We start from the raw sequence: 104793 nt of genomic DNA, 5'->3' as shown, positions 1-104793 counted from the left end.
TCGGGGGTGAGCTCGACGGTGAGGGTGGACATGAGGTCGTAGCGTTGCGGGCTCAGAACCGCGCTGCGCTGGTTCTGCCGATCGGCGTCCTCGGTGAGCTTGCCGTCCGGGTCCAGGTAGCCCAGGATCATCTCCCCGATACGCGGCAGATGCGTCGGATCCAAGGCACGGGCCTGCCGGGCGAGTTGTTGTTCGGCGTAAGCACGGGCCTCGGGCGCGACCTTGCCCGGCAACCGGTTCATCACCTGCCGAATGACCCGCACATGATCGAGGGAGATCGCCCCCTCATCGAGGGCTTGGGCGGCGTTCGGCAGCACCGGGGCCGGGTCGGGCTCGTCACCGACCCGATGCCACACCGCCAGATCCTCCGCGGCACGCCACCGGTTGATCGCATCCCCGTGCGAAATGTGCAGCACCGATTGCAAATACAGGGCCGGGCTACCGGAACCGTTGAGGGCGGGCAGCGACCGAGCGCAGGCTTGCACGATCAGATCCCGCTGCACCGACGCCAACCGGCGGGTGCTGGTCTCGATCTGCTGCATCAACGCCACAATGTCGGTGTCCGGCACCGGAATCAACGGCAGAGTGGTGAGGGAATCGACCGCAGCGACCAGTGCGGCTGCACCGGTCGCGATTGCGGTTTCTCCCCCTGATTCCATGCCTCTATTCTACCTCCAGAAAACAGACCTCGAAAGGCGAATTCCGTTGTGATATAAGGATATTCAGACCATCCGACTTTTACCTTTGCCGCTTCCCGTTATGTCGTTTCTCGTTTTCGTTTTTCTCGTCCGGGCATCTTTTGTCTTTGTCATTTCTCGCTCTGTTCCCCGGGCACCGGCGCATTGGGACTCGGGGGCCGGAGTGCCAGCGTGACAATGAGGCTCGCGCCGCCGAGAGGGCTGTCGGTGATTGTGGCTGTGCCGCCGTGGAGGCGGGCCTGTTGAGCGACGAGGGCTAGGCCCAAGCCGCTGCCGGGGGTGGGGCTGGCGCGGTGGAAGCGGTCGAAGACTCGGGTGCGGTCGGGTTCGGGGATGCCGGAGCCGTTGTCGTCGATGGTGAGGTAGATGGTGTCATCGCTTGGGCGGGCGGCGATTTCGATTCGGGTGGCGTTGCCGTGGCGAATGGCGTTGGTGACGGCGTTGTCGATCACCGAGCGCAGGCCGGCGGCCAGTCCGCGCAGGCGGATGGGCTCTACGCCGTCGGCGGTGATGGTCACCCCGGGGTTCGAGCGGCGGGCGTCCTCCACGACCTGGTCGACGAGCTGACCCAGATCGACATCCTCCCAATCGGATTCAGTGGTCAGATCGCCTACAGCCAGGCGTTCCAGGGCGTACAGCGCTGACTCGACCGCTTGCTGCCCGGCCAGCACCTCGTCCAGGATCTCCGTGCGCTCGGCTTCCGACAGCGGCATGGAGCGCAGCACCTGCAGATCGGTGCGCATGGCTGTCAGCGGTGTGCGCAATTCGTGTGCGGCGGTGGCGGCGAAATCCCTTGCGGTGACCAGGGCTTCGCTGGTGTGGCGGCGTTCGGCGGAAATCCGGCCGAGCATGACATTCATGGCTTCGGCCAATTCCGTTGTCTCGCTTGCGACCGGATGCTGCGGCGGATCCAGCGTGAGCCGGTCGCCGAGCCCGGCCGTCTCGGCGGTCAGGCGGCGCAGCGGGGCTACGGCGCGGGAGGCGAAGAACCAGCCGAGCAGGGCAGCCAGTGCGGTCCCGGCCAGACCGATGCCGATGATCCGGGTGCGCTGTTTGGCCGCGGAATCCGTTGCCACCGTGCGGGGTACAGCCAGCACCACGGTTTGCCCGTCCACAGGCAGCGTGCGCGCGTACTCCGAACCCGGTGCGAGTACCACCGGTCCCGGCGCGGGCACCGCTGGGCTCGGCGCGGTCATTACAGGGCTCGGCGCGGTCACCGCAGGGCTCGGCGCGGACGGCAACGGACGCTGTTGGCTCTCCTGCCACTGTCCAGGCGAGGTCGGCAAGGCTGGAGCTGCCGTTCCGGCACCCGAACCATTCGGCCCTTCGGTGGTGACAATGGTCCGCGCCGGGTTGATGGCAATGGCATCCACCACCGAGCCGACCTGTGACCGCGCATCACTGCTCGCGACCGCGAACAGCACAACGCTCATCACCGCCACCACAACCGCCGCAGTAGCCGCGCTCGCCAGCGCGACGCGCGTGCGCAGCGACAGCTGCCGCCTCATACCGGTGCTCCCGATATGGACGCCTCGTAGTGAGCAGGCCGCGCGCACCTGGGATTCATGCGTCCATCCGCAGGACGAAACCGACGCCGCGCACGGTGTGGACCAATCGGGGGCAGCCGGTGGCCTCGATCTTGCGGCGCAGGTAGGAGACGAACACGTCGACCACTTTCGTCTGGGTTTCGAAGTCGTAGCCCCACACCCGATCCAGGAGCTGGGGGCGGGTGAAGACCTGGCCGGGCGCGGCGGAAAGTGCTGCCAGCAGGTCGAATTCGCGTTTGGTGAGATCGAGCAGGACGTCGTTGGCGTAGGCGCGGCGGGCACCGGAGTGAATGGTGAGCGGGCCCACCACAATTCGATCGGACGTGTGGGCGGGCGCGGGCGCCCGGCGCAGCATGGCCCGCAGACGCGCCACCAACTCACCCAGATCGAAAGGCTTGGTCAGATAGTCGTCGGCTCCGGCCTCGAGCGCGCCGATCCGATCGGTCACCTCCGCGCGGGCGCTCAGCACACAGATCGGAATGTCATTGCCGAACGAGCGCAGGGCCGTCACCACCTGCACCCCGTCCAATTGCGGCATATTCAGATCCAGCACCATGGCCTGCGGCGCGCTCGCGGTAATGCGCTGCAGCGCGGTGGCTCCGTCCGTCGCGGTCTCGACCTCGAACCCGGACAGTCGCAGCCCCCGCGCCACCGACGCCAGCACACGCGCATCATCATCCACAACCAGGATCAGCGGACTGTTCACGGCACCGACGATACGGACGCGACCCGTGAGCCAACCGTCAGCGAACCGATCGCACCGTGCGACCGGTGATTCCGTCCACACGACCGATCGACCGGCCGGCGTCCCTGATGACCCGGCCCGCCCGACGGATCGATCCACCCGCATCGCTGACAACCCGGCCCGCATGACCGGTCAACTCGCGCGCCCGGGTGAGACATCCGGCGCCGCCGGTGACTCAGGTCGCGATCCTGCGGGACGCAGCCTGCCGCGCGAGAGCTCGAGCCGACCTGTGGGCTGATTCAGCCCGCGCTGCCCGAGGACGGTGCGGTCAGCGCCGGGGCGGTCGGCAGCGCCGGAATGCCGTCTCGTGGAACCAGGGTCACGTGGGGCTGGTCACCGGGCATGGGAGTGGCGAGGACCGCGCCGGGCGGGAGCCGGCCCGGCTGGCCCGGCAGCACCGTGACCTGACCGTCGCGGTCCCTGGTGACGGTGATGGTCTGCGACGGATCGGCAGGCAGGTACTGCTCCTGCCCCGGTGCCAGCTGAATGGGCGCACCCGGCTGAGTCACCTGCGCGACACCTGAATTCGCTTCCGGCTCGGCCGCATTCGCCGCCGCCGGGACGATCAACGCGGCAACCAACGCGACTCCCGCGAACCCACCGGCAATCGCTCCGCGCCGCACTGTGGACTTCTGCATAGTTTCTCCTTCGTTGTCGGGACGAATCCGAAGGTATGCAGCGACTTCTCAGCTCTCGCCAGCGAATGGTTAGAGAACCGATAGAAAAGCTGTCCCGGAGATCAGCGGGGTTCGGTGATGGGGCCGGTGGCGGCGCGGGCGGCGCTGGCTGCGGAGCCGCCGGTGGAGCCGAGGAAGACGGCGAACAGGGCTGGGCGGCGGCGTTGGAGTTCCATGCGGCCGCCGTCGGCTTCGATGAGGGCGCGGGCCAGGGCCAGGCCTACACCGGTGGATCCGGCGGCGGAGAAACCGCGGTCGAAGATGTGGGGGGCGAGTTCGTCACGGACGCCGTCACCTTCGTCGGCGACCTCCACGCAGACGAGCGGTTCGCGATCGGCGATGCCGCCGGTGACAGTGCGCACCGATACCGTGCAGGTGCCGCCGCCGTGCATGAGGGCATTGTCGACCAGCACCGCGAGCGCCTCGCGCAATCGGGAACCGGTCACGGGAGCGCGCAGGGTCGGATCGCCCAGGAGCACCAGTTTGCGGCCCGCCTCGGCGAAGGGGTGGCGCCATTCCGCCACCACGCCACGCAGTTCCGCCACCACCGGCACCGGATCACGATCGGCCGCACCCTCGTCGCGAGAAGCCCGCACGAGTTCGTCGATGGCTCCGGTGAGCCGATCCACCTGTGCCATGGCCTCTTCCGCCTCGTGCACCACCGCCGGATCACTGTGCGTGGACAGTTCGTCCAGGCGCAGGCGCACCGCGGTCAGCCGGCTGCGCAGCTGATGCGAGACATCCGCGACCAGTGCGTGCTCACGCTGCAGCCGGCCCGCGATTTCGACTGTCGCCGAATCCAGTACATCCGATACGCGATCCAATTCGGTGATCCCGTGCCTGCGCGAATCGGCGCGGAAGTCACCCATGGCCAGCCGCGCCGCCCGCGCCGCCACATCACGCAGCGGATCGGCCACCCGGCGCGCGGTCACCACCGCGACCGCGATACCCGCGCCCAGCGAGATGAGCACCAGCGCCGCCACCGCGCCCAGCGCCTGCCGCTGCATCGAATGCATCGGCGCGGCAGGCGTTTCCAGCCGCAGCGAACCGGAGGTGCCCATGGCGAGGGATTCGGCCAGCGGATCCGATACCTCGGTGGCGCCGACATCGATGCGGGAGGCATTGTCCTGCAGCGTCGGATAGACGATGGTCAGCTGCCCGTCCTCCGGAATCAGCGGACGCACCGAGCGCAGGTCGAGTTCGCCGTGCACCAGACCGTCGTCCTTCTCCTGCGCCACCACCTCCACCGCGATCCGATCGAGCCGATTGCGCAGTTCGTTGCGGGTGATGTCCTCGACCCACTGCCACGCCGTGAACGACAGCGGCACACCGAGGATCAGCGTGGTGAGGGTGAGCGCGGCCACCATCGACAGCAGGATCCGGCGTCTCATCGTAGATATGCCTCGCTTCGCTCGGCTTGCGATACGGGCGCGCCACGGCGCGGGGTCGTTCTCAGAGAGCACAGGCCGCTAGTCGGTGTTGAAGCGGAAGCCTACGCCGCGCACCGTCACGATCCGGCGCTCCGCCACCGGCCCCTCGTCACCGATCTTGCGGCGCAACCAGGACATATGCATATCCAGGGTCTTCGAACCGCGCAGATCGGCGTCACCCCATACCTCGCGCAGGATGGTCTCGCGCGAAACCACCTGACCCGCACGGTCGATGAGCACCTTGAGCAGCTCGTACTCCTTGTTGGCCAGATTCACCTCGAGGCCGTTCACCAGCACCCGGCGCGCGGCGGGCTCCAGCCGGATACCGCCGACCTCCACCGTCTCGTCACCGATTCCGCTGCGCCGCAACAGCGCTCGCACCCGGGCCAGCAGCTCGGCGAGGCGGAACGGCTTGCCGACATAGTCGTCGGCGCCGGCGTCCAGGCCCACCACGAAATCCACCTCGTCGGTGCGCGCGGTGAGCATCAGCACGGCCAGATCGGCCCCGCGCGCCCGCACCTGACGACATACCTCGAGACCGTCCATACCGGGTAGGCCGAGATCGAGAATCAGCAGGTCATGGCCGCCCTCTAGGGCTCGCTCCAGTACGGCGGGACCGTAACTCTCGACGGTCACCGAATAGCCTTCACGCCCCAGCGCACGCGAGAGCGGCGCGGCGATGGCCTCGTCGTCTTCGGCCAGGAGAACAGCGGTCACGGGGCAAGCCTACGGGTAGGCGGGCGGCGAACCGTGATAGCCACCACCGCGCTGCTCGTTTTGCACCACATCGAAGACCTGGTGATAGAGCAGCGCGTGCACCTGCTGCACATGCGGAATGTCGTCGTACTCCAACGGATCCTCGGACGCCGACCCGATGATCAGCGTGCCCGTCCCCAGCATTCGATCGAACAACCGATGCCGGAACTGCACATTCGAGATGCGATTCATCGGAATGTCGATACCGGTGTGCGTGAGTACGCCCTGCCGAATCAGAACCCGCCGGTCGGTAATGATGAAATGCGTCGACTTCCATCGCAGCAGCGGGGTGACGCTGCGCCACAACACGATCGCCAGCCACACCACGAGAATGGCGATCAGCAAGCCGGACTGCAGTGTGCCCTCGGTATTGCGCGAGGCGACGCCCGCACCGAACCCGGCCAATGCGGTGATAAGGATGAAAGTTACAGCGGGCCAGAACAACATCTTCCAATGCGGATGGCGATGCAGCACCAGCTGCTCCTCCGGCGCAAGAGCCTCCTCCGGGTAACCCATATGAGCACCGTACCGCGCGGAGATGTCAGAATGCCTCACGCCGAGCAGCTCTCTGGCGCACAATCGTGCGCGGCATCCGCGTAGCATCGGCGACCACAGATCTGCCTTTCGTCGAGCTGTCCCGCGCAACACCATTCCGGCCCCGCCGTATCTTCTCGATCCCCGGCGCATGACACAGGAGGCGTGTGTGACCCGAGAGTTGACCCAATATCAGATCTTGCGAGAACTCGAACCCGTGGCCGAACAGAATCTGAACCGCCACCTGGCCATTGCGAAGGACTGGAACCCGCACGACTACGTGCCGTGGGACCAGGGCCGCAATTTCGCCGCCATGGGCGGTGAGGACTGGGATCCGTCCCAGTCCACGCTGACCGAGGTCGCCAAGATCGCCATGGTGACCAATCTGCTCACCGAGGACAATCTGCCGTCCTACCACCGGGAGATCGCCGAGAACTTCTCCCAGGACGGCGCCTGGGGCACCTGGGTCGGCCGCTGGACCGCCGAGGAGAACCGGCACGGCATCGTAATTCGGGATTACCTCGTGGTGACCCGCGGCGTCGATCCGGTCGCGCTCGAAGAGGCGCGCATGATCCACATGACCAATGGCGCGCAGTCCCCCGACGATTGGGGCGGCTTCCTGGAGAACGTGGCGTACGTGACCTTCCAGGAGCTCGCCACCCGCGTCTCGCACCGCAATACCGGCCGGGTCTGCGACGACCCGCTGGCCGACCGCATGCTGCAGCGCATCGCCACCGACGAGAACCTGCACATGATCTTCTACCGCACCCTCTGCGGCGCGGGGCTGGACCTGGTCCCCGATCAGGCCATGGCGGCGATCACCAAGGTGCTCACCAACTTCGTCATGCCCGGCTACGGCATGCCGAACTTCCGGCGCAACGGCGCCATGATGGCCAAGCACGGCATCTACGATCTGCGCCAGCACCTCGAAGAGGTGATCAAGCCGGTGCTCAAGAACTGGAACATCTTCGAGCGCAACGACTTCACCGCACAGGGCGAAGCGAATCGCGACATCCTCGCCGCCTATGTCGAGAAGCTCGAAGGCGATGTGCTGAAGTTCGAGGAGCAGCGCGACCGGCTGCTCGCCCGCGAGGCCGCACGCGCGGAGTTGCTGAGCGTCTAAGGCCGATTCGAAGAGTCCCGCACATCATTCCGGCGCGCCGCCCGTCATCCCGGCGCGCCTTCGGCCGGGATCCACACGGAGCCCATTGGTTCGCAGTGGATCCCGGCCAAAGGCATGCCGGGATGACAGGGAGGCCGGGTTGTCAGTATTCGGCGCGCAGATGGGTGACATCGCCGGCTGCGACGGCGCGGTCGCCGATCAGCAGGCGGCCGTGTTCGTCTACGCCCGTGGCGATTCCGGTGAGCACCTCACCGCCGGGGAGTTCGGCGCGGACCTTTGCGCCGATGGTGGAGCAGCGGTCGCGGTAGTCCGCTGACAGATCGGCGATATCCCAGCCGGTGGCTTCCCAGGCGGTGAAGCGGCGGGCGAACTCACGCAGGATGGCGGCCGCCAGCGCGGTGCGATCCGGGTCCGGATTTCCCGACAGCACCAGTGAAGTGGCATGCGGGACAGGCAGTTCCGCCTCGGTCAGACTCACGTTCAGGCCGATGCCGACCACCACCGCGGGATCGCTGCCCGCGGCCGCGATCTCGGCGAGAATGCCCGCCAGCTTGCGCCCGTCGACCAGAATGTCATTGGGCCACTTCAGGATTGCCTTCACCCCGGTCGCCGCGCGCACCGCGTCGACCACCGCCACCCCGGTCAGCAGCGGCAGCCACCCCAGCACCGCCGGATCGATACCGCGCGCCCGCACCAGCAGCGACATGGCGATCTGCGCGCGCGGCGGGCTCACCCAGGTCCGCTCGTGCCGCCCGCGCCCCCGCTCCTGCGCCTCGGCGAGCAACACCAGGTGATCGGTATGCGAATCGGCCGCACGGGCAACCAGATCCGCATTCGTCGAACCGGTCGACTCCACCAGATCGATCTCGGTGAAGAACGCCCGCTCGGGCGACTCGGCGAGCGTGCTGCGCAACCGGGCGATATCCAAGGCTGGCCTGTTCATGCCCGCAGGCTACTCCACGCGCAGCACCGGACATATCGCCACCGAAGTCCGCCCCGGCGCGCCCGCCGTCACCAGCGAACGCGCCGTCCCCGCGAATCAGAGACTCGCGCGGGGCTGCAATCCGAGGAATCCGGAAGTGAACCGGTGGACCGCTTCCAAGCCGTCGTCGAGTGCCGTCTGATAGCCGTCGCGGACCCAGCCGGTCACCTCGGCGGTGCCGTCGGTGCCGGGTGTCACGCCGATCTCGGCGACCATTTCGGCGGTTGTGGGGACGCAGACCGCCCACGAGAAGTGGGTTTCGTCGGCCCATTCCGCGGTCCGGCGCGCCACGTAGTCGGGATCGGTGATGCCGCCGTCGGCCAGGGCGGGCCGATCGTCGATCCGCTCGTCCGCGCGCATGGCGCGCAGGTACCAATTGCCCGCGTTGATCTCCATGGGTTCCATCAGCGACCGCGCCGCCGATCCCGGTGGTCCCGCCGCAATTCCCGCTGCCGGTTCTTTCGCTCCCGATTGCCCTCACCGAACAGCAGCGCACCGGCCACCGGAATCAGCAGGAACACCCACCACTGGCTGGTGATGAAGAAAAGAATCACCGCGATAATCGGAACGATCGGCATGATCCGCTCCGGCCAGTTCGACCCGAAGCGAGGCTCACGCTTCGCGGGCGCGGCACTATCGCTCTCCACCGCGGGGAGATCCGTGAACACCGTCTCGAGATCGCCGCGCGTCATCGCCGCCGCCACAACCCCACTGCGCTCATCGAATTCGGCCACGCTGAGCCGGCCCGCCGCGAAATTGTCCGATAGCCGCTTCATGGCCTCTTCCCGCTCCGCGGTGCCGATGCGAATGTCCGGTGGTTCAGCCATATACCGACCTTATCGCGCCCGGTCGAGCCCCGCGCCCACCGCGAGGGTTGTCGCCCCGCGCAACGGATCGGGCAGTGCCCTCGAATGCGTCTGGGCCGCTCACAGTGTGAGCGGCCCAGACGGGAAAGCTGTTGCCGGACGGTCAGATCCGGCGGGAGATCACTTGATCTCGGCCAGGACGGTGCCCTGGGTGATGGCGGCGCCCGCCTCCACCGACAGACCGGTGATGACACCGGCCTTGTGCGCGGTGACGGGGTTTTCCATCTTCATGGCCTCGAGTACGACGACCAGGTCGCCGATCTCGACACTCTGACCCTCTTCGACGGCGACCTTGACGACGGTGCCCTGCATGGGCGCGGTCACCGAGTCACCGGACGCACCGGCGCCGGCCGCGCCACCACGCTTGCGCGGCTTCGGCTTCTTGCGGATGACGCCCGCACCGTTGCCGGCGGGAGCGGCGGCAGCGCCGACCGAGAACTGGCCGGGCAGGGAGACCTCGAGGCGACGGCCGCCGACCTCGACGACCACCTTCTGACGCGGGCCCTCTTCGTCCTCATCGATCGGCACACCACCGGCGTACGGCTCGATGGGGTTCTCCCAGTCGTTCTCGATCCACTTGGTGTAGACGTCGAACTTGGTGCCGTCACCGATGAACGCGGGGTTCTCGACAATGTGGCGGTGGAACGGGAGAACCGTTGCCAGGCCCTCGATCTGGTACTCGGCCAGCGCGCGGGCGGCACGCTGCAGCGCCTGCTCCCGGTTCTCGCCGGTGACGATCAGCTTGGCCAGCATGGAATCGAACTGGCCGCCGATGACACTGCCCTCGACCACACCGGAATCGACGCGCACACCGGGGCCCGCGGGCTCCTTGTAGACGACGACCGGGCCGGGGGCGGGCATGAAACCGCGGCCCGCGTCCTCACCGTTGATGCGGAACTCGAACGAGTGGCCGCGCGGCGTCGGGTCTTCCTTGATCGAAAGCTCATGGCCCTCGGCGATGCGGAACTGCTGGCGCACAAGATCAATGCCAGCCGTTTCCTCTGTCACCGGGTGCTCGACCTGCAGGCGGGTGTTCACCTCGAGGAAGGACACCGTCTCGCCCTGCACCAGGTACTCCACCGTGCCGGCGCCGTAGTACTCGGCCTCCTTGCAGATGGCCTTGGCCGAAGCATGGATCTTGCCGCGCACCTCGTCGGAGAGGAACGGCGCGGGCGCCTCCTCGACCAGCTTCTGAAAACGACGCTGCAGCGAGCAGTCGCGGGTTCCGACGACGATCACGTTGCCGTGCTTGTCGGCGAGCACCTGCGCCTCGACGTGGCGGGCCTTGTCCAGGTACTGCTCCACGAAGCATTCACCGCGACCGAAGGCGGCAATGGCCTCACGGGTGGCGGACTCGAACAGCTCCGGGATCTCCTCGATGGTCTGCGCGACCTTCATGCCGCGACCACCACCACCGAAGGCGGCCTTGATGGCCACCGGAACGCCGTACTCCTTGGCGAACGCGACGACCTCGTCGGCGTTCTTCACCGGATCCTTGGTGCCCGCGGCCATCGGAGCATTGGCACGCTGCGCGATGTGGCGCGCGGTGACCTTGTCACCCAGATCGCGAATGGACTGCGGCGAGGGGCCGATCCAGATCAGACCGGCATCGATCACGGCCTGCGCGAATTCGGCGTTCTCCGAAAGGAATCCGTAACCGGGGTGGATGGCATCGGCGCCGGCCTTGGCGGCAGCGTCGAGAATCTTGGCGAACACCAGGTACGACTCGGCGGAAGTCTGGCCACCGAGCGCGAAAGCCTCGTCGGCGAGTTTCACGAACGGCGCATCGGCGTCCGGTTCCGCATACACCGCGACGCTGGTGATACCGGCGTCCTTGGCAGCCCGGATCACGCGCACGGCGATCTCGCCTCGGTTGGCTACGAGGACCTTCGTGATCTGCGCGTTGGCATGGTTGGGCACTGAGCCTCCTGTGCTGGAGATAACTTCGTCTTGGGCAGTGTAGGCAGTGTGCCAACAACTCCCGAACCGGGATAGGGCTACCGATCGGTAGGCCCGAAATTACTCGCCGGGGTCGGCTCCGACCACTATGGGTGCGCCAACGGCATTTGCCCATTCGGTCCAGGAGCCGTCGTAGTTGCGGACGCCCTGCACACCGACGAGGTAGGTCAGGACGAACCAGGTGAGTGCGGCCCAGCGACCGATACGGGAGTACACCAGCGGCGGCACCCCGTCGGACACCCCACCGTAGATGACATCCAGCTCCGCGCGGGGGCGAAATCGAGAATCCGCGCCGACCGAGGCGCTCCACGGAATGCTGACGGCCGTCGGAATGTGGCCGGCGCGCAGGGCCTGCTCCTCCGGACGGTCCAGCACCACCAGTTCGCCGGTGTACTCGCCGAATTCGCGGGCGTCGATCAGCGGGCCGCCCAGCTGCGCCACCACATCCACGCGGAACGCACGCGCGGTCTTGTCGTCGCGCTCGACGACCGGGTATTCGCCCGGAACCGGATACGGCACCTCGAAGGTGGTGTCGCGGGCCTCGGAGATCCAGGCATCCCGGCCACCGTCCAGCAGGCGCACGTCTTCGTGCCCGAAGAGGTCGAACACCCACAGGGCGGCGGCCGCGGTGCCATTGGCCCGATCGCCGTAGATCACCACGGTGTCGTCGCGTCCGATACCTTTGGCACGCATCAGCGCGGCGAAGGTTTCACCGTCGACGACATCGCGTTTGCTCGGATCCATCAACTCGGTTCGCCAATCGATCTTGACGGCGCCCGGGACATGCCCGATGTCGTATAGCAATATGTCTTCGTTGGACTCGATGATCTTGAGTCCCGGCGCGCCGATGTTTGCCGACAGCCATTCTGTGGTTACTAGTCGGTGAGGATGTGCGAAGGAACCGAACGAGGGATGCGGATCCGGGGCAACGGGCACAGTGTGGTCCTTCACGCGTGGTGGGTTGGGTGTCGGCGATTCGAATCTCAGCACCGATCGTAGGCAAGTAGCGGCAACGAAACTCGTTTCAGATCACGAATCGGGTGATTGAGCGAATTAAGCGCAGCTTCATCCGATAAAGTCTCCCGAGAGGAGGGGTGAGCTATGTCCGATTCTTGGCCGCGACGACGACTGCTCGCGATCCTACGTGGCGCAAGCGAGCCTCTCGATGCGCAGGAACTGGCCCGCGTCACCGGTCAGCATGTGACTACGGTGCGTTTCCATTTGGATGTGCTCACCCGCGAATCGCTGGTCCGGCAATTTCAGCAGCCCCCGCGGGGTCGCGGCCGGCCGCGTATCGGCTATACCGCCGTGCAGCGATCCGTCGGTTATCAGGAATTGGCACAGGTACTGGCTGACCAGCTCGGCAGCGATCCGCGCCGCCGGTCCGACGCCGCCATTTCGGCCGGACGCGTCTGGGGTTCGAAACTGGAAGCGGTGGACCAGCCGGTCGAAACGCTCGACGATGCCCGCGATCTCACCATTACGGTCGCGTCCGAACTCGGATTCGCGCCCGAACGCGATCACGCCGGCGAAAACGATGAACAGTCGCTGATCCGGCTCACCGCATGCCCGCTGCGCGAACTCGCGCGCACCCATTCCGAAGTGGTGTGCGGCGTCCATCTGGGACTCATGCGAGAAGTGCTGGACCACAACGGCGCCCGGGATACCGTTTCCGTCCGCCTGCATCCGTTCGTGGAGCCCGAATTGTGCGTGGCGCGACTGGAACTGCTGACGGCCCGGACGGCCGAGGGCGTGCCCGGCGTGAACGGCGATGCCGAGGAACCCCGGCTCGCGACCTCAACGAGCCGCGTCGCTCCACAATTGCGTAGCCCCGACGCCCACCTCGGCAAGCAGGCGACGAACCAGCGGTAGACCGATACCGATCACGCTGGAGGGATCACCCTCGATGCGATCGACGAACCAGGCGCCGCGGCCGTCCAGCGTGAAGGCCCCGGCCACCTGCAGCGGTTCACCCGTGGCGATGTAGGCATCCAGCTCATCGGCATCGGGTTTGGCGAAATGCACTGTGGTGGAACTGCAATCGGCGGCCTCGGCGACGATCTCACCGTCGCGCAGCCGCAGTACGCAGTGCCCGGTGAGCAGATCGGCGCTGCGCCCGGCCATTTCGGACCAGCGCGCCCGCGCGACCTCGGCGGTGAGTGGTTTGCCCTGCAGCACACCATCGACGAGCAGCATCGAGTCACAGCCCACCACAACGGAATCGGGGAATTCACCGGCCAGCGTGGGAGCGACATCGCGCGCCTTGGCGCGAGCCAGCTCGATCACCACTCGATCGGGGGCGGTGCCCGCGGGCAGGGCCGCGGCAACGGCGTCCTCGTCCACATTCGACACCCGGACCACCGGTTCGACACCCGCATTGCGGAGTACCCCGAGCCGGGCCGGAGATTGGGACGCCAATACGAAAGTCGTCACAGGCGCTGTCTCATTTCGACGTATCGGAGGCACGGGCACTGCGCGAAGGTACTACAGGAACGCACGTCAGCGGCGGGGAGGCGGCGCGGGCGCCCCCTTGGCCCTGACCGTCCCGCGAAGTCAGTCGCGGTGCGACAGCGCGGGAAATGCGTACGGCGAGAACGGCGACGAGCCGCGGTGCAGCAGTGTGGGGTTACCCCACATATCGGCGGGACCGTTGTCGGCGGATCCACCGGAGACGCTCGAGGCGGCGGCGAAGACAGCCACCAGGGCGGCCAGTTCGACATCGCTCGGATTGCCCTTCAGAACCTGGATGACCGGGCCGATGTTCGACGGTTCAGTCTCGGCTACAGCCGTTTCGACCGCTTCCGTCAATCCATCGACGGCCAGATCCAGTTCGGCGGCGCTCAGTACTTCTTCGTCAGCCATGGTCGTCACAGCGCCAGTCCTCCTGTCCAATTGCCGCCCGGGTAGGGCGGCTGTTCACGGAAAGTGGTTCAAGTCCGCAAACGGTAATAGTTTCGACCCTCTACGTCGAGGGCCGGTCTCTACCATCTTTACTCGGATGAGGCGTTCCTGCGCGGTACGGGAAACCGGCACGAAGCATGCCGGACCCTAGCCTCAGTGTGCGCCTCACACCGCGCTTATCGTCGAATCAGAGCGGAATGTTGCCGTGCTTCTTCGGCGGCATGGTCACCATCTTGCGTTCCAGCAGACGCAGGGCCGAAACGATCTGGCCGCGGGTGTGCGAGGGCGGGATGACCGCGTCGACATAACCGCGCTCAGCGGCCACGTACGGGTTGACCAGCGTGTCCTCGTACTCGTTCTGCAGCTCGAGGCGCAGCGCGTCGACATCGGCGCCTTCGGCTGCCGCGTCCTTGAGCTGCTTGCGGTAGACGAATCCGACCGCGCCCGAGGCGCCCATGACGGCGATCTGAGCGGTCGGCCACGCCAGGTTCACATCGGCGCCCATGTGCTTGGAACCCATGACGTCGTAGGCGCCGCCGTATGCCTTGCGGGTGATGATTGTGATCTTACCCACAGTGGCCTCACCGTAGGCATAGAGCAGCTTGGCGCCACGGCGGATGATGCCGTTGAACTCCTGGCCGGTGCCGGGCAGGAAGCCCGGGACGTCGACCAGGGTGATGATCGGGATATTGAACGCGTCGCAGGTGCGCACGAAGCGTGCGGCCTTCTCCGAGGCGTCGATGTCCAGGCAGCCCGCGAACTGCGAGGGCTGGTTGGCCACGAAGCCGACGCTGCGGCCGTCGATGCGGGCGAAGCCGATGATGATGTTCATCGCGCGCTCGGCCTGCACCTCCAGGAACTCGTCGTCATCCACCAGGCGCTTGATGACCTCGTGCATGTCGTACGGCTGGTTCGGCGAATCCGGGACGATGCTGTCGAGCTCGAGGTCCTCGGCGGTGAGCGAGTCCTCGATGGCGCCGACGATCGGATCGGTGGCCGGGAAGCGCGGGGCCTCGGCGCGGTTGTTGCTCGGCAGGTAGTTGAGCAGATCCTTGACGTAATCCAGGGCGTCCTGCTCGCCGGAGGCGACGTAGTGCGCGACACCGGACTTCACCATGTGGGTGTGGGCGCCGCCCAGCTCCTCCATGGTGACTTCCTCACCGGTGACGGTCTTGATCACGTCGGGACCGGTGACGAACATCTGGCTGGTCTGGTCGACCATGACGACGAAGTCGGTCAGCGCCGGGGAGTACACGTGCCCACCCGCGGCCGGGCCCATGATGAGCGAGATCTGCGGGATCACGCCGGAGGCCTGGATATTGCGGTGGAAGATCTCGCCGTAAAGACCCAGGGAGACAACGCCTTCCTGGATGCGCGCGCCGGCGCCCTCGTTGATGCCGACCAGCGGGCGGCCGGTCTTGAGCGCCAGGTCCATGACCTTGACGATCTTCTCGCCGTAGACCTCGCCGAGCGAGCCGCCGAAGACGGTGACGTCCTGTGAGAAGATGCAGATGTCGCGGCCGTCGATGGTGCCGTAACCGGTCACCACGCCGTCGCCGAGCGGACGCTGGTTCTCCAGGCCGAAATTCACGCTGCGGTGCCGGGCGAGCGCATCGAGTTCCACGAACGAGCCCTCGTCCAGCAGGGCGAGGATGCGCTCGCGCGCGGTCATCTTGCCCTTGGCGTGGACCTTGTCGACCGCGGCCTCACCCATCGGGTGCTTGGCCTCTTCCAGCCTGTTACGCAGGTCAGCGAGCTTCCCGGCGGTGGTGTGGATATCGGGGGCGCCCGCCGACCCCGGCGAAGGCTGCTGCTGGACACTCGTCATGCCCGGAGTGTAACCAGTGCCAGTGCCCTCTGGTAATCCCGGCAGGGCTACTCGCGAGTACGGTTATTGACTACCCGCCAGTTAATATCCGCAGGTAGATACCCGATTACGGGGGCCGCAGCGGTATGGCGGCCGCGAAAAATTTCGCCGTTCACACCGGTGCCGGACGGACACAAACCGCCCGGAATGTTCCGGGCGGTTCGAGTAGGTTGCCGTGTGGCTCGCGGCAATACCGTGCGGCTCAAGGCAATACGCGGTCCAGTGCGTCGACGGCCTCGTCCAGCTCCGGAACCGTGACGGTGAGCGGTGGCCGGAAACGAATACCGCGCTCCCCCGTGCCGAGGATCAGTACGTGCTCTTCCTCGCGCAGTGCGGTCACCACCGAGTCGCGCAATTGCGCCGTTTCGAGTGTGATGGCGCACATGAGACCGCGTCCGCGTGGCTCGGTGACTTCGATGCGGGCATCCGCCAATTCGGTGAGCCGCCCCAGCAGGTGCGTCCCGAGCTGCGCGGCGCGCGCCACGAGGCCCTCGTGCTCGATCACCTCGAGAATGCGGCGGGAGCGCACCATATCGGTGAGATTGCCGCCCCAGGTGGAGTTGAGCCGCGAGCTGACGTGGAAGACATTGCCGGGCACCTCGTCGACGCGCCCGCCGGCCATGATCCCGCACACCTGGGTCTTCTTGCCGAAGGCCACGATGTCGGGCTCCAGGCCCAGCTGCTGATAGGCCCACACGCTGCCGGTCATGCCGACGCCGGTCTGCACCTCGTCGAGAATGAACAGGGCGTCGTTGTCGTGGCAGAGCTGCTGCATCGCCCGCAGGAACTGCGGGCGCAGATGCCGGTCGCCGCCCTCGCCCTGAATGGGCTCGGCAATGAAACACGCTATGTCGTAGGGGTTTTCAGCGAAGGCGAGAGTGGCCTGATCGAGCGCGTGCCGCTCGGCGGCCTCGATATCCGGATGATCGTCACCCACGTACGGGGTGTCGATGCGCGGCCAGCCGAACTTCGGGAACCTGTCGGTCTTGACCGGATCGGTATTGGTCAGCGACAGCGTGTACCCGGTACGGCCGTGGAACGCTCCGGTCAGATGCAGCACCTTGGTGCCGAGTTCCGGTGCGCGCCCGTGCATTTCATTGTGCCGGGATTTCCAGTCGAAGGCGGCCTTGAGGGCGTTCTCGACCGCCAGGGCGCCGCCGTCGATGAAGAACAGGTGCGGTAGCCGCGGATCGCCGAGGACGCGCGCGAAAGCGTCCACGAAGCGCGCCATTTCGACGGTGTAGACGTCGGAGTTGCTGGGCTTGTTGAGGGCCGCGGCGGTGAGGTTCGCGAGGAAGTGGCGGTCATTGGCCAGCACCGGATGGTTCATGCCCAGCGCCGAGGAGGCGAAGAAGCCGAACATATCCAGATATGCCGTGCCGTCGCGGGCGTCGACAAGTCTTCGGCCGCAGGATTTTTGCAGGTCGAGGACTAGATCGAAGCCGTCGGCGAGGATGCTCGCGGACAGGATCTCATGCACCCGGGCGGGGGTGACCAACTCACGTCGAGTTTTCAGCGTTTCGGCAACCGCCCCGAGCCGATCGAATTCGAGGGTCACTCCCCCAGGGTAAGGGAATCTTTACGGTTTTGTCCGTAAATTTCGATGTAATTACGAGAGACGTCTACTTGTCATAGAATGTCTGCAGAATGATGGTGCTTCGAGTCCGAACGTTGGCCGTCGCGCGAATCTCCTGCAGCAGCTGCTCCAGATGCCGGGGGGAGGCGACACGCACCAGCAGCATGTAGCTCTCGTCACCGGCCACCGAGTGGCAGGCTTCGATGCCTGGGATGTGCTGCAGCAGCGCGGGCGCGTCATCGGGCTGCGACGGGTCGAGAGGAGTGATGGCTACGAATGCCGAGAGCATCTGCCCCAGGGCTTCCGGATCGACATTGGCTGTGTAGCCACGGATCACGCCTCGCGCCTCCAGCCGCCGGACCCGCGACTGCACCGCGGACACCGACAGATTGGCCTTCTCGGCCAGATTCGACAATGTGGCGCGGCCATCGGCAATCAGCTCGCGAATCAGCAGACGATCTATGTCGTCGAGTTGTGGTTTCGCCGGTGTATCCGCCATCAGCGAAGGCTAACGCAGCGAACCGAACTCGTGGCCGGAACCCATCACCCGGCGCATGCCGCTATCGACCAGGGAGCAGTCGATGACCCCCGCACTGACCGCAGACAGCACACGTGAACTGCGCACCCGCACGGAGGCGCTACTACGCGGCCTCGGCGTGGAATCACCCGAACCGGGCGCACTCTCGGCTCGTACGCCGATCACCGGCGGCGAGCTGACCAGCCTGCGGCCGAGTACTCCCGACGAGGTGGACGGCGCCATCGCCCGCGCTGCCGCCGCTTTCGAGGGTTGGCGCACCGTACCCGCGCCGCAGCGCGCGGCCGTGGTCCGGCGGCTGGCGCAATTGCTTACCGAACACCAGGCTGAGCTGGGCGAACTGGTCACACTCGAAGCCGGGAAGATCGGCGCGGAGGCCCGCGGCGAAGTCCAGGAAATGATCGATATCTGCGAGTTCGCCATCGGCTTGTCGCGGCAGCTCTACGGCAGCACCATGCCCTCGGAGCGTCCCGGGCACCGGCTCATGGAGACCTGGCATCCGCTGGGTGTGGTGGGCGTGATCTCGGCCTTCAATTTCCCGGTCGCGGTGTGGGCGTGGAATACCGCGCTGGCGCTGGTGTGCGGGGACACCGTGGTGTGGAAACCGTCGGAGACCACACCGCTGACGGCGCTGGCCTGCGATACGCTGCTGCGGCGGGCGGCGGCGGACGTGGGCGCGAATCCCGAAGTGCACCAGCTTGTTCAGGGTGCGGCCGAGGTCGGCGAGCAGCTTGTCGACGATCCGCGCGTGGCTCTGGTCAGTGCGACCGGATCGGTGCGGATGGGCCGGACCGTGGCACCGCGCGTGGCCGCCCGCTTCGGCCGCTGTCTGCTGGAGCTGGGCGGCAATAACGGTGCGGTGGTGACGCCTTCGGCGGATCTGGATCTGGCTGCGCGGGGCATCGTGTTCTCGGCGGCGGGCACCGCGGGGCAGCGGTGCACCACACTGCGGCGGCTGATCGTGCACGTGGATGTGGTCGGGCCGCTGCTGGATCGCATCGCTTCCGCGTATCGCCAACTGCACGTGGGCAATCCGCTCGACGACGGCGTGCTGGTCGGGCCGCTGATCGATAGCCGGGCGTATGCGGGCATGCAGCAGGCACTGCTGCGCGCGCAGGAGGACGGCGGTGAATTGATCTGCGGCGGTGAACGAGTCGAGGGTTTCGGGGACGACGCGTACTACGTCCGCCCGGCCCTCGTTCGCATGCCGGCGCAGACCGCAGTGGTTCGCGAGGAGACCTTCGCGCCGATCCTCTACGTCCTCACCTACCGCGATCTGGATGCCGCCATCGACCTGCACAATGGTGTCCCGCAGGGGCTTTCGTCGGCGATCTTCACGCAGAACCAGCGGGAAGCCGAGCGTTTCCTGGCGCCCGACGGGTCCGACTGCGGCATCGCCAATGTCAATATCGGCACCTCGGGCGCGGAGATCGGCGGCGCGTTCGGCGGTGAGAAGCAGACCGGCGGCGGCCGGGAATCCGGGTCGGACTCCTGGAAGTCTTATATGCGGCGTGCCACCAATACGGTCAACTACTCCACCGAACTGCCACTGGCACAGGGCATCCGGTTCGAATAGCGGATATGGCGGCCATATGCCGCCATTGATGCGAATGGGATCGGCGGCAGTCCGCAGCCGACTACGCGGCATGCACGCCTGCACCGGCAAGCCGACAGACGGGCATGCCGATCGAAGGCAACGGCCCGAACCCCCCATGCGGTTCGGGCCGTCTGCGTTTGCGATCAGTCGCGGTCGTCGGTGGCGATGGCGCGGATCTGGGCCTCGTACTTCGCGCGGGTGCTCTCGTCGGAGGGGTGCAGGGCGCGGTCGCCATTGATGAGGCGGCGGACCAGGCGGATGGCGGGCTCCGGTGTCGCGGCGAAGAGGGCGTCGATGGGGCCGAGGTAGTTCGGCACGGCGACCTCGGCCTTGCGGGTGCGGACGGTCTGGACGACGGCGGCGGCCACATCCTCGGGCTCGACGGTGGGCATGCCCGCGCCGAGGGCCAGGCCGGAGGACAGGCGGGTGCGCACGGCCGACGGCATGATGGTGCTGACGCTGACGCCGTACGGCGCGAACTCCAAACGGGTTGCGGCGGAAAGGCCTACGGCCGCGAACTTGCTGGCGTTGTAGACGGCCAGGCCCGGGATCGGGATCTTGCCTGCCAGTGAGGCGACATTCACGATATGGCCCTGACCGCGCTCGACCATGGCGGGCGCGACGGCGCGCATACCGTGGATGAGGCCCCACACATTCACATCGATGGTGGTGTGGCCCACGGCATCCGGTTCGTCGAGGAAGGCGCCGGCGGGCATGACACCGGCATTGTTGACCAGGATGTCGATGCGGCCGAAGTCGGCGACCACCCTGTCCCACTGCTCACGATTGCGCACATCCAGCGCGAAGGCCTTCGCGCCCAGGGCGGCCGCGGTGGTCTGGGCGGCGGTGGTGTCCACATCCGCGATGGCCACCTCGGCGCCCTTGCTGATGAACAGTTCAGCGGTGCACTGGCCGATGCCGCGGCCCGCGCCGGTGATCAGCACCCGTGCACCGTTGAGATCGATTGCGGGGTAGTTCTTTCCGAGGATGCTCATGCGAAAACTCCCTGTTCCATGGCCTTGCGGGTGCTGACCAGGCTGTGTTCGAACGTGGCAAGGCGGCGGCGGCCGTCCATGAAATTGGGGCCCATGACCGCGAGGTCTTCGGCGGTGGCGTCCAGGCGCAGCACCTTGGTGCCACCGGCGCGCAGCAGGGCGATCTCGGCATCGAGCTTCCCGCTCATGCGATTTCGCATCTGGCGCTCCAGGAAGTGACCCGCGCTGGTGGCGGGCAGTCGTCCGGTGGAGGCCATGGGCGCGAGCACCACCACCTCGTCGAGCTGGGCCGGCAGCAGCAGATCCACCGAGGCGGTGGAGGCCGCGCCGCCGTCGATGAATTCGCGGCCGTCGATGGGCACCGCAGGGAACCAGCCGGGCACGCCCCACGAAGCCCGCAGTGCCGCACCGAGACTCGCGTCCGGTGCGGAGGGTGAGCCGAAGGCCACGCGCTCGCCGGTGGCGGCGTCCATGGACACCAGCCAGGTGGCGGGATGCGGCACCCAGCCGCGGTCCGGATTGAGCCGGTCCGCGAGGCGCTGCAGCCAGGCGGCGTCACCGCTGCCCTGCGGGAGCAGGCCGCTGCCCGCGGTCAGCAGCGCGTGGCCGCTGGGCCGGGCGAGCAGTTCGCGCACCGCGCGGGCGGGCGCACCGAGGCGCGCATGCGGCAGTGGCGGGAATCGCCCGGGCTCGCAGCGCATATGTGCGGTCAGGATCGGGTTGGCAGAGGTGCCGTCCTGCATGGCGACCAGGTCGTCGACGCCGATGCCGCTGCCGAGCATGGTCAGCATTTCGGCGCCGGCCGAGGTGCCGATCATGACGTCGGCTTCGCGGGGATCCCAGTTCAGCACGTCGCGCGCGGCGGCCAGTGCGGCCACGATCCACGCCGCACCGAGGGTGCCGCCACAGCCGATGGCCAGGCCACGTCGATGTGGCCCGTTCCTGTTACTCATGGTTTCGAACACTACCGCCTCCACCTCTCTGCGGCTAATTTCAAATACCGGCGGTATCCCGAATCTGCTGGAACATAGAATCACTGCCATGGCACGACTGACCCGGTCCGAAAGCCAGGCCCGCACCCGCACGGACCTGCTGGTGACAGCACGCGATCTGTTCCTCACCGAGGGGTACGCCAAGACCAGCCTGGAACGGGTCGCCGAGGAGGCCGGGTACTCCAAGGGCGCGGTGTACTCGAACTTCAAGACCAAATCGGCGCTGTGCCTGGAAGTGCTGGAACTCATCCACGAGACCAAGTTCGGTGAGGTCACCGAACTCATCGAGGGTGAGGACAGCCTCGAAGCGCGGCTGGAACGCTTTCAGGGCTGGGCCGAGCACACCCTCGGCGATGTCGGGTGGACCATGCTCGAATTCGAATTCGCCATCGTGGCGCGCGATGATCCGGCGCTGCAGGCCGCCCTCGTCTCCAGCCTGGGGTTGGTGCGCGGCACCGTCGCGGCGCAGCTGCAGGTGCTGGCGGATTCCACGGGGGTGCCGCTGCCGATGCCCGCCGACGACGCGGCCACCGTCGTCCTGAGCCTCGGTCTGGGTCTGGGCATTCAGCGGGCCATCGATCCGACTCTGTCCGCGCGACTGATCACCGATGCGGTGCGGGCCATGGTGCGCAGCTCGCTCACCGCCTGATCACGGCCGGAAGTGCAGGGTCCATTCGCCGCGATAGTGCAGCCGGGTCACGCTGACCGGGGGAACGTCTATGCGCCAGAACGATTTCGCGGGCGCGTCGAGGGTGACGAGCAGGGCGGCGCGAATGATCGCGGGGTGGGTGATGGCAATGGTGGGCTCACCCTCGACGGCGATATCGGCCATCCACTCACCGGTCCGCTCGACCACATCCGCCACCGATTCGCCGCCGTGGCCGCGATAGCCCGGATCGGTGAGCCAGAGGTAGAGGTCCTCCTTGGGGACGGACATGAGTTCGCCGCCGCGCCAGGCGCCGGCATCCAGATCGCGTAGTCGCGAATCCTCGTCGCCCGTCAGACCCATGACGGTGGCCGTCTCGATGGCCCGGCGCTCGGGGGCGGTGAGCACCCGGGCGGCTTGCATGCGACCGCAGGCGGCGACCGCGCGGCGACCGGCCTCGGTGAGCGGTTCGTCGACCGGAAATCGTGCTTTGCGCATCGCCTCGGTCATCCCGTGACTGACCAGATCGAGTCGGAGCACCTTCTGCACCGTTCGAACCTTACGCGCGGCGAAAGCGCCCGTAGTTCGATTGCCCGTCCTTCGCTCCTCTCCCGGTCGCGGGCCTATCCGGCCCCCTTGACAGGCCGAACCCGGTCCTGACGGGCCGATCCCGGGGACTGTCGGTGGGCGGGTGCAGACTGGGGCGATGGATCGGTTCTCTCCCGCCACCCGGCAGTGGTTCGACGGCGCCTTCCCGGCGCCGACGGCCGCCCAGCTGGGGGCCTGGCAGGCCATTGCGGCGGGCGAGCACACCCTAGTCGTCGCGCCCACCGGGTCCGGTAAGACGCTGTCGGCGTTCCTGTGGGCGATCGACCGGCTGGCCACCCGCGAGCCCGCGCCGCCGAATGCGAAGGGCGAGAAGCGCAAGACCTCGGTGCTGTACATCTCGCCGCTGAAGGCGCTGGCCGTGGATGTGGAGCGCAATCTGCGGGCGCCGCTGGTGGGGATCACGCAGACGGCCAAACGGCTGGGATTGCCGGCGCCGGAGATCAGTGTGGGGGTGCGGTCCGGTGATACCAGTCCGGCCGATCGGCGCGGGTTGCTGCGCACACCGCCGGACATTCTGATCACCACCCCGGAATCGCTGTTCCTCATGCTCACCTCGGCGGCGCGGGAGACGCTGAGCGAGGTGCACACCGTGATCGTGGACGAGGTGCACGCCATTGCCGGGTCCAAACGCGGTGCGCACCTGGCGCTTTCGCTGGCCCGGCTGGAAGCGCTGCGCTCTGCCTCGCCCGGTTTCGAGCGTCCCGCGCAGCGGATCGGGCTGTCGGCGACGGTGCGGCCACCGGCGGAAGTCGGGCGGTTCCTGGTCGGTAGCGCGCCGATCACCATTGTGAATCCGCCCGCGCCCAAGACCTTCGATCTGTCGGTGCGGGTGCCGGTCGCGGATATGACCGAACCCGATGCGGGCGGTGAGGATTCGGATCAGCCGGGGTCCATCTGGCCGCATGTGGACGAGGCCATCGTCGATCTGGTGCTCGAGTATCGGTCCTCCATCGTGTTCGCGAATTCGCGGCGGCTGGCGGAACGGCTGACCGCGCGCTTGAACGAGGAATACGCGGGACGCATCGGCGCGGACGTGGACACCGAGCATGCGCCGCCCGCGCAATTGGGTGCGTCCACCGAGGTGATTCACGGTGCGGCGCCGCTGCTGGCGCGCGCGCATCACGGTTCGGTGAGCAAGGAGCAGCGGGCGCTCATCGAGGATGATCTCAAGAGCGGGCGGCTGCGCTGTGTGGTCGCGACCAGCAGCCTGGAGCTCGGAATCGATATGGGCGCGGTCGAATTGGTGGTCCAGGTGGAGGCGCCGCCCTCGGTTGCCAGCGGCCTGCAGCGGGTGGGCCGGGCCGGGCATCAGGTCGGTGAGATCTCGCGCGGGGTGATCTTCCCGAAGCATCGCACCGATGTCATCCACTGCGCGGTGGCTTCGCAGCGGATGACCGCCGGGCAGATCGAGGAATTGCAGATTCCGCTGCATCCGCTCGATATCCTCGCCCAGCAAACTGTCGCGGCGTGCGCGCTGGAGGCCATCGACACCGAGATCTGGTTCGACACCGTGCGCAGCACGGGAAGCTATGGCGCGCTCCCCCGTTCGGCCTACGACTCCGTGCTGGATCTACTGTCCGGCCGCTACCCCTCCGACGAATTCGCGGAGCTGCGGCCTCGCATCGTCTGGGATCGCGACGCCGGCACCCTCACCGGCCGCCCCGGCGCCCAGCGCCTGGCGGTCACCTCCGGCGGCGCCATCCCCGACCGCGGCCTCTTCCCGGTCTTCATGGTCGGCGAAAAAGCCTCCCGGGTAGGCGAACTCGACGAGGAGATGGTCTACGAATCCCGCGTGGGCGATGTCTTCGCCCTCGGCGCCACCAGCTGGCGCATCGAGGAAATCACCTTCGACCGAGTCCTCGTCACCCCCGCCTTCGGCCTCCCCGGCCGCCTCCCCTTCTGGCACGGCGACTCCCTCGGCCGCCCCGCCGAATTGGGCGCGGCCCTCGGCGAATTCGTCCGCACCGCAGGTAAGGCGGTGGAGCAGCACGGCACGGAAGCAGTGCGCTCGACCACCGTGCGGGTCAATAGTGCGGATCCCGTTCAACTAGGCACGGCTCTGCAGGAACTCCCCCACGGCGCAGAAACGAAGGGCTCCCGCAGCAAGCGAAATGGGCAGGGCGGCAGCAAGTCCACAGGTCACGCGAAGGCGGCTCGACCGGAGACCGAGTTGGAGCGGGTCACGGCCGCGGCGGGGCTGGATTCCAATGCGACGGCGAATCTTGTTGCGCTGCTGCAGGAGCAGCGGGCGGCTACGGGGCAGTTGCCGACGGATCGGACGCTGCTGGTGGAGCGGTTTCGGGATGAGCTCGGGGACTGGCGGGTGGTGTTGCATTCGCCGTACGGGTTGCCGGTGCATGCGCCGTGGGCGCTGGCGGTGGGGGCGCGGCTGCGGGAGCGGTTCGGGGTGGATGCGGCGCCTACGGCTTCGGATGACGGGATTGTGGTGCGGTTGCCGGACACCACGGACGATCCGCCGGGGGCGGAATTGTTCGTGTTCGAGCCGGATGAGATCGATGATGTGGTGACCGAGCAGGTGGGTGGGTCGGCGCTGTTCGCCTCGCGGTTCCGGGAGTGTGCGGCGCGGGCGCTGCTGCTGCCGCGCCGGGATCCGGGCAAGCGCGCGCCGCTGTGGCAGCAGCGACAGCGGGCCGCGCAATTGCTGGATGTGGCAAGGAAATTCCCGGATTTCCCGATCCTGCTGGAGACGGTGCGGGAGTGCCTGCAGGATGTGTACGACCTGCCCTCGCTGCGCGATCTGCTGAGCCGGGTGGCGCGGCGGCAGGTGCGACTGGTCGAGGTCGAGACGGCCACGCCGTCGCCGTTCGCGAATTCGCTGCTGTTCGATTACATCGGGCAGTTCATGTACGAGGGCGACAGTCCGCTCGCGGAGCGGCGGGCGGCGGCGCTGTCGCTGGACTCCAGTCTGCTGGCGGAGCTGCTCGGGCGCGTCGAGCTGCGCGAACTGCTGGACGGCGCGGTCCTGGAGCAGACCGAGCGGGAATTGCAGCGGCTGACACCGGAGCGGCATGCGCGGGATATGGAGGGGCTGGCCGATCTGTTGCGGCTGCTCGGGCCGCTCACTGCCGAGGAGGCCACTGAGCGTTGCACCGATGATCCGCGACCGTGGTTCGCGGAACTGGTGAAAGCCCATCGGGCCCTGGAGGTTTCCTTCGCGGGGTCGCGGTGGTGGGTGGCGGTCGAGGATGCGGCCCGGCTGCGGGATGCGCTGGGTGTACCGCTCCCCATCGGTGTTCCGGCCGCCTTCATCGAGCCGGTCGCCGATCCGCTCGGCGATCTGATCGGCCGGTTTGCCCGTACGCACGGACCGTTCACGCTGACAGCGGCCGCGCACCGGTTCGGACTGGGCACGGCGGTGGTCGCCACCGGTCTGCATCGATTGGCCCTCGAAAAACGTGTGGTGGAAGGCGAATTCACGCCCGGTTCCGCGGGCGCCGAATGGTGTGACAGCGAAGTGCTACGCCGCCTGCGCCGCCGTTCCCTGGCCGCGGCCCGCAAAGAGGTGGAACCGGTCGCCACCGCCGCCCTGGCCCGTTTCCTCCCGGCCTGGCAGCACATCGGCACCGGCGAACTGCGCGGGGTGGACGGCGTCGCCGCCGTGGTGGAACAGCTTGCGGGCGTGCCGATCCCGGCTTCCGCCTGGGAGTCGCTCATCCTCCCCGCCCGCGTGCACGACTACTCCCCCGCCATGCTCGACGAACTCATGGCCACCGGCGAGGTGCTCTGGTCCGGCCACGGCTCCATCACCGCTAAAGACGGCTGGGTCGCCCTGCACCCCGCCGACCAGGCCGCCCTCACCCTCCCCCCACCCGACGACCTCGACCTCACCGAAACCCACATCAGCCTCCTGATGGCCCTGGGCGCCACTGTGACCACCGAGGGTCAGGTGATTCCGAGTTCCGGCGGAGCGTATTTCTTCCGGCAGCTGGTTGATGCCAGTGGGGTGGAGGACGAGGGGGCGGTGGTCACCGCGCTGTGGGAGTTGGCGTGGGCGGGGTATGTCGGCGGGGATACGTTCGCGCCGGTGCGGGCGCTGCTGGCGGGGACGGCGCGGACTACGACGGCGCATCGGACGCCCAGGCGGTCGCCGCGGGGGCGGATGTACTTGCCGCGCACGGGGATTCCGGTGCGAACGAGTCCGCCCAGTGTGGCGGGCCGGTGGGCGCTGCTGCCGGAGCGGGTGGCCGACAATACGGTGCGCGCGCATGCCACGGCGGATGTGCTGCTGGAGCGGTATGGGGTGCTGACCAAGGGGTCGGTGCAGAGTGAGGGGGTGCGGGGCGGGTTCGCGCTGATGTATCGGGTGCTCACCGAGTTCGAGGACCGGGGGCGGTGCCGGCGCGGGTATTTCGTGGATTCGCTGGGTGGGGCACAGTTTTCGACTACCGATGTGGTGGATCGGCTGCGGTCGTTCGAGAACGATCGGCCGCGCGGCGCCGATGAGGGCGGGGGCTACTCGGGCCAGAGCGGGAGCTACTCCGTCGGCAGCGCCGGAAAGTCACTGGTGCTGGCGGCCTGCGATCCGGCGAATTCGTATGGGGCGGCGCTCCCTTGGCCGAAGTCGGCCGTAGAGGGTGCGGGGCATCGACCGGGGCGCAAGGCGGGGGCGCTGGTGGTGCTGGTGGACGGTGAGCTCGCGCTGTACCTGGAGCGCGGCGGCAAAACGCTGCTCACCTTCACCGAGGATCCGGCGGCCCGGACGGCAGCGGCCACGGCTCTGGCCGGGCTCGTGCACGATCGGCGCGTCGATTCGCTGGTCATCGACCGGGTGAACGGCGAGTCCGTGCACGGCAATACCTTCGCCGGCTTCCTCACCCAGGCCGGTTTCGCCGCCACCCCCAAGGGTTTCCGGCTACGGAGCCGCCCGTGAACCGGCGGCTTCGCCATGCCTGAGGGCGATACCGTCTTCCTGGCGGCAGCGCGGCTACGACGCGCCCTGGAGGGAAAGACACTGACCCGCAGCGACTTCCGTGTGCCGAAGTACGCCACCCTCGACCTGCGCGGCGAGCAGGTGGAGAGTGTGGGCGCCTACGGCAAGCACCTGTTCGTGCGCACTCCCGACCTGAGTATTCACACCCATCTGAAGATGGAGGGCGTGTGGCGGGTCTACACAGCCGGACAGCGCTGGACCAAACCGGGTTTCACCGCCCGCCTGATCCTCGCCACCGCGGACTCGGAGGCTGTGGGTTTCGCACTCGGCCTGGTGGAGGTGCTGCGCCGCGCCGACGAACACACCGCTGTCGACCATCTCGGCCCGGACCTGCTGGGCCCGAACTGGGATGCGGCCGAAGCGGCGCGCCGACTGTCCGGGAAACCGGAGCAGCCCATCGGCCTGGCCCTGCTGGATCAGCGAAATCTCGCGGGGATCGGCAATATCTATCGCAGCGAAATCTGCTTCCTGCGCCGCATCCACCCGGCGACACCGGTCGGCGATATCGCGGACCTACCCGGCCTGATCGACGAAGCGCATCGAGTCCTCACCCAGGCCGCCCACCAACCACCGTGGCGCGCACTGGCTTACGGCCGGCAGCGCCGCCCGTGCCGCCGCTGCGGTACGAATATGGTCGTCCACCTGCTGGCCGACGACCCCGCCCTGCCCCGGGCCGATCGCGGCATCTACTTCTGCCCGCGCTGCCAGCCCGCACCGAGCGGCGCCTAGACCACGATCGCGGCCCTGCCGCCTTGGCGCGCCCGGGATTTCATGACTTCGGGCCCCGGCGCAGTGCGCCGGGGCCCGAAGTCGTTACGAAGGGGTTGAACTCAATTTCGGTTACCGACCGGTGAGGCCGGTGATTGACACCGCGTCCGAACGTGTTGACAGGGACGCGTATTGCGTACGTATGTGCTCGTGGACCACCTCCCGGTTCGCAGATTGCGCACCCCCGCGCCCAGATTTCCGGCACGGTCCCGCTTCGAAAGTCCGCACGGGACTCCCGGCACTCTTTGCGGCGTTCTTCGTCCCCTCCTGCGGCCCAACCAAGATCGAATACTTCACCCACCGGCAGGGGACGGCACAAACCAACTTCTCCGGGCGATTCATCTTTCCCGGGCCCTTGACTTGCTGTTTGTCGAACAAGAGAGACAGTACAACGGTCCGTGCTGTTTGTCTACACCCATGAGTGCAGATTTTTTGCCACCTGGAACGCTTTTTTCGCCGACCAGCGTCAGTCAGGGGTCATGCGCGTGTCGGACGACACCGACAACCGCAAGCCTGAGCCCGTTTTCCCCGCAGAAAAAAACTATCATGGCGGATGTAGACATACCCCCGGGAATGGCGTAGATTCGCTGTCGTTGACAGTGAGAGATAGTGGCTGGGCAGGGGAACTGCCTGGAACATGAGGTTCGACCGTCCCCTCCGGCGCAGACGAGAATCCGGCACTCCCCCCGGGCCGGACCGCCGCCGGAGGGGGCGAAGAAGCAAGGTGAGAACCCACAGGCCCCGGCGCGACAGCGCCGGGGCCTGTCCGCGCGGCAACCGTCACCAACCGCCCGAGTTCAGGTGCCGTTCGGCCGATCCGCCAGGGCGACGGTCCACTTCTCCTCGATGCGGCCGAGACGCCAGATCAGCAGCGCGGCAATCCAGGTGAGCACGAACAGGCCGACTATGACGAAGCCGAGGATATTGAGGTTCAGGCCGCCGATCCAGTCCCAGATGCCGCCGGTCCAGCCGAGTTGATCGGCGAGGAGGCCGAGTAGTTCGACGGTGCCGATGATGAGAGCCACGGCGACGGACAGACCGGTGATGGTGATGTTGTAGTAGACCTTGCGGACCGGTTTGGAGAAGGCCCAGCCGTAGGCGAAGTTCATGAAGGAGCCGTCGATGGTGTCGAGCAGGCTCATGCCGGCGGCGAAAAGGACCGGCAGACAGAGGATCGCGTACCAGGGCAGTCCGGCGGCGGCGCTGGTGCCGGCCAGGACGAGCAGGGCCACCTCGGTGGCGGTGTCGAAGCCGAGGCCGAAAAGGATGCCGACGGGGTACATCTGCCAGGGCTTGGTGATCGACTTCATGGCGCCGCCGAAGAAGCGGTTCATGAATCCGCGGTTGTCGAGCTGCTTTTCGAGTTCGGCCTCGTCGTACCGGCCCGATCGCATATTCCGGAAGACGCGCAGGATCCCCACCAGGACAACGATATTGATGATCGCGATGATGTAGAGGAAGGTGCCCGACACGGTGGTGCCGATCAGTCCGGTGTAGTGGTGCAGCGCGGATGAATCGTCCTGGACCGGCCCGACGACCGCCTTCACCCCGACCGACAGCAGCAGCGCGAGCACGAAGACGACGGTCGAGTGGCCGAGTGAGAAGAAGAAGCCCACCGACAGCGGACGCTGACCGTCGTTCATGAGTTTGCGGGTGGTGTTGTCGATCGCGGAGATGTGATCGGCGTCGAAGGCATGCCGCAGGCCGAGGGTGTACGCGGTCAGCCCGACACCGATGCCGAGGGTTTTGTCACCGAGGCTGAAATGCTGCGGCGCGACAATGGCCACCAGGGTGACCCAGCCGATCACATGCAGCGCGACGACCACCCCGACCATTGCGGCGACCCGTGCCCACTCCCGGCGGGTCAGTGCCGTGCGGATGGTTTCGAGCCGCGACGGCTTCCGCTCGATCTCCGTGGTTGTCATGGCGCGCCCTCCCACAGAACCGAAGCAATCCAACGAATCAACGGTAACTTCGCCCCCCTCTTGTTGCAACTCGATGGCAACAAGAGGGTTGGCGGCGAACGGTATTGAGCGCAACACTGGTGTCATGACAGGAGCAGGGCACCAGATCGGCGCAGTGCATGCGGGGAACGCGCCCGGCCATCGCAACGATCGAGTGCGCGCATTGCTACGCGAGCGCGGATTGCGCTGTACAACTCCACGATTGGCGGTGCTGTCGGTGCTGGACACCGACCCGCCCGCCGGGCATCTCAGCGCCGCGCAGATCCATCGGCGGCTCACCGAGCAGGGCCGCGAGGTCGATGTGACCACGGTGTACCGCACCGTATCGACGCTGGTCGAGGTCGGAGTGCTGCATGCGCTGACGCTCGACGAGCACGTCACGACCTACGGTTTGGCCGACCATCCGCACCACCACGCCATCTGCACCCGATGCGCCACCATGATCGAAGTCCCCGCCGACCGCCTGAGCACCGCACTGGCCCAGGCGAGCCTCGGCAGTTCGTTCGCCCTGTCCGAGCACGCGGGGCTGACCCTGCACGGATTGTGCCCGGACTGCCAGGCGGCGCAGGACGCCACCGCCGACGTCCACTGATTCCTACCGCGCCACAGCTCCCGGATTCGCCGGCCGACCCACAACACCCTCGCTCCGGGCCTGCGCACACCATCCGGCCTGCACGGCCGAACAGGCCTGTGGGGCGCGCACCCGCGAATTCGGCTGGCGGGACATCATCGACCTCGGCGATATCACCAACGCCCGCGCCACGGAAATGCTGCTCCCCCTGTGGGTTCGCCTGATGACCCCGCTCGGCACCATGGCATACAACTACAAGGTGGTCCGCTAGCGGAACCGCAGCCAGCGCCGCCGCGTGCGGTAGGACTCGGCTTGAATACAACTGCGCGCCCGGCGAGTTCATCGCAGGGCGCGCGGTTGTATTGGTGAGCGCTAGTTTTCGACCGGGACCGGCTCCAGGATCTGGGGGCGCGGTTCGGGGGCGGCGATGCGGAGGGCGTCGGCCGAGGCGTCGTCGGGCTGGGTCTGGGATTCGATTTCGGCGGTGACGCGGGCTACGTACGTGGCTATCTCGCGGGCGGTTTCGGCCTCGTCCCAGCCGAGGACCGGGGCCACCAGGCGGGCTACCTGGTCGGCGCAGTCGACGCCGCGGTGCGCGTATTCGATGGAGATGCGGGTGCGGCGGGCGAGGATGTCCTCCAGGTGCAGGGCGGCTTCCGCGGCGGCCGCGTAGACCACCTCGACCTGCAGGTAGCCGGGGGACGCTTCGATCGGTTGCAGCAGATCGGGTTTGCCGTCGGCGAGGCCGAGCACCTCGTCGATGAGCGAGCCGTACCTGTTGAGCAGGTGCTGGATTCGGTACGGGTGGACGCCGTACTTCTCGGCCAGGTGCGGGGTCTGATTCAGCAGTGCGTGATAACCGTCCGCACCCAGCAGCGGCACCTTGTCGGTGATGGTGGGCGGCACCTGGCGCGGAATATCCTGTGCCGCTTCATCGACGGCGTCGTAGGCCATGACGCGGTAGGTGGTGTACTTACCGCCCGCGATGGCGACCAGGCCCGGTGCGATACGGGCGACGGCATGCTCACGCGAGAGCTTGGAGGTCTGATCGCTCTCCCCCGCCAGCAGCGGCCGCAGGCCCGCGTAGACGCCGGTGATATCGGCGTGCGTCAGCGGTGTGACCAGCACCGAATTGACGTGTTCGAGCAGGTAGTCGATGTCGTTCTTGGTGGCGGCCGGATGCGCGAGATCCAGATTCCAGTCGGTGTCGGTGGTGCCGATCAGCCAGTGATCGGTGCCCCACATAATCACGAACAGCACCGAGGTCGGAGTGCGCAGAATGATCGAGGTGTCGCTGGCGATGCGGTCACGCGGGACCACAATGTGCACACCCTTGGACGCACGCACATGGAATCGGCCGCGCTGATGTGCCAGCGACTGCAGTTCATCGGTCCACACCCCGGTCGCATTGATGACGACGCTGGCGCGGACCTCGGTGCGGCGACCGTCCTCACTGTCGTGCACCTTCACACCCACCACCCGATCCGCCTCCCGCAGGAAGCCGACCACCTGCGTGGATGTGCGAATGACCGAGCCGTAGTGGGCGGCGGTGCGGGCCAGCGTCATGGTGTGCCGGGCATCGTCTACCACCGTGTCGTAGTAGGTGAGTCCGCCGGTCAGCGCCGTGCTCTTGAGTCCGGGAGCCAGGCGCAGCGCTCCGGCCTTGGTCAGATGATGCTGTCCCGGAACGGATTTCGATCCGCCCATGGTGTCGTACAGGGTCAGGCCGGCGGCCACGTACGGCCGCTCCCAGCCGTAATGGGTGAGCGGGTACAGGAACTTGAGCGGCTTCACCAGGTGCGGCGCCAGCTTGGACAGCGACAGCTCGCGCTCGTGCAGCGCCTCGCGCACCAGCCCGAACTCCATCATCTCCAGATAGCGCAGGCCGCCATGGAACATCTTCGACGAGCGGCTGGAGGTGCCGGCGGCCAGATCGCGGGCCTCGACCAGCGCGACCTCCAGGCCGCGGGTGGCGGCATCGAGCGCAATGCCGGCGCCGACCACACCACCGCCGATCACCACCACGTCGAAGGTGTCCTTGCCCAGCCGGGCCCAGGCCTCCTCGCGCTGCTCGGGGCCCAGAAACTGCGATCGCGGGTTCTTCGTCATGCTCGACTCCTCCGGCCCGCCGCGGTATCGACGATGCGGCGCTCGTATCGATGACGCTCTGGTCGAAGCTCAGCTACTCGGGAGCAACCGTAGTCCACACTAATGGCTCACCGTGCGACCCCGTCCGTGGGAGCGCGCGTCATGGCGGCATGCGCGCATTCGCGGCGAGTAGCCTGCTCGAATGCGTCGATATGTGGCTGCCATCGATTCTGGTACGACCTCCAGCCGGTGCATCGTCTTCGATCACCACGGCCGCATCGCCGGGGTCGCGCAACGTGAGCACGAGCAGATCTTCCCGCAGCCGGGCTGGGTCGAGCACGATGCCGAAACCATCTGGCGCAATACCGAACTCGTGATCGCCGAGGTGCTGGACAAGCTCGGCATCGGGGCGGGCGATATCGCCGCGGTCGGCGTCACCAACCAGCGCGAGACCACCGTGGTGTGGGAACGCGCCAGCGGCAAGCCGATTCACCATGCCATCGTCTGGCAGGACACCCGCACCGCCGATCTCACCGTCGAACTGGCCGGATCCGACGGGCCGAACCGCTACGCCGACCGCACCGGGCTGCCGCTGTCCACCTACTTCGCCGGGCCCAAACTGCGCTGGATCCTCGATCGCGTGCCGGAGGCACGGCAGCGCGCCGAGGACGGGGAACTGTGCTTCGGCACCATCGACAGCTGGGTGCTGTGGAATCTCACCGGTCAGCACCTCACCGATGTCACCAATGCCTCGCGCACCATGCTGATGGATCTGCGCTCACTGCAATGGGATCCGCAGATCTGCGCCGATTTCGGCGTGCCCGTGGCCATGCTGCCGACGATCCGCAGCTCGTCCGAGGTGTACGGCGATATCACCACCACCGCGCTGGCGGGCGTGCCGATCGCGGGCATTCTCGGCGATCAGCAGGCGGCCACCTTCGGGCAGGCCTGCCTGTCCCCCGGTGATACCAAGAACACCTACGGCACGGGCAATTTCATGCTCATGAACACCGGCACCACACCGGTATTCAGCGAGCACGGGCTGCTGACCACCGTGTGTTATCGCCTCGGCGAGCAACCGGCCGTGTACGCGCTCGAAGGATCCATCGCGGTCACCGGATCGCTGGTGCAGTGGCTGCGCGACAACCTGGGAATGATCGGTTCGGCCGAGGAGATCGAGCCGCTCGCCCGCACCGTCGAGGACAATGGCGGCTGCTACATCGTCCCGGCCTTCTCGGGCCTGTTCGCCCCGCGCTGGCGGCCCGACGCCCGCGGCGTATTCGCGGGCCTGACCCGCTTCGTGAATCGCGGGCATATCGCGCGAGCAGTGTTGGAGGCCACCGCATTCCAGACCCGCGAGGTCATCGACGCCATGTGCGCGGATGCGGCCGCACAGCACCTCGATGTCGAAAAGGTGACGCTCAAGGTCGACGGCGGCATGGTGATCAACGAACTGCTCATGCAGTTCCAGTCCGACATTCTCGACGCCCCCGTGGTGCGTCCGGTGGTCACCGAAACCACCGCCCTCGGCGCGGCCTACGCGGCCGGGCTGGCCGTCGGCTACTGGGCCTCCCCCGACGACATCCGCGACAACTGGGCCGAGGACAAACGCTGGAACTCGACGATGTCCGGCGAAGACCGCGACCACCTGCTCCACGAGTGGAACAAAGCCGTCGAGCGCACCTACAACTGGGCCTGAGCCACCGACCAGGACCTGATGGCGGCGGGGGGATGCCGCGGCAGAACGGCTAGACCCGGGCGGGGGCGGCGGCGTGGGCCTTGGCCAGGCGGGCTACGGCTTCCTCCAGGACGGTGGTGTCCGAGGTGGTGAAGCACAGCCGCATGGAGTGGGTGTAGTCGGTGGTGACGGCGAAGGCGGAGCCGGGGACGTAGGCGACGCCCGCGTCCAGGGCGTGCGGGAGCAGGGCTTGGGTGTCGGTGCCGTCGGTGAAGTCGGCCCAGACGAACATGCCGCCGGTGGCGTCGGTGGTGGCGATGCGGTCGCCGAAGCGGGTGCGGACGGCGCCGACCAGGGCGCGGGCGCGTTCGCCGTAGGTCGTGCGGACCGAATCGACGTGGGCGGCAAGCCAATCGGTGTCCGACAGCAGGTCGGCGGCGATCTGCTGGGTGAGGGCGGAGCCGCAGAGGTCGGCGCCCTGCTTGAGCAATTCCACCGCGCGGCACACCTGGGTCGAGGCGACCATCCAGCCCACCCGCAGGCTGGGGGCGAGGATCTTGGAGGCGCTGGACAGGCGAATCACATTGGGCGAGTAAGTCGCCACCGGCGCGGGCGCGGGTTTGTCGAACCAGAGTTCGCCGTACGGATCGTCCTCGATGACCCAGAAGCCATGTGCCGTAGCGAGTTCCGCCAGTTCCATGCGGCGCTGCGCACTCATGGTGACGCCGCCCGGATTGTGGAAATTGCTGACGGTGTGCACGAAGGCCGGGCGCTCCCCGGCGGCCAGCAGCTCCCGCAGCACATCCACGCGCATGCCCTCGCCGTCCAGCGGAACCGCGACGATCCGCGCCCCGGCGGCCCGGAACACCTGCAGCGCACCGACATACGCCGGATCCTCCACCACGACCAGCGCACCCGGATCGAGCAGCACCTCGGCCAGCAGCGACAGCGCCTGCTGCGAGCCGTGCGTGACGAAGACCTCCTCCACCGGCACCGGGCGGCCCAGCCGCGCCGACTCCCGCGCGGCGAGCACCTCACGCAGCGGTCCCCAGCCCGGCGATTCGGTGTACTGCAGCACCGACCGATCGGCCAGCGCCGCCTCGGCCGCCGCGGCAATGCGATCCCGCGGCATGAGCTCGGCATCCGGCAGACCACCGGCCAGGCTGATGATGTCGGCGCGCGCGGTGAGTTTGAGCAGGTCGCGAATCGCCGAACTCTGCAGGCCGTCGAGCCGGCGAGACAGCGGTGGAGTTATCGCGGACATGAGAAACCTCCGAGGGAACGCCGGGGTATGCGAAATTCCACTGTGTCACAGCCAAACCACGAGGTGAAACCCGGGTCTCAGATCATGGGACGAATTCGCCCCAATGAGACCGACAACACGAGCAATGCCGCCCTCACGAGGCCCGCGCCCACTGCAACCGAGCTCGATCCGACCATGCGTCGGCTGGCAGAAATCGGCTCGCCGGGCCGATGACGACCGACATCTGCAAACCGCCGCGGCCCGGCCGGAACGCGCCGTTCACCGACATGCGAGGAGGCGGCACAACACGGCACCGAACCCGAGGTGTCAGCGCTCGTCGATGGCGAAGATCAGGTGTTTGCCGTCCTTGTTCACGGTGAGGATGTGCTGGCGGTAGACGGTGGTGGTGCCGTCGGGGCGGTGTTCGGTGAGGTCGGCGTCGTAGGCGTCGGGGCCCGCGTCGGTGATGCGCAGGCAGTAGCTGGTGCCGATCGGGATCACATCGTTGATCGCCTGCTGGATGGTGTCGGCCTGGGACACATTCGCCGCATCGGGGGCGACGAAGGAGCGGGCCTTCACGCCATTGCGGTCGGCGTAGAAGGCGTGCTGGAAGCCGAGGATGGCATCCGCGCCGGTCTCGGTGCCCCCCGCGCCATTGCCGATGGTCAGCGGTCCGTCCCGCTTGGTCGGGCAGCTCAGCGCGGCCACCGTGGTGGGAGCGGCGGTCGTCACCAGGCCGTCGGAGCTGGAGGCGGCGGACGCCGAATCGGATTTGTCACTGCCGCCGGTGAGCGCGACCACCACCCCGGCGACCGCGGCCAGTACCACCACGACACCCGCGCCGATCAGGATCGGCTTCCGTGAGGTCTTCGGCTTATCCTGCGGCGCAGCGGATTTCGGAGCCAACCGCCGCGCGATCTCATCGTCGGACCAGGACAGCGACTCCGATTTCGGCTCGGTCTTCTTCGGCATCAGCATCCGGCCGATGGGATCGTCCGCCCACGACAGCGATTCCTGCTGCGGCGCAGCCGATTCCGATTCTGCCGACGGCATGCCGGCGTCGGCAGAACGCAGCCACGCCGATTCCCGCCCGGCGAATGCGGCGGTGCTGATGCCGCCGCCCCGCGCCCAGCCCGCCGACGGTTTCTTGGCGGGCGGGGCCGGTTCGACACTGTGACGGACGGTCTCCTCGACGTCGCCCTGATCACCGAATCGATTGTCGTACAAGGCATCATCGCCGGTCGCGTACTGCGACGGCGGCACCGAGGAATCCGGCGCCGGATACTCGCCGTCGACCGGCCGCCATGCCAACTCGGGGCTCGGCGGCACCACCGGCGGCGCCCAGCCGGTCGCACCGGCATCCGCGGCGGGACCGAACTCGCCCGGCGCCGCACCGAAACCCGGTGTGGCCGCCCCGAAATCATTGAGCGGCGAACCGAAGTCGTTGCCCAGCACCCCGTAGGTATCGGTCGTCGGGCCGAATACCGAGACCGGCGGGCCGAAATCATTGAGCGACGGACCGAATTCCGACAGCGGCGGCCCGAAGTCGGACCCGGTACTCCCGGGTCCCGGCCCGAACGGCGATTCCGTCGTGTCCGGCTGACCCGAGAACCCCTCCTGCGGCGCGGTATTCGATCCCGCGGCATCGACGTGCGGATCGCTCGCGCCCGGCGCCTGCGGAGCACCGCCGTGCTGCTCGTGCGCTCCCGCGTGCTGCTCGTGCGCTCCCGGTTGCGCCGGTTCCGCGCCGGGAGTGGCCTCCGGGCGGTCCGCCGACTCGTCCTTGCCGGAATCCATCACCCGTCCTTTCGCCACACACGCGTGGGGCGGTCGTTTACGACCGCCCCACGCGACGACTCAACTCCTGCCGGCACCGAATTTCAACTCTTCGCCGGCAATAAATTCGGCCGGTATTTCTCAGTACTGGACCGAACCGCCCAACTGCGTGGTCACACCGCCGACGTCGGTGGTCTGGCCGGGGATATCACCCTCCGGGAGCTTACCAATCTGGCCGAGCGCGTCCAGGATGGTGCCGCCGCCGGGGAGCAGGCGCACGAAGTTCTCGGCGTCCGCCTTGGCGGCATTGGCGCCGGTGCTGTCGAGCACGAATTCGAGCTTGCGGTCATCGCCGGCGCCCGCGCTGGCGAAGGCCGTCACCTTGATCTGGTTGACCGTGGTGTAGTCCATCGACACACCGGCCTCACCGGTACCGCCCGGCGTGGTGTAGCCGATGGTGCCGACGTAACCGTCCAGATTGCTGAAGTGGTGGGTATTGGCGGCCCAGCCTGGCAGCGCGACGCCACCGTCGACATTGGCGCCGATCTCGGTGTGCGGTCCGGTCATCGCGACCACCGGCGCGGCCGGTGCGGTGTCGACGGCCGGGGACTGCCACTGCGGCTTCTGCACGGTCGGCTGACCGGTCAGCGTGTCCACCGAGGTGGTGTCCGACTGATCCGGGGCGACGGTATCCGGCTGGGTGTTACCCGGCTTGGCAGGCTGGTTCGGGTTCACCTGAGCCGGAATCGTCTGCTGGTTCGGCTTATCCGGCACCTGCACCGGAATGGCGGGCACCGTCTGGCCCGGCACCGGCAGCGGAGCGACGCGCGGCACGGTCACACCCGGCTGCGTCACCTTCGGCCCCTGCTGCGGCGCGACACCGGCCGGCTGGGTATCGGGCTTGGGAGCGTTGCCGTCCGAGGGGGCATTGCCCGCGGGCGCGGTGGTGTCCGGCTTGGGCGAACCGGGGGTGGTGACACCCGGCTGGCTCTGCTGCGGCTGGGTGACATCCGGTTTGGTGGTATCCGGCTTGGGCGCCGGCACCGAACCGATCTTGGGGTCGGGCGGGATCGGCGCGTCGGTCGTCGGCGACTGACCACCATCGGTGGCGCCCGGCTGACCGTCCGTGCCGCCCGGCTGCTGTCCGGGGGCCGCCGGGACCGCGCCCGGGTCCGCGGGGGCCGCATTCGCGGGAGTACCCAGCAGGCTGACCACGGCGGCCGCGCCGACCAGTGACAGGGAGGTGCTGGCCTTGATCCGATTCGGCTTGCGGTGCTTCACTTTTCGCCCTATTCCTTCGTCCCTCATCACCACGAACGGACGTGCGGGCGAGTACGAGCTGTACACCGGCTGACCCGGAAAGGGTTGACCCACCGACATTCTCGCGACCGCCCTGCCGATCGCTTCCCGTCGCGAAGTGAATCACACCGGCGTAAGCGGGGCAAGACGAAGCCCTCCCAGCACCGGAAGTTCATCCGTCAGTCGAGATCGTCGTGCCGCATGAGCTGACGCGCGGCCTCGGTGACGGAACCGGTCAGCGAAGGATAGACCGAGAAGGTCTGCGCGAGATCGTTGACGGTCAGATTGTTCTGCACCGCAAGGGCGATTGGCAGGATGAGCTCGGAAGCGATGGGCGCCACCACGACTCCGCCGATCACCACACCGGTGGCCGGACGGCAGAAGATCTTCACGAAACCGCGGCGCAGCCCCGACATCTTGGCGCGCGGATTGGTGTTGAGCGGCAACATGACCGTGCGCGCCGGGACCTCGCCATTGTCGATGGCGGTCTGGCTCACACCGACAGTGGCGATCTCCGGACGCGTGAACACCGCGGAGGCAACGGTTTTCAGGCGAATCGGCTGCACACCCTCACCGAGTGCGTGGTACATGGCGATTCGGCCCTGCATGGCGGCCACAGAGGCCAGCGGCAGCAGTCCCGTGCAGTCGCCTGCCGCGTACACACCGGTGGCGGTGGTGCGCGAAACCCGGTCCACGCGCAGGTATCCGCCCTTGTCCAGTTCGATGCCCAGGCGAGCCAGGCCGAGATTCTGGGTATTGGGCACCGAGCCGACCGTCATGAGCGCATGCGAGCCGGTCACCGTGCGGCCGTCGGACAGTTTCACCACAATGCCGTCGGCGGTGCGCTCGACCGCATCGGCGCGGGCGTGCTTGACCAGTTCCACACCGCGTTCGGCGAGCGCGTCCTCCAGCACCAGCGCGGCATCGGCGTCCTCACCGGGCAGCACGCGGTCGCGGCTGGAGACCAGCTTCACCTTCACGCCCATTTCGGTATAGGCGGAGACGAATTCGGCGCCGGTGACACCGGAACCGACCACCACAAGCGTTTCGGGCAGTTCCTTGAGGTCGTAGAGCTGGCGCCAGTTCAGGATGCGCTCTCCGTCCGGCTCAGCGCCCGCCAGGACGCGCGGACTGGCGCCGGTGGCAATCAGCACCACCTCGGCCTCGAGCAGGTGCTGGCGGCCATCGTCGAGGGTCGCCTTCACCAGGTGGGTCGCCAGCCCGGGCGCCTGGTCCATGAGCTCGCCGTGCCCGGCCAGCACGGTCACGCCGGCGGTCTGCAGCTTCACCTTGATATCGGAGGACTGCGCCTGCGCGAGCGCCTTCACGCGCGAATTCACCTCTGCCAGACGCACCTGCGCCTGCGAGGGATGCACGGTGATGCCGAGGTCGCGGGCGCGGCGCAGATCGGTGCGCACGCCGGTGGAGGCGATGAAGGTCTTCGAAGGCACACAGTCCCAGAGCACACAGGCTCCGCCGATGCCGTCACTGTCGATCAGCGTGACCGGCGCCCCGTGCTGCGCGGCGACCAATGCCGCTTCGTAACCGGCGGGGCCGCCGCCGATGATCGCAATGCGGGTCATTGTTCCCTCGCTTCTGGCTGGGCAATCGGGATCTCCGATGCCGCACCACAACGTTATCGGCTCAGGTCCGCGCAGCTGGAACCGCATCTGGAGACAGTTTCGTCACACTTGGCGACCGTCCGGAATGTGGCCGGAGCTGGTCCGGAGCGACCGGCCGGGCTACTCGCGAACCGCTGAGGATCGGGATCGGGGGAGGTAGCCGGGGATTGTTCGATACGCTCTCACAGTGCCGATTTACGCCGCCTACGGGTCCAACATGGATCCCGAGCAGATGCTCAAGCGCTGTCCGCACTCCCCCGTGTCCGGAACCGGCTGGCTGGAGGGTTGGCGCCTGACCTTCGCCGGGGACGACATCGGCTGGGAGGGACCGCTCGCGACCGTGGTCGAGGAGCCCGGATCGCGGGTTTTCGTCGTCCTGTACGACGTCCCGGGTGAGGACGAGGCGAGCCTGGACCGCTGGGAGGGCTCGGACTTCGGCATCCACAAGAAGATCCGGCTCCGCGTCACGCCCAGCCAGGGCAACGCCACGCAGCCGGTGCTCGCCTGGTTATACGTCCTGGACGCCTACGAGGGCGGCCTACCCTCGGCCCGCTATCTGGGAGTGATCGCCGAAGGCGCCGAAAAAGCCGGTGCCCCCGGCGAATACGTGCACGCCCTGCGCACCCGTAACAGCAAGAACGTCGGCCCCGGCACCTTCGGGCCCTAATTCCTCTTTCTCCTCTTCGAACTACTTCGGGCCGCACCTGACAGGTGCGGCCCGAAGTTTTTCGCCTCTTCGCTTGTGCGCGAACTCAGTACCCGTTCAGCACGATATTCGTCATGACGCGGACGCCCACGGCGAGCGCGCGCTCATCGATATCGAAGGTGGGCTGGTGCAGGTCGAGCTGCTCGCCCTGACCGGACCACACACCCAGGCGGGCCATGGCCCCCGGCACCTCCTCCAGGTACCAGGAGAAGTCCTCGCCGCCGCCGGACTGCTGGGTATCGGCGAGGGCATCGGGACCGACCTCGCGGATGGCCGCCTCGAACATGCGCACGGCCAGTTCGTCGTTCACGACCGGCGGCACGCCGCGCTTGTAGTTGAGCTGCCAGCGCACGCCGGTGGGAGCGAGCAGGCCCTCGACGATCTCGCGCACCATGGGCTCGAGCAGCGACCAGGTGGCGTGATCGCCGGTGCGGACGGTGCCGGTGAGCATGCCGGTCTGCGGAATCGCGTTGGGCGCCTTGCCCGCCGACACCGCACCCCACACCATGACGGTGCTGGTGCGCGGATCGATGCGACGGCTCAGCAGACCCGGCAGACCGGTGATGACGGTGCCGATGGCGTAGACCAGATCACTGGTGAGATGCGGGCGCGAGGTGTGACCGCCCGGCGAATCCAGTACAAGTTCGATGGTGTCCGCGGCCGAGGTGATGGCCCCGACCCGGATACCGACCCGGCCGACCTCGAGCCGCGGGTCGCAGTGCACCGCGAACATGCGCGAGACGTCTTCCATGGCGCCCGCGGCGACCATATCGATCGCGCCGCCGGGCATGACCTCCTCGGCGGGCTGGAACACCAGCCGCACACCGACCGGAAGGTTCGGAACCTCGGCCAGCGCCAAGGCGGTACCCAGCAGGATCGTGGTGTGCGCATCGTGCCCGCAGGCATGCGAGACGCCAGGCACATTCGAGGCGAACGGCAGACCGGTGTACTCCTGCAGCGGCAGCGCGTCCATATCGGCGCGCAGGCCGATGCGTGGGGTGTCCGGTCCGATATCGCAGATCAGGCCGGTGCCATTGGGTAGCTTGCGCGGCTCCAGACCGGCCTTGACCAGCCAGGATTCGATGAATTCGGTGGTGCCGTACTCGGCGCGCGACAGCTCCGGGTTGGCGTGGATGTGCCGCCGCCAGGAAATCAGGTCGTCCGCGTGCTCGGCGAGCCACGCGTCCACGACATCTCGGCCACTGACCGCACTATCAGGAATTCCAGCCATATCAACACTCACCGTGCCCATTTCAAAGCCCATATCGACCCCCACCGCGCTGCCCGTCACGACGCTCGCAACCCCTTGCGGCTTACAGGCCGCTAACGGTCCCGTAGCCCTGGCGGTGTCCAGCGTGGCTCGCGCCGAATCCACCACGGTACTCGCGTGGACCTGCGTGGTTACGCAAGCTGCCGCCTCGGGGCCCGATGCTCGCACCGTGGACCGGCCGGTTGTGCTCACCGAATGTCCTCCTGTCGAAGAAACTGCCGTTGCATGACTCGTTCCGACAACCTGTCCCTATGAAATTCGTCCCCTGCGATCTGTATCGCGGTGCGGGCCAGAGCCGTTGCCCCGTCGATGACAGCTCGATCAGCGGAGGCGTTCACCGCGGCTGCCGCGAACGCCGGCTGGTGGGTGACCGCTCCCCCGGCGTCGATGCCGATGACCGGGTGAATGCCGGGAATCACATTGGTGACATTGCCCATATCCGTACTACCAAGCGGTCGCGCGGCCTCGAGTTCCGGGGCAATGGGCTCGCGTCCGAGATCGCGGATCTGCTCGCGATAGGCACACAGTAGTGCGCTGTCGGGCGTGAGCTCGGTATATGTCGGCGCGAGCTTGCGGATGTCATGGATACATCCGGTCGCGAGGGCGCCTGCCTCGAAACAGGCCGATGCGCGTTGCATCAGATCATCGAGGCTCGCGGAGTCGACTGCCCGTAGGTAATACAGCAGTTCCGCATGGCCGGGCACGATATTGGGGGCTACGCCACCGGAGGCGACTATACCGTGCAGCTGCTGTCCGGGGCTGAGATGTTGGCGGAGCAAACCGAGGGCAACCTGCGCGATAGTGACCGCGTCCCCGGCATTCCGGCCGTGCTGCGGTGCGGCGCTGGCATGTGATTCGCGGCCGCGATAGGTCACCGACAGATCGGCCAGCGCGAGCGAATGCGCACCGGCGATATCCTCCGGACCCGGATGCACCATGAGCGCCATGGCCACATCGTCGAAAACGCCGCGCTCGAGCATGAGCACCTTGCCGCCGCCGCTCTCCTCGGCGGGCGTGCCGAGCAGCTTCACGGTGATACCGCAGGCATCGGCGACCGCGGCCAGGCCGAGCGCCGCGCCGACCGCGGAGGCGGCAATGATGTTGTGCCCGCAGGCATGTCCGATTTCTGGCAGTGCGTCGTATTCGGCGCAGATCGCGACCACCAGCTCGCCGGTGCCGAATTCAGCGGAGAAGGCGGTCTTCAGATCGGCCACACCGGTTTCGATGCGGAAGCCGCGTTCGCGCAGGGGCTCGATCGTCTTGGCTACGCTTCGGAATTCCTCGAAAGCGAGTTCCGGCTCGGCGTGAATCGAGTGCGAGAGCGCGATCAACTGCTCGCGAGCGGCCACGACGGCAGCGTCGGAGGCAGTCGCCATAGTTGTATTCAAAGGCGACACAGCAAGATTGGACGACGCAGCACTCAACGCCGACACAGACGCTGAGTGCCGTTCACTGGGTGTGCAAATTCTCCGGTCATCGCCGCTGCGCGATGGTGGCATAGGACACAGTCTTACACCCGTCACTAAAGCTGTCGCAGCAGGTGATGCGGAAATCTCGCGGTAGGGCATGCTCCGAGAGCCGAGGGCCGGGCTTCGCGGCCCCCGAAACCGGAGAATTTACGGGGGCGGTGCCCGCGCTGCTCAGACGGTGAAAGCCAGGTTCTCCGGGGTGGTCTCGACCGCGAGGCCCGCCAGGATGTGCTGGTGCAGGGCGCGCTTGATGACCGGGAGGTTCGGCTTGCGGTTGCCCTTGAGCGCGTCGGCCTGTGCGACCGCGGTGGCGAGCAGCGACTCCGCGTCGGCCTTGCCGTCCACGATGCGGGCGGCGAGGGCGTCGTCGGCGCCGTAGCGGCGACCGGTGGTCATGGCCTCGACCGCCACCTGATTGGTGAGGCGACCGGTGACCAGCGCATTCATGGCGACCGTGAACGGCATGCCCAGGTGCACCTCGGGCAGGCACCAGTAGCCGCGGTCGGCGCGCATGATGCGGAAATCGCAGGAGGTGGCCAGCATGGCGCCCGCGCCGAAGGCGTGCCCGTTCACCGCGGCGACCGTCGGCAGCGGGAAGCCGAGCAGGCGGGTGTACAGCGAGTGCACGCGGTCGAGGTACCAGCAGTTCTTGTCGAAATTGCCGAACAGCCAATCGGTGTCGAGACCATTGCTGAAGAACTTGCCGTTGGCCGTGACGACCAGCGCGGCCGGGCCCTCGGAGGCCTCGACCTCGTCGAGCAGCGCGTGGAGCTCGGTGATCAGATCGGGATGGAAGCGGTTCTCGCTGTCGATGTTCTGGCCCTCGGCACCGAGGTACAGGACGAACACATCCCCATCACGCTTCAAATACGGCATGAGTGCAGATTAGCGGGGGCGCGAACGCACACCTACTCGCGGGTAGCCATTGTTTCGCGAGTTTTGCGAAAGCTGGAAAAGGTGCGAAACCGGCAGGTCCAGGCTGTGCCATCGCACCGATGATCGCCTGCGACTAGGGTGGGCGACATGCTAGCCGAACAGGCCGCCGCGGAGGCGATAGCCGAACGTACGGGAGTGCAGAGTCACCGGGTCGCGGTGGTGCTCGGATCCGGATGGCAGGAAGCCGCCGCCGAAATCGGTGAGCCCGCCACCTCCGTCCCCATGGGCGAGGTGCCGGGCTTCGGATCGCCCACCGCCCAGGGACATCAGGGCACCATCCACTCCGTGCTCGTCAATGACGCGCCGGTGCTGCTGCTCATGGGACGCCAGCACCTGTACGAGGGTTACGCGCCCTCGCAGGTTGTGCACAATGTGCGCACCGCCATTGCCGCGGGCGCGCAGACCGTGCTGCTCACCAATGCCGCGGGCGGGATTCGGGACGGGCTCTCCGTCGGCGAGCCCGTACTGATCAGCGATCACCTCAATCTCACCGGGCAGACCCCTGTCACGGGTGCGAACTTTGTCGATCTGGTCGACGCCTGGGATCCCGAATTGCGGGCGCTGGCACGCGATATCGACCCCAGCCTGACCGAGGGCGTGTACGCGGGCCTGACCGGACCGCAGTACGAGACACCCGCCGAGATCCGCATGCTGCGCACCATCGGCGCGGATCTGGTGGGCATGTCCACGGTGCTGGAGGCCATTGCCTGCCGCGCCGCCGGAGCGCGGGTGCTGGGCATCTCGCTGGTCACCAACCTGGCCGCCGGCGTCACCGGCGCACACCTCTCGCACGCCGAGGTGCTGGCCGAAGGGCACGCCGCCGCACCGCGATTGGGCAAACTCCTGCGCGGAGTTCTCGAACGCCTCTGAACGGAGTTCCCCGAACGCTTCTGAACGGAGTTCTCGAACGCCTCTGCACGATCCGCCGCACGGCCTACGCTGCGGTGACGACGAGAGGCCCGTAGTACGAGGCCGGATCGCCGTGGCCGACACGCTTTGAGGAGATGGCATGCTGCGCTTCGGGACGGCCGGATTACGCGGGCCGCTGCAGGACGGTCCGGACGGCATGAACGTGGACACCGTCACGAGGGCCAGTGCGGGCATTGCCGACTGGCTCCGGAATCGCTGTCTCGGTGGCGGATTGGTCATCGTCGGTCGCGACGCCCGGCACGGCTCCGCCGAATTCGCCCGAGCCACCGCGGAAGTGTTTGCCGCAGCGGGCTTCTCGGTGCTGGAACTGCACCGGCCGCTGCCGACCCCCGTCGTCGCCTACGCGGTGCGCGCACTGGGCGCGGTCGCGGGTGTGCAGATCACCGCCTCACACAACCCCGCCACCGATAACGGCTACAAGCTCTACCTCGACGGCGGCTCCCAACTGCTGCCACCCGCCGACGCCGAAATCGAGAAGTACATCGACGCGGTCCAGGGCCGCATCCCCGGCTCCGATCCCACCGCCACCGCACCGGATCCAGCCATCCTCGACCTCCCCGCCGACGCCACCGTCCAGGACATGGGCGAGGAAATCCTCCGCCGCTACCTGGCCCGAGTCGCCACCCTGCCGGACCTCATCGGCGGGCCGAGTCCCCAGCCGGGCACGGCACCGCGCCTGTCCGCTGCCACCGAGCCGAGCTCCCAGCCGGGCGAGGCCGCTGCCCACGACCCGAACTCCCAGCCCGGCGAGGCGCCGGTCTCGTCCGCAGCGCTGAGCGATCCGCCCCAATCCGGCGAAGCCGCGGCGGGTGGGCGAGTTCCGGTGCGGCGGGCTGATATTCGGGTGGTGCTGACGGCCATGCACGGGGTGGGTGGCGAGCCGGCTGTTGCGGCGTTGCGGGCGGCCGGGTTCGGGGAGGTGCTGGTGGTGGCGGAGCAGTTCACGCCGAATCCGGATTTTCCGACGGTGGCGTTCCCGAATCCGGAGGAGCCGGGGGCTTCGGATCTGCTGCTGTCGCTGGCCGAGCGGCTCGATGCCGATATCGCCATTGCGCTGGATCCGGATGCGGATCGGTGTGCGGTGGGGGTGCGCGGGGCGAGCGGGTGGCGCATGCTGCGCGGTGACGAAACCGGGGTGCTGCTGGGCGATTTCGTGCTGCGGACTGCCGCGCCGGAGTCGCTGGTGGCCACCACGATCGTGTCGTCCCGGTTGTTGAGCAAGGTGGCGGCGGCCCGGGGCGCGCGATACGCGGAGACCCTCACCGGTTTCAAATGGCTGGCGCGCGCTGGTGACGGGCTCGTGTACGCGTACGAGGAGGCCATCGGGCACTGCGTGGATCCGGTCACTGTGCGGGACAAGGACGGGATCTCGGCCGCCGTGCTGGCCGCCGATCTCATCGCCCAGCTGAAGGCGGCGGGGCGCACCGTCGATGAGGTACTCGACGATTACGCAGTCGAATTCGGCGTGCACGCGGGCGATCAGGTATCGCTGCGGCTCGCCGATGCGGCGGAGGCGGCCGCCGTGGTGGACCGGCTGCGCGTGAATCCGCCGGCCGAGATTGCCGGAGAAGCGGTGACCTGCACCGATATGTCGCAGCTGCGCGGGCAGATGCGCACCGACGCACTGGTTTTCGAGGGCGACTCGCTGCGCGTGGTCATCCGGCCGTCCGGCACCGAGCCGAAACTCAAGTGCTACGTGGAGGTCGTCCGGCCGGTCGCCACCGCCGCCGATCTGAGCGCCGTGAAAGCCGCCGCGGTGCAACAGCTCTCCGAGATCCGGGCCTTCTGCGAAAAGCTCTGAACGAAAGGATTGACCGCATATGCGTAATTCCCTGTGGCTCACCGGATTCGGCATCGCCGCGGCGGCCGTGACGCTCACCGCCGGCACCGCTTCAGCGGCGGGGTCCGTCATGGATCACGACGGCCCCTACACGGTGAACACCGATATCTCGGCGGGCTACTACACGACGCACAACCCCGCACCGGACTGCCAGTGGGTGCGACTGGGCGCCGACGCCGACATCATCGAGCGCGGTGACGGCGGCAATGGCACCAAGACGGTGCGAATCACCAGCCAGGACACCACTTTCGCAACCCTGCACTGCGGCACCTGGGCCATCGACGGCGGCCGGGGCGGCCCGCAGACCGGCACGGGTTCATTCGGCTTCTAGGCCGATCGCGTTCAGCGGGGACCGAATTGGCGGTCTCCCGCATCGCCCAGACCCGGGACGATATACGCGTCGGAATTGAGTCCCCGGTCGATCGATGCGGTGACCAGGCGCACCGGATGCCCCGACTTTTCCAGGGCGGCAATGCCTTCGGGGGCGGCGACCACGCAGATGACGGTGATGTCGCGGGCATTGCGGGTGGCCAGCAGGTCCAGGGTGAAGACCATCGAGCCGCCGGTGGCGAGCATGGGGTCCAGGACGATGACGGGGGTGTCCGCGAGATCCTCGGGCAGCGACTCCATGTACGGGGTCGGCTGGTGGGTGGTCTCGTCGCGGGCCACACCGACAAATCCGATGCGGGCGTCGGGGATCAGGTTCTCCGCGGTCTCCACCATGCCGAGGCCGGCGCGCAGGACCGGGACCAGCAGCGGCGGGGCGGCGAGGCAGGTGCCCTCGGCGGCCGCGACCGGGGTGGCGATGGGGAACCTGGTGACGGGTGCGTCGCGCATGGCCTCGTAGACGAGCAGTCCGGTCAGATCGCGCAGTGCGGCCCGGAAGGTGGGGTTGGTGGTGCGCGCATCGCGCATGGTGGTGAGCAGTGCCGCGGCGAGCGGGTGGTCCACGATGTCGGTGCGCATAGGAAAACGATAGGTCAGTAGGGCTGATTCGAGGTTCGAGCCCGGCAGATTCCCTCGGCCCGGAACCGCCGCCGCGCGGCGTGCGTCCAATCTCATGCAGGACGTAATCAGCCAGCGACCGGCACGATGGGGGCATCCATGCACCGGATCTCGATCGATCCCGAAGGCCTCACCACCTACGCGAGCACGGCCGCCACCATGGCCGCCGCCCTCACCGCGGCCACAGTGCGCGCCACCGCCGCCGACCCCCTCCTACTCGCCCCCGCCTTCGGTCTCATCGGCAGCGATTTCCTCACCGCCTACCGTGCCGCCCACACCGGCCACCTCACCACCCTGGGCTCCCTCGCCGCCGTCCTGACCACCCTCGGCACCGCAACCACCGCCGCCGCAACCACCTACGTCGGCACCGATGCCCGGTACGCCAACGCCCCGGAGCTCAGCGCATGACGGCGGCATTCGACGTGGCGCGCGGTATCCCGCACCACCATGGCTTGCCGGCAGGCCGCACCCGGCGCGGGCCGATCCGGGCGGAAGTGAGTCGCGACCGCGTGGCATTCGATGCGCGGGCCCGCCGCCGGCGCACCTCGGGCGGGAAACCGTCATGGCACATCCGTGCCGCGCTTCCGGTGGTGGACGCATGAGCGGCGAGGTGGATGTGGCGGAGCTGGCGCGGCCGATTGTGCAGCTGCTGGCCAGTTTTGGCAGTGGGGAGGCCGGGGGTGCGGTCGAGGCGCTTCGGGAGACTTCGGGGGTGGTGGACGGGGTGCACTCCGCCGGGCGTTCGGGGGTCGATGGGATGTACGACTCCTGGCGCGGGCGGGGTGGAGATGCGGCCATGGACAGGGCGCTGCGGGTGCAGACGAGTGCGGCCACGGTCTCCGATCACGGGGAGTCGATGGCGGAGGTGCTGGATCGGGCGGGCGGGGCGATAGCGGCCGGGCAGCGGGAACTGGCGAAGGTGCTGCGGTCGTTTCTGGATTCGGCCGAGGGATTGGGGGCGGCGGGGGCCGGGCCGTCCGCGGCACTCGTTGTCCGGTCTGCTCTGGATCATCTGGGGCGAGCGCTGCACGTGGTCGAGCGGGTGCGGGCGGAGCTCGAATCCGAGACCGCGGCCATGCGCGAATTGGTCGCGCCGCCACCGGTTCCGCCGCCTGCCGCGGCTGCGGCGACACCGCCCTCCGGACCCGCGGCGGCCACGCGCGGCGAGCCTCCCGCGACGATCGCGGCGGCTGTCGATCCCGGATCCGGCGGGGCGCAGCAGGCCGGTTCGGGCTATGCCGCCTCGGGCGGGAAGGTGCTGGAGTCCGGGGTCGCGCTGGCCGGCAGCGGGCTGTCCACGGTCGCGGCGTCGGTCGGTGATTCATCGCCGCACAGCACCACCAGAACCCATCGGACCACGCCGGGTACCCGGCCCGCCGGGACCGGGGTGAAGCTCACGCTGCCCGACGGCAGTACCGTGGAAGCCCCGAACCAGCAGGCCGCCGATGCGGTGCGCAATGCCCTCAGCGCTGTCGGCACGCCGTACGTCTGGGGCGGCACCACACCGGGTGTCGGTCTCGATTGCAGTGGTTTGACGCAGTGGGCGTACGGGCAGGCGGGGGTTTCGCTGCCGCGTTTGGCGCAGGAGCAGGGGTACGGGCATCAGCAGGTCGGTCCAGGGGACTTGATGCCCGGCGATCTCGCGGTATGGGACGGGCATGTGGCAATGGTGATCGGCAACGGTCAATTGGTGGAGGCGGGCGATCCCGTCCAGACGGGTCCGATTCGGACGGAGAACATGGGAGAACGGTTCCTCGGCTTCTACAGGCCCACGGCCTGAGCCGGAACCGCCCAGAGGAGGCAGATATGACCCAGCCGCAGAGTCCTGATGCCACGGAGATCCCCCCGGTCACCGTGGCGGCGAGCAGCAATCGCGCCGGCACCCTCACCGTGCATGCCACCGATCAGGGCATACCGGTGCAAATCCGTTTCGAGCGCGGTGAATACCGTTACGGCGCACAGGCTCTCGCCGACGAAATCCTGCGGCTGAGCAAGCGCTCGGCCCTGGTCGCCAGATCCCGCCGCCGCGAACTGCTGGCCGCGACCGGCATGCCCGCGGAACTACTCGATCGGCTCGGCCTCCCCACCCGGCAGGCCGCCGTCGATGAACTCGACCGGCTCGACGATGCCGACACCGGTCCGGCGAGCTGGCTGGGGAAGGCATGAGCGAGCAGATGAACGCACTGGTGAGCGCAGTCGCCGACCGGCTCGAAGCGCTGGAGGCCACGCTCTACGAGCTCGGCCGGGTGCGCGGGCAATTCACCAGCGAAGACCGTTCGGTGACCGCGGAAGTGGACGGCGACGGCGCTCTGACAGGGCTCTGGCTGGCCGAATCGGTGACCGCCCGGCCACCGGCGGAGGTATCGCAATTGGTGCTGTGGGCATGCCAGCAAGCGGCCGCACAGGCCAGTGCGCAACGGGCCGAAGCACTCGCCCGATTGCACGAGTCCATCGCGCCGGGAAATGTTGGGGGCGGCCCGGATAGTGCCTGACGCGACCACTAGATAGGCTTCCGGTCATGGCTTCTGGAGACATCGTCCCGATCGCGCTCGGACTGACCAAAGGCGATCTCGTCACCCTGTGGGCGCCCCGCTGGCGAGATGGCGACGATGAGTGGCAGGCATTCCTCGGCCACGAGGAAGACCTCTACGGTTTCGACTCCGTAGCGGAGCTGGCCGCGTTCATCCGGACCAATGCCGAAAACGATCTGGTGGATCATCCCGCGTGGAAGATCATCGCCGGTTTGTCGGCGGCCGAACTGGAGCCGGAGGAGCAGTTCGTCTTCGATCTCGTCGGCGTGCCGGAGCTCGCGGCCGACGAACCCGATCCGGAGATCATCTCCGAACTCGAGGAGACTCTCGAGATGGTCCGCAATATCGGCGATGTGTGCGAGCTCGACGCCGTGACCAAGTTCTTCGGATCGCATCCGGTGCTGGGCGCACTGCCGGGCGGCGTCAGCGCCTTCGCCGGTAGCGAGGGCCAGGAGCTGTGGGAGCAGATCGGCGCGGCCATCAACAAGGACTGGGACGGTGTGCTGGACGCCATCGACTCGGTGGTGGAGATCCCGGACGTGGACGCCGATGCGGTCGCCGTCGCCGAGGCGGAACTGCTTGCGGCGGAAGAGAACATCGTGGACGCCGAGGATGTGGTGGACGCCGACGAGGACATCGAGACCGTCGACCTCGACGCGGAGGACGAGGACGAAGAGGACGAGGAGCTCTCGTTCTGGCACGAGGTCGGCATCGACCCGGTCAAGATCATCACCAGTGAGGGCACCTGGTTCACGCTGCGCTGCTACGTGGACGACGAGCCGATCTTCCTCGGCAAGGACGGCGCCATCTCGGTATTCCCGTCCGAGCGCGCGCTGGCCCGCTACCTCGCCGACGATCACGAGCACGATCTGGTGCGGGTGAGCACCTACAGCGAGATCCAGACCTCCGCGGTGGACGGTGCGCTGGAGGTCGAGGTGGACGAGGAGAACATCTACGTGCTGCCCGGCCTGGCCGACGATCTGGCACAGGGCCCGAAGTCCGTCGATACCGATCAGCTCGACCTCGCGGTCGAATTGTTCACCGACGCAGCCGATTACGCCGAGGAGGACAGCGTCGAGAAGGCGCTCGCCGTCTCCTCGCCGCTCGGCTGGTACGTGTCCTACCTGCTCAACCCGGACCCGGGCCGGATGGCCCCGAACCCGCCCTTCGCGGCGGAGGCGGCGTCCTGGCGAGTGCTGGAGGACGCGTTCGAGGCTCGCCTCAGCAAGGAGTAGGGCGCTCATCCGCCTCCCCGCACCTTCCGCCGATGGGTGAGAGCCACTCGACCGCCGTTGCGGGCCGGCGGTCGAGCAGGGGGCTCGGTTTTGGACGTACCCCCGGAGTTACCCCGAAGCTCACGAAATCAGTTGTTGCGTAAGCATCTTCTGAGCCGGATTCAGCCGAGCATGACCGCGTATCCCGGTTTGATGACTTCGTCGATGATGCGCAGGCGTTCGGGGAACGGGATGAAGGCGGACTTCATGGCATTGATGGTGAAGCGCTCCAGGTCGCTCCAGCCGTAGCCGAAAGTGTCTGCGAGCTTGAGCATTTCATTGCTCATGCTGGTATCGCTCATCAATCGGTTGTCGGTATTGACGGTGACTCGGAAGCGCAGCCGCGCCAGCACGTCGAAGGGATGCTTGTCGAGCGAGGGCACCGCGCCGGTCTGCACATTCGAGGACGGGCACAGCTCCAGCGGAATTCGCAAGTCCCGCACGTAATTCGCGACCCGGCCGAGCACGGGACCGTCCGGACCCTCGGTGATGTCATCGGTGATGCGCACGCCGTGACCGAGCCGGTCGCAGCCGCAGAAGGCAAGGGCCTCATGGATGGACGGCAGCCCGAACGCCTCGCCCGCGTGAATCGTGAAGTGCGCGTTATTGGCTCGCATGTACTCGAACGCGTCCAGGTGCCGGGTGGGAGGGTAGCCGGCCTCCGCGCCCGCGATATCGAAGCCGCCGACGCCCAGATCCCGGAATCTGATTGTCAGTTCGGCGATTTCGCGGGAGCGCGCCGCATGCCGCATGGCGGTGAGCAGGCAGACCACCCGAATCGGCGTACCGGCCGCGGCGGCGATGGCCTCGCCCTCACGGAATCCCGCGAGGGTGTATTCGACCACCTCGTCCAGGGTGAGCCCGTTTTCCAGATGCTGCTCCGGGGCGAAGCGCACCTCCGCGTAGACGACTCCGTCCGCGGCCAGGTCTTCGGCGCATTCGCGCGCCACCCGCAGCAGGCCCTCGGGCGTCTGCATGACGGCGACCGTATGCGCGAAGGTTTCCAGATAGCGTTCCAGCGATCCGCTGTCCGCCGCGTCCCGGAACCAATTTCCCAGGGATACCGCGTCACCAGCCGGTAACTGGTCGTATCCGCAGTCGCGAGCCAGCTCCAGCACGGTGGCCGGTCGCAGCCCGCCGTCCAGGTGATCGTGCAGGACCGCCTTCGGCGCCTGGCGGATCGAAGCGAGAGTGAGGGGCGTCGGTCCAGTCATGTAGAAACGGTAGCCGCATTCCCGTTCTGCGGCATGACAGTTGACCTGTGTCACCTACTGGTAGGCGTGTCGTTGCCCTCACGTTGCTGGACTTCGCCGGATCTTCACCCACCGGGTACAGCGCCTGATGGGCACAGCGGCTATCGGGCACGGTGAGCTAGTAGCCGCAAGCTACACCGGTGCCCTTCGGGTCCAGCAGTCCGGTGTATCCCGGCTGTCCGGCCAGCAGCGGCGCCTTGCCCTCCGCCCGCACCTGATCGCAATTCGCGTAATAGGGGTGCGGCGCGCCCTTGGAAGTCGGCGGCGGCGGGGAGGTGTCGTAGTGCGCGGAGGCGACGGCCGGGAGAAATCCACCGAGGGCGAGGGCGCTCAGGCAGGCCGCGGCCGATGCGCGTAATCGCAATGAGTTTCTGTGCTTCACGATTTCCAGGCTAGGCCGATCCCCGCGCGCCCGCCCTCCTCGATTCTCAGCCCGCACGCAGGGTCAGGCCGTGAATCGGGCCCGGGATCAGTCAGGCAGTGATGCGCCCCAGGATCAGTCACGCCGTGATGCGCCCCAGTATCAATGGAGTCGGCGCGGGCGGCGCACCGATGGTGAAGGCGTCGCGCAGCGCGTCCAATGCCGCGGGGAAAGCCTCCGGCGTATCGGTGTGCAGGGTGAGCAGCGGGCTGCCCGCCGTGACGGTATCGCCGGGTTTGGCATGCATTTCGATGCCCGCGCCGAATTGGACGCTGTCGCCCTGCCGCGCGCGGCCCGCGCCCAGGCGCCACGCGGCAATGCCGATATCGAGTGCGTCGAGGCGGGCGAGCGTCCCGGAGGCCGGGGCCGCAACCACTTCGGTGTGCCGCGCCCCGGGCAGCGGTGCGTCGGGGTCGCCGCCCTGCGCGCTGATCATCGCGCGCCAGTGGTCCATGGCGCGGCCGTCGGCCAGGGCCGCGGCGGGGTCGACGTCGATTCCGGCCTGGGCCAGCATTTCCCGGGCCAGGGTGAGGGTGAGCTCGACGACGTCGGCCGGTCCCCCACCGGCGAGCACCTCCAGCGATTCGGCGACCTCGAGGGCATTGCCCGCGGTCCGGCCGAGCGGGGTGTCCATGGCGGTGAGCAGCGCCACGGTCCGCACGCCCGCATCGGTGCCGAGTTCGACCATCGCAGTGGCCAATTCGCGGGCCTGGCCGAGTTCCTTCAGGAATGCCCCCCGGCCGACCTTCACATCCAGGACCAGCGCACCGGTGCCCTCGGCGACCTTCTTGCTCATGATGGAACTTGCGATCAGGGGGATGGATTCGACGGTCCCGGTCACATCACGCAGCGCGTAGAGCCGTTTGTCGGCCGGGGCGAGGTCGGCTCCGGCGGCGCAGACCACCGCGCCGACGGCCGGATCGGCGAGCAGCTCCCGCATCCGGTCCACCGAAAGATCGGCCTGCCAGCCGGGAATCGCCTCGAGCTTGTCCAATGTGCCGCCGGTATGGCCCAATCCGCGCCCGGACAGCTGCGGGACGGCCGCACCGCAGGCCGCGACCAGCGGTGACAGCGGCAAGGTGATCTTGTCGCCGACGCCGCCGGTGGAGTGCTTGTCCACGGTGGGCCGCACCAGATCGCCGAAGTCCAGGCGCTTGCCGGAGTCGATCATGGCGGCGGTCCAGCGGGCGGTCTCGCGGCGTGTCATACCGCGCCAGACAATCGCCATGGCCAGGGCCGACATCTGCTCGTCCGCGACCTCACCCCGGGTGAACGCGTCCACCACCCAATCGATCTGCGCGTCGCTGAGCTCCCCGCCGTCGCGCTTCGCCCGGATTACGTCAACAGCCGAGTGCACACTCATCTCCCCACCCTGACATGGCAGCACCCCCTCGTCATCCCGGCGCGCTTTTGGCCGGGATCCACACTTTTCGAGGCGGATCCCGGCCAAAAGCATGCCGGGATGACGAAGGGTGTCGCGCTGGGGAGCGGTTACTGCTGTCCGGCTTCCAGATCGTCGGGACCGAAGGCGTCCGGGAGCAGGGTGCTCAGCAGGACCGGTGCGCCGCGGTGGTCGACGAGCGCGTCCGCTCCCCCGTGTTCGTAGAGCAGTTGCCGGCAGCGACCGCACGGCATCAGGATTTCGCCCCGGGAATCGCAGACCGAGACCGCGCGCAGCCGCCCGCCACCGGACGAAATCAAGTTACCGACCAGTACACATTCGGCGCAGAGGCCCAAACCGTATGAGATATTTTCCACATTGCAGCCGCTCACAATTCGCCCGTCCGCGGTGAGAGCAGCGGCTCCGACGGGGAATCGGGAGTAGGGCGCATAGGCATTTCGCATGACTTCAAATGCGCTGCCTCGCAAGAGATTCCAGTCAATATCAGACATATCGGACCATCCTTCCATGCCCATGCAAATAGCCACGCGGAAGCCCTCGGACACCACCCCGGAGATCAGGAAAGGCAAACCTAACTCAGGATATTTCCGGCCAACGAGCGGCACGCCGAATTAGTTCCGATACGGGGCTGGGATTAGAGTTCACGACAGATCGGTTCAGGTTCCCGACTGCGGGCCTGCAGCACTGCCACCGGACGGCGATTCCGGCTGTGAGCTGGTGTTATCGACAGTCCAATGGCTCCGCGCCGGATCTGACCGGGTCCATCAACGACGTTGGAGGCACCGCACTCTATGACCACGCTAGAAGCTCCGGCCAAGCCGAAGCGGACCCTGTACCGAGGCGACCCCGGTATGTGGTCCTGGGCGCTCCACCGCATCACCGGTGTGACGATCTTCTTCTTCCTGTTCGTCCATGTCCTGGACACCGCGCTCGTGCGCGTCAGCCCGGACACGTACGACAAGGCGATCGAGACGTACAAGAATCCGATTGTCGCCCTCATGGAGATGGGTCTCGTTGTCTGCGTGCTGTTCCACGCGTTCAACGGCATCCGCGTCATCCTGGTCGACTTCTGGTCGAAGGGGCCCCGCTACCAGCGCCAGATGCTCTGGATCGTGCTCACGATCTGGATCCTTGTCGCGGGCGCCGGGATCGGCCGCCAGCTCTTCTACCTGCTGACGAATTGAGCCTCGAGATGACCGCACCTGTTCTCGGTAAGTCCTACGACCGCCCCGCCAGCCTGGACGCGCCCCGCGCCCCGCGGCGTCAGGGTGGCAACAACTTCGAGAAGTACGCGTGGCTGTTCATGCGTGCCTCCGGCCTGCTGCTCGTCGTCCTGGTCATCGGCCATATGACGATCATGCTGATGCTGGACGGCGGCGTGCACCGGCTGAACTTCGCGTTCGTCGCCGGCCGCTGGGCCTCGCCGTTCTGGCAGATCTGGGATCTGACCATGCTGTGGCTCGCACAGCTGCACGGCGGCAACGGCCTGCGCACCGTGATCGACGATTACGCGCGCAAGGACTCCACCCGCTTCTGGCTGAAGGCCGCGCTGGTCGTGTCCATGATTCTCGTCATGGTCACCGGCACCTACGTGATCTTCACCTTCGACCCCAACATCAGTTAGGAACAGGCCAACTCCGATGAGTGAATCCCGACCGATTCAGGAGCACCGGTACGACGTCGTCATCGTCGGCGCCGGTGGCGCAGGCATGCGCGCGGCGATCGAGTCCGGACCCCGCGTCCGCACCGCTGTCCTGACCAAGCTCTACCCGACCCGCAGCCACACCGGTGCGGCGCAGGGCGGCATGTGCGCCGCGCTCGCGAACGTGGAAGAGGACAACTGGGAGTGGCACACCTTCGACACCGTCAAGGGTGGTGACTACCTGGTCGACCAGGACGCCGCGGAGATCATGGCCAAGGAGGCCATCGACGCGGTGCTCGATCTGGAGAAGATGGGCCTGCCGTTCAACCGCACGCCCGAGGGCAAGATCGATCAGCGGCGCTTCGGCGGTCACACCCGTGACCACGGCAAGGCTCCGGTGCGTCGCGCGTGCTACGCCGCTGACCGCACCGGCCACATGATCCTGCAGACGCTGTACCAGAACTGCGTCAAGCACGACGTGGAGTTCTACAACGAGTTCTACGTGCTCGACCTGGTGATGACCGGCACCGTCGCGACCGGTGTGGTCGCCTACGAGCTGGCCACCGGCGATCTGCACATCTTCCACGCGAAGTCGATCATCTTCGCGACCGGCGGCTCGGGCCGGATGTACAAGACCACCTCCAATGCGCACACCCTCACCGGTGACGGCATGGCGATCGTGTTCCGCAAGGGACTTCCGCTGGAGGACATGGAGTTCCACCAGTTCCATCCGACAGGCCTCGCGGGTCTGGGCATCCTCATCTCCGAGGCGGTCCGCGGCGAGGGCGGCATTCTGCGCAATGCGTCGGGTGAGCGATTCATGGAGCGCTACGCCCCCACCATCAAGGACCTCGCGCCGCGTGACATCGTCGCCCGCTCGATGGTGCTCGAGGTGGCCGAGGGCCGTGGCGCCGGTCCGAACAAGGATTACGTCTACATCGACGTGACCCACCTCGGCGCGGACGTGCTCGAGGAGAAGCTCCCCGACATCACCGAGTTCGCCCGCACCTACCTGGGCGTGGACCCGGTGACCGAACTGGTGCCGGTCATGCCGACCTGCCACTACGTCATGGGCGGCATCCCGACCCGCATTCGCGGTGAGGTGCTGGCCAACAACACCGATGTGGTCCCCGGCCTGTACGCCGCCGGCGAGTGCGCGTGTGTTTCGGTGCACGGCTCCAACCGCCTGGGCACCAACTCGCTGCTGGACATCAATGTGTTCGGCCGCCGCGCGGGCATTGCCGCCGCCGAGTACGCCCAGCGCAGCGAGTTCACCGAGCTGCCGGAGAACCCGGCGCAGATGGTGCAGGACTGGCTGGCGCTGATCCTGTCCGATCACGGCAACGAGCGCGTGGCCGATATCCGCGGCGAGCTGCAGGCCACCATGGATGCCAATGCGGGCGTGTTCCGCACCGAGGACACCCTCAAGCAGGTCCTCAACGACATCCACGAGTTCAAGGACCGGTACACCCGGATCACCGTGCAGGACAAGGGCAAGCGCTACAACAGCGATCTGCTCGAGGCCCTCGAGCTGGGCTTCCTGCTGGAGCTGGCCGAGGTCACCGTGGTGGGTGCGCTCAATCGCAAGGAATCGCGCGGAGGACACGCTCGCGAGGACTACCCGAACCGCGACGACACCAACTACATGCGCCACACCATGGCCTACAAGACGGGTCCGGAGTTGATCTCCGATATCCGCCTGGATTACAAGCCGGTGGTGCAGACCCGCTACGAGCCGATGGAGCGTAAGTACTGATGACTGCGACACTCGACAAGGCGGCCCCGCAGAAGCCTGCGCCGGTGCCGCCCGGCTCGGTCCTGATCACGGTCAAGATCGCGCGCTTCAATCCCGAGAACGACCTGGGCAACCACTGGGACGAGTTCAAGGTCCCCGTGCTCCCGACCGACCGGTTCCTGAACGTGCTGCTCTACATCAAGTCCTACCTGGACGGCACGCTCACCTTCCGGCGCTCGTGTGCCCACGGTGTCTGCGGTTCGGACGCCATGCGCATCAACGGTGTGAACCGGCTGGCGTGCAAGGTGCTCATGAAGGACCTGCTGCCGAAGAACGGCAAGGAACTCACCATGACCGTCGAGCCCATCCGCGGCCTGCCCGTGGAGAAGGACCTCGTGGTCGATATGGAACCGTTCTTCGACGCCTTCAAGGCGGTGAAGCCGTACCTGATCACCACGGGTAACCAGCCGACCATGGAGCGCATCCAGTCCCAGCACGACCGGGCCCGCTTCGATGACACCACCAAGTGCATCCTGTGCGCCTGCTGCACCACCTCCTGCCCCGTGTACTGGAGCGACGGCAGCTACTTCGGCCCGGCCGCGATCGTGAACGCGCACCGCTTCATCTTCGACAGCCGTGACGAGGGCGCCCGCGAGCGCCTGGACATCCTCAACGATGTCGAGGGTGTGTGGCGCTGCCGCACCACTTTCAACTGCACCGACGCGTGCCCCCGTGGCATCGAGGTCACCAAGGCGATCCAGGAAGTGAAGCGCGCACTGCTCTTCACCCGCTAGACGCAGCACTCGGCAGGCGCAGAACAGCTCTCGGGACTCTCAGGGACACCCCCTGAAACCCCGGGAGCGGCGCTCACGCCGTAAGCCGAAGGCCGCCCGCATCTTTCGATGCGGGCGGCCTTTTTTGTTGTGCTACAGGATGATTCAGCTGCGTATCGACTGATCCGCATGCGGGACAAGCGATTCCCACGACCAGGTCAGGGTGCCCGCTGCGAGGTCCGCGACGACGGCCTCGAGCCAGTGGAGTTCGGCGTCGGCGACGGCGCGCTGATATTCGTCTTCCAAGGTGACGATCCGGGGTAGGCCGAGTGGCGCGGATTGTGCGGCGTCGGAGTCTATTTCGGCGATACGGGCGCGCGTCGCGGCAACGCGGCGCTCGAGTTCCGCCTTCGCCTGGTCCGGGCCGAGAAGCATCAGGAACGACAGCGCCGCGGGGAATTCGGGGAATTCATTGCGCGGTTGCGCGATCATCTCGGTCAGCCAGGTGGTGAAGGCGGCGCGGCCGGCGTCGGTGATCTCGTAAACGGTGCGCTCTGGGTACTGCTGGTCGCGGCCGGTCTCGCGGACCGCCACCAGTCCGGCGTCCTGCAGGCGCGCGATGGTCTTGTACAGCCCGGCGCGCTGGCCCACATTGACGACCTTGTCCTTGCCCCATCCCTTGATGCGCCGCTGGATGGCGTAGGGGTGCATCGGCTCCATATGCAGGATGCCGAGCAGCGCCATCGCCACCGGCGACCGTTTGAACTGCGGCGATGCTGTCATACCCCCATCCTACTGGGTTCCGGCCCACTAGATTCCCACAAACTAGTTGCACTGCAACTAGTACATGTGCAACTATTGAGGAGCAGGCGAACCCGACCCGCTCCACCCGCTCCGAAAGGCACCGCGATGAACACCACCACCCGCATCCACACCGACCACGGCACCACCAAGCGCCTCGGCGACTGGACCGCCGCCAACCACTTCGAGGTCAAGGCCCGTTACGGCAGCGTCGTCATCGACCTGCGCTCGCCGCTGATCGAGGGCGACGATGAGATCGTGGTGCACGCCGATCTCGACCACGCCATGGTCAAACTGCTGGTCCCCGAGGACGCGGTCATCGTCCAGTCCGATCTGGAGTGGACCGGTCGCGGCCGGGTCAAGGATTTCTCCTGCCCGAAGGACGCCGCGGGCCGGGTCATCCGCCTGGTCGGCGCCGCCGATCGCAGTGAATTCCGCATCCACCGCGGCGGTATCGCCGTACTGTCGGCACTGTTCACACGCGAGTTCCTCGAGGACGCCCGCCAGGCGCACCGCGAGGGCCGCACTCCTACACTGCTCGATCCGGCCAACGCCCCGCGTTGATCGGGACCCGGACTGCAATCCGGTAGCACTCCCAGAAGGCCGCCCGCACTGCAATGCGGGCGGCCTTCGCCGTAGCTATCGCCCGGCCCCGCGCCGCGCCGAGTCCACGCGGCACCGGACCTCTCGAGTGCGCCCCGCCCTGCTGCATCGAATGCGCAGTGGCACTGGCAAAACGGGCGGTCGCTCGTCATATGTCACCCGTTCAGCTACGCAATCTGCTCAGCTGAGCGGGTGTTTGTTGTCTGAATCACACGGCGGTGATTGCATCAAGGCATGTTCACCGAGGCGCAGCTGTATTCGCCGGTCACCAAGGGGGCCGACGGCGATGTGACGGTGCATTTGAGCGATGAGCATCCCGGCGTGCACGATCCGCTGTACCGCATCCGCCGCAATGCGATCGCCGCGCTGGCCCTGGACTACCGGCCGGGCGCGCCGGTGCCGCAGATCGAGTACACCGCCGAGGAACAGGAAGTCTGGCGGATCGTCTCCGCCGAATTGGCGCGTAAGCGTGAGCGCTACGCCTGCACCGAGGTGATCGAGGCGGCGCGGCGGCTCGCACTGCCCACCGATCACATTCCGCAGCTGGACGAGGTGACGGCGCATCTGTTCCCGCTCACCGGTTTCCGCTACGCCCCCGCCGCCGGCCTGGTGCCGCTGCGCGAGTTCTTCGGCTCCTTCGCGGATCGGATCTTCCACTCCACCCAGTACATTCGCCATCATTCGGCCCCGCTGTACACACCGGAGCCGGATTCCGTCCACGAAATCCTCGGCCACGCAAATCAATTGGCGAGTCCGCGCTTCGCCGCGCTGTACGAGGAGGTGGGCGCGGCCGTCGCCCGGCTCACCTCCGAGCGGGCCCTGAAATTCCTGGCCGATGTCTTCTGGTTCTCACTGGAGTTCGGCGTGGTGCGCGAGCACGGCGAAGTCCGTTGCTACGGAGCCGGTTTGCTCTCCTCGTTCGGCGAGATCGAGGAGTTCCGCGATGCGCGGTTGCGGCCGTTGCACATTCAGGAGATGGGCACCGCCGTCTACGACATCACGCACTATCAGCCGGTGCTGTACTGCGCCGACTCCATTGCCGAAATCGAGGATGTGGTCGGCGGTTTCTTCGCCACGGTGGACGACGAGGTGGTGGAGGGACTGCTGGAACAGCCTGTCTAGAGCGGCATTCCGGCGGCGAGGAAGTCGATGACCCGCACGATCAGATCCCTGTCGAAGGGCACCCGCCCGGACGTACCGACAATCCCGAACATGGCCCCGGTCATCGCACCGACCAGCGCGCGGATCTCGAAATCGTCGGTGCTGCGGCCCAATCGAGGCGCGATCACACCGGCCATGAGGGCGATATTGCGCTCGAACTCCCGGGCCATCGCACCGCGCAGCTCGGGAATCGAATAGACCATATCGACCCGCTCCTGTTCGAAGGCGAGCAGCTCCGGATCCATTTCGTCGAACGCGTCGATGACGGCCTGGCGCACGGCGGCCAGGACCGGCGTGTCCAGCGGCTGCCGCTCGATGGCCCGAATCATGATCGGGTCCACATCGTCGGCGAGCACCACCTGTTCCTTCGACGGGAAGTACCGGAAGAAGGTGCTGGGCGAGATATCGGCCGCCTCGGCGATCTGCTCGACGGTGGTCTCGTTGTAGCCGTGCTCGCGGAAGAGCCGGAACGCCTCGGTGCGAATGGTGCGCCGGGTGCGTTCCTTCTTGCGTTCCCGCAGGCCGATCCCGGCCGGGGCGCTCTTGGCCCCGGCCGGGATGGTGGTGTGCTTGGGCTCAGCCGACATGAACCGATTGTGCAGCATCGGGCGCGAGCTCCGGCGCGGCCGGCCGATTCCGGGTGAGCAGCAGGGCCAGTGCGGTGGCCGCCAGTGCCACGCCCGCGCAGACCCACATCATGACGCTCATACCGTCGACGAACGCGGATCGCACGTGCGCGAGCACGGCCGGATCACCGAGTGCGCGGGCCGCACCCACCCCGGCATTGACACCGTCGGAGAGCGGTTCGTGATCGAGATCGCCGAGGCTGGAACGGTATTGGGTGGCCAGCACGGTGCCCAGTACCGCGACGCCGATGGTGCCGGCCGCCTGCCGCAGCGCCTGCAGCAGCGCCGAACCGGAGCCCGCGCGGTCGGGGCTGAGATCGCTCATGGCCAGGCCCATGGAGGCGGGCATGACGAAGCCCATGCCGATGCCGACCAGCACCAGGGCCGCGGCCGCGAAGCCGTAGGGCCGATCCACGGTGATGAGCGCGGCCATGCCGAGGCCGGCGGTGAGGAAGGCGAATCCGGCGGTGAGCACCACCCGCATCCCGGCCCTGGGCAGCAGCTTGTCCACCACCCGGGTGCCCACCAGCAGTCCGCCGATGAGCGGCAGCAGGCGCAGTCCGCTACCCAGGGTGTCGGTGCCGAGCACCGATTGGAAGTACTGCGGCATGGTGAAGAACAGGCCGAACATGGCGAAGTTGATAATGACCATATAGACGGTGCCCCAGCGGAATCCGGGTGCGGTGAAGAGTCCGAGATCCACCAGCGGATGCTCGGCGCGCCGCTGCCACAGGATGAAGCCGGCGAGCAGCGCCACCCCGGCCGCGACGACCGCCCAGCCCAGGCCGTTGCCCCAGCCTTCCTGCCCGAGCCGGATGAAACCGTAGGTGAGGCCGAGCATTCCGGTCGCGGAGAGCGCGATGCCCGGCAGGTCGATGCGGAAGACGCTGCCGCTGCGCGATTCCGGGACCAGCAGCGCCACCGCGGTCGCGCCGATGACGACCAGCGGCACGTTCAGCAGGAATACCGAGCCCCACCAGAAGTTCTGCAGCAACCAGCCGCCCACGATCGGTCCCAGTGGCAGGCCGATGGCGGTGGAGGTGATCCAGATGGTCAGTGCGCGTTGCCGTTCCGCAGGATCGGGGAACAGGCCCGGCAGCACCGACATGGACAGCGGCATCATGGCCGCGGCGGCGACGCCGAGGACCACGCGGGCGGCGATGAGCTGCCCGGAGGAGACCGCGAAGGCGCAGGCGAGGGAGGCCGCGCCGAACAGCAGCAGGGCCCCGAGCAGGATCTTCTTCCGGCCGTACCGGTCGCCGAGGGCGCCCGCGGGGAGCATGACCGCGGCGAGGGCGAGCGTGTAGGCGCTGCTGAACCACTGCAGCGCGCTGGTGTCGGCGTGCAGGTCGACGGCGAGGGTCGGTAGCGCGACGGTCAGCACGGTGACGTCGAGCCCGATGGTCAGCATGGCGAGTGCCAAGGCACCCAGGGCCAGCCAGCGGCGCACTCCTGGCTCATTCATGACAGTTCCAATCAGTTGATTCAAACTTGATAATGACAGAGTCTCTCATTTGCTAGACGGTGTCAAAACTTGTTGTGTCATGCATCTGCCGCACGTAGCTGGACTAGTGTCCAGCCCTCGTCGCGACAGCCACCCGGAACGCTGCTAACTTCATCCGGTCAGTTACGAATTAACAGATCCCGCAATGGGTCTGGAGATGTAAGGCACCAAATGACCGATCAAGCAACAGAATCCGTAACGCCTTTGCACCTGCAAGGACGTGAAGCCGTAATCGCTGCTGCCGCACCGGAAGACTGGCGCGAGGAAGCCCCCGACTACCACCTCAGCCACACCGTCATGCCGGTCGAGCGCACCACCGACCATGCGCCGGACTCGCTGGAATTCATTGTCGAAGAGCTGGTGAAGGTCTTCGAGATGGAGGTCTCGCACAAGAAGGATCCGGCCACCTGGGTCTCGCTGGTGGCCGAGCACTACCGCGGCCGGGTCAACGGCGGCGAATGGCAGGACTCCGAGGAGTTCGCGCGGATCGGCTCCTACAACATCCTGATCGGCGACAACCCCTATTACCCGGGCGGCGAGACCTTCGAGTCCTCGCACCACATCTTCCACACCGCGTTCCCCGGCGGCTTCTTCTGGGAGGTGCTGGAGGTGCTGGCCGGCCCGCCGACCGTCACCTTCAAGTGGCGGCACTGGGGTCGCTACACCGGTGAGTACCAGGGTCACCAGCCGACCGGTGAGCTCATCGAGATGACCGGCATCACCATTGCCAAGGTCAGCGAGGATCTGCGCATCCTCGAGCTGGAGCACTTCTACGACAACAACAAGCTGCTCGGCCCGCTCGCCCACGGCTGCCCGGTCGCCAAGACCGCGGAATAACCGGCGGCCAGTACTTTTCAGCGTCCCCGCAGTCGCGTTGCGGGGACGCGCCTCGACCTCCCCGGCCACCCACAGGTTGCGCCTTTAAGCTCGTGAGCGATGAGCATTCGCAGGCTTTCGCGCCAAGACCCCAGTCCCCCCGGCCGCCGGCATCGCCTCTCGCTGATCACCGCCGCCGCCCTCGCGGCCGGACTCACCGCGGTGGCCGGGGTGGCGTATGCGCCACTACCCGGCGCAGCGACGGCAGCACCGCCGAGCAGTACGACCACGACGCCGTTCACCACCCCGAATACCGACGGCTGTCCGAACAAGACCGCTCCCCCGCCGCCGATCGACGCCTCCGAGGTGCCCGAGCCGGGTGATTCCGCACCGCAGCCACTGCCGATTCCGAGCCCGCCGGTCGGCGGCGATCAGCTCGGCGGATGCGGTGTGATCCTGCCCTCGGGCGCACCGCAATTGCCGGAGGGGATCTCCGCGACGGGGTGGGTGGTGTCGGATCTCGATACCGGGAAGGTGCTCGCGGCCAAGGATCCGCACGGTCGCTATCGGCCCGCGTCCACCATCAAGGTGCTGCTGGCGGATGTGGCGCTGCGGGTGCTGGATCTGAACAAGACGGTGATCGGCACCCAGGACGATGCCAATGCGGACGGCACCCGGGTGGGTATCGGGCCGGGTGGGCAGTACACCAACGCCCAGCTGTTCCACGCGCTCATCATGGCGTCGGGAAATGATGCGGCGCATGCCATCTCGGCGCAGCTCGGCGGCGACGCAGCCACCGTGGGCAAGATGGACGATATGGCGAAACGCCTGCACGCCCTGGATACTCGCGCCGCGACCCCGTCCGGCCTGGACGGTCCGGGCATGAGCACCTCGGCCTACGATCTGGCGACGATCTTCCGCGATGCCATGACGATTCCGCTGTTCGCCGAACTCATCCACACCGAGCAGTTCGACTTCCCGGGGTTCCCGGCGGATCCGAAAAACCCTGAGGACAAGGACCATCCGGGTTTTCCGATCGCGAACGACAACCACCTGCTCTACGAATACGACGGCGCGCTGGGCGGTAAGACGGGGTACACCGACGATGCGCGGCAGACCTTCGTCGCGGGCGCGCAGCGCAATGGCCATCGGCTCGAGGTCACGCTGATGAAGGCCGATGTACTGCCCTTCCGGCCGTACGAGCAGGCGGCCAAACTGCTCGACTACGCGTTCGCGCTGCCCGCCGGATCCAATGTCGGCAGCCTGCCCGACGCGGGCGCGAAGGCGCCGGATTCGACTGTGGTGGTGGCACGTCCGCCCGTGGCGGAACCCGCCGCGGATTCCGGTGATTCCGGTTCGAGCAACAACAATCTGCGCACCACGCTCATCGTGGGTGGCGTGATTCTGGTGCTGGTACTGCTGGCGGGCGCGCGCCGGATGAGCCGCCCCCGGCGCTGACCGCGGTTCAGCGCCGGCGGCGCGCCGAAAGCAGTGCTCCGGCAACCGCTCCCGCACCGAACAGCACCGCACCCGCTCCGGCCGGAAGTCCCGGACCCACACCACGGGGTTCGATGACGGCCGGGGCGGGCGGCGGAATATCCGCCGGCACATCGTTTTCGGTGGCCGTGGCCGCCCAGGCGGTGGCGAAGAGAATGATGCGGGCGGTGAAGTAGCTGAAGACCATCAGGCCGAGGATCGGCCCGAACGCCACACCGGCCGGGCCGTTCACGACCGATTTCAGAATGATCGAGGCGAGTTGTTTGAAGGCCTCGAAGATCACCGCCGCGATCAGCGCCGCCCGGGCCGCACTGCGCAGCGTCACCGGATGCCGGGGCATGCGGGCGATGATCCAGACGAAGACGGCCCAGTTCGCGAGCACGGCCAGCAGCAGCGACAGCAGCGTGAGCAGCAGGGTGATGGCGGTGGATTCGTGAATGTGCCAGCGCCGCAGCAGCGCCGAGATGAGGCCGCTGGAGGCGAGCACCGACAGGCCGACGGATATCCCGATGGCCAGGAACAGTCCGATCAGCGCCCCCAGGTCCGAGAGCTTGGTCCGCGCCCAGTTTCCGGGTTTGCTCGGCTGTTCCCACTGTTCGGTGAGCGCCGCGCGCAGGTTCGCGATCCAGCCGAGCCCCGCGTAGGCGCCGGTGGCCAGACCGATGACGCCGACCCCGGCGCGCGAGCGGACCGCCTCTTTGATCAGGTCATTGAGCTGCTGCCCGGCCGAGCCCGGAATGTTCTCGACAATCTTGTTCTGAATCTCGGTGAGCAGGTGCGGGTTTCGGGACAGCACGAATCCGGCGACCGCGAATCCCACCATCAGCAGCGGAAACAGTGACAGCACAGTGAAATACGTAATGCCCGCGGCGTAGTAGTCGCCGCGCTGGCGCTGATACCGTCCCGCGGCGCGCACCACATGATCGAGCCAGTGCCGCTTCTCGATCTCCCGCTCGATCCGAGCCTTGACCTTACCGAACACCGCTTACCTCCGCAACGCTCGGTACGCCCTGATCAGACCTCTACTCTCGCATCCGGATCGATGCGCGCACCGTAAATCCAGTGCGCGTCGGCCGAATCGCGACCTTCGCCACAGCCGGGTTTACGGGGCTCTCAGCGGGCGAGGAACCCGACGCGGTCGTACACCTGGGCCAGGGTCTTGCTCGCGACCTCGCGGGCCTGATCCGCGCCGGAGCGCAGGATGCGGTCGAGTTCGGTCTGGTCGGACATGTACTCGTCGACCTTCGCGCGCAGCGGGGTGACGAATTCGACCAGGGCGTCGGCGGCGGCGGATTTGAGATCGCCGTAGCCCTTGCCCTCGAAGTCCTGTTCCAGCGTGACGATCGGGGTCTCGGTGAGCGAGCTCAGAATGACCAGCAGATTGCTCACGCCCGCCTTGGTCTCCGGGTCGTAGCGGATCTCGCGCCCGGTATCGGTGACCGCGGAGCGGATCTTCTTGGCCGAGACCTTGGGATCGTCGAGCAGATTGAGCAGGCCGGCGTCCGAGGAGGCCGATTTGCTCATCTTGGAGGTGGGGTCCTGCAGGTCGTAGATCTTGGCGGTGCCGGTGACGATATGCGCCTCCGGCACCACGAAGGTCTTCTTGTACCGAGTGTTGAAGCGCTGCGCCAGATTTCGGGTCAGCTCCAGGTGCTGGCGCTGATCCTCGCCGACCGGCACCAGCTGCGGGCGGTAGAGCAGGATGTCGGCGGCCATGAGCACCGGATAGGTGAACAGGCCGACGGTCGCGTTCTCCGCACCCTGCTTGACCGACTTGTCCTTGAACTGGGTCATGCGGCTGGCCTCGCCGAAGCCGGTGAGGCAGTTCAGCACCCAGGTCAGTTCGGCGTGCTCGGGCACCTGGCTCTGCACGAACAGCGTCGACTTCTTGGGGTCGACGCCCAGGGCCAGCAGCTGCGCCGCGGAGACCTTGGTGCGCTTGCGCAGTTCCTTGGGATCCTGCGGCACGGTGATGGCGTGCAGGTCCGGGATGAAGTAGAAGGCGTCGAATTCGTCCTGCAACCGCACCCAATACTGCACGGCGCCAAGGTAGTTCCCGAAGTGGAACGAATCGCTGGTCGGCTGGATACCAGACAGGACCCGCTGCTTGCGTTCGGCGGAGGGCTCAGGACTCGACATGCCCTGATCTTCGCATGCGGCTCAGGCCGAATGTCTGGCCACCCAGTTGCGCGGATCGACCCCCGGCATGCTGGGCCGACCGGCGCTGATCAGGCGCTGCTCGCGGCGTGTCGCGAGGCGGTAGAGCGGATAGCTCGGGCCGGTCAGCGAGCCGCGCAGCAGCTTGGGTGCGAGCGGCGGGGAAATGTGCGCGGTACGGACCGCCCGGGCCAGGCCGCCGCAGGCGATCTCCTCACGCATTCCCCAGCTCACGCCATACATTTCGCGAATGCGCGGCGGCAGACTGCCCTGGACCAGAAGTGAGAAGCCGCCCAGCGCCTGCTGAATCGGCATCGGCATCGGATAGGCGACGCGCTGGCCCATGAGGTACGCGCCGACGATTTTGGCCTCGTCGGTGAGGAACACCTCGTCGGAGGCCAGGTAGGCGTCGTAGTCGCGGCGGAACTGCGCATAGGTGGCCGGCGCGGCCTCGCGCGGCATGCCGAACAGTTCACCCCAGCGGCAGTAGTCCTGGAAGAGACCTTCGCGCTCGCCCGGAGTGAGCTTGCGGACCAGCAGATCGTGCATGACCTCGGCGGAATCGAGGGTGAAGGCCATGGTCATGAACATGAGGTGCGGATCGTGCGCGGAATAGCGGGTGCCCGCCGGATTGTGCTGTCCCGCATCCTCCGGCAGCGCGCCCTCCACCGTGCTGTGGCGTTTGCGGGTGAAAGAGCGTGCCCGATCGGCTTCTTCGCGGGTGCCCAGGGAGACGGCTTCGAAGAGCTTGCCGGTGAGCGCGAGTCGGGTATACGGCGTGGTCCGATGCTGGGTGTTCTCGGCGGTCCCGACATAGAGCAGCGGGTGCACGGCCCCGATCACCAGGGCGCGCTGCCCGTAGGTGAGTCCCACCGCCCGCTTGCGCATCACGCGCCGGATCATCGAATCGTCGGAGAAGTAACCGGTCTGTGCAGGCATCGTTGCCTCCTGAAGCAAGGGTGTGACGCGGCACACCGCATCTGGAAACAGGGTCCCCCAGATAGTCATTTCTGGCAAGACCTACTACCAGAATCGTCGCCGTGCCAGAATCGACCCGTGACCGGGCAACGGACCTACGGCGGTATCTCGGCGGCCGAACGCCGCACACAACGCCGCACCGCCCTGCTCGACGCGGCCCTCGACATCCTCGGCGCCCAGGGCGTGGACAAACTGACCGTCGCCGCGCTCTGCTCCGGCGCGGGCCTCAACGAGCGCTACTACTACGAGAACTTCGACAGCCGCGACGCCGTGCTGTCCGCGTTGTTCGACACCATCGCCGAGGAGTTGGCCGCCGCCCTGCTGCACGCTCTGCACACCGCACCCGACAGCACTCGGGGCAAAGCGCACGCCGCGATCGCCGCGGGCATCCACGTGCTCACCGACGACCCCCGCAAGGCCCGCGTAGCCCTCGCCGTCAGCTCCGCGACCCCCGAACTGCGCACCCGCACCGTGCACACCATCCGTGCCTTCGCCAATATCGTTGCCGCAGAAGGCATCGACTTCTACGGCCTGACCGACGCCGAACCCGACCCCGTAATCAGCTTCCGCGCAACATATCTGGTCGGCGGCCTCGTCCAAACCCTCACCGCCTGGCTCCAAGGCGATCTCCCCATGACCCGGGACGACCTCATCGACCACACCACCGACATCTTCGTGCTTCTCGGTGAAGACATGGCCACCCGATTGCGGCCCTGACCAACCCGCAGAACACCGAAAACGCCCGGCCTCTTCGGATCAAAAGGCCGGGCGCTCAACAGGATTCGGCTAGTTCCTGGCACCGGTCTTCGGGTCGAGGACCAGGGCGGGCTGGGCGGGAGAGTAGAAGTCGAACATCGGGTCGAGGACGCCGGCGCGGTCGTCGTAGGAGTCGTCGCCGATGCGACCGGTCTTCCAGTTGTCCTCGATGAAGCGCAGGATCGAGCTCTGGTCGGTGACCGAGTGGTCGACGAAATTGGACTTGGCGTAGGGCGAGATCACCAGCAGCGGCAGGCGCGGGCCGTAACCGCAGCGACCCTGGTACGTGGCGTGCTTACCGTTCACGTCGCCGCAGGTGCTCGGGCCGTTCAGAGCGTCGTACGGCGAGCTGGAGGACAGGCCTGCGGGCGCCGACTTGTGGTCGTACCAGCCGTCGGAGTCGTCGTAGGCGATGACGACCGCGGTGTCCTTCCAGTCCGGCAGCTGCTGCAGGTGGTTGATGGACTCGACCAGGAACTGCTGCTCGTCCAGCGGATCGGAGTAGGCGGCGTGGCCGTCCTGGTAGCCGGCGGCCTTCAGGTAGCTGACGGCGGGCAGGTGCCCGGCGTCCGCGGCCGACCAGAAGTCGGACAGGTCGTACTGGTGGTTGGCCTGATCGGTCTGGCCGATCTTGTCCACCGAGGTGGGCGGCAGGTGGTGCGGGTTCGCGGTCGAGGCGTAGTACTGGAACGGCTCGTGGTGCGGGATGTAGTCGTCCTTGGTGTCGAACGCCCGGTCACCGGTCTTGCCGGTGCCGCCGAGCATCGGGCCGACCGTGTGGTTCGCGCCGCAGACGGCCTTACCGCCGGTGGTCGCGGTGGGCTTGAAGCCGCCCTCGAAGAAGCCCCAGCTGATGTTCTTCTTGTTCAGCAGGTCACCGATATTGGTGCCGGTCATCTGCACCTGGTCACGGCTGGAGCAGTCGTCGCCGAAGGGCTGCGCGTCGTCGGTGATGGTGCCCTGGCCGTTGCCCGCCTGCTCCAGCACGTCGATGGCCGGGAACGGCTTGCCGCCGGGCATGAATTCCTTTGTCACGCCGTGGGTCTGGCCGGACACCAGGTTCAGCGCGCCGACCGCCGACGGCCCGAAGGTGGTGCCGTAGGAGTTGTCGCTCATGGCGTAGTGCTGCGCGTAATTCCACAGCGCCGTCACGGAATTGCCGTCGTAGTAGTCCATCACCATGCCGGGCGCGCCGAAGGTCGGCGGCTTGCAGGTGGCCATTTCGGTGTGCTCGACGAACTTGTCCATCTTGCCGTCGTCGAAGGCGGACTGCTCGTCCTTGTACTCGTGGTCCTGATCGCAGGTGATCTGCTGGTTCGGGCCGCCGAGTCGCTGCGGCTGGAACTTGTTGGGGTTCTTGGTCAGCAGGTCGGGGGTGAGCCCGTCCACCGAGGGCGTATTCGGCAGCGCGGTGAACGAGGTGCCGTCGGTGTTCGCGGCCTTCGGGTAGGTGCCGAAGTAGTGATCGAAGGAGACGTTCTCCTGGAAGATCACCACGACGTGCTTGATCGGCGTCGCGGTATCGGCGGCCGACTGCCCCGAGGAACCGGAGCACGCGGTCGCGCTCAGCGCCACCAGCGCGGTGAACGCGGCAGCGGTGCGACTTCGCCTGCCCAGGCGACGGCGAGACGGGGCATGCATGGGACCTCCCGGATCATTCGATCGCGTCAGGCTGCGATCGCAATAGCGTGACCATTGCAGCGCCTGCCACACGCAGATACGCGGGAAGGTGAACGGAGCGGGAAAGTCCGATGAATCCGGCTCGGCTATCCCAGCCGCAGCGCCGCCGCCTCGATACCGGCGGGTGCGGCGTCCTGCAGCACCACCCGGAATGCCACCTCCCGCTCGGCCCAGTGCCCCGCACTGTCGGTCATCGCCGCGGCGAACCAGTGCCGTTCCTCGGGCTGCTCGGTGAGCAGCAGTGCGGCATTACGCACCACCACCACGTACCCCCGGGCCGGGCCGATGAATTCGTCCAGATCCCGCAGACATTCATCGAAAGCATCCTTGTTCTGCCCGAAGTAGTACGGAAACTGGAACGCCGCCGCGAACTCGTCGAAAACCTCTGCCACCGTGCGCATCTTGCGCCCCCGCAGCTCCCGCGACAGATAGTCCTCGGGCATTTGCGCACGCACACCGGAGAATTCGGCCGCCCCGACCGGAAGCACGCCGAGGGTGGCGGGTTGCGCCGCTCGGCCCGGGTCACCGGAGGTACCGGAAGCAACGGATTTCCCTGGGGCGGAGAGGAACTGCGAGAGCGTCAGCTCGGACATCAGCGCATCCTCACAAAAGTGTTGTAGTGGTCACCGGTGTAATAGGCGGAACCGTCGCTGCCGGTGATGATGCGCTGGGCGTCGCGGCCCTGGCCCGGCTTCTTCGGATTGACGTCCCACTCCTGATAGGAGATCTTCTTACCGCTCGAATCCTGTGCGGGCAGACTGCCGCCCCGGTTCATCCAGGTGTCCCCGCCATGTGTCCCTGGGGAATTGGCGGAGCCGGGCCAGCGGCCCGCGTCGATCTCGATCAGCGTCTGGTAGGCGCGATCGGGCACACCGGCCGCGTGCGTCGGCTCATCCACGGCGCCGGGCGCGGTGGCGCGCGGCCCGGGTTTGGCTGCGGTCGTGGTCTTTCCGGAGACCGTGGTGGTCACCTTGGCGCCGCTCGTCGTGGCGGCGTGATCGCCGCCGCGCGAGACGAGCACCGCGACCAGCACCATGATCAGCGCGCCGCCCAGCAGCAGCCAGGCGCGCGCCCGCGAGGAGATCTTCACCGGTACTGCACCGTGACCGGAGCGTGGTCGGACCAGCGCTCGGCGTAGGTGGCGGCCTTCTCCACCACGGCCTGCTTGGCCCGGGTGGCGATATCGCCGGAGGCCAGCTGGTAGTCGATGCGCCAGCCGGCGTCATTGTCGAAGGCGCGGCCGCGGTAGGAGTGCCAGCTGTAGGGGCCGGGCACGTCCGGGTGCAGCAGGCGCACCACGTCCACGTATCCGGCGGCCAGCATGGACGACACCCAGGCGCGCTCCTGCGGCAGGAAGCCGGAGTTCTTGACGTTGCCCTTCCAGTTCTTGATGTCGAGTTCGGTGTGCGCGACATTCCAGTCGCCGCTGATGACGAAGTCGCGGCCGATGCTGGTCATGCGCGCGCCGATGGCATCGAGGAAGCGGTACTTCTCGTCCTGCATCGGGGTGTCCGCCTCACCGGTGTGCACGTACACACTGGCCACGGTGAGCTCGTCGAAGTCGGCTTCCACGTAGCGCCCCAGCTCGGCGAATTCTTCGACGGCACACCAGGTTCCGTCCTGGTCGAGACCGACTCCGACGCGCACGGCATCGGGTGCCCGGCGGGACAGGATCGCCACCCCGGCACGGCCCTTGATGCCGGGTTCGGCATGGGTCAGGAACCATCCGGCTTCGAGCGCGGGCGCCAGTGCGCTACGCGTTTGCTCATCGGTCGCCCGCGTCTCCTGCAGGCAGATGATGTCGGCCTCGGTGACCGCTAGCCAGGCGAGCAGTCCCTTGGGGGCCGCGGCGCGCACTCCATTGACGTTTACCGTGCTGAGGATTTTGGGCACCCCACGACCGTACAATGCCGCTATACCTACTCTCCACGGACATCGAGGTCCGGGAAGGGGTGATGACGATGACGTCAGGCACCGACAAGCCCACCGTCCCGCTCGCGCCCGTGCGTGCCCTTCACACCGGCTCCGGTGATCCCCTGCTCCTGTTGCACGGGTTCATGATGTCGCCACACTGCTGGGAGCAGGTGGCGCAACGGATGTCGTCCCATTGCGAGGTGTTCGCTCCCGCCTTCACCGGGCACTGGGGCGGCCCCGAACTCGACGGCTGGTACCTGGATGTCAGTGCCCTTGCCGACCGGGTCGAAGACCAGTTGGACGAATTGGGCTGGCGCACCTGTCATATCGCGGGAAATTCGCTCGGCGGCTGGGTGGGCTTCGAGCTGGCGCGGCGCGGCCGGGCCCGCACGCTCACCGCGATCGCCCCGGCAGGCGGCTGGCAAACGCCTTCCGCCCTGCAGGTTCGGGTCGGATTGAAGTTCCTGTCGCTGGTGCCGCTGGTGGAGGTCGGCAAATATCTGCCCGATCTGCTGGCCTTCAGCGCGCCGGTGCGGCAGGCGGTGGCCATGATCCTGAGCAAGAACACAGCGGCCGCCCCGCGCCGCGCCATCGAGGCCGCGATCACCTCGTCGCTGCACTGCCGGGCCATGCTGCCGCTCATCGCCGGTGTGCTGCGCGCCCCCGATCTGGAGGATCTGTCGGATCTGAAAACACCTGTGCGCCTGCTCATGTGCGAAAACGACCGGGTCATTCCCTATCGCGCGTATGCCAAGCGCTTCCTCCAGGAGCTTCCGGATTCCGCAGACCGTATTCTGGTTCACGATGTGGGTCACGTCCCCATGCTGGAGGCGCCCGACCGCATTGCCACGCTCATCGCGGAGCACGTCTACGCCAGCCGCACCCGTCTGCGGGCTGTCTGAAGCATTGGGGGGAATGTCCACAGATGACCGACCACACGCCGGTGGACCAAACCGCACCGAGCATCGCGCGAGTGTACGACTATCTGCTCGGCGGGCAGGACAACTACGCCGTCGATCGGGAGGTCGGCGACTACTTCAAGAACGATCTGCCCGGTTCGGTGGCGATCGCCTTCGCCAATCGGCAGGCGCTCGTGCGTGCGGTGGGCGAGATGACGCGGCTCGGCATCACACAGTTCCTGGACATGGGCAGCGGCCTGCCGACCGCCGACAATGTGCACCAGATCGCGCAGCGACTGATTCCCGATGCCCGGGTGGTGTACGTCGACAATGATCCGATCGTGCTGGCGCACGGGCGGGCGCTGCTGGCCGATCACGAGACCACCGTGGTGATCCAGGCGGATCTGCGTGACGCGGAAGACATTCGGAACGATCCGGACGTCGTCCGGCTCATCGACTTCGACCAGCCGGTGGGCATCATCTTCAGCGCGACCCTGCACCACCTCAATGACGACGAGAAGCCGGGCGAGGTGGTGCGCTACTGGTCCGAGCGCATCCAGCCCGGAAGTCTGGTCTATATCTCGCATTTCCGGTCCGGGCACAATGAGGAGACGCAGGCCGCGGAGCAGAAGCTGCAGAGCACCTTCGGCCGCGGCCGCTGGCGCAGCGAGGACGAGATCCTGGACCTCTTCGGCGATCTCGACATCCTGGAACCCCGACTGGTCCCGTGCACACTGTGGCGGCCCACCGCCCCGGAGACCCCTCCCGAGGCAGAAGACGTACCACGCATCGGCGGACCCGCCCCGGGACTATCGGTCTGGGAGCAACTCATCGCCTGCGCCATGGCCCGCAAGCCGTAGCGTAACTTCGTGTTCCCGTCGTGCTCTACTGCGCGAGCAGGCCCTTGGCGACGTGCGTCACCTGAATCTCATTGCTGCCGGCATAGATCATCAGCGACTTGGCGTCCCGGGCCAGCTGTTCGACGTGGTACTCGGACATGTAGCCGTTGCCGCCGAAGAGCTGCACCGCCTCCATGGCGACATCGGTGGCGGTCTCCGAGCAGTAGAGCTTCATGGCGGACGCCTCGGCCAGCGACGGCGACTTACCCGCGCGACCACGCTCGAGCACGTTGAACACCATGTTCTCGATATTCATCCGGGCGATCTCCATCTTGGCCAGCTTCAACTGCACCAGCTGGAACCGGCCGATCTCCTGACCCCACAGCTTGCGATTCTTGGCGTAGTCCAGACAGACCCGATGACATTCGTTCACGATGCCCAGCGCCATGAACGCGACACCGATGCGTTCGGCGGTGAAACTCGAACGGGCGCTTTCCCTTCCGTCACCGCCCTCGTGCTGTTCGGTCTCGCCGAGCAGCCGGTCCCGGGACAGCCGCACATTGTCGAAGAACAGTTCCCCGGTGGGCGAGGCGTGCAGGCCCATCTTCTTGAACGGCTTGCCCTGGGTGAAGCCCTCCATGCCCTTGTCCAGCACGAAGGTCAGCACTTTGCGGTCCCGCTTGTCGACGCCGTCGCCCTCGTCCAGCTTGGCGTAGACGACCACGGTATCGGCGTAGGGGCCGTTGGTGATGAACGTCTTCTGCCCGTTGAGCAGGTAGTCGTCACCGTCGCGGCGCACATAGGTCTTCATCCCGCCGAAGGCGTCCGAGCCCGAGTCCGGTTCCGTAATCGCCCAGGCCGCAACCTTTTTCATGGTCACGATATCGGGCAGCCAGCGTTCCTTCTGCGCGAGCGTGCCGCGCGCCATGATGGTGGTGGCCCCGAGACCGATGCTCACGCCCATGGCGGTGACCAGGCCCATGCACACCCCGGACAGTTCGCTGATGAGCACCGCCATCATCGATTCCTGCCCGGAGAACGGGCCGCCGTCGCCGGAGGTGCGTTCCTTCTTCTCCGGCAACGGTTCCCCGGCCGCCAGCGCCGCTTCCTTCTTGCGCTGCCGGGCCAGCATCTTGCCGATGGCCTCACCGCCCAGGGCGTCGATTCCGAACTGGGCGAACAGGTTCCGGACAATCGGATACGGCAGCATCTCGCCGCTGTCCAGCGCGTCCAGATTCGGACGGATCTCCTTGTCGATGAAGCTGCGCACCGCGTCGCGGATCATCTCATCGGTCTCGGACCACTCGAACATCGTTGTTCTCCAGATATGTAGTGATGAAGACGCCGTGGATCAGGGCAGCTGGCCGGCGATATCGTCGATCAGCCAGGGGCCCTCGGTCTCAATGGTTTTCACGTCGTGCCAGCCCGCGAGCTCGGAGATGGCGCCGCCCTGCACCGCGAAGACCTTGCCGTTGATCGGGCATTTCTCGGTGGCCAGATACGCCACCAGCGGGGAGATATTGGCCGGGCTGAAGGCGTCGAAACCGCCCTCCTCCACCGCCTCCGCCTCGGCCGCCATCATGGCGCCCATACCCGGCGTGGCCAGGGTCAGCCGCGTGCGGGCGATCGGCGCGATGGCATTGACGCGCACCCCGTAGCGGGCCAGCTCATCGGCCGCGACCAGCGTGAGCGCCGCGATACCGGCCTTGGCCGCACCGTAATTGGCCTGCCCGGCATTGGGCACCGTGGTCCCCGAGGCCGATGCGGTATTGATCACCGCGGCGGTGGGCTGATTGCCGGCCTTGGACTGATCCTTCCAATAGGCGGCGGCATGGTGCAGCACCGCCGCATGCCCCTTGAGGTGCACGGCGATCACCGAATCCCACTGCGACTCGTCCATGCCGGCCACGAAGGCATCGCGCAGGATGCCGGCATTGTTGACCACCACATCGAGCCGACCGAATTCCGAGACCGCCTGATCGACAAGGTTTTTCGCACCCTGCCAGTCCGACACGCTGTCGGTGTTCGCGATCGCCCGCCCCCCTGCGGCGATGATCTCGTTCACCACCTCGTGCGCGGGGCCGGCGTCGGCGCCCTCACCGGCGTTACTGCCGCCCAGGTCGTTCACGACCACCACCGCGCCCTCCCGCGCGAACAGCAGCGCGTGCTCGCGCCCGATACCGCGGCCCGCGCCGGTGATGACGGCGACCCGTCCCTCCAGTGCACCCATCATTTGCTCCCTCTACAGAGTCGGAAAAGAATTCAGTCGGCGATGACGGCCAGGCCATCGGTCAGCACCAGATCCGTGCCGCGAGCGGTCTCGAAGGCGTACGTGGTCTCGCCGCCCTCGCTCGAGGTCCGCCAGATGCGGGTCTGCAGATCGTCACCGGGGAAGACCATTTTGGAGAAGCGCACGGCAAAACGCCGCAGCCGCGCCACATCCGAATCGGCCACCTCGCCGAGCACCGCCCACGAGGACATGGCCATGGTGCACAGCCCGTGCGCGATGATGCCGGGCAGACCGGCATCCTTGGCGACCTGCTCGTCCAGATGCAGCGGCACCGGATCGCCGGAGGCGGGCGCATAGCGGAAGGTCTGGTCGAGATCCACGTGCGCGGGCACCACCGCGAGCGGCGACTGCCCGGCCAGCGCCGGATCGAACCGGTGCGACGGCGCACCGTCACCGACCTTCGGGCCCGCGTTCACCCCGCGGAAGAACGCCGTCAGGTACTGCTCGTTGACGAGTTCCCCGTCCTGCGCCCGGCATTCGATGAGGATGGTGATGGTGGAGCCGTTGTCCTTGCCCTCGTAACCGATGGCCTTGGCGCGGGAGGACAGCTTGTCGCCGGGGCGGATCGGGCGATGGAAGTGGAAGTCCTGCTCCCCGTGCACCACCCGGCCGAAGATATCCATCGGCACCACCTCGAGCACCGGCATCATAATGGCCTCGAAGACCGGGACGATGCCGAAGATCGGCGGGGCGACAACACCTTTCAGGTGCGCCTCGATGGGATCATTGGTGGCGGCGGCGTATTCCGCAATGCGCTCGCCGGTGACCTCGAAGGGCTCCTCATCGGACCAGACGTTCAGCCCGCTGGGATCGAATTCGACTGTGGTACCGGCCATCTCAGGCCGCCGTGGCCAGCGCGTCGAGAGCCGTGAGCGTCTTGTCGAGCTGGTTCAGCCCGTCCTTCTCCACGGCCTTGCCGAGCGCGCCCTTGATGAGCGCGCCCTCGAAGTCACCGGAGACGGAGAACTTGCTGCCGGCGCCCTCGGGCTGAATGTCGAAGGCGAACTGCACCTTCACGCCCGCCATGCCGGTACCGCTGAGCACCAGGCGATTCGGGGTGTCGACACTCTCGACGACCCACTCGATCTTATTGGCCATGCCCAGCATGAGGATCTTGGCGACCAGCTTGGAACCCGGCGCCAGCGCGGCCGGCGGCTCCTCCAGCCAGCGCTCGTGGATGGAGAACCACTTGTCCCAGGTCTGCGGATCGGAGACGACAGCCCACAGGGCCTCGGGGGTGGCACTGAGGTCCTTGCTGGCTTCGATGTGTCCCATGACTACTGCTCCTCGTCGAGTGTGAGTGTGGTGTAAGAGATTTCAGCGCCGGTGTTCAGCGGTCAGCGCGCTGGTAGGCGGTCACGACGGCCGCGCCGCCGAGCCCGATATTGTGCTGCAGCGCGGCGGTGACATTGTCGACCTGCCGCTTGTCGGCGGTGCCGCGCAGCTGCCAGGTGAGCTCACTGCACTGCGCCAAACCCGTTGCGCCCAAAGGGTGTCCCTTGGAGATGAGGCCGCCGGAGGGGTTCACCACCCACTTGCCGCCGTAGGTGGTCAGGCCGTCGTCGATGAGCCGGCCGGCCTCACCCTCCTTGCACAGGCCGAGCGCCTCGTAGGTCAGCAGCTCATTGGCGGAGAAGCAGTCGTGCAGCTCGATGACCTGGAAGTCCTCCGGGCCGAGTCCGGCCTGCGCGTACACCTTCTCGGCCGCTTGCACATTCATGTCGTAGCCGATGAGGTTCTTGGCGGTGCCGTCGAAGCTGGACTGGAAGTCGGTGGTCATGGCCTGCCCGACGATCTCCACCGCCTGCGCCGCCAGATCGTGCCGGTCCACGAACGCCTCGCTGGCGAGAATGGCCGCGCCCGAACCGTCGGAGGTCGGCGAGCACTGCAGCTTGGTGAGCGGGTCGTAGATCATCCGCGAGGCCAGGATGTCCTCGAGCGAATACTCTTCCTGGAACTGCGCATACGGGTTGTTCACCGAATGCTTGTGGTTCTTGTAGCCGATCTTGGCGAAGTGCTCGATGGTGGTGCCGTACTTCACCATGTGCTCGCGGCCCGCCGCGCCGAACATCCACGGCGCCACCGGGAACAGCACCTCGGAGATCTCCGCGAGCGCCATCACATGCTTGGCCATCGGCTGTTCGCGGTCGTCGTAGCTGGAGCCCAGCGAGCCCGGCTGCATCTTCTCGAAGCCCAGCGCCAGCGTGCATTCCGCCAGTCCGCCCCGAATCGCCTGTGCCGCAAGGTAGAGCGCGGTGGAGCCGGTGGAGCAGTTGTTGTTGACATTGACGACCGGGATGCCGGTCATGCCCAGCTCGTACACCGCGCGCTGGCCGGAGGTGGATTCGCCGTAGACGTAGCCGACGTAGGCCTGCTCGACCTCGCGGTAGTCGATCCCCGCGTCGGCGAGGGCCTTGGTGCCCGATTCGCGCGCCATATCCGGGTAGTCCCAGCCGCTGCCGTCCTCGTTCTTGCGGCGGCCCGGCTTTTCGAACTTCGTCATGCCGACGCCGACGACGTAGACCTTGTTCGTCATCGAACTCCTCACATCAGGCCGCGCACCAGGACGCGCGGCTGGCGTCGACCCGACGGGCCGAACTGTGCACAAACATACAGAGATGTATGTAAGGCGACAAGAGGTCAGGCTTCTACCAGTGCAAAGTCCGTCAAACTTCCAGCAGAACCCGCATGCATTGGTACATACAGCCAAAGTTGTATGCGATCTTCACCCCTCGCCGCCCAGGCACACCCCTCGGGATGCCAGCCGATAGCTCGATCAGGTGACATGCACCACAGGTGAGGGTGCCGTAACGGCGACGTAATCGATCGGCAATTGCCCGGGCACATCCCTGCAGGAGTTTCGAAGCGTCGCCGTGAACGCGGTGCACTGGGACAGGAGAACCTCGTGGTCGATGTCGATGCCCGATCGGCGAACGCAGACGGAATAGCCGCCGCCAAGGAAACCCTGGAGGACTACACGCTGCGGTTCGCCCCGCGCAGTTACCGAAAGTGGAGCCCGGCGGTGGTCGGCATCTCGGCCCTCGGCGGCATCGCCTACCTCGCCGACTTCGCCATCGGCGCGAATATCGGCATTGCCAACGGCACCGGAAACGCGCTGCTGGGCATCGGCATCTTCGCCCTCGTGGTGATGCTGACCGGCTTCCCGCTCGCCTACTACGCGGCCCGCTACAACATCGACCTCGACCTCATCACCCGCGGCAGCGGCTTCGGCTACTACGGGTCGATCGTCACCAATATCGTGTTCGCCTCGTTCACCTTCATCTTCTTCGCGCTGGAGGGGTCGATCATGGCCCAGGGCCTGGAGCTGGGCCTGGGCATCCCGGTGTGGATCGGCTACCTGACCTCCACGCTGATCATCTTCCCGCTGGTCATCTACGGCATGAACACCCTGGCCAAACTGCAGGTCTGGACCACTCCGCTGTGGCTGCTGCTGATGGTGCTGCCCTTCGGCTTCCTGCTGGTGCGCCACCCCGACTCGGTCTCCGCGTTCTTCGCCTACGGCGGTGAGAACGGTTCCGGCGTCAGCCTTTCCGGCACGCTGCTGGCCGCGGGCGTCTGCCTCTCGCTCATCGCGCAGATCGCCGAGCAGATCGACTATCTGCGCTTCATGCCGCCGCGCACGCCCGAGAACGCGCGCAAATGGTGGGGCTGGATGCTGCTCGCGGGTCCGGGCTGGGTGCTCTTCGGTGCGCTCAAGCAGGTGGTCGGACTGTTCCTGGCGGTCTACCTGATCGCGACTCTGCCTGCCGCACAGGGCATTGCGAATCAGCCGGTGCACCAGTTCCTGGAGATCTACAAGAATATGGTCCCGGGCTGGCTGGCCATGACGCTGGCGGTGGTGCTGGTGGTCATCAGCCAGATCAAGATCAATGTCACCAATGCCTACTCCGGCTCGCTGGCCTGGACCAACTCCTACACCCGGGTCACCAAGACCTATCCGGGCCGACTGGTCTTCCTGGTCGTGAACCTGGTGATCGCGCTGATCCTGATGGAAGCCAATATGTTCGACTTCCTGAACAATATTCTCGGCTTCTACGCCAACTGCGGCATCGCCTGGATCGTCACCGTCGCAACCGATATCGCGATCAACAAGTACGTACTGAAGCTCTCCCCGAAGGTGCCGGAGTTCCGCCGCGGCATGCTCTACGACTTCAATCCGGTCGGCCTGGTCGGCTTCGGATCGGCGACGCTGCTGTCCATCATGACCTTCTTCGGCCTGTTCGGTGAGCTGCTGAAGCCGTACTCCCCCATCGTCGCGATCGTCGTGGCCTTCATCGCGACGCCGCTCACCGCCATCATCACGAAGGGCAAGTACTACCTGCGCCGCACCGACGACGGCATCGAGCTGCCGCTGTTCGACGAGCACGGCAACCCGTCCGGCGAACTGCTGGCCTGCGCGGTCACCGGGATGGAATTCGAGCGGCCGGACATGATCGCCTCGGCGGTGCCGGGACCGGAGGGCGAAATCCAGTACATCAGCTCACTGGCGCTCTCGACCGACAAGACCGGCATTCACCTACTGCCCCACCAGAACTGATCAGTCGAGCAGCCGCATTCCCGGCAGCGTGACCTGCGCTGCCGTACGCAACTGGACCGACGCGCGCAGCCAACGCCGGTGTGCGCGTTCGGGATCCGGATCGATGAAGCTCGAGACGAGAATGCCGCGCAGGGCGTCCATGGCGGTGAAGACGAAATCCCGGGCGTCCTTGCGATGCACCTCGTCGGGGACATAGTGACTCAGCGCGAGCAGCACGGCATTGTTCACGAACGGCTCGACCTTGCCCATCTCGGCGGCCAGCGTCGGATCCGTGCGACCGGCGACCCACAACTCCACGGCGGCGATGAACATCGGGCCCTGATGCGCCTCCCAGAGGAATTCCAGCACCGTCGCGATGGGATCGCGCCCGGCTTTGATCCGCCCGATCTCCAGCATGGCCGCCTCGGCGCGGCGCTGCGCGAGATGGCTGATGGCCGCGACCACCAAATCGGTCTTGGAGCCGAAATGGTGCACCTGGGCGCCCCGGGTCACCCCCGCGCGCTCGGCCACCCGGGGCGTGGTCGTACCCGCGTATCCGTACTCCACCAGGCATTCGATGGTCGCGTCCAGCAATCGCACCCGCATCTCGCTGCTACGCTGCTCCTGGGTGCGCCGGGGCGGCTTAGGCGTCGCGGTACGGGTCATTCACGCATCGTACACTTACATACATTTGTGTATGTAATACGGCCCGATTGTGGGCCGGACCAGCGATCCGGCCCAGCGAACCAGCCGGAGCTACTGCTCGGAGTTATACAGGCAGGCGTCGCAGGTCCAGCCGGCGTCGGTCATGACGCAATCGCTCAGCCGAATGTTCTGGTTTCCGATGGTCTCACGACAGGTGGTCGCACAACTATTGAGATCGGGGCCGCAACTTACCGGATCGGCGGAAGCGACACCGGGAACGACAAGAAACAGACCGGCCAGCAAACCACCGGTGAGGACTGCGACTCGAACAGCACGCATGACGGATTTCCTTTCGTAGCAGGAGTTGTCCAGTCGAGAGCGCTCTTCGGCCGACAACTCGAGAGAATATCGGCGTTCGCTGTGAATTCAGCTCGAGGATACCTGTGAGTCTCGCACCGGACGCCGTTTCCGCTACGCCTTACGCGATGCGCGGGCGATCAGCACCGTGCCCGCGAACAACAGCGTGCCCAGCACCGCCAGACCCGTACCCACCACTGCCGGAGCCGTGTAACCGAGGCCGGCGGCGATCACCAGACCACCCAGCCAGGCGCCCGCGGCATTCGCGATATTGAGCGCCGCGTGATTCAGTGCGGCAGCCAGAGTTTGCGCGTCATGTGCCACATCCATCAGCCGAGTTTGCAGGCCGGGTGCCAATGCCGCACCGGACGCTCCGACGAAGAATGCGCCCGCCGCCGCGGTATACGGATTGTGCGCCGCCGCGATAAAGACGGCCAGGATCACCACCATCGAAATCAATGCCGCGAATATCGCGCGATCCACACCGCGATCGGCCAGTACGCCGCCGATGATATTGCCCGCCACCATTCCGAATCCGAACAGCATCAGCACGATCGGCACCAGGCCGACCGACATGCCCGCCACATCGGTGAGGGTCGTGGTGATGTAGGTGTAGACCGCGAACATGCCGCCGAAGCCGACCGCGCCGACCAGCAGCGTCAACAGCACCTGGGAACGACGCAGCGCGCCCAGTTCGGTACGGGGATCGGTGAGGCGAATGCCGGTGAGCTCCGGCACGAATCGGAAGAGCGCGGCAACCGTGGCCGCGCCGATCACGGCGACCACCACATAGGCGTCCCGCCAGCCGAGATGCTGACCCAGCCAGGTGGCGGCGGGAACGCCGACAACATTGGCGGCGCTCAATCCCAGCATAACCGCGGCAACCGCCTTGGCACGCTGCCCCACCGGAGCCAGTGACGCGGCGGCCAGCGAGGCCACGCCGAAATAGGCGCCGTGCGGCAGACCCGTCACGAATCGCGCGATCACCAGCGTCGGGTACGAGGGCGCGAACACCGACGCCGCATTGCCGAGCGTGAAGGCCATCATCAATGCGATCAGCAGCTTCTTGCGCGACATCCGCGCGCAGAGCGCCGCGATCACCGGAGCGCCGACGACTACGCCCAGCGCGTACGCCGAAACAGCATGCCCCGCAACAGGTTCGGAAACATTCATGCCGCGCGCGATCTCCGGCAGCAATCCCATCGTCACGAATTCGGTTGTGCCGATACCGAATCCACCCATCGCCAGCGCGAGCATGGCGGGCACATGCCACCCGCGCCCGGCCGCCGGTTCGATGTACCCGGACGTGGCCGTGCTCTCGGACACGGAATCAACGGATTCGGAGACAGAATTGGCCACGACCAATCGCAACATCCGAGCGAACCCGCCCGATACCCTCCGCACCGGTGATCTCACTCACGAACAGGGCGGATAGGAACCCGCGGCACTCTTTCCCGAGTGCCGAAAGCGGCCCGGGCGCGGAAAACAGTTCGGGCACCCGCTCCGCCGAAGTGGCGGGACAGGTGCCCGGAATGTTCATGGCCCCGAGAGCCGGATACTCAGCGCAGGGTGCGCGCCAGGTTGGCATCGAGCACACCGAGGAACTCCTCGGTGGTCAGGTAGCCCTGGTCGCCGCCGACGAGCAGCGCCAGATCCTTGGTCATCTGGCCGTCTTCGACGGTCTTGATGACGACATCCTCGAGGGTCTGCGCGAAGGCGATGACCTCGGGGGTGTTGTCCAGCTTGCCGCGATGAGCCAGGCCACGGGTCCACGCGAAGATCGAGGCGATCGGGTTCGTGGAGGTGGGCTTGCCCTGCTGGTGCTGGCGGAAGTGCCGGGTGACGGTGCCGTGCGCGGCCTCCGCCTCACAGGTGCGGCCGTCCGGGGTGAGCAGCACCGAGGTCATCAGGCCCAGCGAGCCGAAGCCCTGCGCCACGGTGTCGGACTGCACATCGCCGTCGTAGTTCTTGCAGGCCCAGACGTAACCGCCCTCCCACTTGAGCGCGGAGGCGACCATATCGTCGATGAGCCGGTGCTCGTAGGTCAGGCCGGCGGCGTCGAATTCCTTCTTGAACTCGGTCTGGTAGACCTCTTCGAAGGTGTCCTTGAACATGCCGTCGTAGGCCTTCAGGATGGTGTTCTTCGTGGAGAGGTACACCGGGTAGTTCTGCTGCAGACCGTAATTCAGCGAGGCACGCGCGAAATCCCGGATCGAGTCCTGGAAGTTGTACATACCCATGATCACGCCGCCGTCTTCCGGCATGCGGACGACCTCGTGCTGGATCGGCTCGGAGCCGTCCTCCGGCGTGAAGGTCAGGGTGACGGTGCCGGCCTGATGCACCTTGAAATCGGTGGCGCGGTACTGGTCGCCGAAGGCGTGACGGCCGATGATGATCGGCTTGGTCCAACCCGGAACCAGACGCGGAACATTCGAGATGATGATCGGCGCACGGAAGATGGTGCCGCCCAGAATATTGCGGATGGTGCCGTTCGGCGACCGCCACATCTTCTTGAGGTCGAATTCCTCGACGCGGGCTTCATCCGGGGTGATCGTCGCGCATTTCACGCCGACGCCGTGCTTCTTGATGGCGTTGGCGGCGTCGACGGTGACCTGATCATCGGTCTTGTCGCGGTACTCGATGCCGAGGTCGTAGTACTCGAGGTTCACATCGAGGTACGGAATTATCAGCTTGTCCTTGATGAACTGCCAGATGATCCGGGTCATCTCGTCGCCATCGAGTTCGACGACAGTCCCTTCAACCTTGATCTTGGACATGGACTTCGTGTCCTCCTAGGAAGGTGGTGCTCCCATTGCACGGCCGGGTGAGCACGCTTGTGAGCGGGGACCCCGGCTGTTCAACAAACAACGTATATGCCCGACGTTTTCTGCGGGACCTCTGGTACCAGGTCCGTACAGTTTGTGGCGCCAAACAAGACGAGCGTACTGCTGCTATGAACCGCACCGCACGGGCAGCCCCCGCTGTGCGGGACCCCGCCCTCAGTTACCGGTGAGTAGTGTGCACCGTCACCACGGGGCTTGCCCGGCGCGACACGGGTTGCCCCCGACGCGACGCGGGCCGCGCCTCCGGAGAGGACGCGGCCCGCGAAAGCGGTGGTAGCTCAGACTCCGGCGTGCACGTGCTCGGAGCCCTCCAGCAGCGTTTCCGGCTTGTCCCGGATCATGAACGCGATGATCGGAATGGTCAGCAGGAAGAAGCCGGCGCCCGCGTAGAACGCCACGTCATAACTGTGGATCGCCGCCCGGGCCACCACATTGTCGATGGTCGGGTGATTCTTGGCATACCGCTCGGCCGCCTGCACCGAGAGCGTCATCAGCAGCGCGGTGCCGATGGAACCACCGACCTGCTGCGCCGCGTTCAGCAGCGCACTGGCCACACCGGAATCCTTCTCGTCCACCTGATGCAGCGCGGTGGTCTGCATGGCCACGAACAATCCGCCCATACCGAGCGCGATGAGCAGGATGGCCGGCAGCACGCTGGTGGAGTAGCTGTCACCGAAGGACAGCTGCGCCAGGTACAGCAGACCGCCCGTACCGAGCACCGCACCGGTCAGCATGACCGGGCGCGGCCCGATCTTCGGCAGCAGCGCGCTGGCGATACCGGCCGAGATGACGATGCCCACCGGGAACGGCAGGAACGACACACCCGCCTTGAGCGCCGAGTACCCGAGGGTGAGCTGCAGGTAGAAGCTCAGGTTCAGGAACATGGCGAACATGGCGATCGGGGTGATGAGCGCGACCAGGAACGATCCGCCTCGGTTGATCTCACCCGGAATACGCAGTGGCAGCAGCGGATTCGCTGTTCGACGTTCGATGACCACGAAGGCGACGAGCAGTGCCACACCCGCGACGAGGAAGCCGAGGGTGGTGCTCGCGGTCCAGCCGTCCGAGGCCGCGCGGCTGAAGCCGTAGACGACCGAGATCAAACCGAGCGTCGCGGTGACCGCGCCGGGCAGGTCGTACCCGCCGGTGCGCGGCGCGGGAATGTCCTTGATGACGAAGGCCATGGCGCCGGCGAAGGCCAGCAGTGCGATGGGGGTGTTCACCAGCAGGCACCAGCGCCAGCTGGCGTACTCGGTGAGCAGACCGCCGACGATCAGGCCGATGGCCGCGCCGCCCGCCGAGACGCCGGCGAAGACGCCGAACGCGCGGGCCCGCTCCTTGGGCTCGGTGAAGGTGATCGACACCAGCGACAGCGCCGCCGGCGCCAGCAGTGCGCCGAACGCGCCCTGCAGGCCGCGACCGGCGAACAGTTCCGCGGTGTTCTGCGCCAGTCCGGCCAGCGCCGAGGCGCCGGCGAAGCCGATCAGGCCGATCAGGAAGATGCGGCGACGGCCGAGGTAGTCGGCGAGCCGGCCGCCGAGCAGCAGCAGGCCACCGAAGATCAGCGTGTAGGCGGTGAGGATCCACTGCCGGTTGCCGTCGCTGATGCCCAGGTCCTGCTGGGCGAAGGGCAGGGAAATAGTGACGATGGTGGCGTCGAGCACCACCATCAGCTGGGCCATGGCAATCACGCCCAGCGCCAGCCAGCGCTTGGAAGCGCTTGTCTGACTTGATTTTTCATCGGGCGCGAGAGTCGCCATCCCAGTGGTCATGCCGTCTCCTCAGGAGTGGTTCGAACAGCCTGGTCCATCGTGGCACCTCCAGACAATTGGCGTCAAGAGAAAAGTGTCGCAATCAGACAGTTGGCGGTTCTCGTCACAATATCGCCGGACGGCTATACAATGACGACATGTCCGAGTCGTCGACGCATGCCGGTTCACTGACACTCCACAGCCCCGAGCGGGCGAGTCTGGAGCGTCACCGGCCGGGTCTGCGCGAGCGCAAGAAGCAGCAGACCCGGACGCGCATCATCGATGTGGCGCTGCAGCTGTGCGACGCCCAGGGTTTCGACGCCACCACCGTCGAGCAGATCGCCGATGCGGCCGATGTCTCACCGCGCACCATCAACCGGTACTTCGACAGCAAAGAGGCGATCGTCATCGCCCCGATCGAGGACATGGGCCGCGCGCTCGCCGATCAGCTGCGCGCGCAGCCCATCACCGGCAATGAGCTGCAGGCCCTGCTCGACGCCTTCCAGGCCACGGTCGAGCAGGTCATCGAGGGCGATAATCCGTTGCCGTTTCACTGGTTCCAGCAGATGCAGCGCATTACGCAGCAGAATGCGACGGTCCGCGCCGAGAGCCTGTCCGCGGCCGACACCAAAACCCTCTCCATGACGACGGTGCTCGCCGAACGCCTGCAGACCGACCCGAACGCCATGTCCGTGCGAATGATCTCGGCCACGTGGCATGCCATCGTGCGCATCGGCATGGAATGCGAGTTCGGCGCGACCTCCGAGTTCCCCGATTGCTCCACCGCGGGCACGGCGCGCGAGCTCGTGGACAGCGTGGTCGCCGCCTATGAGGAGTACACGCGCAGTTGCGCCCTCCCCGTCGCGACGGCCGCCACCGGTCCCCGTTAGAATTTCGCATCAGGTCAAGAGCATCAGCGTTAAGCCCCGGCTCGCTGATCGGCAACCCTCCAGCAGCGGCGGGGTGCTCCGGGTGAGGACCAGGCGCTCGAAGGCCGAGCGCAAGCGCACTGTAGGAGGACCCGAGATGTGTTGTTGTCGAAGCTTATTCGCCTTCCGATAACGTCCACCTCCGCCATTCGGCGACCTTTTCTCTGGAGCACGACATGAGTGACTCGACCGCGCCCGCTGCCTCTTCGGCAACCAGCGACATCGACCCGGCCAACTGGTCCTTCGAGACCAAGCAGATCCACGCCGGACAGGCTCCCGACGCCACCACCGGCGCGCGCGCCCTGCCGATCTACCAAACCACCTCGTACGCCTTCCGCGATACCGATCACGCCGCCGCACTGTTCGGTCTCGCCGAGCCGGGCAATATCTACACCCGCATCATGAATCCCACCCAGGACGTGGTGGAGCAGCGCATCGCCGCGCTCGAGGGCGGTGTGGCCGCACTGCTGCTGGCCTCCGGACAGGCCGCGGAGACCTACGCGATCCTGAACCTCGCCTCGGCGGGCGATCACATCGTGTCCAGCCCGCACCTGTACGGCGGTACCTACAACCTCTTCCACTACTCGCTGCCCAAGCTGGGCATCGAGGTCAGCTTCGTCGAGGATCCCGATGATCTGGCGCAGTGGGAAGCGGCCGTACGGCCGAACACCAAGGCGTTCTACGGCGAGACCATCGCCAATCCGAGCAGCTCGATCTTCGATATCCCGGGCATCGCCGGTGTCGCGCACGCGGCGGGCATCCCGCTGATCGTGGACAACACCGTCGCCACGCCGTACCTGCTCCAGCCGCTGAAGCACGGCGCGGACATCGTGGTGCACTCGGCCACCAAGTACCTGGGCGGGCACGGCGCCGCGGTCGCGGGCGTGATCGTCGACGGCGGCACCTTCGACTGGACCGTGCGCGATGCCGACGGTGAGCCGCGCTTCCCGGGCTTCACCACCCCCGATCCCAGCTACCACGGCGCCGTCTTCGCCGATCTCGGCGCGCCGGCGTACGCACTCAAGGCACGGGTGCAGCTGCTGCGCGATCTGGGCGCCGCGGCTTCGCCGTTCAACGCCTTCCTGATCAGCCAGGGCATCGAGACGCTGAGCCTGCGGCTGGAGCGGCACGTGTCCAATGCGGAGGCCGTGGCGGAGTTCCTGACGCAGCAGCCGGGCGTCGAGAAGGTCTACTACGCGGGGCTGCCCAGCTCGCCGTGGTTCGAGCGTGGCAAACAACTGGCTCCCAAGGGTGTCGGCGCCATCGTCTCGTTCGAACTGGCCGGCGGCGTGGATGCGGGCAAGAAGTTCGTGGACACCCTGGTGCTGCACAGCCATGTCGCTAACATCGGGGATGTGCGTTCCCTCGTCATCCACCCGGCGTCCACCACCCACTCCCAGCTGACACCCGAGGAGCAGCTCGCCTCCGGCGTCACCCCTGGTCTGGTCCGTTTGGCCGTAGGTATCGAGGGCATCGACGACATCCTGGCGGACCTGCGCGCCGGATTGACGGCGGCCGCAAGTTGACCGCGAATATCGAATCGAGCACTGCCCGTTCGACGGCGGAAGTCCTGCTTCCGCCGCCGGACGGCACGCTCGGCAGCATTACGATCGGGGAGGTGGCGCTGGAGAGCGGCGCCGTCCTTCCCGACGTGACGCTGGCCGTGCAACGCTGGGGCGAACTATCGGCGAATGCCGACAATCTGGTGCTGATCGAGCATGCGCTGACCGGTGATTCGCATGTGGTCGGGCCGGCCGATGTGCATCACGATCAGGCCGGCTGGTGGGACGGGACCATCGGTCCCGGTAAGGCCATCGACACCCGCGAGTGGTGTGTCATCGCCACCAATGTGCTCGGCGGCTGCAAGGGCAGCACCGGTCCGGCGTCGCTGGCGCCGGACGGAAAGCCTTGGGGCGGACGGTTTCCCGAGATCACCGTGCGCGATCAGGTGACCGCGGAGGCCCAGTTCTTCGATGTGCTCGGGGTCGAGCGCCTGGCCGCCGTCGTGGGCGGTTCCATGGGCGGCATGCGGGTGCTGGAGTGGATGATCGGATATCCGGAACGGGTCGGCGCGGCGCTGGTGCTCGCGGCCAGTGCGCGGGCCACCGCCGATCAGCTCGGCCAGCAGACCACCCAGATCGCCGTCATCAAGGCCGATCCGGACTGGCAGGGCGGTAACTACTACGGCACCGGGCGCGCCCCGATGACCGGTATGGGCCTGGCCCGGCGCATGGCGCATCTCACCTATCGCGCCGAGGCCGAGCTCGATCACCGCTTCGAGAATTTCGCCCAGGGTGACGAGAACCCCTGGGAGGGTGGGCGTTACGCGGTGCAGAGCTATCTGGAATACCAGGCCGACAAGCTCATCTCGCGTTTCGATCCGGCCACCTACGTGCTGCTCACCGAGGCGCTGAATCGGTACGACGTGGGCCGTGGGCGCGGTGGCATCGAGGCGGCGCTGTCGGGCACGCCGGTACCGTGTGTGGTCGGTGGCGTGGATTCCGATCGCCTGTATCCGCTGCGCAATCAGCAGGAGCTGGCCGATCTGCTGCCGGGCTGTAAGGGGCTGGAGATCGTGCACTCCCGCGACGGCCACGACGGCTTCCTCACCGAGACCGAGGCGGTCAGCAAGCTGATGCTCGAGACGATGGAGCTGGCGCGCGCCGCGCGTGCGTGATCGGTACTATCGCGTGCGACCGACCGGTATGTAATGCCTGCGGTGCAATGACCGCAGACAATGCCATGAGTCGCGCCTGTTTCGTACGAATTATCTTGACGCACTGTCGGTTTCGTTCGCGTGACACCAGGTAACCGGAGACCGGAATCCGTGCCGAAACTCGGCGGTGGTCGTATGGTGGTGACATGACAGCAGCCTTCGATGACATGGATCTTCGCGATCTCGTCGCGTTGCTCTCCGATGAGGAGCAGCACGAGCTTCGCCCCGCCGTGCTGCGTGTGCTCCACCGGCTACCGGATCAGGAAATCCTGCGCCGTGAGCTGGGTCGCCGCCTCACCAACGTCTGAGCACAGTCGACAACACCCACTAGAGAATTCCCCGGAAGCCCGGCTTCCGGGGAGTTTGCCGTTGATCTGCGCGGTGCCGGTTTCGCACGGCTGACGGTTTCGCACGGCTGAAGGCTTCGCGCGGCTGGGTGACGCCAGCCTTACGTGACGCCCAGACTGTTGATGGTCGCGGCGAGCACGATGATCACGCTGCCGAGCACCGCCGTCCAGCCCACGTCGAACGGCTTGCTCCGCACCGCCAGCAGGCCCACCCGCTCGGTCGGCAGCAGCAGTCGCAGCGCCGCCGCCAGCAGCGTCGCACCGCCGAAGAAGAACGTCCCGCGCCGCCAGCGATCCCAGGCCAGGAACACCACGGCCACCAGCATCACCGCGGCCACCAGCAGGATGGGCAGGTTGTCACGCACCGCCGCGGCGAACCGGTTGCTGCGCTGTTCGGGGGCGGCATGGGCTGGACTCACGACGCAGAGCTTAACCTGGACCCCGTGTTCCATCTGGTCTTCTTCGAACCGCGCATCCCGCCCAACACCGGCAATGCCATCCGGCTCGCCGCCGGCACCGGCTGCGCGCTGCACCTGATCGAGCCGCTCGGGTTCGACCTCTCCGAACCGAAGCTGCGCCGCGCCGGCCTGGACTACCACGACCTGGCCTCCGTCACGGTCCACGAAAACCTCACCGCCGCATGGGATTCCATCAACCCCGAGCGCGTATTCGCCTTCACCGCGGCCGCCACCACCCGCTACACCGACATCACCTACCGAGACGGCGACGTCCTGCTCCTCGGCCCCGAACCCACCGGCCTCCCCGAAGAGGTCCTCACCCACCCCCGCATCACCGACCACCTCCGCATCCCCATGCTCCCCGGCCGCCGCTCCATGAACCTCTCCAACGCCGCCGCCGTAGCCATCTACGAAGCCTGGCGCCAACAGGGCTTCCCGGGCGCGGTGTAGTGACAGACCGCGCCGGTAGCGGTCTACTGGCAACCAAGGCCCGCGACAATAAGGACGAAACCGTCCTGTCCTCGTAAACCCCGGGAGGCTGCGGATATGCCGAACTACCCTGACGACGTGGCGCTCCCGTATACACAACCCGAGCTCCCCGAGTACATGACGTGGGAGGAACTCGAGCGACTCCCCGAAGAGATCGCCTCGCAGATCGAACTGTGGGACGGACGCGTGGTCTGGCTACGACGCGGCCCCTCGGAGCATCAGACCTTCACCAACCTGATGTGGAGTGGTTTGCGCAAGTGCGCACGAGTTGACACTTCACATCACCCCGAGAACTGCTGGCGGGTAACCGATGAGACGAACATCTTCCTCGGGCGCAGCGGCAAATCCGACTTCCTGACACCGGACTTCCTGGTCCACCGTTGTCTCGAGGCCGCCTACCAGGATATTCGCGCCACCGACGCCCTGTTGGTCGGCGAGGTTCTGTCTCCTGCCAACACCCAGTCCATCGTCGAGGCCAAGAAGGGCCGCTACGCGAGCGCCGGAATCCCCTGGTACTGGGAGGTTTCCCTGGCCGGCGAAACCAGCGCCATCGCGATAGTGCGCGCTTACGGCCTGCAAGCCGAGCCCGGGCAACTGCCAGACGGTGTCCATCCACTCCGAACGGCCAACTACCTTCTCACCGGCGAATGGACGCCCGCCGACACCAACGGCATCGAGTTCGACTTCCCGTTCCCGATCCACATCCCCTGGGCCGAACTCGAATTCTGATGTCACCGGGTTCACAGCTCGGTGTCAGCAGGGGTTTTCCGGGGGCGTGTAGAACGGGCTGATGAGCGAATCTGGTTCGGTTGGGGAGAGTTCGGACGTCACGTGGGCGGTGGATTCGGTCACTGTGTACGGGACGCTCGTTCGGCCGGTTGGGGAGGGGCCGTTTCCGGCGGTGGTGCTGGCGGCGGGGAGTGGGCCTACCGATCGGGATTGGAATTCACCGATGTTGCCGGGGAGCAATGGGAGTGGGCGGCTCATTGCGGAGAGGTTGGCGCGGGCCGGAATCGCTTCGGTGCGGTACGACAAGCGCGGGATCGGGGTGCACGGGAAGGAGCAGCTTCCGGCGCTGCTCGGCAAGGTGAGCATGGCGGGGTTCGCCGAGGAGTTCGCGGGTGCGGTGCGGGTCGCCGCCGATCAGGAGTTCATCCGTGATGATCGGATCTTCGCGCTCGGCAATAGTGAAGGCACCCTGCACGCGCTCAACTATCAGCTGGGCAAGCCCGCGATCTCGCTGCGGGGCCTGGTGCTCGTCAGCCCGCCCGGGCGGTCGGTCGGGGCGGTGGCGCGCTGGCAACTGGCCGCGCAGGCCGCGACCGTGCCGGAGGGCGATGCCATGATGGCGCTCTACGATGCGGCCGTCGCCCGATTCCAGGCGGGTGAACCGGCCGCGCCGGATCCCGCACTGCCCGAAGGTATCCGGCAATTGGTGGCGAGTCTGGAGACGCCGTTCAATCTGCCGTTCACCCGCGAACTCTGGGTCGCCGACGAGTCCGAACTGCTCGGCCAGGTGGATGTTCCGGTGCTGATCGTCATAGGAGACAAGGACGTTCAGGTGGATCGGGTAGCCGATGGCGGGCCGTTGCAGCGGGCTGCCGAGGGCCACTCGAATGTGAGCTTTCTCTTCCCGGAGAATATGAATCATGTTCTCAAACAAGAACTTCGGCCGCGCGCGGAGCTGACTCCGGAGGCGGTGGCCGTCAGTTACAGCAGCCCGGACACCATCCTGGATCCCGAGGCCGTGGCCGGGATTCTGGCGTGGCTCGACGACCGGAGTTGAGTGGGGCTCAGTCGTCGATCTCGAAGCGTTTGAAGCGGGAGGTGGCGCCGGCGGTGATACGGACGGCGGATTTGGGTACGTCGTAGTGGTCGGCCAGGAGTTCACAGGCTGCTTTATTGGCCTTGCCCTCCGTAGCGGGGGCGCGGACGTACAGCTGGAGGGCGCCGTCGTCGAGGATTTCGACGAGTGGGCCCTTCCTGCTGTTGGGTTTGATGGTTGCCCGGACCACTGTCGGCACTGGCTGCTCCTTTCGGGGTGACAGTAGTGTCGCGTATGTCGTGACGGTACGGATCGTCCGAAAGGAAAGTCGGAGATGATCAAACGGTTGATGTTTCTGCTGGCAGCGCTCCTGGGGGTGGGACTGCTGGTGATGGGGACGGCTACGGCCGGACCGGTCACGGTGAAGGACGACTCCCATGTGCTCGACGTCACCAAGGTGACCGCCGCGGCGAACACGCTGTCGAATCCGGTGCAGATCTTCACCACCGAGAAGTTCTCCGACGACAAGACGGCGTTCGACAAAGAGGCGCAGACCAAGGTGGTGAACCCGGCCGACGTGGTCATAGCCATCAATACCAAATCCAAGCATCTGGCCATCCGGACCGGGACCGACTCGCACATTCGCGATACCTCCTCCGCCACTTCGGCATTCACGAATTCCTTCGGATCCGGTGATTACACGGGTGCGACCATCGCGGCGCTGAGCGTGCTGAAGTCGGACACCGAACAGGCCGGACCGGCGACCACCGCGCACAATCAGGCGCCCGCGCCCGTGGCCACCAAGAAGAGCAATGGCTTCGGCTGGCTGGGACTGCTGTGCCCGGTACTGATCATCGCCCTCGTGGTGGGCGCGGTCGTCATGCTGCTCCGTAAGCGCCGCGGCGGCGGTGGCGGCAACCAATTCGGCGGCGGCGGTTTCCCCGGTGGCGGCTACCAAGGCGGCGGCTATCCGCAGGGTGGCGGTTATCCGGGCGGCGGCTACGGCCCGCAGCGCTCCGGTATGAGCCCCGGCATGGCCGGCGGCCTCGGTGCGGCGGCCGGTGCGGTCGGCGGCGGACTCCTCGGCTACGAGCTCGGCAAGGAGTCGGGCGAGAACGAGCAGCGCGACCGCGACTCCAACCAGGGCGGTTACGACCAGGGCGGCGGCTACGACAATCAGCCCCAGCAGGATTGGGGCGGCGGCGGAGGCGACTCCGACTTCGGCGGCGGCAGTGGCGATTTCGGCGGCGGCGACTCGGGCGGCGGCGACTTCGGCGGCGGCGATTCCGGCGGGGGCGGCGACTTCTGACCGAGCCGTAGCCCTGCCCCGCGGCGGAAGTCGTAGCAGGTCAGCGGAAGTCGCGAGAACGGCCCTCTATGCGCAGATCCATGCGCTGCACATGGTCGGCGACCACGGTGACCGCACCCTCGGCATTCTGCACCTGCCCGCGAATGAGCAGGGCAGGCGCGGTTTGCACGAGTCTGCGGTAACGCGCCCAGAGACCGACCGAGCAGACCACATTCACCATGCCGGTCTCGTCCTCGAGATTGAGGAAGGTGACGCCGCCCGCGGTGGCGGGACGCTGCCGGTGGGTGACCGCGCCGCCGACCAGAACTCGTGTGCCATCCCGGATTCCGAGCAACTGGTCGGCGGGCACCACACCCAGCGCATCGAGGCGGGGCCGCAGGAATTCGGTCGGATAACTGCCGGGCGAGACCCCGGTGGCCCACACGTCGGCGGCGGCCAATTCCAGCGCGCTCATTCCGGGCAGCGCGGGCGCCTCGGTGGCCGCGCCGATACCCGGCAGCCGATCGGGACGTTCGCCCGCCGCGGCCCCGGCCGCCCACAGCGCCTGCCGCCGGGTACTGCCGAGACTGCCCAGCGCACCCGCGGTGGCCAGCGATTCCGCCTGCGGCACAGTCAATTCCACCCGCCCGGTGAGATCCAGGAACGAGGTGTAGGGCCCGGACGCGCGAGCCTCCACAATCTTTTCGGCCAACTCCGTGCCGATACTGCGGACCGCCGCCAAGCCGAGCCGGATCTGCGTACCCTTCGCCTCCAGCGTGGCCTCGGCCAGACTGTGATTGATATCCGGCCCGTGCACCGCCACCCCGTGCCGCCGCGCATCGGCGACCAGCGATTGCGGGGAGTAGAACCCCATCGGCTGCGCCCGCAGCAGACCCGCGCAGAAGGCCGCCGGATGGTGCAGCTTGAACCACGAAGAATAGAAGACCAGGGAGGCGAAACTCTGCGAATGACTCTCCGGGAAACCGAAATTCGCGAAGGCGTACACCTTCTCGTAGATGCGGTCGGCGATCTCACCGGTAATGCCGTGCAGTTCGCGCATGCCCTGATAGAAGCGTTCGCGCAGCCGCTCCATCTTCTCCGGCGAGCGTTTGGAACCCATGGCCCGGCGCAGCTGATCGGCTTCGGTGGCGGTGAATCCGGCGATATCCACGGCCATCTGCATGAGCTGCTCCTGGAACAGCGGGATGCCGAGCGTGCGCTCCAGCGAATTCTCCAGCGCCGCATGGTCATAGGTGACCTCTTCGCGACCGTTGCGGCGGCGGAAATAGGGATGCACCGATCCGCCCTGAATGGGCCCCGGCCGGATGAGCGCCACCTCCACCACCAGATCGTAGAAATTACGCGGTTTCAGTCGCGGCAGTGTCGCCATCTGCGCCCGCGATTCCACCTGGAATACGCCCACCGAGTCCGCGCGGCACAGCATGTCGTACACGGCGGCCTCGGTGAGATCCAGCCGGTGCAGTTCGACGGTCTCGCCCCGGTGCTCGGCGACCAGATCGATCATGTAGTGCAGCGCCGAGAGCATGCCGAGCCCCAGCAGATCGAATTTCACCAAACCCGCTGCGGCACAGTCGTCCTTGTCCCACTGCAGTACGCTGCGCCCCGCCATGCGCGCCCATTCGGTCGGGCAGACATCGGCGATGGGCCGATCACAGATCACCATGCCACCGGAGTGGATGCCCAAATGCCTCGGCAATCCTTCCAATTCACCGGCCAATCCGAGCACGTCCGCCGGAATATCGGTCTGCTCCTCCTTGGCGACGCCCGTCCACCGGCTCACCTGTTTGCTCCACGCATCCTGCTGACCAGTCGAAAACCCCAGCGCGCGTGCGGCATCGCGCACCGCCGACCGGCCGCGGTAGGTGATCACATTGGCCACCTGCGCGGCGTACTCACGCCCGTACTTGGCGTAGACGTGCTGAATCGCCTCCTCGCGCCGATCCGATTCGATATCGACGTCGATATCGGGCGGCCCGTCGCGCTCGGGTGACAGGAACCGCTCGAACAGCAGTTTGTTCGCGACCGGATCCACATTGGTGATGCCGATGGCGTAGCAGACGGCCGAGTTCGCCGCCGAACCCCTGCCCTGGCAAAGAATGTCGCTGTTGTGGCAGAAGCTCACGATGTCGTGCACCACCAGGAAGTAGCCCGGGAACTTCAGCTCGGCGATCACCGCCAGTTCGTGTTCGAGCTGCCGGTACGCCTTCGGATTGTCCGCGCGCGGACCGTAGCGGCGCTCCGCGCCCGCCATGGTGAGCTCCCGCAGCCAGGAGTTCTCGTCATGTCCCGCCGGAACGTCGAAGGGCGGCAGTTGCGGTGCGATCAAGCGCAGATCGAAGGCGCATTCCCGGGCCAGCGCAGCAGCATTCGCGACGGCGCGCGGGCAGTCCGCGAACAGCCGCGCCATCTCCGCACCGGAGCGCAGATGCGCGCCGCCGGTCGGGGCCAGCCAGCCCGCCATCTCGTCCAGACTCGACCGTGCCCGAATGGCGGCCAGCGCCATGGCCCGGCGCCGCTGCGGCGGTGCGGCAAAATGTGCTCCGGTGGTGGCCAATACGGGCAATCCCAGCCGATCGGCCAGGGCGATGAGCCGGGCATTGCGCTCATCGTCCTCGGGAACACCGTGGTGGGTGAGCTCCACACTCACGTGTTCGCGGCCGAACCGCTCCACGAGATCACGCAGCGCGGCTTCCCCGGCGGCATCACTCTGCTGAAGTGCTTGCCGCACAGTCCCTTTGCGACATCCGGTGAGCACATGCCAGTGCCCGCCCGCCGCCTCGGTGAGCCGATCCAGGTCGTAGCGCAGCACCCCCTTCTCCCCCGCCGCCATATGCGCGGCCGCCATCTCCCGCGACAACCGGCGGTACCCCTCCTGCCCGCGCGCCAGTATCAGCAGATGCGGCCCGACCGGATCCGGCGCACCGGTGCGCGGCGCGGAATCCGCCCCGCCGATCTCACCCTGTCCCGCTCCGCTCTCACCGCGCCCCCGGCCGCGCCGCCCGTCGCGAGCGGCGCCGTCCCGGCCCTCGGAGTCCGAGCGCCCGCCCCGCCTGCGGGTGCCGCGCGGCGCCAGATGCGCTCCGGCACGGGCGGCGGTGCCGAGGGACAGTTCGGCCCCGAAGACGGTCGGCATCCCCCATTCGCGGGCGGCCTCGGCGAAGCGCACCACCCCGTAGAACCCGTCGTGATCGGTGAGCGCGAGCGCTTCCAGACCGAGCCGCACCGCCTCCTCCACGAGTTCCTCGGGCGGGCTGGCGCCGTCGAGAAAGCTGTAGGCGGAGTGGGTGTGCAGTTCCGCGTACGGCGTCCCCGAGCGCTCGACGCGTTCCCGCGGTCCGGCCTCGTATTTTTCGCGCTTGCGGGACCAGGCCGGGCTGTCGCCGCCGTCGCCCTCGATCTCCCGGGCCCGGCCGGGCCGGCCGGAGAGCACGCGTTCCAGCTCCGACCAGGTCGGCGGACCATTGTGCCAGCCCACGCCCCGCCTCCTCCGCCTCGATCGAACCCTTCCGGGCATCGAACATACATTCGATGATTCGAGACATTACGCCAGACCCAACCGAACGGTCTGTAAAACTCACCCACCGGTTCAGCGACCGGCCGGACATCGTGACCACCCCTGCGCGCGCCACTCCTGGCACCGGAACTTACTTTGGAGTAAGTTCAAGGCACTTCGATCTGCAAGGGAGCAGTGATGACCGATAGCTCAGCCGCCGACGACAACGGTTACCTGGCCCGTCGGCGCGCCCGGCGCGACCTGACCGGCAAGCACGTTGTCATTACCGGGGCCTCCTCCGGCATCGGGCGCTCCGCCGCGCTGGCCGTCGCCGAAAAGGGCGCGGTCGTATTTTTGATGGCCCGCCGCGGTGAGGAACTGGCCGTCGTGGTCGACGAGATCAAGGCCGCCGGGGGCGAGGCGCACGGCTATCAGTGCGATGTCACCGACGCCGACTCCGTGGACGCCGCCATCACGCTCATCCTCGCCGAGCACGGGCATGTCGACATGCTGGTCAACAATGCCGGGCGGTCCATCCGCCGGGCCGTGCACCGCTCCACCGATCGCATGCACGACTTCGAGCGCACCATGGCGGTCAACTATTTCGGCGCCGTCCGCATGACCCTCGCGCTGCTGCCGCAGATGCGGGAGCGCAAATTCGGTCACATCGTGAATATTTCGAGCGCCGGCGTGCAGGTGGCCACCCCGCGCTTCGCCGCCTATCTGGCCAGCAAGGCGGCCCTGGACAAGTTCGCCGAGGTGACCGCGGCCGAAATGTTCTCCGACAACGTCACTTTCACCACCATCCATATGCCGCTGGTGCGCACTCCGATGATCACGCCCAGTGGCGATCAGGGCACCTCCACCCAGTCCCCGGAGTGGGCCGCGGCGACCATCGTGCGGGCCCTCAGCGAGCGGCCGCGCCGCATCGATGTGCCGCTGGGCACGCTCGCGGAGTACGGCAGTCTGGTCGCACCGGCCATCAAGGAGCGGGTGCTGCACCGCTACTACCGCGCCATCGGCGATTCCCCCGCCGCCAAGGGCGAGACGGTGCTCGAGCCGGAGACCGTCGATGTAGAAGTTGTTGTGCCGCAACGTCACCGACGGACAGTGCCGCCCGCGATCCGCGTCACCGGCACCGCACTGCGCCGGGCCGCGCGGCTGGTGCCCGGCACGCACTGGTGAGCGCGTAGCGACTCACCGATCCGAATCACCTCGACGGCAGCGCTTTCCGCTCATCAGCACCGGAAAGCGTTGCCGCCGAACTGTTTCCCGCCGTGTACAGTCTCCCGCCGAGCGCTGCTCACGCCTGGATTACTTCGAGACCCACCAGCGCGTTCAGCGAATCACAACTGGCCCACGATTGGTTCTGCCCGTACTGCACCGGGCCGTACTTCCAGTAGGTGAACGGCACCGGCCACGCCACGCAGGTGAGCTTCACCTGATGCCAGGTCGGCAGTTCACAATTCGACATTCCACCGGTATTGAAGATGTTGTACAGATGACAGTTGGCGTCCCCGACCGGGACGTCAGCCTGGGCCACCCCGCCACCGACCAGCGTGGCAGCCGCTACCGCGGTGGTAATTACGGCCCCGGCGGCAAGTCGCATCACAGATCGCATTCCGAACCTCCCGAATAGATGTTGCTCGGAGTATCGGGCTGATACGAATATCAGTTACCAACAGTTTGCTACTCGTGCCGAGAACTGTAAAGAAAACCCCTCCGACCCAGCGACTGTCCCGGGGCGGAGGGGTTTTTCGTACGGAGTTTTCCTACCAGCCCGGGTTGCCGCCGATGGGTACGTTGATCCAACTGGGAGCGCTGGGGTCGATATCGATGTGCTGCGGGAGGAGTTGGCTTTCGTTGAGCAGCGGCCGGAGCGGAAGGCCGCGGGGAAAATTGAAGGCGAAGACGTCCACGCGGAGGCGGTGGCCCGGTTGCAGGACGGCGTCGGTGGCGGTCAGGCCCAGATCGAGCTGGGTGGGCTGCCCGGGAACCAGCGGCTCACGGGTGTCCAGGGTCAGGTACGGGTAGGGATCGGTGTAATCGCCGTTCGCCGAGCGGGATGCCTTGGCGTCGTCCACCTTTCGCAGCGAGGCGGTCAGCTGGCCCGAGGTGAGAACCGTGGAACGGCCGTCAGGGGCAACATCATTGATGGTTGCCGACCAGTAACCGTCGGTCGCGTCCAGCACCGTATTGAGATGCAGGTTCACCGGACCGGAGAGGGTGGTCGCCTGCGCGACGGGCGGGCTGGTGAAGGTCAGGCCGTTGAGTTCCATCGGCCGGGCATCCTTGGCGCAGGCGTCGAGGACGGCGGTGATACCGGCGGTGATCTGCGCGGCATCGCGTGAGCACAGGCTCATGACCCCGGCGCCGACGGTAAGCCGCTGCGGCCCACCGGGTTCGGTGCTCAGACTGCCGTCGTACAGGCTGCCGCCCGCGGTGCCGCTGGGCGCTCCGGACAGGTACATGCGACGGTAATCGGCTTCGCTGCGCGGGAATTCGCCCGCGGTGGTCCACGATCCGCCCTGCTGGAACAGCGTCACCGGGCCGTACCCGTCGATGCCGTTGTCAATTCCCTTGAGCCAGTGGTCGAACCACGCGCGCTGCAGCACATCCATGCGCGGCGGCGCACCCGGCGCACCGAAACCGCTGCCCGGATCCGCATGGTAGGTATCGCCCATGATCAGCTGTTTCTGCCCGGGCGGCAACGGAATCGCGTTGTAGATGCGCGGTTCGGAATAGGTGAAGATGTCATGCCAGCCGCCGTAGACCATGGTCGGCACCCGCACCTTGTCCGGATGACCGAGCCAGCCTTGGCGCAGCGGACTGTCCGTCTCCAGCAGGCTCTTCAGATTGTCCGGAATCTCCGGCACGCTCTGGATGGTGAGCGCCTGAATGATGTAGTCGAAGAACGTCATCGGGCTCTGCAGCCGGTCCGCCAGCCACTTCCAGTCGAAATTGCCGGAGAACAGCGCGGACAGATCCGGAATGAGCTTGAGACTGTCGACACCGAGCAACCACGGTGGGATGAAACCGAATCCGAGCGCACCACCGGTGGCGAGCACATCACGCACCAGATCGCTGCCAGGTTCCACCGGGAAGATGGCCTTCAGCGCGGGCGGCTGCTGTTCGGCGGCATGCAGCTGATTGATGGCCGAGTACGAGATACCGCTCATGCCGACCTTGCCGTCCGACCAGGACTGCCTACTCGCCCAGTCGATCACCTCGGCGCTGTCGAGCTGTTCGCGCTGCTGGAAGACCTGCCACACACCCTCGGAGAAACCGGTGCCGCGCACATCGGCGACCACCTGCGTGTACCCGCTCTGAATCAGTTTGCGGTCGGCGGTGAACAACCGGGCCGCACCGCCCGGCAGCGCCTTGGCGAGGTCGGTGAGCCCGCCCAGGCCGACGCCGGACAGGTCGAAGCCCTGCAGGAAATTGCTCAGAATGTCCGGCAGCACCGGTACCGACAGCGCCGAATCGGCGATCATCGACACAAGTTTGGTGTACGGGGTCATATTCACGATGGTCGGGAGCGGGGTGTCCACGATCTGGCCCTGGGCGTTCATCGGCCGATAGACATTGGCCTTCAACACCGTTCCGTCACTCATGGTGATCGGCACGTCCCAGTCGATGTGCACGCCCGGATACTGCGGCGGATCATCCTGGGCAGCGGTCCACTGCGCACCGAGCGAACCGGCGTCCGGTGTGCTTGCCGCGACCGGCGTCGCCAGCGCGCCGACCGTCACCGCCGCGGTGATCAGGGCTAGTGCACCGACGGCACGCCCCCAAGAATTCCCGAGTTTCATCCGACCCCTCGACAAAGAAACATTCGCGTACCCAACGGGTCGTGACTGTAACGGGCGACACGTACGAGTGCAATGATGCTGCCCGCCACATTGCTTCGGCGCCTGTCACACGCGGTAACCCGCGCGGCGGAAACAACTGGTTATCCTCGACTGATGAGTCTCGATCCCGCTGTCGGCCGCGCCCGGCTGCCCCGTGGCAGCCACGGCCTCGACCGTCTGACGGTGGAGAATTCACAGCGCTTCCGCATGATGTGGAGCGTGCTCGAATCGGTGTCCGAGCGCGGGTACGCCGCCACCACCGTGGCCGATATCGTGGCCGGCGCCAATATTTCCCGGCGCACCTTCTACCAGTTCTTCACCGATCGCGAAGACTGCTTCGCGGCGGCCTACTCCGAGGCGGTCGCACAGGTGGTCGCCGCCATGGACGCGGCCATCGCCGCCGCACCGCGCACCGACTGGCGCAGTCTGGTCCGCACCACACTCGGCGAATACCTGCGATTCCTCGCCGAGCACAGCGAATTCGCGCACGCCCTGCATACCGAGGCCTTCGCCGCCGGACCGCGGGTAGCCCGCCAGCGCGTCGACCTGAAGAAGATCTTCGCGGCCCGCATGCGCGCCGCATTCGACATCGGCCGCGCC

At 66.9% G+C, this 104793-nt stretch carries 98 protein-coding genes and 1 riboswitch (1 of these 99 running past the window's edge); of the genes, 39 read left to right on the top strand and 59 right to left on the bottom strand.

Annotated features, from left to right (window positions below):
- The 7 genes from ABZX86_RS18285 to ABZX86_RS18255 all read right to left on the bottom strand — a co-directional run.
- Nucleotides 1–659, bottom strand: a 659-nt coding sequence (locus tag ABZX86_RS18285) for a DUF222 domain-containing protein (RefSeq protein WP_355124818.1), incomplete at its 3' end; no start/stop codon positions are given.
- Between the two features lie 149 nt (nt 660–808).
- On the bottom strand, nt 809–2206 hold the full coding sequence (locus ABZX86_RS18280; RefSeq protein ID WP_355124816.1) for an ATP-binding protein: 1398 nt from the start codon (nt 2204–2206) through the stop codon (nt 809–811).
- Nucleotides 2207–2261: 55 nt separating this feature from the next.
- Nucleotides 2262–2963: a response regulator transcription factor gene (locus tag ABZX86_RS18275; protein WP_355124883.1), complete on the bottom strand. Its 702-nt coding sequence runs from the start codon at nt 2961–2963 to the stop codon at nt 2262–2264.
- 266 nt (nt 2964–3229) lie between these two features.
- Nucleotides 3230–3628 carry a hypothetical protein gene (locus ABZX86_RS18270; RefSeq protein ID WP_355124814.1) on the bottom strand — a complete coding sequence of 133 codons (399 nt, stop codon included), beginning with the start codon at nt 3626–3628 and terminating at the stop codon, nt 3230–3232.
- A 101-nt stretch (nt 3629–3729) separates the two neighbouring features.
- Entirely contained in the window at nt 3730–5058 is a 1329-nt protein-coding gene (locus tag ABZX86_RS18265) for a HAMP domain-containing sensor histidine kinase (RefSeq protein ID WP_355124812.1), read from the bottom strand.
- A gap of 78 nt (nt 5059–5136) precedes the next feature.
- Complete coding sequence (locus ABZX86_RS18260; protein WP_297614539.1) at nt 5137–5814, bottom strand: response regulator transcription factor; 678 nt, start codon at nt 5812–5814, stop codon at nt 5137–5139.
- Nucleotides 5815–5823: 9 nt separating this feature from the next.
- Nucleotides 5824–6369: a PH domain-containing protein gene (locus tag ABZX86_RS18255; protein ID WP_355124810.1), complete on the bottom strand. Its 546-nt coding sequence runs from the start codon at nt 6367–6369 to the stop codon at nt 5824–5826.
- A 187-nt stretch (nt 6370–6556) separates the two neighbouring features.
- Between ABZX86_RS18255 and ABZX86_RS18250 the strand changes: the two genes are divergently transcribed.
- A complete protein-coding gene (locus tag ABZX86_RS18250; protein WP_355124808.1) occupies nt 6557–7510 on the top strand; it encodes an acyl-ACP desaturase in 954 nt (317 codons plus the stop codon).
- A 142-nt stretch (nt 7511–7652) separates the two neighbouring features.
- On the opposite strand, the gene ABZX86_RS18245 is transcribed toward ABZX86_RS18250, so the two are convergent.
- From ABZX86_RS18245 to ABZX86_RS18225, 5 genes are all read right to left on the bottom strand, one after another.
- Complete coding sequence (locus tag ABZX86_RS18245) at nt 7653–8453, bottom strand: biotin--[acetyl-CoA-carboxylase] ligase (RefSeq protein ID WP_355124806.1); 801 nt, start codon at nt 8451–8453, stop codon at nt 7653–7655.
- 96 nt (nt 8454–8549) lie between these two features.
- Entirely contained in the window at nt 8550–8897 is a 348-nt protein-coding gene (locus ABZX86_RS18240) for a hypothetical protein (RefSeq protein ID WP_355124804.1), read from the bottom strand.
- Entirely contained in the window at nt 8897–9319 is a 423-nt protein-coding gene (locus tag ABZX86_RS18235) for a DUF1707 domain-containing protein (protein ID WP_355124802.1), read from the bottom strand. The genes ABZX86_RS18240 and ABZX86_RS18235 overlap by 1 nt, the downstream gene beginning before the upstream one ends.
- A gap of 159 nt (nt 9320–9478) precedes the next feature.
- On the bottom strand, nt 9479–11278 hold the full coding sequence (locus ABZX86_RS18230; RefSeq protein WP_355124800.1) for a biotin carboxylase N-terminal domain-containing protein: 1800 nt from the start codon (nt 11276–11278) through the stop codon (nt 9479–9481).
- Nucleotides 11279–11377: 99 nt separating this feature from the next.
- Nucleotides 11378–12253 carry a sulfurtransferase gene (locus ABZX86_RS18225; RefSeq protein ID WP_355124798.1) on the bottom strand — a complete coding sequence of 292 codons (876 nt, stop codon included), beginning with the start codon at nt 12251–12253 and terminating at the stop codon, nt 11378–11380.
- A gap of 165 nt (nt 12254–12418) precedes the next feature.
- On the opposite strand from ABZX86_RS18225, the gene ABZX86_RS18220 reads away from it, so the two are divergent.
- Nucleotides 12419–13189, top strand: a complete 771-nt coding sequence (locus ABZX86_RS18220) for a transcriptional regulator (protein WP_355124796.1) — start codon at nt 12419–12421, stop codon at nt 13187–13189.
- On the opposite strand, the gene ABZX86_RS18215 is transcribed toward ABZX86_RS18220, so the two are convergent.
- The 5 genes from ABZX86_RS18215 to ABZX86_RS18195 form a co-directional block, all read right to left on the bottom strand.
- On the bottom strand, nt 13115–13750 hold the full coding sequence (locus ABZX86_RS18215) for a Maf family protein (RefSeq protein WP_355124794.1): 636 nt from the start codon (nt 13748–13750) through the stop codon (nt 13115–13117). The two genes, ABZX86_RS18220 and ABZX86_RS18215, sit on opposite strands and share 75 nt — an antisense overlap.
- A 120-nt stretch (nt 13751–13870) precedes the next feature.
- Nucleotides 13871–14179, bottom strand: a complete 309-nt coding sequence (locus ABZX86_RS18210; protein ID WP_355124881.1) for an acyl-CoA carboxylase subunit epsilon — start codon at nt 14177–14179, stop codon at nt 13871–13873.
- A 226-nt stretch (nt 14180–14405) separates the two neighbouring features.
- Complete coding sequence (locus ABZX86_RS18205; protein ID WP_327143920.1) at nt 14406–16046, bottom strand: acyl-CoA carboxylase subunit beta; 1641 nt, start codon at nt 16044–16046, stop codon at nt 14406–14408.
- A gap of 241 nt (nt 16047–16287) precedes the next feature.
- Nucleotides 16288–17601 (bottom strand): L-lysine 6-transaminase, encoded by a 1314-nt coding sequence (gene lat / locus ABZX86_RS18200; RefSeq protein ID WP_355124879.1) that lies wholly within the window; start codon nt 17599–17601, stop codon nt 16288–16290.
- A gap of 106 nt (nt 17602–17707) precedes the next feature.
- Complete coding sequence (locus ABZX86_RS18195) at nt 17708–18160, bottom strand: Lrp/AsnC family transcriptional regulator (RefSeq protein WP_067562135.1); 453 nt, start codon at nt 18158–18160, stop codon at nt 17708–17710.
- Between the two features lie 82 nt (nt 18161–18242).
- On the opposite strand from ABZX86_RS18195, the gene ABZX86_RS18190 reads away from it, so the two are divergent.
- Nucleotides 18243–19772, top strand: coding sequence for an aldehyde dehydrogenase family protein (locus tag ABZX86_RS18190; RefSeq protein WP_355124791.1), 1530 nt, complete (start codon nt 18243–18245; stop codon nt 19770–19772).
- A gap of 164 nt (nt 19773–19936) precedes the next feature.
- On the opposite strand, the gene ABZX86_RS18185 is transcribed toward ABZX86_RS18190, so the two are convergent.
- Both ABZX86_RS18185 and ABZX86_RS18180 read right to left on the bottom strand, forming a co-directional pair.
- Nucleotides 19937–20788, bottom strand: a complete 852-nt coding sequence (locus tag ABZX86_RS18185) for an SDR family oxidoreductase (RefSeq protein ID WP_355124789.1) — start codon at nt 20786–20788, stop codon at nt 19937–19939.
- Nucleotides 20785–21741 (bottom strand): patatin-like phospholipase family protein, encoded by a 957-nt coding sequence (locus tag ABZX86_RS18180; protein WP_355124787.1) that lies wholly within the window; start codon nt 21739–21741, stop codon nt 20785–20787. The genes ABZX86_RS18185 and ABZX86_RS18180 overlap by 4 nt, the downstream gene beginning before the upstream one ends.
- A gap of 88 nt (nt 21742–21829) precedes the next feature.
- Between ABZX86_RS18180 and ABZX86_RS18175 the strand changes: the two genes are divergently transcribed.
- Nucleotides 21830–22429, top strand: a complete 600-nt coding sequence (locus tag ABZX86_RS18175) for a TetR/AcrR family transcriptional regulator (RefSeq protein ID WP_355124785.1) — start codon at nt 21830–21832, stop codon at nt 22427–22429.
- Here the strand turns inward: ABZX86_RS18175 and ABZX86_RS18170 are convergent, their stop codons facing one another.
- Nucleotides 22430–22975, bottom strand: coding sequence for a histidine phosphatase family protein (locus ABZX86_RS18170; RefSeq protein WP_355124783.1), 546 nt, complete (start codon nt 22973–22975; stop codon nt 22430–22432). It abuts the gene before it with no gap.
- Nucleotides 22976–23132: 157 nt separating this feature from the next.
- Here ABZX86_RS18170 and ABZX86_RS18165 point away from each other — a divergent pair, with 157 nt between their 5' ends.
- Nucleotides 23133–27926 carry an ATP-dependent helicase gene (locus ABZX86_RS18165; protein ID WP_355124781.1) on the top strand — a complete coding sequence of 1598 codons (4794 nt, stop codon included), beginning with the start codon at nt 23133–23135 and terminating at the stop codon, nt 27924–27926.
- A 15-nt stretch (nt 27927–27941) separates the two neighbouring features.
- The gene (locus ABZX86_RS18160) at nt 27942–28715 is read left to right on the top strand and encodes a DNA-formamidopyrimidine glycosylase family protein (RefSeq protein WP_355124779.1); all 774 of its coding nucleotides are present in this window, start codon (nt 27942–27944) and stop codon (nt 28713–28715) included.
- An 836-nt stretch (nt 28716–29551) separates the two neighbouring features.
- Here ABZX86_RS18160 and ABZX86_RS18155 read toward each other — a convergent pair.
- Nucleotides 29552–30679 carry a HoxN/HupN/NixA family nickel/cobalt transporter gene (locus ABZX86_RS18155; RefSeq protein WP_355124777.1) on the bottom strand — a complete coding sequence of 376 codons (1128 nt, stop codon included), beginning with the start codon at nt 30677–30679 and terminating at the stop codon, nt 29552–29554.
- A 124-nt stretch (nt 30680–30803) separates the two neighbouring features.
- Here ABZX86_RS18155 and ABZX86_RS18150 point away from each other — a divergent pair, with 124 nt between their 5' ends.
- Nucleotides 30804–31310 carry a Fur family transcriptional regulator gene (locus ABZX86_RS18150; RefSeq protein WP_355124775.1) on the top strand — a complete coding sequence of 169 codons (507 nt, stop codon included), beginning with the start codon at nt 30804–30806 and terminating at the stop codon, nt 31308–31310.
- A gap of 351 nt (nt 31311–31661) precedes the next feature.
- On the opposite strand, the gene glpD is transcribed toward ABZX86_RS18150, so the two are convergent.
- Nucleotides 31662–33398, bottom strand: a complete 1737-nt coding sequence (gene glpD / locus ABZX86_RS18145) for a glycerol-3-phosphate dehydrogenase (protein WP_355124773.1) — start codon at nt 33396–33398, stop codon at nt 31662–31664.
- A gap of 181 nt (nt 33399–33579) precedes the next feature.
- Between glpD and glpK the strand changes: the two genes are divergently transcribed.
- Nucleotides 33580–35076, top strand: coding sequence for a glycerol kinase GlpK (glpK, locus tag ABZX86_RS18140; protein ID WP_355124771.1), 1497 nt, complete (start codon nt 33580–33582; stop codon nt 35074–35076).
- A 49-nt stretch (nt 35077–35125) separates the two neighbouring features.
- Here the strand turns inward: glpK and ABZX86_RS18135 are convergent, their stop codons facing one another.
- The 4 genes from ABZX86_RS18135 to ABZX86_RS18120 all read right to left on the bottom strand — a co-directional run bounded on the left by ABZX86_RS18135 (nt 35126) and on the right by ABZX86_RS18120 (nt 40956).
- Nucleotides 35126–36319 (bottom strand): PLP-dependent aminotransferase family protein, encoded by a 1194-nt coding sequence (locus ABZX86_RS18135; protein WP_355124769.1) that lies wholly within the window; start codon nt 36317–36319, stop codon nt 35126–35128.
- A gap of 306 nt (nt 36320–36625) precedes the next feature.
- Nucleotides 36626–38095 (bottom strand): hypothetical protein, encoded by a 1470-nt coding sequence (locus tag ABZX86_RS18130; protein ID WP_355124767.1) that lies wholly within the window; start codon nt 38093–38095, stop codon nt 36626–36628.
- Between the two features lie 120 nt (nt 38096–38215).
- On the bottom strand, nt 38216–39355 hold the full coding sequence (locus ABZX86_RS18125; RefSeq protein WP_355124765.1) for a hypothetical protein: 1140 nt from the start codon (nt 39353–39355) through the stop codon (nt 38216–38218).
- 197 nt (nt 39356–39552) lie between these two features.
- The gene (locus ABZX86_RS18120; protein WP_327143903.1) at nt 39553–40956 is read right to left on the bottom strand and encodes an NAD(P)H-quinone dehydrogenase; all 1404 of its coding nucleotides are present in this window, start codon (nt 40954–40956) and stop codon (nt 39553–39555) included.
- A 226-nt stretch (nt 40957–41182) separates the two neighbouring features.
- On the opposite strand from ABZX86_RS18120, the gene ABZX86_RS18115 reads away from it, so the two are divergent.
- Nucleotides 41183–41662 carry a gamma-glutamylcyclotransferase gene (locus tag ABZX86_RS18115; protein WP_297614602.1) on the top strand — a complete coding sequence of 160 codons (480 nt, stop codon included), beginning with the start codon at nt 41183–41185 and terminating at the stop codon, nt 41660–41662.
- Nucleotides 41663–41747: 85 nt separating this feature from the next.
- On the opposite strand, the gene ABZX86_RS18110 is transcribed toward ABZX86_RS18115, so the two are convergent.
- From ABZX86_RS18110 to ABZX86_RS18100, 3 genes are all read right to left on the bottom strand, one after another.
- Nucleotides 41748–42932, bottom strand: coding sequence for a M20 family metallopeptidase (locus ABZX86_RS18110; RefSeq protein WP_355124762.1), 1185 nt, complete (start codon nt 42930–42932; stop codon nt 41748–41750).
- Between the two features lie 227 nt (nt 42933–43159).
- Nucleotides 43160–44347, bottom strand: coding sequence for an amidohydrolase (locus tag ABZX86_RS18105; protein WP_355124760.1), 1188 nt, complete (start codon nt 44345–44347; stop codon nt 43160–43162).
- A 264-nt stretch (nt 44348–44611) separates the two neighbouring features.
- Nucleotides 44612–45316 (bottom strand): enoyl-CoA hydratase/isomerase family protein, encoded by a 705-nt coding sequence (locus ABZX86_RS18100; RefSeq protein WP_355124759.1) that lies wholly within the window; start codon nt 45314–45316, stop codon nt 44612–44614.
- Nucleotides 45317–45463: 147 nt separating this feature from the next.
- On the opposite strand from ABZX86_RS18100, the gene ABZX86_RS18095 reads away from it, so the two are divergent.
- The 3 genes from ABZX86_RS18095 to ABZX86_RS18085 all read left to right on the top strand — a co-directional run bounded on the left by ABZX86_RS18095 (nt 45464) and on the right by ABZX86_RS18085 (nt 48477).
- Nucleotides 45464–46246 (top strand): purine-nucleoside phosphorylase, encoded by a 783-nt coding sequence (locus tag ABZX86_RS18095; protein WP_355124757.1) that lies wholly within the window; start codon nt 45464–45466, stop codon nt 46244–46246.
- Between the two features lie 139 nt (nt 46247–46385).
- Nucleotides 46386–48107 carry a phospho-sugar mutase gene (locus ABZX86_RS18090; protein WP_355124755.1) on the top strand — a complete coding sequence of 574 codons (1722 nt, stop codon included), beginning with the start codon at nt 46386–46388 and terminating at the stop codon, nt 48105–48107.
- A 19-nt stretch (nt 48108–48126) separates the two neighbouring features.
- Entirely contained in the window at nt 48127–48477 is a 351-nt protein-coding gene (locus tag ABZX86_RS18085; RefSeq protein ID WP_355124753.1) for a hypothetical protein, read from the top strand.
- 11 nt (nt 48478–48488) lie between these two features.
- Here ABZX86_RS18085 and upp read toward each other — a convergent pair whose 3' ends face one another.
- A complete protein-coding gene (gene upp, locus ABZX86_RS18080) occupies nt 48489–49112 on the bottom strand; it encodes a uracil phosphoribosyltransferase (RefSeq protein ID WP_355124751.1) in 624 nt (207 codons plus the stop codon).
- Nucleotides 49113–49250: 138 nt separating this feature from the next.
- Between upp and ABZX86_RS18075 the strand changes: the two genes are divergently transcribed.
- From ABZX86_RS18075 to ABZX86_RS18055, 5 genes are all read left to right on the top strand, one after another.
- Nucleotides 49251–49559 (top strand): type VII secretion target, encoded by a 309-nt coding sequence (locus ABZX86_RS18075; protein ID WP_355124749.1) that lies wholly within the window; start codon nt 49251–49253, stop codon nt 49557–49559.
- Nucleotides 49560–49749: 190 nt separating this feature from the next.
- Nucleotides 49750–50931, top strand: a complete 1182-nt coding sequence (locus ABZX86_RS18070; protein WP_355124747.1) for a C40 family peptidase — start codon at nt 49750–49752, stop codon at nt 50929–50931.
- A 26-nt stretch (nt 50932–50957) separates the two neighbouring features.
- Entirely contained in the window at nt 50958–51317 is a 360-nt protein-coding gene (locus ABZX86_RS18065) for a hypothetical protein (RefSeq protein WP_355124745.1), read from the top strand.
- Nucleotides 51314–51643, top strand: a complete 330-nt coding sequence (locus ABZX86_RS18060; protein ID WP_355124743.1) for a YbaB/EbfC family nucleoid-associated protein — start codon at nt 51314–51316, stop codon at nt 51641–51643. Before ABZX86_RS18065 ends, ABZX86_RS18060 begins: the two co-directional genes overlap by 4 nt.
- A gap of 26 nt (nt 51644–51669) precedes the next feature.
- Nucleotides 51670–52917, top strand: a complete 1248-nt coding sequence (locus ABZX86_RS18055; RefSeq protein WP_355124741.1) for a primosomal protein — start codon at nt 51670–51672, stop codon at nt 52915–52917.
- Nucleotides 52918–53078: 161 nt separating this feature from the next.
- On the opposite strand, the gene ABZX86_RS18050 is transcribed toward ABZX86_RS18055, so the two are convergent.
- The 4 genes from ABZX86_RS18050 to ABZX86_RS18035 form a co-directional block, all read right to left on the bottom strand.
- Complete coding sequence (locus ABZX86_RS18050; RefSeq protein ID WP_355124739.1) at nt 53079–54170, bottom strand: adenosine deaminase; 1092 nt, start codon at nt 54168–54170, stop codon at nt 53079–53081.
- A 157-nt stretch (nt 54171–54327) separates the two neighbouring features.
- Nucleotides 54328–54591, bottom strand: a complete 264-nt coding sequence (locus ABZX86_RS18045) for an excalibur calcium-binding domain-containing protein (protein WP_355124737.1) — start codon at nt 54589–54591, stop codon at nt 54328–54330.
- A gap of 118 nt (nt 54592–54709) precedes the next feature.
- Nucleotides 54710–55987 (bottom strand): thymidine phosphorylase, encoded by a 1278-nt coding sequence (locus ABZX86_RS18040; protein ID WP_355124877.1) that lies wholly within the window; start codon nt 55985–55987, stop codon nt 54710–54712.
- A gap of 134 nt (nt 55988–56121) precedes the next feature.
- The gene (locus ABZX86_RS18035; protein ID WP_355124876.1) at nt 56122–56523 is read right to left on the bottom strand and encodes a cytidine deaminase; all 402 of its coding nucleotides are present in this window, start codon (nt 56521–56523) and stop codon (nt 56122–56124) included.
- A 300-nt stretch (nt 56524–56823) separates the two neighbouring features.
- On the opposite strand from ABZX86_RS18035, the gene sdhC reads away from it, so the two are divergent.
- Genes sdhC through ABZX86_RS18015 form a run of 4 tightly spaced genes read left to right on the top strand, consistent with a single transcriptional unit; the run spans nt 56824 to nt 60203 of the window.
- Nucleotides 56824–57216, top strand: coding sequence for a succinate dehydrogenase, cytochrome b556 subunit (sdhC, locus tag ABZX86_RS18030; protein WP_327143888.1), 393 nt, complete (start codon nt 56824–56826; stop codon nt 57214–57216).
- 8 nt (nt 57217–57224) lie between these two features.
- Nucleotides 57225–57656, top strand: a complete 432-nt coding sequence (locus ABZX86_RS18025) for a succinate dehydrogenase hydrophobic membrane anchor subunit (RefSeq protein WP_297614633.1) — start codon at nt 57225–57227, stop codon at nt 57654–57656.
- Nucleotides 57657–57672: 16 nt separating this feature from the next.
- Nucleotides 57673–59430 carry a succinate dehydrogenase flavoprotein subunit gene (gene sdhA, locus ABZX86_RS18020; protein WP_355124735.1) on the top strand — a complete coding sequence of 586 codons (1758 nt, stop codon included), beginning with the start codon at nt 57673–57675 and terminating at the stop codon, nt 59428–59430.
- On the top strand, nt 59430–60203 hold the full coding sequence (locus ABZX86_RS18015; protein ID WP_355124733.1) for a succinate dehydrogenase iron-sulfur subunit: 774 nt from the start codon (nt 59430–59432) through the stop codon (nt 60201–60203). The genes sdhA and ABZX86_RS18015 overlap by 1 nt, the downstream gene beginning before the upstream one ends.
- 144 nt (nt 60204–60347) lie before the next feature.
- Here the strand turns inward: ABZX86_RS18015 and ABZX86_RS18010 are convergent, their stop codons facing one another.
- The gene (locus ABZX86_RS18010) at nt 60348–60965 is read right to left on the bottom strand and encodes a PadR family transcriptional regulator (protein WP_355124731.1); all 618 of its coding nucleotides are present in this window, start codon (nt 60963–60965) and stop codon (nt 60348–60350) included.
- A 126-nt stretch (nt 60966–61091) separates the two neighbouring features.
- Between ABZX86_RS18010 and ABZX86_RS18005 the strand changes: the two genes are divergently transcribed.
- Both ABZX86_RS18005 and ABZX86_RS18000 read left to right on the top strand, forming a co-directional pair.
- On the top strand, nt 61092–61547 hold the full coding sequence (locus tag ABZX86_RS18005) for a hypothetical protein (RefSeq protein WP_355124729.1): 456 nt from the start codon (nt 61092–61094) through the stop codon (nt 61545–61547).
- Nucleotides 61548–61820: 273 nt separating this feature from the next.
- Nucleotides 61821–62708 (top strand): phenylalanine 4-monooxygenase, encoded by an 888-nt coding sequence (locus ABZX86_RS18000; protein ID WP_355124727.1) that lies wholly within the window; start codon nt 61821–61823, stop codon nt 62706–62708.
- Here the strand turns inward: ABZX86_RS18000 and ABZX86_RS17995 are convergent.
- Complete coding sequence (locus ABZX86_RS17995; protein ID WP_355124725.1) at nt 62705–63334, bottom strand: TetR family transcriptional regulator; 630 nt, start codon at nt 63332–63334, stop codon at nt 62705–62707. The genes ABZX86_RS18000 and ABZX86_RS17995 overlap by 4 nt on opposite strands.
- Nucleotides 63324–64838, bottom strand: coding sequence for an MFS transporter (locus tag ABZX86_RS17990; protein ID WP_355124723.1), 1515 nt, complete (start codon nt 64836–64838; stop codon nt 63324–63326). Before ABZX86_RS17990 ends, ABZX86_RS17995 begins: the two co-directional genes overlap by 11 nt.
- Before the next feature lie 210 nt (nt 64839–65048).
- Between ABZX86_RS17990 and ABZX86_RS17985 the strand changes: the two genes are divergently transcribed.
- Both ABZX86_RS17985 and ABZX86_RS17980 read left to right on the top strand, forming a co-directional pair.
- Nucleotides 65049–65714 (top strand): ester cyclase, encoded by a 666-nt coding sequence (locus ABZX86_RS17985; protein ID WP_355124721.1) that lies wholly within the window; start codon nt 65049–65051, stop codon nt 65712–65714.
- A gap of 99 nt (nt 65715–65813) precedes the next feature.
- Nucleotides 65814–67151 (top strand): serine hydrolase, encoded by a 1338-nt coding sequence (locus ABZX86_RS17980; RefSeq protein WP_355124719.1) that lies wholly within the window; start codon nt 65814–65816, stop codon nt 67149–67151.
- A gap of 7 nt (nt 67152–67158) precedes the next feature.
- Here the strand turns inward: ABZX86_RS17980 and yhjD are convergent, their stop codons facing one another.
- From yhjD to ABZX86_RS17965, 3 genes are all read right to left on the bottom strand, one after another.
- Nucleotides 67159–68172 (bottom strand): inner membrane protein YhjD, encoded by a 1014-nt coding sequence (gene yhjD, locus ABZX86_RS17975; RefSeq protein ID WP_355124718.1) that lies wholly within the window; start codon nt 68170–68172, stop codon nt 67159–67161.
- Nucleotides 68173–68303: 131 nt separating this feature from the next.
- Nucleotides 68304–69329: a tryptophan--tRNA ligase gene (trpS, locus tag ABZX86_RS17970; RefSeq protein WP_355124716.1), complete on the bottom strand. Its 1026-nt coding sequence runs from the start codon at nt 69327–69329 to the stop codon at nt 68304–68306.
- Between the two features lie 21 nt (nt 69330–69350).
- Nucleotides 69351–70286 carry an oxygenase MpaB family protein gene (locus ABZX86_RS17965; protein WP_355124714.1) on the bottom strand — a complete coding sequence of 312 codons (936 nt, stop codon included), beginning with the start codon at nt 70284–70286 and terminating at the stop codon, nt 69351–69353.
- Nucleotides 70287–70403: 117 nt separating this feature from the next.
- Between ABZX86_RS17965 and ABZX86_RS17960 the strand changes: the two genes are divergently transcribed.
- Nucleotides 70404–71042 carry a TetR/AcrR family transcriptional regulator gene (locus ABZX86_RS17960; protein WP_355124712.1) on the top strand — a complete coding sequence of 213 codons (639 nt, stop codon included), beginning with the start codon at nt 70404–70406 and terminating at the stop codon, nt 71040–71042.
- A gap of 69 nt (nt 71043–71111) precedes the next feature.
- Here ABZX86_RS17960 and ABZX86_RS17955 read toward each other — a convergent pair whose 3' ends face one another.
- The 4 genes from ABZX86_RS17955 to ABZX86_RS17940 all read right to left on the bottom strand — a co-directional run bounded on the left by ABZX86_RS17955 (nt 71112) and on the right by ABZX86_RS17940 (nt 74654).
- On the bottom strand, nt 71112–72722 hold the full coding sequence (locus ABZX86_RS17955; protein WP_355124710.1) for an alkaline phosphatase family protein: 1611 nt from the start codon (nt 72720–72722) through the stop codon (nt 71112–71114).
- A 125-nt stretch (nt 72723–72847) separates the two neighbouring features.
- Entirely contained in the window at nt 72848–73354 is a 507-nt protein-coding gene (locus tag ABZX86_RS17950; RefSeq protein WP_355124708.1) for a barstar family protein, read from the bottom strand.
- Nucleotides 73354–73851, bottom strand: coding sequence for a ribonuclease domain-containing protein (locus tag ABZX86_RS17945; RefSeq protein WP_355124706.1), 498 nt, complete (start codon nt 73849–73851; stop codon nt 73354–73356). Before ABZX86_RS17945 ends, ABZX86_RS17950 begins: the two co-directional genes overlap by 1 nt.
- Nucleotides 73848–74654 (bottom strand): exodeoxyribonuclease III, encoded by an 807-nt coding sequence (locus ABZX86_RS17940; protein ID WP_355124704.1) that lies wholly within the window; start codon nt 74652–74654, stop codon nt 73848–73850. Before ABZX86_RS17940 ends, ABZX86_RS17945 begins: the two co-directional genes overlap by 4 nt.
- Nucleotides 74655–74722: 68 nt before the next feature.
- On the opposite strand from ABZX86_RS17940, the gene ABZX86_RS17935 reads away from it, so the two are divergent.
- Together ABZX86_RS17935 and ABZX86_RS17930 are read left to right on the top strand one after the other, a co-directional pair.
- On the top strand, nt 74723–75577 hold the full coding sequence (locus tag ABZX86_RS17935) for an alpha/beta hydrolase (RefSeq protein WP_355124702.1): 855 nt from the start codon (nt 74723–74725) through the stop codon (nt 75575–75577).
- 23 nt (nt 75578–75600) lie between these two features.
- Nucleotides 75601–76434: an SAM-dependent methyltransferase gene (locus ABZX86_RS17930; RefSeq protein ID WP_355124700.1), complete on the top strand. Its 834-nt coding sequence runs from the start codon at nt 75601–75603 to the stop codon at nt 76432–76434.
- A 25-nt stretch (nt 76435–76459) separates the two neighbouring features.
- Here ABZX86_RS17930 and ABZX86_RS17925 read toward each other — a convergent pair whose 3' ends face one another.
- From ABZX86_RS17925 to ABZX86_RS17905, 5 genes are read right to left on the bottom strand one after another with little or no spacing between them, the layout of a single operon-like run.
- Nucleotides 76460–77725, bottom strand: a complete 1266-nt coding sequence (locus tag ABZX86_RS17925) for an acyl-CoA dehydrogenase family protein (RefSeq protein ID WP_355124698.1) — start codon at nt 77723–77725, stop codon at nt 76460–76462.
- Between the two features lie 39 nt (nt 77726–77764).
- Nucleotides 77765–78643, bottom strand: a complete 879-nt coding sequence (locus ABZX86_RS17920; protein ID WP_355124696.1) for an SDR family oxidoreductase — start codon at nt 78641–78643, stop codon at nt 77765–77767.
- Nucleotides 78644–78675: 32 nt separating this feature from the next.
- Nucleotides 78676–79539, bottom strand: a complete 864-nt coding sequence (locus ABZX86_RS17915) for a MaoC/PaaZ C-terminal domain-containing protein (RefSeq protein WP_355124694.1) — start codon at nt 79537–79539, stop codon at nt 78676–78678.
- A gap of 1 nt (nt 79540) precedes the next feature.
- A complete protein-coding gene (locus ABZX86_RS17910; protein ID WP_327143864.1) occupies nt 79541–79978 on the bottom strand; it encodes an SRPBCC family protein in 438 nt (145 codons plus the stop codon).
- A gap of 55 nt (nt 79979–80033) precedes the next feature.
- A complete protein-coding gene (locus tag ABZX86_RS17905; protein ID WP_355124691.1) occupies nt 80034–81239 on the bottom strand; it encodes a lipid-transfer protein in 1206 nt (401 codons plus the stop codon).
- Between the two features lie 369 nt (nt 81240–81608).
- Here ABZX86_RS17905 and ABZX86_RS17900 point away from each other — a divergent pair, with 369 nt between their 5' ends.
- Nucleotides 81609–83261 carry a hypothetical protein gene (locus tag ABZX86_RS17900; protein ID WP_355124689.1) on the top strand — a complete coding sequence of 551 codons (1653 nt, stop codon included), beginning with the start codon at nt 81609–81611 and terminating at the stop codon, nt 83259–83261.
- On the opposite strand, the gene ABZX86_RS17895 is transcribed toward ABZX86_RS17900, so the two are convergent.
- From ABZX86_RS17895 to ABZX86_RS17875, 5 genes are all read right to left on the bottom strand, one after another.
- Nucleotides 83262–83906, bottom strand: coding sequence for a TetR/AcrR family transcriptional regulator (locus tag ABZX86_RS17895; RefSeq protein WP_327143861.1), 645 nt, complete (start codon nt 83904–83906; stop codon nt 83262–83264).
- Between the two features lie 90 nt (nt 83907–83996).
- Nucleotides 83997–84224, bottom strand: coding sequence for a hypothetical protein (locus tag ABZX86_RS17890; RefSeq protein WP_355124687.1), 228 nt, complete (start codon nt 84222–84224; stop codon nt 83997–83999).
- Nucleotides 84225–84356: 132 nt separating this feature from the next.
- The gene (locus ABZX86_RS17885) at nt 84357–85568 is read right to left on the bottom strand and encodes an MFS transporter (protein WP_355124685.1); all 1212 of its coding nucleotides are present in this window, start codon (nt 85566–85568) and stop codon (nt 84357–84359) included.
- Nucleotides 85569–85801: 233 nt separating this feature from the next.
- Complete coding sequence (locus ABZX86_RS17880; protein WP_327143858.1) at nt 85802–87019, bottom strand: NADP-dependent isocitrate dehydrogenase; 1218 nt, start codon at nt 87017–87019, stop codon at nt 85802–85804.
- A gap of 344 nt (nt 87020–87363) precedes the next feature.
- Nucleotides 87364–88857 (bottom strand): MFS transporter, encoded by a 1494-nt coding sequence (locus ABZX86_RS17875; RefSeq protein ID WP_355124682.1) that lies wholly within the window; start codon nt 88855–88857, stop codon nt 87364–87366.
- A gap of 137 nt (nt 88858–88994) precedes the next feature.
- On the opposite strand from ABZX86_RS17875, the gene ABZX86_RS17870 reads away from it, so the two are divergent.
- From ABZX86_RS17870 to ABZX86_RS17855, 4 genes are all read left to right on the top strand, one after another.
- A complete protein-coding gene (locus ABZX86_RS17870; RefSeq protein ID WP_355124680.1) occupies nt 88995–89726 on the top strand; it encodes a helix-turn-helix domain-containing protein in 732 nt (243 codons plus the stop codon).
- A 12-nt stretch (nt 89727–89738) separates the two neighbouring features.
- Nucleotides 89739–89849, top strand: a riboswitch (SAM riboswitch).
- 92 nt (nt 89850–89941) lie between these two features.
- The gene (locus ABZX86_RS17865) at nt 89942–91291 is read left to right on the top strand and encodes a bifunctional o-acetylhomoserine/o-acetylserine sulfhydrylase (protein ID WP_327143855.1); all 1350 of its coding nucleotides are present in this window, start codon (nt 89942–89944) and stop codon (nt 91289–91291) included.
- Entirely contained in the window at nt 91288–92442 is a 1155-nt protein-coding gene (locus tag ABZX86_RS17860; protein ID WP_355124678.1) for a homoserine O-acetyltransferase, read from the top strand. The genes ABZX86_RS17865 and ABZX86_RS17860 overlap by 4 nt, the downstream gene beginning before the upstream one ends.
- A gap of 185 nt (nt 92443–92627) precedes the next feature.
- Complete coding sequence (locus ABZX86_RS17855) at nt 92628–92789, top strand: hypothetical protein (protein ID WP_297622201.1); 162 nt, start codon at nt 92628–92630, stop codon at nt 92787–92789.
- 140 nt (nt 92790–92929) lie between these two features.
- On the opposite strand, the gene ABZX86_RS17850 is transcribed toward ABZX86_RS17855, so the two are convergent.
- Nucleotides 92930–93247, bottom strand: a complete 318-nt coding sequence (locus ABZX86_RS17850; RefSeq protein ID WP_355124675.1) for a DUF3017 domain-containing protein — start codon at nt 93245–93247, stop codon at nt 92930–92932.
- 24 nt (nt 93248–93271) lie between these two features.
- Here ABZX86_RS17850 and ABZX86_RS17845 point away from each other — a divergent pair, with 24 nt between their 5' ends.
- The 3 genes from ABZX86_RS17845 to ABZX86_RS17835 all read left to right on the top strand — a co-directional run bounded on the left by ABZX86_RS17845 (nt 93272) and on the right by ABZX86_RS17835 (nt 95561).
- On the top strand, nt 93272–93736 hold the full coding sequence (locus ABZX86_RS17845; RefSeq protein ID WP_355124673.1) for a tRNA (cytidine(34)-2'-O)-methyltransferase: 465 nt from the start codon (nt 93272–93274) through the stop codon (nt 93734–93736).
- 96 nt (nt 93737–93832) lie between these two features.
- A complete protein-coding gene (locus tag ABZX86_RS17840; protein ID WP_355124671.1) occupies nt 93833–94504 on the top strand; it encodes a Uma2 family endonuclease in 672 nt (223 codons plus the stop codon).
- A gap of 61 nt (nt 94505–94565) precedes the next feature.
- Nucleotides 94566–95561 (top strand): alpha/beta hydrolase, encoded by a 996-nt coding sequence (locus ABZX86_RS17835; RefSeq protein ID WP_355124669.1) that lies wholly within the window; start codon nt 94566–94568, stop codon nt 95559–95561.
- A gap of 7 nt (nt 95562–95568) precedes the next feature.
- On the opposite strand, the gene ABZX86_RS17830 is transcribed toward ABZX86_RS17835, so the two are convergent.
- Nucleotides 95569–95799, bottom strand: coding sequence for a DUF167 domain-containing protein (locus tag ABZX86_RS17830; protein ID WP_355124667.1), 231 nt, complete (start codon nt 95797–95799; stop codon nt 95569–95571).
- A gap of 75 nt (nt 95800–95874) precedes the next feature.
- On the opposite strand from ABZX86_RS17830, the gene ABZX86_RS17825 reads away from it, so the two are divergent.
- The gene (locus tag ABZX86_RS17825; RefSeq protein ID WP_355124665.1) at nt 95875–96849 is read left to right on the top strand and encodes a hypothetical protein; all 975 of its coding nucleotides are present in this window, start codon (nt 95875–95877) and stop codon (nt 96847–96849) included.
- Between the two features lie 40 nt (nt 96850–96889).
- Here the strand turns inward: ABZX86_RS17825 and ABZX86_RS17820 are convergent, their stop codons facing one another.
- Nucleotides 96890–100324, bottom strand: a complete 3435-nt coding sequence (locus ABZX86_RS17820; protein ID WP_355124663.1) for an error-prone DNA polymerase — start codon at nt 100322–100324, stop codon at nt 96890–96892.
- Between the two features lie 216 nt (nt 100325–100540).
- On the opposite strand from ABZX86_RS17820, the gene ABZX86_RS17815 reads away from it, so the two are divergent.
- Nucleotides 100541–101527 carry an SDR family NAD(P)-dependent oxidoreductase gene (locus tag ABZX86_RS17815; RefSeq protein ID WP_355124661.1) on the top strand — a complete coding sequence of 329 codons (987 nt, stop codon included), beginning with the start codon at nt 100541–100543 and terminating at the stop codon, nt 101525–101527.
- A gap of 118 nt (nt 101528–101645) precedes the next feature.
- Here the strand turns inward: ABZX86_RS17815 and ABZX86_RS17810 are convergent, their stop codons facing one another.
- Together ABZX86_RS17810 and ABZX86_RS17805 are read right to left on the bottom strand one after the other, a co-directional pair.
- On the bottom strand, nt 101646–101963 hold the full coding sequence (locus tag ABZX86_RS17810) for a hypothetical protein (protein ID WP_355124659.1): 318 nt from the start codon (nt 101961–101963) through the stop codon (nt 101646–101648).
- A gap of 151 nt (nt 101964–102114) precedes the next feature.
- Nucleotides 102115–104154 (bottom strand): CocE/NonD family hydrolase, encoded by a 2040-nt coding sequence (locus tag ABZX86_RS17805; protein ID WP_355124657.1) that lies wholly within the window; start codon nt 104152–104154, stop codon nt 102115–102117.
- A 153-nt stretch (nt 104155–104307) separates the two neighbouring features.
- Here ABZX86_RS17805 and ABZX86_RS17800 point away from each other — a divergent pair, with 153 nt between their 5' ends.
- On the top strand, nt 104308–104793 hold the 5' portion of the coding sequence (locus ABZX86_RS17800) for a TetR/AcrR family transcriptional regulator (protein WP_355124655.1). It continues 180 nt past the right edge of the window; only the first 486 of its 666 coding nucleotides appear in the window; it begins with the start codon at nt 104308–104310; the stop codon falls past the right edge of the window.

This window comes from Nocardia sp. NPDC006630 (assembly GCF_040611495.1).
Taxonomy (GTDB): domain Bacteria; phylum Actinomycetota; class Actinomycetes; order Mycobacteriales; family Mycobacteriaceae; genus Nocardia.
The sequence above is the reverse complement of the archived record's forward strand: the minus strand, read 5'-3'. Positions and strand labels throughout refer to the sequence as shown.

Coding starts and splice junctions, on each gene's coding strand:
- ABZX86_RS18130 (WP_355124767.1), bottom strand. CDS start 38,095: ATGGATTCCGGCAAGGACGAGTCGGCGGACCGCCCGGAGGCCACTCCC.
- ABZX86_RS18175 (WP_355124785.1), top strand. CDS start 21,830: ATGGCACGACTGACCCGGTCCGAAAGCCAGGCCCGCACCCGCACGGAC.
- ABZX86_RS17955 (WP_355124710.1), bottom strand. CDS start 72,722: ATGCATGCCCCGTCTCGCCGTCGCCTGGGCAGGCGAAGTCGCACCGCT.
- ABZX86_RS18195 (WP_067562135.1), bottom strand. CDS start 18,160: ATGGCGGATACACCGGCGAAACCACAACTCGACGACATAGATCGTCTG.
- ABZX86_RS18055 (WP_355124741.1), top strand. CDS start 51,670: ATGGCTTCTGGAGACATCGTCCCGATCGCGCTCGGACTGACCAAAGGC.
- ABZX86_RS18060 (WP_355124743.1), top strand. CDS start 51,314: ATGAGCGAGCAGATGAACGCACTGGTGAGCGCAGTCGCCGACCGGCTC.
- ABZX86_RS17825 (WP_355124665.1), top strand. CDS start 95,875: ATGATCAAACGGTTGATGTTTCTGCTGGCAGCGCTCCTGGGGGTGGGA.
- ABZX86_RS17930 (WP_355124700.1), top strand. CDS start 75,601: ATGACCGACCACACGCCGGTGGACCAAACCGCACCGAGCATCGCGCGA.
- ABZX86_RS17925 (WP_355124698.1), bottom strand. CDS start 77,725: ATGTTCGAGTGGTCCGAGACCGATGAGATGATCCGCGACGCGGTGCGC.
- ABZX86_RS18235 (WP_355124802.1), bottom strand. CDS start 9,319: ATGGCTGAACCACCGGACATTCGCATCGGCACCGCGGAGCGGGAAGAG.
- ABZX86_RS17880 (WP_327143858.1), bottom strand. CDS start 87,019: ATGTCCAAGATCAAGGTTGAAGGGACTGTCGTCGAACTCGATGGCGAC.
- ABZX86_RS17865 (WP_327143855.1), top strand. CDS start 89,942: ATGAGTGACTCGACCGCGCCCGCTGCCTCTTCGGCAACCAGCGACATC.
- ABZX86_RS18185 (WP_355124789.1), bottom strand. CDS start 20,788: ATGAGCATCCTCGGAAAGAACTACCCCGCAATCGATCTCAACGGTGCA.
- ABZX86_RS18100 (WP_355124759.1), bottom strand. CDS start 45,316: ATGCCGTATTTGAAGCGTGATGGGGATGTGTTCGTCCTGTACCTCGGT.
- ABZX86_RS18160 (WP_355124779.1), top strand. CDS start 27,942: ATGCCTGAGGGCGATACCGTCTTCCTGGCGGCAGCGCGGCTACGACGC.
- ABZX86_RS18075 (WP_355124749.1), top strand. CDS start 49,251: ATGCACCGGATCTCGATCGATCCCGAAGGCCTCACCACCTACGCGAGC.
- ABZX86_RS17980 (WP_355124719.1), top strand. CDS start 65,814: ATGAGCATTCGCAGGCTTTCGCGCCAAGACCCCAGTCCCCCCGGCCGC.
- ABZX86_RS18120 (WP_327143903.1), bottom strand. CDS start 40,956: ATGACCCGCATTGCGATCATCGGCGGCGGCCCCGCCGGTTACGAAGCG.
- ABZX86_RS18280 (WP_355124816.1), bottom strand. CDS start 2,206: ATGAGGCGGCAGCTGTCGCTGCGCACGCGCGTCGCGCTGGCGAGCGCG.
- ABZX86_RS17990 (WP_355124723.1), bottom strand. CDS start 64,838: ATGAATGAGCCAGGAGTGCGCCGCTGGCTGGCCCTGGGTGCCTTGGCA.
- ABZX86_RS17915 (WP_355124694.1), bottom strand. CDS start 79,539: ATGGCCGGTACCACAGTCGAATTCGATCCCAGCGGGCTGAACGTCTGG.
- ABZX86_RS18000 (WP_355124727.1), top strand. CDS start 61,821: ATGTTCACCGAGGCGCAGCTGTATTCGCCGGTCACCAAGGGGGCCGAC.
- ABZX86_RS18070 (WP_355124747.1), top strand. CDS start 49,750: ATGAGCGGCGAGGTGGATGTGGCGGAGCTGGCGCGGCCGATTGTGCAG.
- ABZX86_RS17920 (WP_355124696.1), bottom strand. CDS start 78,643: ATGGGTGCACTGGAGGGACGGGTCGCCGTCATCACCGGCGCGGGCCGC.
- ABZX86_RS18245 (WP_355124806.1), bottom strand. CDS start 8,453: ATGAACAGGCCAGCCTTGGATATCGCCCGGTTGCGCAGCACGCTCGCC.
- ABZX86_RS18135 (WP_355124769.1), bottom strand. CDS start 36,319: ATGTCCGCGATAACTCCACCGCTGTCTCGCCGGCTCGACGGCCTGCAG.
- sdhC (WP_327143888.1), top strand. CDS start 56,824: ATGACCACGCTAGAAGCTCCGGCCAAGCCGAAGCGGACCCTGTACCGA.
- ABZX86_RS17985 (WP_355124721.1), top strand. CDS start 65,049: ATGACCGATCAAGCAACAGAATCCGTAACGCCTTTGCACCTGCAAGGA.
- ABZX86_RS18255 (WP_355124810.1), bottom strand. CDS start 6,369: ATGGGTTACCCGGAGGAGGCTCTTGCGCCGGAGGAGCAGCTGGTGCTG.
- ABZX86_RS18190 (WP_355124791.1), top strand. CDS start 18,243: ATGACCCCCGCACTGACCGCAGACAGCACACGTGAACTGCGCACCCGC.
- ABZX86_RS18065 (WP_355124745.1), top strand. CDS start 50,958: ATGACCCAGCCGCAGAGTCCTGATGCCACGGAGATCCCCCCGGTCACC.
- ABZX86_RS18155 (WP_355124777.1), bottom strand. CDS start 30,679: ATGACAACCACGGAGATCGAGCGGAAGCCGTCGCGGCTCGAAACCATC.
- ABZX86_RS18025 (WP_297614633.1), top strand. CDS start 57,225: ATGACCGCACCTGTTCTCGGTAAGTCCTACGACCGCCCCGCCAGCCTG.
- ABZX86_RS18095 (WP_355124757.1), top strand. CDS start 45,464: ATGCTAGCCGAACAGGCCGCCGCGGAGGCGATAGCCGAACGTACGGGA.
- ABZX86_RS17935 (WP_355124702.1), top strand. CDS start 74,723: ATGACGTCAGGCACCGACAAGCCCACCGTCCCGCTCGCGCCCGTGCGT.
- ABZX86_RS18205 (WP_327143920.1), bottom strand. CDS start 16,046: ATGACGAGTGTCCAGCAGCAGCCTTCGCCGGGGTCGGCGGGCGCCCCC.
- ABZX86_RS17890 (WP_355124687.1), bottom strand. CDS start 84,224: ATGCGTGCTGTTCGAGTCGCAGTCCTCACCGGTGGTTTGCTGGCCGGT.
- ABZX86_RS18090 (WP_355124755.1), top strand. CDS start 46,386: ATGCTGCGCTTCGGGACGGCCGGATTACGCGGGCCGCTGCAGGACGGT.
- ABZX86_RS18010 (WP_355124731.1), bottom strand. CDS start 60,965: ATGACAGCATCGCCGCAGTTCAAACGGTCGCCGGTGGCGATGGCGCTG.
- ABZX86_RS18015 (WP_355124733.1), top strand. CDS start 59,430: ATGACTGCGACACTCGACAAGGCGGCCCCGCAGAAGCCTGCGCCGGTG.
- ABZX86_RS18005 (WP_355124729.1), top strand. CDS start 61,092: ATGAACACCACCACCCGCATCCACACCGACCACGGCACCACCAAGCGC.
- trpS (WP_355124716.1), bottom strand. CDS start 69,329: ATGTCGAGTCCTGAGCCCTCCGCCGAACGCAAGCAGCGGGTCCTGTCT.
- sdhA (WP_355124735.1), top strand. CDS start 57,673: ATGAGTGAATCCCGACCGATTCAGGAGCACCGGTACGACGTCGTCATC.
- ABZX86_RS18210 (WP_355124881.1), bottom strand. CDS start 14,179: ATGGCTGACGAAGAAGTACTGAGCGCCGCCGAACTGGATCTGGCCGTC.
- ABZX86_RS17895 (WP_327143861.1), bottom strand. CDS start 83,906: ATGACCCGTACCGCGACGCCTAAGCCGCCCCGGCGCACCCAGGAGCAG.
- ABZX86_RS18220 (WP_355124796.1), top strand. CDS start 12,419: ATGTCCGATTCTTGGCCGCGACGACGACTGCTCGCGATCCTACGTGGC.
- ABZX86_RS17875 (WP_355124682.1), bottom strand. CDS start 88,857: ATGACCACTGGGATGGCGACTCTCGCGCCCGATGAAAAATCAAGTCAG.
- ABZX86_RS17835 (WP_355124669.1), top strand. CDS start 94,566: ATGAGCGAATCTGGTTCGGTTGGGGAGAGTTCGGACGTCACGTGGGCG.
- ABZX86_RS18105 (WP_355124760.1), bottom strand. CDS start 44,347: ATGGCGACTGCCTCCGACGCTGCCGTCGTGGCCGCTCGCGAGCAGTTG.
- upp (WP_355124751.1), bottom strand. CDS start 49,112: ATGCGCACCGACATCGTGGACCACCCGCTCGCCGCGGCACTGCTCACC.
- ABZX86_RS18110 (WP_355124762.1), bottom strand. CDS start 42,932: ATGGCTGGAATTCCTGATAGTGCGGTCAGTGGCCGAGATGTCGTGGAC.
- ABZX86_RS17965 (WP_355124714.1), bottom strand. CDS start 70,286: ATGCCTGCACAGACCGGTTACTTCTCCGACGATTCGATGATCCGGCGC.
- ABZX86_RS17870 (WP_355124680.1), top strand. CDS start 88,995: ATGTCCGAGTCGTCGACGCATGCCGGTTCACTGACACTCCACAGCCCC.
- ABZX86_RS17995 (WP_355124725.1), bottom strand. CDS start 63,334: ATGTCGGCTGAGCCCAAGCACACCACCATCCCGGCCGGGGCCAAGAGC.
- ABZX86_RS17810 (WP_355124659.1), bottom strand. CDS start 101,963: ATGCGATCTGTGATGCGACTTGCCGCCGGGGCCGTAATTACCACCGCG.
- ABZX86_RS18265 (WP_355124812.1), bottom strand. CDS start 5,058: ATGAGACGCCGGATCCTGCTGTCGATGGTGGCCGCGCTCACCCTCACC.
- ABZX86_RS17905 (WP_355124691.1), bottom strand. CDS start 81,239: ATGACGAACAAGGTCTACGTCGTCGGCGTCGGCATGACGAAGTTCGAA.
- ABZX86_RS18085 (WP_355124753.1), top strand. CDS start 48,127: ATGCGTAATTCCCTGTGGCTCACCGGATTCGGCATCGCCGCGGCGGCC.
- ABZX86_RS17950 (WP_355124708.1), bottom strand. CDS start 73,354: ATGTCCGAGCTGACGCTCTCGCAGTTCCTCTCCGCCCCAGGGAAATCC.
- ABZX86_RS17815 (WP_355124661.1), top strand. CDS start 100,541: ATGACCGATAGCTCAGCCGCCGACGACAACGGTTACCTGGCCCGTCGG.
- ABZX86_RS17855 (WP_297622201.1), top strand. CDS start 92,628: ATGACAGCAGCCTTCGATGACATGGATCTTCGCGATCTCGTCGCGTTG.
- ABZX86_RS17910 (WP_327143864.1), bottom strand. CDS start 79,978: ATGGGACACATCGAAGCCAGCAAGGACCTCAGTGCCACCCCCGAGGCC.
- ABZX86_RS18050 (WP_355124739.1), bottom strand. CDS start 54,170: ATGACTGGACCGACGCCCCTCACTCTCGCTTCGATCCGCCAGGCGCCG.
- ABZX86_RS18240 (WP_355124804.1), bottom strand. CDS start 8,897: ATGGAACCCATGGAGATCAACGCGGGCAATTGGTACCTGCGCGCCATG.
- ABZX86_RS17805 (WP_355124657.1), bottom strand. CDS start 104,154: ATGAAACTCGGGAATTCTTGGGGGCGTGCCGTCGGTGCACTAGCCCTG.
- glpD (WP_355124773.1), bottom strand. CDS start 33,398: ATGACGAAGAACCCGCGATCGCAGTTTCTGGGCCCCGAGCAGCGCGAG.
- ABZX86_RS18180 (WP_355124787.1), bottom strand. CDS start 21,741: ATGAGTAACAGGAACGGGCCACATCGACGTGGCCTGGCCATCGGCTGT.
- ABZX86_RS17840 (WP_355124671.1), top strand. CDS start 93,833: ATGCCGAACTACCCTGACGACGTGGCGCTCCCGTATACACAACCCGAG.
- glpK (WP_355124771.1), top strand. CDS start 33,580: ATGCGTCGATATGTGGCTGCCATCGATTCTGGTACGACCTCCAGCCGG.
- ABZX86_RS18165 (WP_355124781.1), top strand. CDS start 23,133: ATGGATCGGTTCTCTCCCGCCACCCGGCAGTGGTTCGACGGCGCCTTC.
- ABZX86_RS18270 (WP_355124814.1), bottom strand. CDS start 3,628: ATGCAGAAGTCCACAGTGCGGCGCGGAGCGATTGCCGGTGGGTTCGCG.
- ABZX86_RS18150 (WP_355124775.1), top strand. CDS start 30,804: ATGACAGGAGCAGGGCACCAGATCGGCGCAGTGCATGCGGGGAACGCG.
- ABZX86_RS18035 (WP_355124876.1), bottom strand. CDS start 56,523: ATGTCTGATATTGACTGGAATCTCTTGCGAGGCAGCGCATTTGAAGTC.